The organism is Zobellia uliginosa (assembly GCF_900156625.1).
In the GTDB taxonomy this organism is placed as follows: Bacteria; Bacteroidota; Bacteroidia; order Flavobacteriales; family Flavobacteriaceae; genus Zobellia; species Zobellia uliginosa.
Genome location: NZ_FTOB01000007.1, coordinates 57,672 through 173,014 on the forward strand (window position 1 = coordinate 57,672; position 115,343 = coordinate 173,014).

Genomic DNA, 115,343 nt, shown 5'->3' on the forward strand with positions numbered 1-115,343 from the left:
AAAGGTGCCTTGGCCAAACTTTATGCAAGTTTGGCCCTTACAGGTCAGGAAGGGCCATCGGGACAAGCCGATATCAGTGGAATAGACGAGGGAACGTCACAGTTTTCACGAATGCTTTTTAGCCTGAACGAACTGACCACCGATAATGCCGTAGTCGGTTGGGGAGACCCGGGCCTACCCAACCTTCATGAAATGAACTGGGATGCGAACAACGATTTTACTACGGCAATGTATTACCGTTTGGCCCAAGAGGTGTCTTTCTGTAATTCCTTTATCGAAAATGCCCAATCGCTCGCTGATGATCCCGAGGTGGCCTATTATATTGCGGAAGCACGGTTTTTAAGGGTTTTTGCCTATTATAATTTAATGGACCTTTATGGCAATGTTCCCTTGGTTACGGTCGTTTCTACCGAGCTTCCAGAACAGAGTCGCCGATCGGAAACCTTTGATTTCGTTGAAAGGGAATTATTGGAAATTCAAGACCTGCTCAAAGATAGCCAGTCTAACGAGTACGGACGTGTAGATCAAGTGGCCGCTTGGGCACTACTGTCCAAACTGTACTTGAATGCCAAAGTGTGGACGGATCAAGATAAATACACCGATGCCGTTACCTATGCCAATAAGGTCTTGGGTTCTTCTTATTCCATAAACACGAACGATGCCAATGGAAACGGTACGGCCTATGACGAGCTTTTTTTGGCGGATAATGATACCAATGGGGCTCAAAATGAATTTATTTTCGCACTTAATTTCGACGGAAACCAATCGAGGACCTATGGAGGAACGACCTTTTTGGTCCATGCTGCCGTGGGAGGTACCATGGAACCTTCAGATTTTGGAGTGAACGGAGGATGGAGCGGATTAAGGACTACCAGTGCCTTAGTGGAGAAATTCGATGCCTCTGCCACTGATTTCGATTCTGACGGGCATCCGGTACAATGGGCCGATATGAGGGCGATGTTCCATGCCGACGGACAAAATTACGACATCAATACGATTGCCAATACGTTTACCGATGGTTACGCCGTAACCAAGTTTAAAAATGTAGACGCCCAAGGTAATGCGGGTAGCGATGCCGGAGGTGAATTTGTAGATTCCGACCTTCCTATTATCCGTTTGGCCGATATATATTTGGTATATGCGGAAGCCGTTTTAAGAGGTGGCTCCGGTGGCGATATCGATACGGCCGCATCTTACATCAATGAGTTGAGACAACGTGCCTACGGTTCCACTGCGGGTAATATTAGCGCTGCTGACCTTACCCTGAATTTTGTTTTGGACGAAAGGGCCAGGGAATTGTTTTGGGAGGGACAAAGACGCACGGATCTTGTTCGTTACGGTCTCTTTACTTCAAATGGTTATGTATGGCCATTTAAAGGTGGGGTCAAAAATGGAACCGCGGTCGATTCCTATAGGGACTTGTTCCCACTTCCTGTCAATATTATTTCAATCAATAGCAACCTTACCCAAAATACTGGGTATTAAAAACGATAAAAAATGAAAAAAATAGCATTCGTAATTACCTCACTCGTAATTTCATTGGGCTTTTATGCTTGCTCTAATGATGATGATTTTACTTTTGTGGCCCAATCCAATACTGAGGAAATATCCTTTGAAAACACCCTTCTCGAGTCTTATCAACTTAGCACGGCTAATGCCGATAACCTTGCCGAACGCTTTATTTGGAATAAGGCCGATTTTGATGTGCCCACTCCCGTTTACTACGAGGTCCAGGCTTCTTCCGATGAATCTTTTGAGGCTATTACGGTTTTGGCAAGCGACCTCACCGAGAATAACTACGGTGTTACCGTTGCCAATATGTTAAGTTTGGCAGAAGACGCGGGCTTGGATAAGGACCCTGATACGGAGGCCCCTAATACCGGTACATTATATTTTAGGGTACGTGCCTATGTCGGCGATGATGCTGCAAATGTAGTGGAGCAATTATCCGATATCCTGTTATTCCCGGTCGTCCTTGTTCAAGAAGAGGAGGGAGGAAGTACGGTAGAAATAAAACCGCATTTGTTTATGGTCGGAGACGTTACCGAGGCCGGATGGGACAATAATGCGAACAACACTCCACTTTTTAGGGATTCTGATAATGACAATAATTTCTTTTTTACAGGAAGGTTTGCCGGTAGCGCCTCTACGGAAGGATTCAAACTATTGGAAGTTTTGGGGGCATGGCAGCCTCAATGGGGATTAGATGGGGCCAATGTAAGTAGCAGCGATATCCTAGGAAGTGACCCGTCTGCGTTCAAGGTTGACGAAGACGGTTATTACAGCTTCATCATCAATACCGAAGAGCTTACTTATACCCTAGAAAAATATGATGCTTCCGCGGCAGCTACCTATACCAATATCGGAATTATAGGTGATGCGAGTGCAGGAGGATGGGATACCGATACCGATCTTGTCCAATCCACTTTTGACCCCCACCTGTGGCATGCAGAAGGAGTTGAGCTTGTAGACGGCGAAATGAAGTTCAGGGCAGACCATTTGTGGGACAATAGTTGGGGTGCCAGCACTGAGTTAAGTGGTCAGGGCATGAACAATAACGACCCTAATATTCCTGTCAAGGCGGGGACCTATAACGTTTGGTTTAACGATCTTGATGGAAGATATATTTTAATACCTCAAGAATAGGGTTAGCTGAAGAGGAGTCCGAAACCAAGGGTTTGCCTGGTTTTTTGGACTCCTTTTTTTACCCATAAAGTATATAGTATGAAAAAGATGTACTGGTTTTTTTGTTTCGGACTGGCCATAATGGCCTCTTGTTCGAGTGATGATGATCAATCGGCAGTTACCGATACCGACGACAATACCCAAAAGGAAATTATAAGTCCAATTGACCTATCTGATTACGATAATGGAAGCGGGGTTATGATGCAAACCTTTTATTGGGATGTTGAGCCAAGGGGGGAATGGTGGACAAACCTCTCTGGCAAGATAGACGACTGGGCAGAAAGTGGAGTGGACAGGTTGTGGTTGCCTGTGGCGACCAAAGGGGCGTCGGGAGGTTACTCTATGGGATATGACCCATCCGATTATTTTGATTTTGGCGAGTTTGACCAACACGGAACAGTGGAAACCCGTTTCGGTAGTCGACAGGAGCTGGAAACATTGATTGGGAAAGCCCATGGGAAGGGCTTGGAAGTTATTGCCGATATCGTTATTAACCACAATTCGGGAGGGGGAGAGGAATACAACCCGTATAGGGACAAAAATACCTATACCTTATTCGATGAATTACACGGTAATGCCTCTGGAATGTTCAATAGGAATTTCGAAAATTTTTACCCGAACAGTACGAGTAATTATGACAATGGAAGTTTGTTCTACGCCGAGCAGAACCTGGATCATAACCAAGAATATGTTCAAAATTGGCTGTGGAAATCGGAGAATTCTGTAGCCAAATATTATAAGAACGTAATGGGGTTTGATGGATGGCGCTTCGATTATGTTTTAGGATATGAACCTTGGGTGGTCAAGGCATGGTTAGATGAAGTAGGGGGATTTTCGGTAAGTGAACTCTGGGATGGAAATGCCGATGTGCTTTCTCAATATGTCGATCAGACGGGTAGTGGGGTCTTTGATTTTGCTACCTTCTACAAACTAGAGGAAGCTATGGACCGTTTTGATGACCTTACGGTTTTGGAAGGTAAAATGTTGTGGAAGACCCATCCTGATAAATCCGTTACTTTTGCCGCCAATCACGATACCGAAAAAGATGAAAACGAAGACAATCGAATTGCCGATGAGAACAAATTAAAGGCCTATGCCTATATATTGACCCATCCGGGCTATCCGACCATTTTCTATTCCGATTATGAAAACGAAGCATTTAAAGCACCGTTGAAACAGCTCATACAAATCCATAATAGCTTGGCCATAGGTGAAGCCGAAGTACTTTATGTTGATAACGATGAGTACATTATGAAACGAGGGGGTACCGATGATAATCCAGGGTTGATCTTATATATCAATACTTCGGGGAACACTAAAAAACGAACGATAAAGTCGGCATGGAACAATAGCTATTTAATGGATTACACCAAAAGTGTCCATGGCTCAATTACGAGTGATGAAAATGGAGAGGCCCTTATTGAGGCACCTGCTAACGGCTACAGTATTTGGTCTATTGCCAGAGTAAATTAAAAATTAAGTATTATCTACTTTGATAGGTCGAGGGCGTTCGATAATGAAATAGCCGGCTTAGCAGGGTCAAAATGATTTATGAAATGAAGAAAATATTTTTTGCAATTACGGTTTCCATTTTACTTTTTCCACGGGCAATAGCGCAACAATTGAAATCGCCCAACGGTGATTTTACAATGGAATTCACCTTGATAGACAATGGAATACCGGTCTATAACCTGTCTTACAAAGACCAAGAAGTAATCAAACCGAGCAAACTTGGGCTAGAGCTTAAGAACGATGGGAAATCATTGTTGAACGGCTTCTCGATTACCGATACGCAGACCACTGCTTTTGATGATACTTGGGTTCCGGTTTGGGGAGAGGTGAATGAAATAAGGAATCGTTATAATGAGCTGGAGGTTCATTTGAAACAAGAGGGAACCGAAAGGGTTCTTCGCCTTCGTTTTCGCCTATTTGATGACGGACTAGGGTTTAGATATGAGTTTCCTGAACAGCCCGGTCTAACTTATGTGGTCATTAAGGAAGAGCGTACCCAGTTCGCCATGACCGGTGACCATACGGCCTTTTGGATTCCAGGGGACTATGATACGCAAGAATACGATTATACCGAATCAAAGTTGTCGGAGATACGCGGTAAAATGGAAGCGGCCATTACACCCAACGTTTCCCAGACCCAATTTTCCCCCACCGGTGTACAAACATCCTTAATGATGAAAACCGATACAGGGATATACATCAACCTACATGAGGCGGCCTTGATCGATTATCCATGTATGCACCTGAACCTTGATGATACGGATATGGTATTCCAATCTTGGCTGACACCCGATGCCAGGGGAGACAAAGGATATATACAAGCACCTTTTGAAACTCCTTGGCGTACGATTATCGTAAGTGACGATGCACGCGATATTCTATCCTCTAAAATGAGCTTGAACCTAAACGAACCTTGTAAGATTTCAGATACCTCTTGGATAAAACCTGTGAAGTATGTTGGGGTTTGGTGGGAGATGATTACCGGAAAAAGCAGCTGGTCGTATACCAATGACTTTCCTTCCGTAAAATTAGGAAAGACCGATTACAACAAGGCAAACCCTAACGGTACCCATGCCGCAAATACCGAACATGTGAAGGAATATATCGATTTTGCCGCTGAAAATGGATTCGACGGGGTTCTGGTAGAAGGATGGAACCAAGGTTGGGAAGATTGGTTCGGAAATTCAAAAGACTATGTATTCGATTTTGTAACTCCATACCCTGATTTCGATGTAGAGGAAATTCACCAATATGCAAGATCAAAAGGGGTGAAAATGATCATGCACCATGAGACTTCAGGGGCTGTTCGCAATTATGAACGGCACTTGGACAAGGCCTATCAGTTTATGAATGATCACGGTTACGAGGCGGTTAAAAGTGGGTATGTGGGCGATATTATCCCTCGGGGAGAATACCATTATGGGCAGTGGCTTGTAAGCCACTATCAATATGCCCTTGAAAAAGCCGCTGAATATAAGGTTATGGTAAATGCCCACGAAGCGGTACGGCCGACGGGAATTAGTAGAACGTATCCGAATTTGATAGGCAATGAATCGGCAAGGGGTACCGAGTATCAAGCTTTTGGAGGGAATAAGCCTAACCATGTTACCGTTTTGCCCTTTACCCGGTTGCTAGGAGGACCGATGGACTATACACCGGGAATTTTTGAAATGGATATCTCTAAGTTGAATCCGGAAAATACCTCGCACGTCAATGCTACTATAGCCAATCAACTGGCATTATATGTTACAATGTATAGCCCATTGCAAATGGCCGCAGACCTGCCCGAGAACTACAAACGCTTTCCAGATGCCTTTCAATTTATAAAAGATGTACCCGTCGATTGGGACGATAGCAAATATCTAGAGGCCGAACCGGGTAGATACATTACCGTGGCCCGTAAAGAAAAAGGCGGATCGAATTGGTTCGTCGGAAATGTCAATGGAAATGAAACTAGGACATCAAAGATCAAATTGGACTTCCTTGAAAAAGGGAAAAAATATACGGCCACTATTTACGCCGATGCGTCCGATGCACATTATAAAACCAATCCACAGGCGTATACAATTTCGACCAAGACCGTAACCTATCGTTCACTTTTAAAGTTAAGGTCGGCATCGGGTGGTGGGTATGCCATTAGTATAGTTGAAAAATAAGTATAAAGCCAAAGCAATGGTCGACTCCGACTTTTATGCGGCTTGATATTATGGCTTGCTTTTGCTTATGAAACATCATTGTAATCAATTCACATGAAAGGTAATTGTATCCACTTTTTTAGTGAATCTCTATTGGGAATGTCAAGGAGGCTATTCAGATGAAATGGGTTTAGCCTCCTTTTTTTTGTGCGCGGTATACTCAAAAGCGAAGAGTAGATCATGATTATGACGACAATATAACATCTTATGGTTCCTCCGTCATCGGAGAACCGTATCTCAGTACAAAAGATCGACCCCGAAAAAATACCAATTCGAGTTAAGGCAAAAGAAAAACCGCGGACCCTGATCCCAAGGCCATTTCGGTTTTTATGTGCGCTAAAACGGCATCTAAATGATTACTGTAGCTGGTAAACGCGTGCGTAGTCTATTATCATTTTCTGAGGAAAGATACTGTCATCAATGCCCTTTAGTCCTCCCCAACTACCACCGATGGCCAGGTTCAATTTTAAGTGGAAAGGCTGGTCAAAAGGCCATTCGGCATCGGTTTTGTGGAGGTTTTCAAACTGATGGTACGCAGTGCCGTCTAACAGGAATACAATTTTTTCGGGAGTCCATTCAATGGAATACTCGTGGAAATCGTCGTAAGGGTTTTCTATAAAAACAGATTTGCCTACTTCGGTTTTTTTGATGTGGTTGAAAGCTTCGGTGTGCACCGTACCGAAAATCGAATCGCTTTGATAGCCAACGTGCTCCATGATGTCTATTTCACCGCATTGCGGCCAACCGACTTTTTTCCAGTTTTGGCCCAGCATCCAAATGGCCGGCCACGTTCCGATGCCCTTGGGTAATTTGGCCCTAACGCTGACTTTGCCATATTTCCATTCGTTCAGGTCTTTGGTGGTTACGCTGGCCGAGGTATATTTTCCATACGCCTCCTTTTTCATCCAGTTGTCTGCTTCTTCGGAAACGAATGCCTCGTTTTCCACTTTTTCCTTGTGGGCCTCAATAATAAGAAAGCCGTCTTCAACACGAATGTTTTTTGGATCATCGGTATAGTACTGTGCTTCGTTGTTTCTGATAAAACCTATTTCATAGGCCCAATTATCAGGATTTGGTTCGCCCTTACCATCGAATTCATCGGCCCATACCAATGTATAGCCTGCTGGCGATTCTTCTTCCGCCTCGGTATCGTCGGTTTTCTTGTTGTTCCCTTCACAACTTCCAAGGGTAAGGCCTATAAAAATAAGAGGGATTAGGTATTTTGAAATAAGGGGCTTTTGCATGGGATCTTAGTTATGTATACAAGATAAGAAACTTCGGGAAAAGGTAATGGTCGTCACAAGGTTCTTCTTGGGAGAAATCGCTTTTAGGGTTGTGCCGTTTTCTTAAGTAAAAGCTCGGGCTCGTTCGTGGTGATATAATCAAAATCGTTTTTCAAGAACCACTCCATGTCTTCCTCTTCATTTACGGTCCAAGCATTTAGGGCTATTTTGTTCTTTTTGGCACTTGTGATCCATTCCGGATGTTTTTTAAAGACGGATAAGTAATAATCGGCACCATCGATGCCATCACGTTTCAATACTTCGGGAGATTTGCTGCCGTCTAGATACTGCGTGTGTACTTCAGGGTTCAGTTCTTCCAATCGCTTTAAAATATCATAGCTAAAGCTGATATACACCACCATATGTTGTGCGTTGAGCTCGTTTATCAAATTATAGACTTTCTCAGCGATTATGAGTCCCCTTTTCTTGTTTTTAGAGGGTTTGATCTCGCACACAAGACGGGTCGTGGTATTGTTTTCAAGCCCGGCTAAAATATACTGCCTTAAGGTGGGCAATACTTCTCCGTTCTTCAATGGAAATTTGCTTAGGTCTTCATAAGGGCTTTCTTCAATTTCTAAGTTGGCGTAATCTGGGTCATGGGTAATTATTAGAGAATCGTTCGCGGTCATACGTACGTCAAATTCGCTACCTGCACATTGCATTCGGATGGCTTCCTGAAGGGAAGCTATGGAGTTCTCCGGTAAATTTTTAGCCTTCCATGCCCCTCTGTGGGCCACCACTTTGTTTTGTGAAAAATCGACGGTTTTTTTTGTGGTTGAACACGAACCGACCAGAATCATTGTCATCAATAGAACAATACATCTCATACTCTATATTTTTAATATTAATATTTGGGCACAGGCCCTAATACCTGTGCCCAAATTGCTCAACTCAATTAATTATTTCGGGGGAACTATTAATTATAACCATCGTTTTGCGGGTAGCCAGGACCTAGTAAATCAAGGTCGATCTGTGCAATGGGGAAATTGATATAGTAAGGCTTCCAATTGGTACGTGGGTCTTTTTCGCCCAAGTTGGCAGGATAGTATTCCCCATCACCTGCGTAGTTCGTAATTTGTCTATCGATGACCTCTTGTCCCATTCTTTTTAAGGTAAACCATCGTTCACCTTCAAAGGCAAGTTCACGGGCCCGTTCGTCCAATATGGCCTGTTCGTCCACTGTGGCCAAGGGAGCGGCTCCTGCCCTTGTTCTTACTGCGTTTATATAGGGTAAGGGGTCTCCACTAGAGCGCATTATGGCCTCTGCGGCTATTAAATAGGTCTCTGCCAAGCGATAGACCATGATATTGCTTCTTTGAAGATAGGAATTAGGGTTGTCGTCTTCTTCGGCAAACTTTATACAAGAGGGATGAAGTCTTTGGTAGTACGAAGTATAGGTGTCACTAGGGTTGTTCAAATCTGTAATCGGCTTATAGATCTTGATTTCTTGGTTTATGCTATCTCCAGAGGTATAATAGTATTTTAGCCTAAAATAGGTGTCGTCATCGCGGGTGTCATTGGGGTCTTCCGCAAGCAGGTCGAGTAAATATTTGTTGGGAAGTATCCTTGAGAATCCCCTTCCTCCTTGTGCAATATTGGCCTCTATCCCAGAAATCTGAAAGTATTGGGTGACATAGTTGGCGTTGATCATGGTATTGTCGCCACCGCCCAATAGGTCGTCTTGGGACTGTATTACAAACAGGGCCTCTGCATGGTTTTTATCTCCGGAAAAGACATCCTCCGTTGTAGGCATCAGGCTATGTGGTCCTTCCTCTATAAGGGAAACGGCTTGGTATTTGGCTTCTTCCCAATCGCCTTCCCACATGGCCACTTTGGCTTTTAAATGTTTTGCCGTTCCCTTTGTTACGCGACCAAAGGTATCGTTCCATTCCAAATGCTCTATGGCGAAATCCAAATCGCTGTTCAGCAGTGCAAAAATCTCTTCCTTCGATGACTTATCGTTGATAACGTCAAAAGCATTGTCTACCGTAACCGTATTGGTGGTGACGTAGATATTGTTGAACATGCGATAGAGATAGAAATAAGAGTTCGACCTAAAAAACCTGGCCTCGGCCAAAACTTGCTTTCTTACCTCCTCATCGATACCTTCTAAGTCCTCGGCCGCATTGATAATCTCCGTGGCCTTATTGGCAATGTTGTAAAAGTGTTTCCAGAATAAAGAAGATACAAAGTTGGCACCTTGGTCAACGGGGCTGACGCCTCTTTCATATCTGCCCATTAATCCGGTATAGCCGGTTCTGCTAAAGGCAAGATCGCTTCGTGAAGACATTAATACACCGCCCATAAAATCTTCGGTGCCGTTGTCATATCGATCCCTGTTGAACTTATATAAACTTACTACGCCCGATTTTAACCCATCTTCGGTAGTATATATATAATCGGAATCGATCAAGGTACTCGGTTGCTCCTCTAGATAGTCTTCACACGATACAGCTATAACGACTACGCTTAGTAGGGCAAATCCCTTCATTAATTTTAGGTATAGTTTTTCGGTATTCATAATTTCTTTGTTTTAAAATTTAACCCTTACACCAAAAGTGAAACTTCTTGCATCTGGATAGCCGGTGTCGGCATTCGAAAAGGTACTCCTGATATTTACTTCTGGACTATAGCCGATATAATCGGTATCGGTAAATAGGTTTGTTCCGGTAACATAAAATCGAATCTGCTCTAAACTTAGATCTGAGGTTATGGCATCGGGCAATGTGTAGCCCAAACTGACGGTTCTTAATCTTAAGTAAGACGCATCCCTTACCGCCAATGAATTTAAGTACAATGGGGTAGTGTCGTAATTAGGTCTAGGAAACGAGGTGGATGGATTCTCGGGTGTATAATAGTCCACCTTTACACCATTGAGCTTTCCGGAAAGCGTTCCGCCATTATTGAAATCAGACAAGAAAGGATTCACTTTGGTCGTACCTTCAACCGCATAGAAATCTACAAACAGGTCAAAGCCTTTGTATGCCAAGGAAGTGGACAATGAACCGAACCAGTCGGGATTAGGACTCTTAAAGACCCGGTCTTCGGGAGTTATTTTTCCGTCCGGTATTCCAGTTTCGTTACCGTTTTCATCTACCCCGTTGGTATCTTTTATTTTAATGTCACCAGGTCTTAGGTTTTCCTGTGGAAGTGCCGATTCGGGGTTGGCCTGTGGGGCATTGGTGAAATCTTCGCCTTCTTGCCAGATACCGTCAAATTCGTACTGGTAAATCACGCCAACAGGTTGACCTACATAGTATCCATAGGTGTCATCTGCAATAATGGGGTTGCCATCGCCGTCATTATAGAGTTCCAGCAATTTGTTTTTGTTCCTAGACCAATTGGTTGAAACCGACCATTTAAAATTATCGGTAGTGATAATATTGGCCGTTAGATTTAACTCTACACCAGTATTTTGTAGTTCCCCGGCATTAAAAAAGGTGTATTGGTAACCTGTGATGGAAGGTACGCCCCGTCGAAGCAATAGGTCGGTGGTTCGAGCATCGTAATAATCGACATTACCTGTCAACACCCTATTGAACAAAGAGAAATCAAGACCCAAGTTGAGTGTCGTTATCCTTTCGAATTTTAAATCAGTATTGGGGAGAATGACCGATGGAGAGTATCCTGAGAAGGATTCCCTGTCGAAAGTATAATTTTGTCCATCCGCGGTAAATAAAGAGGTATAGGCACGGCCAAGGTCATTAACCAAAGAACCGTAACTAGCCCTGAGTTTGAGCTCTTGAACAGCGTTGACATCCCTTAAAAAGTTCTCGTTATGCAGTTTCCAAGCAGCGGAAGCGGCCGGGTTGAAGCTCCATTTGTTGTTTTGTGAATTTACCGAAGCCCCATCGGCCCTGGCGGTTGCGGTCAGCAAATACTTATTGTTGAGGTTATATCTGGCCCTGGCCATAAAGGAAGCCAGTCGTTGTTGGTTTTTATCGCGTTCTACCGTTACGTTCCCCACGGCATTCGATATACCGTCATAGCCCAAACTTTCATTTGAAAAACCTTGTCCCTCGGTAAAGGTTCTGCTGTATTTGTTTTCCTGGGAAGATTGAACCAAGGTTAGGTTGAGCTTGTTGTTTTCGTTAAAGGCCTTGTCATAGGTCAGTATATTCTCTATCAAATAAGATTCGGTCAAACGGTTGTCTATTCTGGCAATACCATTGACATCGTCGCCAGCGGAACTTAGTGAAGATTGGTATTGTCCTCTCTCCGATGTTCTTCTGGTAAGGTTGGTCTTTAATTGGTACTGTAGGTCTTTGGTGATTTGCCAAATGGGGGTAACGTTGATGACGTAATCGTTCCCTTTTTCATCATTGTCTTGTTCCCGTAGGTTCCAAATGGGGTTTACGGCAGATAATTCCTCACCGCTTGGAAACTGGGTGAGGTTGCCATCTTCGTCATAGGCCCTGCCCAGTGGGGAGGTAGTAATTACGTTTACGTTGGCGGCCCTTTCGGTATCATCGTTCAAGATATTCAGGTCAAAATTCACTGAAAACTTGTCGCTGATTTTTTGATCGACGTTGAGACGTAACGTTTTTCTCGTATAACTGGAAGTTGGAATAATACCTTCTTCCTTAAAGTAATTGACACTACCGAAAACCTTGGTGAATTCCGAACCGCCACTAACGCTCACGGCATGACTGTTGACATAACCGTTCTTTACTAATTCATCCTCCCAATCGATGAATTCGTTGTTGGCTATGGAGGCCAATTCTAGTTCAGAAAAAATATCCTCTTCATTGGGGTAGGAGCCATCCGCAATGTTGGATCGGGCAGCTTCCCTTCTTAATTGGGCGAACTCCTGTCCGTTATAGACATCGAAGTTGCGCTCCATTGTTTTTGAGCTTACAAAGCCGTGATAGTTTACGCTTACTTTTCCGCTTTTACCTCTCTTCGTAGTGATCAAAACAACACCATTGGCCCCTCTTGAGCCATAAATGGCCTGTGCGGAAGCATCTTTTAAGAATTCAACGGACTCAATATCGTCAGAGTCGATATCTTCGATACCTCCATCCCTAATAATGCCGTCGACAACATAAATGGCGCTAACGCTACCTTCAATGGAACCTTGTCCCCTGAAGATGATATCGGAAGTACCACCAGGTCTCAGGGTTCCGCCCCCTACATCTACCTGTAGACCGGCTATTCTACCTCTTAGCATTTCGTTGACATCCGATGTCGGGGTCAATAGGGCTTTTTCAACATCGGTCACGGCAACCGCATTGACGACATCACTCTTGTTTTGGGTACCATAACCAACGACAACGACCTCTTCCAGTTGGCTGGAATCTTCCTGTAATGTAATGCTTATTGGGCCGTTTGAAATGGGTACTTCCTTAGTGGCGTAACCGATATACGAAGCAATCAGGGTAGTGGCGCCTTGGGGCGCGTTCAAAGAGAAATTACCATCAAAATCGGTAGATGTACCCTGGGTGGTTCCTTTGACCACTATCGAGGCTCCCGCTAGGGGAATTCCATTTTGGTCAAGAACTGATCCTGTTATTTTTTGCCGGTCTTGCGAATAGATGACTACAGCAGAAAAAATATTGAGCAAAAGCCACAGTAGCTTTTTTCTTGGATTAAATAATTTGGTAATCATAGAGCGTTGGTTTTGTTCAAGATTAAAAGTTGAGTTTTTAGATAGTTATACATTTTGTATCACAAGAACATAAAGTTCTATTGTTACCAATGTAGAGAGATTTATCTTTTGAAAGGGAAAACGTGGCACTACAAAAACATACATATTGAAATAGACTTGTCAATAGCTTCTGAAGCCTTATTATTTATAGGATTTATAGCCATTTTGTTTTTGGTTGTAAAAGAGGAAAAAAAGGGAGGGATAAAGGGGTTTAAGTAATTTGTGGGGGTAATGTAGGGGTGATATTTAAGTGGTTTTAACGTTTAAATCGAGAGAATATAGTCGGTAAGTTTGGTTTCCCTTTTTAAATCGAGCTTTTTTCGTAGCCTCGAACGCCTTACTTCTACACTTTTGACGGAAATGTTAAGTAGTGGTGCTATTTCCTTTGAAGATAGGTTCAATCGTAAATAGGCGCAGAACTTTAAATCGTTGGACGATAAATTAGGATGCAGTTCCTTGGCCCTGGTCAAAAATTCCCTATCCGTATTGTTAAAGGCCTCCATGAAAATTTTTCGGTCTTTTGAACTGTTAAGGTTTTTATCGATCAGTTTTATTACCGGATGGGCCTTGTTAAATGTGTCATCATTCTTTTTGAGCTCTTTTTTGACCCTTCTTAGCAATTCGTTTCTCTTGACCAAACTCATAGTTGAAATGGCCAGTTCCCTGTTCTTGCTTTCAATTTGCTGATTGAGCTTTTCATTGGTTAGCCGTATCATTTCCTGTTCACTTTTAATGTACTTCAACTGCATTTCGCGTTGACTTTCGAGCATGGCTTTTCTGTTTTGTCGGCGATAGTAGGTCTTATACGATTTGTGCACTATAAATCCGAGACCGAAGATGAGCAGGGCGTATGACAAAAGCGCTAGGTTGGAGAGGTAAAATGGGCGGGCGATAACAAAGCTGTATTGTACCGTATTCGTTGAAACATGGTTCCCGATTTTTGATCGGGCCCTAAATATATAATCTCCATAAGGCAACTTTTCAAAGGTGGCGGATGGGGCCGGACCCCATTCGCTCCACGAATCGTCGAGCCCTTTCAATTGATATTGGTAGTTGACCTTGGTGTACTTGCCGTATTGGGGAACACTATAATGAAAATTGAGTGTTGATTGTTTATAGGAAAACTGGCCTTCTTCACCTATGGAGACATCCTTGGTATCCTTTTCGTTTTGTGTTAGGCCGACCTTGTCCAACACAATTTGATGGGGCTTGTTCGGAATCTTGTCAAGGTCTATCAATAAGTAGCCATTGGTCTTGCCTATAAGGTATTTGTTGTTATCTATTTGGGTGATATTTTCAAAGCTGAGGGTCATTTTTCTCCAATTGTTTCCAATGGGAATGGAGTTGAAGTCTACCATAGTGTTCAAGGGACCTTTTTGGGTATAGCCGATATGGGTCTGGTTAAAGCTCCACAGACGTTCCTTTTGGTCAAATACCAATTTGCCCGATAGGTATTCGCCCTCTGGAATAAGCGGACTTAGGGTGGAATCCCTTACAAATCTTTTTATCTTAGGGTCAAGCTTGAAAATCCCGTTTCGATTTGTATAGAGCAGATCTTTGCCCATCTTTACTATTCCCGAGCCCTTGCTTTTTTCAATGTCGGGAAGCAGGGTCACGGAATCAAAAGACGAAAAATCGCTGTTCAGTACTAAGCGGTAGACTCCTTTGGTTTCGTGATTGACCCATATTTCGCGGGTATCGAGAATTTCAAAAAAACGCGATGAAATTTCAAACCCTTTGATTTTGTGGCCTAGTTTCCACGAGCCTGCATCGTTTTCCAATATGGCCAAGCCAGAATAATGACCGACCAGTAGTTTGTTGGGGTGATCGGGTATGGGCTTAAAGTCCCATGTCCCATCAATATGGGCCACTAACGATGCCGTATTACCCGCAATGGAAAAGACACCATTGTTGTGTCCGCATAGCAGTTGGTCGTTTTCGGCATAAAGAGACCAAACCTGACCTTCCGTCCCTTTTATGAATTTTAGGTTTTCGTCAGAGCCTAGGTTTTTATAGAATAGGCCTTGATTGGTGCCGATATACAGTTTTTTATCGTGTGTGATGGAGGCGTAGGTCGTGCCAAAAGTACCATCGCGATCATTGTATTCCCTTATATATGATTGCCTGTTGATGCAATCAAGACCATTGTCTAAGGCGGCCCAAACATTGGCGTCGGCATCTTCAAATAAATTGAGTACGGTGTTGTTGCTTAAGCCATTTTTTTGGTTGATCACCCCGGTGATTTGTCCATCGATCGACATTGAAACGATGCCTTTTGAGATGGTGCCTAGCATAAAGCTTTTGTCCTTTAACTGAATGCCCCTGAATACCCGTGCATGTTGAAGCAGGGTGTCAGCGGGAATATGCCATTTTTTAAGGGTGCGGTTTTCTATTTTGTAGAGCCCCTTGGTCCGTGTCAATACGACCAGCCCTTCATTTACGGAGAAGATGTTAAGCAGGAACTTTATGTTAAGGTCTTTTGGTATGGTCGCGATCAATTTTTCCGTTCCGTTTTCAAGGTTGAAAATTCTTCCGTCGTACTTCTGAAGATAAATTTTCTGACCGACCTTGAACAATCTGTAGTTGTTCTCTTTATCCGTAGAGAAGTTCAGTTCCTTTGAATCGGTATTGTAAAAATAAAGGCGATCGTATGACTGAAAGACCACATATTTATCGAGCCCTTCAATATTCCAAATGATTTCATCTTCGAAAAGCTTTTCTTTTATGGATTCGGAGATAGAATGGTAGTCCATTGCCCCTTTGTCGTTTTTGGTCCAATAACCGAACTCCATATAACTGCCCGAATAAATTTTATCCTTATAAGAAGATAATGAGCGAATTGCGGCATTGTTAAATGAGGGGTATAAGGCCCATCGAGAGCCGTCATATTCGAGCAGTCCTTCGTTGTTGGCCACGTAAATATAACCTTGAAGGTTTTGGGTTACGTCCCAATTCTGGTTTTCCGCCCCATATTCCGAAGCGGAAAACTTGACGATGGGTGGGGTTTCTTGAGCGTGCAAAAACTGTAGCCCCAAAAACAGTACAATCGCAAGTTTATAGAAGCACAAAAAATAAAGGCCATTGGAGGTATGCATGTTTTTCGATGGTATAACCTATAAACAGTTCAAGCAAATTTATGAATATGTAGCCAATTGCCGTGATTGACCGTGTTTTGGCGTGTAATAATAAACAAAAGGAGGGAGGGTTACAGGGCTTTTTGTTTTTATTTAAGGGCCTTTGACCATTGGGAAGGTGCCTAGGCTTTCCTGATAGTACAAAATATAGAGCGGTTTGTACATAGGGGGTATAAAACCTGTACTGTTATTTTTCGGGTGTTCTGTCGTTATATGAGGTGTAAGGTCAGGGAGTATTCCGTCCTATTATGCATCTGGAATAACTTTTATGGGCCATAGGGTTTTGGTTGTCAGGTTTTACCTCTGGAGCTAAGGATTGCAGATAGGATGTTTGGCTGGCTGTGTTTAGTTAGTATACTGGAGTGGGCTCACCGATGTCAGGTGAGTTCCGCGTTTATTTTAACAGCGGTCTTCCTTAATTCTTCTATGAGTATATTGTTGTCTTGTTTACGGGTTATCGGGTTTAAACTGGAAATGGCCAATACACATAACACTTCATTGCCCATACCCATAATCGGCACAGCTATATCGGTTACACCAACGGTTAATTCACTACTGGTTAAATGATATCCATTTTTCTGAATGGTATCGATATCTGCTGAAAAGTGTTCTTTAAAATTTTTGTCTTGCTTATTGTAATAGTCGCTAGTTTCTAGAATGTGATTTCGTTTTTGTTCTTTTTCAAAGGCTACTAGGACCTTTCCGGATGACGTTTGTAGAAGTGGGAATAAACTTCCTACCTTGATCGATAGTGATACCGCACCAGGACTTTCCGATTGGGCGATGACTAATAGATCTCCATAATGCAATATACTCAAATGACAAGATTGGTTGGTTTTGTGGGCCAAATCATCCATATGCCGTTTCGCTGACCGAACTAGACCTTTTACGGGACTATGGCGATGGGATAGTTGATACATTTTCATGGAAAGGGCATATTGGCCCGTTGAGGTTTTGTCAATATATTTTCGGTCTTCTAAACAGGCCAGCATTCTATAGATTTCATTCGGACTTTTATCGAGCCCATGGGCTATCTGCGTTTGTGTCTGAGGAATGCCTCTTTCAGATAAATATTCCAATATATCCAAGCCTTTTTCAAGTGCGGGTGCTTTGTATTTGCTCATAAGTATGTACGTTAAAGTATATTCAAATATAAAATTACTATTTATATTTAAATTATATTAAGTTTTTTTTCATCTTTGTAGTATACAATAATCGTGAATACTATGGATAATATTTTTGGAAACATCAAGATTTTGGCGACTACATTGTTAATTGCTATCTGTAGTCTTGGGGTTTATGCCCAGCCAAACACAACTTTTTCCCATGAAAACAATAGCCAGTCGGTAAGGGACTTCAGCGGTATGAAGTGGCGTATGAAAATGATGCTTCCCGGAGAAGGCGTAAAAAGAGGCCTGCATAAGCTTCCTTCCGAAGATATTGAAACATTGGTTTGGAACAACGCCGAAGTACCAGGGGATGTATATACCGATCTATGGAAAGCAGGGGTTATCGAAGATCCCTACTTTGGTAGAAACAGTGTTAAAGCACAGTGGGTACAACAATATGAATGGTGGTACGCTTATCAATTTCGGGTTACGGAGGGCATAGAAAACCAAGTGGTCGATATAGTCTTCGAGGGAGTCGATTACAGCTGCGAAGTTTGGTTGAACGGTCATTATCTAGGAAAGAACGAGGGAGCACTTTCTGGTTTTTCATTCAATGTAAACGAGTATTTGCGCATCAGTGAACATGATTATCTCAAGGGGCAAAACATGTTGATTGTAAAAATTGACCCGGCACCGCAGGTAAATGCCTTTGTAGCCGGAAAAAAAACACCTTGGTTTGGGGATTATTGGAGGGATTTGGCGCCTATGGGAATCTGGCGTCCCGTAAAAATGGTACGCAGTGGCAAGGTGCGCTTCAATGATGTATATGCGAATAACCAGATCAATAAGGACGGCTCCGCCGATGTTAGTCTAGAGATGACTGTTGAAAATACCGATTCAATTGCCAAAAACATGCAATTTGTAGTTTCACTTGAAGGGAAAAACTTTGAGTCTGAAGCTGTAGAAATCGAATTTGATCAAAATATCGCCCCAGGTAAGCATAAGGTGGTTCGGACCATCCATTTGGAAGAACCGAAGTTGTGGTGGCCTTGGGATTTAGGCGACCCTAATTTATACGAGGCGAAAATATCCTTAAAGGAAGCGAATGTAAACCATGATTACAATACCACCACTTTTGGTATTAGGGAAGTCACCTCTAAATGGAATCCCGGTTTTGTAAAAGACGTAGATCTTTCCTTTCCAAGGTCTACTTATATCAACGGTAAGTTTCACTTTATTCGTTCCGCTTGCTGGGGAGGCCCGGTCGACATTTTTACGGGGAGGACTTCCAAAGAAGAATACTTCAAGCTGATAAAAATGGCCAAGGAAATGAACATGAACAATATCCGGATTTTTGGATGGCATCCACCGGAAATCCCTGAGTTTTATCAGTATGCCGATGAAATGGGAATGACCATTTGGCAAGATATGATTCCATTAGGAACGGGTAATATTCCCATGGAAGAGGAAAATCTCGCCGAGATTTTTAATGAAGGGGTCAGGGTAATCAAAGAACGCAGAAACCATCCGTCATTGATCATGATGGAAGGCGGGGAGGAAATGATGTTCCGTACACGTGATCCACAGGCAGGAAGAAAATTTTTGGAGCGCTTGGGCGATTCCTTGCAGGCCTATGCCAAATTACCGTACGTACCCGACTCTCCCATGACGGATCATGTGGCCCAACAGGCCGGCTTCAAGCCAAAGGAAGCTGTACATGCCCTGCGTTATTTTTACGATATGGGCGAATGGCTTCATGAAGATTGGTACCAGACCAAGGCGGATGGCTATCCTATTGTTCCCGAATTTGCCATTACTTCCGTGCCTTCCGTAGAAAGTCTGAAGAAATTTATCCCCAAAGATGAAATGTGGCCTCCGGGATTGAGTTGGGGACATCACTGGGCGGATTTGACACGCCTGCGTATGCAGAACTGGGATGTGTTCGGCAGTGAAATGAAAGGTTCTTTGGAAGAGTTCGTAAATGCCACCCAAGATGCACAGGGGATCATTTTTCAGAATGGTATAGAACACTTCCGTAGGGATAAGCCTAGTTTGAGCGCAATCGCACTCTGTCATTATATCACCTATTGGCCCGATATGAAATGGGGAATTGTGGATAATTATCAAAAGCCAAAGAACTCATATTACTTCGTTCAAAAAGCATATCAACCCTTATTGGTGAACTTTGAATTCAAAAAGCGCCGATGGCATACAGATGAGCCATTTGTTGGCAATATTTGGGTCGTTAACGATTTCTATAGGTCGTATAAAAACTGTACTATTAATTTCAAGATCAGTAATGATAAAAAGAAAAAACTGCTTGAAAAGACATTTAAGGTGGCAAGCATTGAAGAGAATAGCGCCGAACAATTGTTTGCAATTAGCGAAGATGTTTTAGGTAAGGTAAAAGAAAAGTTCTATGTGGAATTGGAATTACTCGACAATGAAGGAAATCAAATCTCACACAACGATTATTTCTTTCTGATAGGGGATCAAGCAGAAGCAACCAAACGTTTTCAGGAATGGAAACAAGAGCGACTCGAAATGGAAAACGGAAATGGCCATGGAGGTTACGGTTCGTACTATTTTTTCTTTGACGAATTTACCCGTGAAAATGGCAAGGACTATGAGAGTGGGGTTCAAAAACCAACGGCAATAGGTTTTGATTAATACGAATTAAGCATCTAAAGATTTTTTTAAGTGAATACCGATAAAGTACAATTAAAGGGCATTACCTGGGATCACAGCCGGGGGTTTACGTCAGCTGTGGCTACGGCACAACGTTTTCATGAATTGAACCCCGATGTAGAAATCATCTGGGAAAAACGATCGCTGCAAGCATTTGCCGATGAACCTATAAATGAATTGGCAAAGCGCTATGACCTATTGATCATAGACCATCCTTGGGCGGGCTTTGCCGCTCGAACCGGCGTTATTATACCCTTGAATGACCATTTGCCCAAAGCCTATCTAGAGGACCAAAGGAACAATTCCGTAGGGAAATCCCATGAGAGCTATTGTTTTGATGGCTACCAAAGTGCCTTGGCCATTGATGCTGCGACCCCGGTAGCGGCGAGCCGTGAAGATTTGCTGCCCGATATCCCGCAAACCTGGGATGATTTAATCGATTTGGCCAAAGAGGGCAGGGTGGCCATACCCGGAATTCCCCAAGATACCTTAATGAGTTTTTATATGGTATGCTGTACCTTGGGGGAAGATGTGGCCCTATCAACAGAGCACTTCGTGACCGAAAAAATAGGGATAAAAGCTCTTGAAATGCTCCGGGAATTAGGACGGTACATCGCCGATGAATGCTACGATATGAATCCCATTGCGGTTTATGAGGCCATGACCCTAGACGATACGTATTCCTATTCGCCATTTGCTTATGGGTATACAAACTACTCCCGTAACGGATATGCAAGAAAGCGATTGAAGTTTCACGATATGGTCGCTATTGACGGACAAAAGCTAATAACAACCTTGGGTGGTACGGGTTTGGCGATATCTTCCAGTAGCAAACATCAAGAAAAGGCATTGGAATACGCGGCGTATGTAGCATCTCCTGAAACGCAAACTGGAGTTTTCTTCGATAACGGAGGTCAGCCAGGGCATCGTTCCGCTTGGGTGAATAAGGAAACGAATACGGTGTGCAAGGATTTCTTTAAAGATACCTTGCCCGCATTGGATAGGGCCTTCTTACGTCCACGCTATCACGGACACATGTATTTTCAAGATAATGCGGGAGCCCCGATTCGTGCATATATGAAAAACGGTGGGGACGCCAAGGAGGTTTTGGATACCCTGAATAAGCTGTACATAAAATCATTAAAAATATAGCTATGCTGCCATTGGAAGGAATTACGGTTTTAGAATTTGCCCAGTTTATGGCTGGTCCTTCCGCGGGATTGAAAATGGCGGATTTGGGGGCTAGCGTCATTAAGGTCGAACGCCCGGGAACAGGTGAGGCGGGTAGACAGATTACCTTGAAAAATTTGTTTATAGACGAAAGCAGTATGGTATTTCATACGGCAAATCGCAATAAACGGTCTTACGCCGCAAACCTAAAAAATACCGATGATTTGGAAAGGGTCAAAAAACTGATCTCCCAAGTGGATGTGATGACGCATAACTTTCGCCCAGGTGTCATGGAAAAAATAGGGTTGGATTATGAAACCGTTAAAGCCATAAACCCTAAAATCATTTATGGAGTGGTATCGGGATACGGACCTGTAGGACCTTGGGCCAAAAAGCCGGGACAAGATTTGTTGATTCAGTCCTTGTCCGGTTTTGTCAATCTGTCCGGAAATGCTGCCGACGACCCGACACCTTCCGGCTTGGCGACCTCCGACATTTTTACCGGGGCACATTTGGTACAAGGGATTTTAGCGGCCCTTGTCGGCCGGACTAAAACCGGAAAAGGCGCAAAAGTTGAGGTGAGTTTATTGGAATCTACCTTAGATATTCAATTTGAACTATTGACCACCTATTTCAACGACGGAAACCGATTGCCCAAGCGGGCAAAAAAAGGGAATGCACATGCCTATGTCGCGGCTCCCTATGGGGTCTATCCAACAAAAGACGGGTATCTTTCCATTGCGTTGACCCCATTGGATGAATTGGTGGGGGCTATGGGACTTGCCTTGCCCTATCAATTTTTAGATAAGGAAACCTGGTTCTCGAAAAGGGATGAGATTATGGATTTTCTAAGGGGATACCTTATAAAAGAAACCACTCAATATTGGTTGGACCTTTTTGAGCCCTTGGATTTTAAGGTGGCTCCCATCTATGATTACAAAACCCTTTTAAACCATGAGGTTTATAAAGTGCTGAAAATGGACCAAGAAGTGGAAACTTCCGATGGTCTAACCATGAAAACCACCCGCTGTCCTATTCGAATTGATGGGCATCGGATCTTTAATAGAAAATCGGCACCCAAACCCGGTGAGGATAATAGGGTAATTGACCAAGAATTTAATCTGAACTAGGAATGGAAAAACCTTTAGACGGAATATTAGTAATTGATTTTAGCCAATATTTGTCAGGACCTTCGGCAAGTTTGCGATTGGCCGATTTAGGGGCAAGGGTGATAAAAATTGAAAAACCCACTGGGGATAGCGGAAGACATTTATATTGTTCAAATGTGGTTTTGAACGGCGAATCTTCCATGTTTCACGCCATCAATAGAAATAAGCAGAGTTATGTGGCCGATATGAAAAGCGGGGAAGACCGTAAAAAGGTTTACAAACTCATTGCCCAAGCAGATGTGCTGATGCATAATTTTAGACCAGGGGTGGCCAAAAAGTTGGGAATCGATTTCGAGACCGTCCAAACCATAAATCCGGCTGTGGTCTATGCGGAATTATCCGGCTATGGTAAGGAAGGGGTATGGAAAGATAAACCGGGATTGGATTTATTGTTGCAATCCGTTTCGGGCCTGACCCAGTTGAACGGGAACGAAGGGGCCGGGCCTGTGCCTATAGGCTTGGCCGTGGTCGATATTTTATCGGGGGTGCATTTGGCACAAGGTATTTTGGCCTGTTTGTACCGCAAGATAACTACGGGAAAGGGCGGAAGGGTCGAGGTAAGTATGTTGGAATCCGCCCTGGAATTTCAATTTGAGTCGATTACGTGTTTTTTTACGGATGGAGGACAGCCTACGAAACGCCCTAAGTCAAATTCGGCACATGCTTATTTAGGTGCCCCCTATGGAATCTATAGGACAAAGAACGGGTATATGGCCTTGGCCATGGGGGCCATCCCGTTTTTGGGCGAGCTATTGGGCTGCCATGAATTGACGCAATATCCCGAAGTCGGCTCCTGGTTTACGAAACGTGATGAAATCAAAAGCATTTTAGCCGATCATTTGAGCACCAAAGACACCCAAGAGTGGTTGGCGGTTCTAGAACCTGCGGATATTTGGTGTGCCGAAATTATGGATTGGAAAACATTGTTCGATACGGAAGCCTTCAAAATCCTTGAAATGGTACAGGAGGTTCAGATGTCGGATGGCTATAAGTATAAAACGACCCGCTGCCCCATTCGGATCAATGGGCAATTTTTGACTACGGAAATAGGTACGCCCATATTAGGGGAGCATACGGAAAAAATAAACGCTGAATTTGCATAAAAATGGAAGTAGGGGAAGAGATATTGATTAAAAAAGAATCGGGTGTAGCTATTATAAGTTTAAATAGGCCCAAGGCAAACAGTTATTATCAAGGCTTTTTGGAAGTGTTGGGCCATGCGATTATAGAGGCTGGTAACGATGATGCCATAAAAGTGATATTGATAAACAGCACTTCCGAAAAATTCTTTTGCGCAGGGGCCGATATTAAAATATTTGGCACGAATACTACGGAACGGAATGTCGAAATGGTAAAGGCGGCCCGTGCCGTTTCCGATGCCATTACAACAAGTAATAAGATCGTTGTAGCGGCGGTAAGTGGTCATGTTTTAGGGGGAGGATTGGAAATGATCATGGCCTGTGATATACGTTTGGCGGCCGAAGGTGATTATTTGATCGGTTTACCCGAAGTGAAATTGGGCTTGATGCCCGGCAATGGCGGAACGCCACGTCTGATCGATTTAATAGGGGCAAGTAGGGCCATGGAGCTATTGCTTACCGGAAACTCCATTTCACCTCAAAAAGCATATGATTTTGGTTTGTTCAACCAATTATATACAAAAGGGGAGTTCGAACAGAAAGTAATGGCCTATGTAAACAGTTTGGCCCTCGGGCCGGGAGAAGCAATGGCGGCCATTAAACATTATGTACAAAAACATAAAGGAATGACATGGCAAGAATCACTCAATTACGAAACACAATGTGTGGATTCTTTGTACGATACCTTTGATGCCAAAGAGGGATTTCAGGCATTTATAGAGAAAAGGGTCCCTAAATTTAAGTAAAGTCTTAAAAAAACAATACGAATGGAACAAGATGTAAAACATTATAGGTGTTATATCAATGGGGAATGGCTAGATGCTGCAAGTCGAGAAAAGATTGAAGTTGAAAATCCTGCAAACAACAAGGTGTACGCTACGGTCACAGCCTGTAATTCCGATGATGCCCAATACGCCTTGGAAACTTCTGAAAAAGCGGGATTTGAATGGAAATTATTGCCGGCTCAAACTAGGGCGAATTATATCTACGCCATTGCCGACCGCTTAAAGTTGGAGCGTGAGCATTTTGCGAAACTCTTGGTTTGTGAACAGGGCAAAACGTATGGGGAAGCTTTAGGGGAAGTTGATGATACCATTCGCTATATGACCTATAGTGCGGAAGCGGCCCGTAGAATTCAAGGGGCCGTTTTTCCGTCGGATAGCCCCAATGAACGCTTGACCATTTATAAGGTTCCTTATGGTGTTACCGTGGCATTATGTGCCTTTAACTACCCTTTGGCCTTGATTGGACGTAAATTAGGACCGGCCCTCGCTACGGGAAATACGATTATCTTAAAACCCCACGAATTGACACCGACAACGGCCTCGGAGTTTTGTCGTTTGGTGGATGAAGCCGGTCTGCCTAAGGGGGTCGTTAATATGGTTTCGACCAAAAATACGGAAGTCGCGTCGTTATTGGTAGAAAGTCCTATTACCAAGCTTATCAGTCTCACCGGAAGCACCAATGCCGGAAGGGCCATGTATCGTGCCGCCGCAAACAATATTACCGGCTTGATCTTGGAACTGGGCGGTAAGGCTCCTTTTATCGTCTGTGAAGATGCGAATATCGACAAAGCCGTAGAGGCGGCAGTTATTTCACGTTACGCCAATTGCGGTCAGGTTTGTATCTGTAACGAAATGGTAATGGTGGATGAAAAAATCGCAGATGAATTTACCGAAAAATTGGTAAAAAGGGTTAGGCAGATCAAAACCGGAAATCCCTTTGAGGCAACTGTCGATATGGGCCCCAACGTTAGTACCCATGGTTTGGAGAGGGTAGATCAATTGGTTAAGGATAATATCGCCGAAGGGGCCGAATTGGTCTTGGGCGGTAAAAGACCGGAAGGTGCCCAGTTTGAAACGGGTAATTGGTATGAGCCAACAGTTCTGATCAACGTTAAAAATGGTGATGCTACCACAAAACATGAGTTGTTTGCGCCTGTTCTGCCCATTATGAAGGTTTCGGGCTTTGATGAGGCCTTGGCATATTCCAATGCAAGGGAAGAAGGCCTATCCGCTTATTTGTATTCCAACGATTATAGAACGCATCAGAAAGCGATAGATCAGTTGCAGGTGGGTACCATATTTATCAATAAGCATATTGTAGGCTATATTCAAGGTTATCATTCAGGACATAAAACGTCAGGTACGGGCGGGGAAGATGGCGTGTACGGTATAGAAGATCACTTGCAAAAAAGAACGGTCTATCTAGATTATGCGAATTAGACTTCCGATAAAAAATAAAAAGATATGTTACTAGCTTTTTTTTGGGTGCTCTTAGCGGCTATTATGCTGGGTTTTTACGCTTTTCCAAGTAAATATGTTAAGGGCTATGGCGTAGAAAATCTTTGGGGTAGTTTTTGGCTCTTTGCCATGATTATCGTTCCGGTCTTGGCCTCGTTTATTCTAGTGAACGGCTTGGGTGAGACCTTCGCCCAAGTTCCAAGCTCGGTTTTTGTCGGTATTTTCTTTTTAAGCATGCTCTGGGGCATAGGCAATTTGCTCTGGGGAATCAGTATTTCTAAAATTGGAATGGCTTTGGGCTTTTCCTTGTTGATAGGCGTAGCTACTTTGGTGGGGTCTATGCTTCCCTTTTTTATGGGGAATTTGGATCAGTTGAATACGACTGCGGGTCGGGTCATCGTTTTGGGAATCTTTATTATTATGGGGGGCATTGTCCTGAACGGGAAGGCAGGGCTCTTAAGGGAAGCCAACGCCGATACGGCGAGTGATACAAGTTCTTCAAAACATATGAAGACCGGAATAATCATGTGTATTGTAGGCGGTATTTGTGCGGCAGGGTTTAACCTGTCTTATCATGTGGCCGATACTATAGGGCAAATAGGAAGGATTTCTCAAGAACAATTTGGAAATGAACCGTGGATTGCTAGGCTGGCAGTAATGTTACCGTCTTTTATCGGAAGTGGAGTGGTTACCGTACTGTATTTTGCGTATAAGCTGAACCAAAGCAAGTCGTGGCATAAGTTCGCATCCCCATCGAGTAGGAAGAATATACTCTTGATTGTTGTGATGGCCCTTGTATATGTCGCATCCTTGCTCATTTACGGTCTAGGGGCTTATAGTTTAGGAGCTTTGGGTACGTCGGTCGGTTTTGCCGTGTTTCAAACGGGCTGTATTATGATAGCTAATATATTGGGCTTGTTTTCTGGAGAATGGACCAATGCGGGAAAACGAAGCAAATATTTTCTGTATTCAGGCCTATTGGTAATGACATTGGGCATTACGGTAATTGCCTATGGGAATTTTATTTCCTATTAAACCTTGGTAGGATGGTGTTGGTACGGGAAGGCAACGATGTATAGGGCGGATATCATAAAATTGGTTTCAAGCCTAAACCACAGGCTGTAACTTATGGAATACGAGAGTAGGGTAAACTTTGCTTTATGATGGCTAAGTTTTTATATCGACAGTAGGATGTAAAAACTAAAAGGAGTGCAACTCAACGATACACTCCTTTTATAAACTAACAAAAACTAACTCAAACGTGGTAAGACTAAGCGCATGAGATGCGCTCTTTGACCTTCCGTTAAGTTATATCCTATTCTTTTGCGATTCCCCTATCCAAAATAATTTTAATTATTTTGGAAGGCCTGTACTAATGGCCCTTATCGTTTAAATGCGTGAGGGGAGAACCTAGATTATCTCGATATGCCGATGGTGATTTCCCCATTACACGCTTAAAAACCCGGGTGAAATAGTAAGGGTCGTCATAGCCGATGTCAATGGCTATTTCATTGATCCGTAGGCTGCTGAAATCTAAAAGGTGGCAGGCGCGTTGCATTTTTAAGTAGATAAAATGCTCAATAGGAGTATGGGAAGTCTTCTTTTTGAAAAGAAGGCAGAAATGTGAAACGGAAAGACCCGAAGAGGAGGCGATTTCTGCAATGCTGAGTTTTTTTCGGATGTTTTCCTTCATATAGGTAATAGCCATAGAAATAGGGTCATTGTTCAACGATGTCTTGGTCTGCGTAAAAAGCGAATGGTATTTGAACGAACCGAGAAGGTTGATAAGCAGTACACTGCTGTATTCGAGATTGTTCAATGAATTTCCTGCTTCAAGGGTGTAATAAATTTCCTCAAAAAGAAGGGCCCTTTCCCCAAGTCTACTATTCGGTGATTTAATTAAGGTCCTCGGGTACACAAAGGGGTTGATGAAATGATCCGTGTTTTCTCCGTTAAAGTGTATCCAATAGATAGTCCAAGGGTCATTAAAATCGGCACCGTACTTGTGCGGACAATTTTTAGGTATGACGGAGAACTGATTTTTGGTGAGTATGTGCCGGTCTCCATCGATTTCTATCCAGCCCTTTCCTTGGGCGCAAAAAATAAGAATATATTCAGAACACCCTTTGGGCCTTTCACGATAGTGAAATTGTGCCTTAGGGAAATAACCGACGTCTGTCACATATAAGCCCCTTGTAAATTGGTTTTTTCTTAAAATTTTGAGTGATTTTTTGTGTATCACTAACATCTTCTGACCGGTGAAGGCATCTTTCTTTTTCATGATACTAATATAGTAATAAGAAAATAATCCATTAAATGAAGAGCATAATCTATTTTATGAAGCCCTATCAGCGAATACATTTGTTCTATATCGAAGTGGTAGTATCGCTTGGTGGTATGATTATGGCCGATTTCGGTATTCTAATAAATTCCTTGTCGTATAAAGAATCAGCCTAATTGATATTTGAAAAGGGCTAAATGAAATGATGTAATGAGCGTAAAAGTCTGGAGCGAAAAAATAATGATTCCTACCTATGAAATCGGAACTGCCGAAAAGAACCCCATTTTTCTTGAAAAAAGGGTGTATCAAGGCAGTAGCGGAAAAGTATACCCCTATCCGGTAGTCGAGAAAATAAGTGACGAAAAGGTCGAAAAGGAATGGTTGGCCTGTTTTCTCGAAAACGATTTTTTAAAAATTATGATTTTGCCCGAATTGGGAGGACGTGTACAAATGGCCTACGATAAAGTAAAAAAACGCCATTTTGTATATTATAACGAGGTGATAAAACCGGCATTGGTCGGACTTACCGGGCCTTGGATTTCGGGAGGTATCGAATTTAACTGGCCACAGCATCATCGTCCTTCTACCTACCTTCCCGTTGATTATAGCATTGCCGAAAATGATGATCGGAGCAAAACGGTTTGGTGCAGTGAAATGGAGCGGATGTCAGGAACCAAGGGCATGGCCGGCTTTACCTTGCATCCCGATAAGGCCTATTTAGAAATTAAGGTAAGCCTCTATAACCGCACCGATAGGCCACAAACATTTTTATGGTGGGCCAATCCGGCAGTGGCGGTCAATGATGACTATCAGTCTGTTTTTCCTCCCGATGTTACCGCCGTATTCGATCACGGTAAACGCGATGTTTCCGAATTTCCGATTGCCAAAGGGGTCTATTATAAGTTTGATTATTCCCCGGGTACCGATATTTCGAGATACGCGAATATTCCCGTACCTACATCGTACATGGCCATGAAATCGGATTACAATTTTGTCGGGGGCTACGAAAACGATTCTAAGGGAGGCCTGCTACACGTGGCCAATCACCATATTTCCCCTGGAAAAAAACAATGGACTTGGGGTAATGGGGACTTTGGCAAGGCATGGGACAGAAACCTTACCGATGCCAATGGCCCTTATATTGAACTGATGTGTGGCGTCTATACCGATAACCAACCCGATTTTACATGGCTGAAGCCTTACGAGGAAAAATCGTTTTCACAGTACTTTATGCCGTACCAAGATCTGGGCGTGGTGAAGAATGCATCAAAAGATGCGATGTTGAACCTCGAATTCGAAGAAGGTAAGGCCCTTGTCAAGGCATACACCACTGCGGTCTATAGCAAGGCTACCGTACGACTTAAGTGTAAAGAAGAGGTTCTCTTAGAGGAAAAATATGACTTTAGGCCGGGCCGATCGTATGCCTCGGAGCTTAGTATCGATCCCAATCTGTCACAACCTGACTTTGAACTTTCGATCCTATTGGAGAACGGAAGCGTTCTGTTAGATTGGAGGCCGGAAAAAGAAGCTGACAATACCATTCCCGAGCCGGCGCAGGCGGCTCGGGAACCTAAGGATATAGAAACAAATGAGGAGCTGTTTTTGAACGGACTTCATTTGGAGCAATATCGGCATGCCACTTATGATCCCCTGCCGTACTACCGAGAGGCATTGGAGCGCGACCCGGGCGATATCCGTTGTAATAATGCCATGGGCCTATGGTTAATGGGGAAAGGAAAGTTTGGGAAGGCAGAACCCTACTTTTTAAAGGCTTACAACAGGCAGATAGACCGCAACCCCAATCCTTTGGATGGGGAGCCTCTTTTTAATCTAGGGCTTTCGCTGTCTTACCAAGGCAAGTACGCCGAAGCCTATGACGCTTTTTATAAGTCGGTTTGGGACGTTTCCTTTATGGATCCAGGGTATTTTCAGCTGTCACTCCTTGATTGTATGAAGCAAGATTGGGTTGCGGCCTTAGATACCGTAGACCGATCATTGCTACGCAATTGGCATAATCACAAAGCGCGCCACTTAAAGGTGGCCGTACTCCGAAAGCAAGGGGAAACCGAACAGGCCCTATTGCTTATCGAAGAATCCTTATCCAAAGACCTTTTCAATTTCGGATTGTATTTTGAAAAGTACCTTATGGGGAACCAAGGGGCTAAAGAAGAACTGATCGAGCTCATGCGCAACGATATTCATAATTATATCGAAATTTCGTTGGATTATGCCCGGGCCGGTTTGTTCGATGAGGCCGTAGCCCTGATAGGGTTAGGGGTCTCCCACTGCGAACCTCACTATCCGATGGCACTGTACTTTAAAGCCTGGTTTTTGACTAGGTCAGGGAAAGATAGCGCTGCCCTTGAAACCATAAAAGTTGCCGAGAAGGCGCTTCCCGATTATTGCTTCCCGCACCGTTTGGAAGCTGTTCTGGCCCTTGAATCGGCTATAGATGTCTATCCTGAATGTGCCAAGGCTCCTTACTACTTAGGTAATTTTTGGTATAACGCCCTCCAGTACGACGATGCTATTTCGTGTTGGGAAAACTCGGTCAAGAACGACCCTTCTTTTCCAACGGTACATAGAAACCTGGCCTTGGCCTATTACAATAAAAGGGGCGATTTCGATAAGGCCCTTGAATCTATGGAGATGGCTTTTAAATTAGATCCCAACGATGCCCGAATTTTTATGGAGCGTGATCAACTCTATAAACGGCTGAACAAATCGGTGGCATTTCGGTTTGAAAATTTTGAGAAATATCCACATTTGGTATTGCTTCGGGATGACCTGTATATTGAAAAAGCCTACCTCTTGATCATAGAAAGGAAATATAGGCAGGCCTACGAATGGATTATGGAAAGGAAGTTCCATCCATGGGAAGGGGGGGAAGGCAAGGTGACCAAAGCCTATACATCGAGTCTGATAGGTATGGCGCGCGAGGCCTTTGTAAAAAAGGATTTTAAGGCCGCCATGGAAAGTTTGGAAAAGGCGAGAACCTATCCGCATAACCTTGGTGAAGGTAAACTACCGGGGGCCCATGAGAACGAAATCGACTACTGGTACGGCTGTGCCCTTGAAGGGCTTGGCCATATTGAAAAAGCCAATTTGTTTTGGGGGAAGGCCGCTTCGGGTGTCAGCGAGCCAATGGCGGTATGGTTCTACAATGATCAGCCACCTGAAACTATTTTTTATCAGGGCCTTGCCTTGATAAAACTGAAAAAGCAAAAAGAAGCTCTAAAGCGTTTTGGAAAACTGATTTCTTACGGGGAGGCCCACCTTGCCGATGAGGTTAAAATCGACTATTTCGCGGTTTCCCTTCCCGATTTGATGATTTGGGATGAAAACCTTGACCTAAGGAATAAAATGCACTGCCAATATTTAATGGCCTTAGGCTATAAAGGTATTGAGGGAGGAAGAAAGTTGGCAGAAGAACTCTTTGAAAAAGTCATGGCCCATACAAATGTCACTTTAGACATGGCCGCCATTATGGAAATCGATTATCCAATACAAACGAATTAAGCGCACCACCAAAAATAGAAAGTATGAGCACTTTAAAAATAGTGGAAGAATGTGATCAAGTTTCAGTAATCAACCTCAAACTCGGATGTGATGTGGCCTATAGGGAACTGTTCGACCGATATAATAAAAGGCTGTATTATTTTGCCTTGGGGTATTTAAAATCTCCCGTAGAGGCCGAGGGGGTGGTGCAAGATGTCTTTGCTAAAATTTGGGAAAAGAAGGAAAACCTCAAACCTGACAATTCCTTTAAGGCCTATATTTTTACAATTGCCTATAATTTGATCAAAAAAAACTTCATAAGACGGGGGCGTGTACGCGATTATTTGGCATCGGAAGGCGTGCAGCGAGGCTTTGACCTTTCTACCACGGATCAATTGGATTACAATTTTACCATGGAAAGGTTGAAAAACTTGGTAGCCAAAATGCCGAAGAGAAGGCAGGAGACATTTATTAAAAGCCGTTTTGAAGGCCTTCCCGTAAAGGATATTGCCGTAGAGATGGGAATAAGCCCTAAAACCGTTGAAAACCAGATTACCTTGGCCTTAAAATACCTTCGGGTACATCTGAACGGTATCGAAGAACAAAGGGCGCTGGAAATGTAGCAGGCCCAAGAAAAAGAAAGAACTTTTTAAAAGACTCCATAAGTTTTTGTTTAGGGTGTATATCCTTATTTACGTGGCTGGTAAGGTGCATAACTCCTTTTTGTTTCAAAGTTTAAAGCTGCTCGTACTGTAACCGAATACGGCCCGCCGGTCTTCAATTTTTACCTAAAAGGCATGGACTTGGGGTGCCCGCTCAACGGAATACTTCCATTTTCTTTAACAAAATTTAACGAAAACTTATTCTGGCATAGGGGAATAGGGACAATACGGGATATTACTTAATAGTAGTGCCTTTTTATTATTTCTAAAGCTTTTCCGATGAAGATGAAATTAGACGAAAAAAGAATTCTTGACTACTTCTCAGGAGAAGATACCCCTAAGGATAGAAAGTACATAGAGGCTCTTTTTGCGGATGCTGAACGGGAAGAAGAATTAAAAGAGCTACTGGCACGACATTGGGAAGCCTTTTCCCAAGATGATAATTATCCCGACAGAAACCTAGGGCATCTGTTTCAAAGACCAATGGTCAAGCCGGGTTGTATAGGAGGTAAAAATATATCCGACGTCTTTCGGAAAATATGGATGGCCTATGCACGTGTTGCGGCGATGTTGGTATTGCCATTGGGACTACTGTATCTAATATACACAAATGGGCAAAAAGAAAACGTCCTCGATCAAGTTTCTTCTATTCGTATAAATGCCCCCTTGGGGTCAAAACTTCAATTTACTTTGCCCGATGGAAGCACAGGTTGGCTGAATAGTGGCTCGACCCTTACTTATCCACCGCAATTTGGAGATACCCGTGATGTCTATTTGGTAGGGGAGGCATGGTTCGATGTGAAGAAGAATAAACACAGGCCCTTTAATGTGGTGACCCCTGATGTAGATATTTCCGTTTTGGGCACAAAGTTCAACGTAGTGGCCTATAAGGGAGAAAAAACCGATGTCGTCTTAGAATCGGGAAAGGTTTTGTTAAAGCCTAAAGGTGATCAAAAGGAATTGTCAATGGAGCCCAGTGAAAGGGTAATTATCGATGCGAAGACGAACAGTGTGAGTCGCTCGAACATTGTAGGCGACAATAAATTTTCGAGTTGGAAGGATGGCAAATTGGTCTTTCGGAACGATTCGATGGAAGAGGTGGCAAAGCGGTTGAGCCGATGGTACAATATTGATGTTGCCATAGAAAACCATAAAGGAAAAGATTTGAGGTTGAGAGCGGTATTTGTAGACGAGGATATCGAGGAGGTATTACGGCTCTTAAAAATGAGTTTCCCAATAGACTATCATATCGAAGATCGAAAAAAGGACGAAAGACACTTTCAATTTTCAAAGCGAAAGGTCAAAATCACGGTTCGATGATTAAAGAAAACCAACTAAACCAAAATTAAAAACGATGCCTATGGTATAACCTTAAAACAAAAAAAAACAGGAAAGTGGTTGCAACACATTCCTGTTATGACGATTAGAAGTCACAACCGAATTATAACTACTAAACTATTACAAAATTATGGAAAAAAAACCGAAACGAGGGGGAGCGGAAATGCTTACCCTGCGTAAAATTTTAAGAATCATGAGAATTACCTTTTTCTTGGTTATAGTTGCGATAAGCAGTGTTTTTGCGAACGATTCGTATGCACAGCACAAAAAGCTATCGCTAAAGATGACCGATGTGAGACTTGGTGAGGTTCTCGATAAAATAGAAAAGGAAAGTCAGTTTTACTTTTTGGCCAACCAAGAATCTATTGATCTTGAACGTCTAGTGGACATAGACGTAAGAAACCAGCCTATCAGTTCAATTCTTGACTTGGTCTTGGAGCATACGAACATCCGGTATACGGTGATTGAAAAACAGATTGTTCTGACCAACTCCGAAATTCAAAGGGTAGATGAACCCCATATATCGGCATTGGCGCAAAACGGCATTACCGCTGTACGACTTGTAAATACCATGGGTATGGGCGAGGGTGCATTTTACCAGGTAATCAGGGGAACCGTTATCGATGAAGGCGGACAACCATTGCCAGGGGTCAACGTTTTGGCTAAAGGTACGACTACGGGTACACAAACCGATTTTGACGGAAACTATTCGATAAACGTACCAAAGGGGGTAACTACCTTGGTGTTTTCCTTTATCGGACTTAAGTCACAAGAAATCGCAATAGACGGAAAAACGGTGGTTAATGTTACCATGGTCGAAGATGCTACTGCCTTGGATGAAGTGGTGCTTGTGGGGTATGGAGCGGTAAAGAGAAGTGACTTGACCGGATCAGTAGCTTCAATCAGTAGTAAAGACATAAGTGAGATCCCGACCAATACGGTCAGTAACCTTTTGCAAGGTAGGGCCGCCGGTGTTCAGGTTACAACAGGAGATGGCTCACCAGGTGGTGGAATCAACATTAGAATACGAGGTACCAGTACGATTACGGGATCTACGGAACCCCTTTATATTGTAGATGGCTTCCCGGTGAACAGTGATAACGATGACCTCTATGTTTCAGGAGGTTTGAACGAAGGTGGCGGAGCCGGTAACGATACGAACAAGGTTCGTCCCAATGCGCTATCCTTTATCAACCCTAACGACATTGCCAATATCGAAATATTGAAAGATGCCGCAGCTACCGCTATTTATGGAAGTAGAGGTGCCAACGGGGTAGTTTTGATTACCACTAAGAGAGGTAATATCGGAAAGACAAAACTGAACTTGAACTATTCTACGGGGGTCCAGACCATAATCCGTAAAATAGAAACATTAGATGGCCCGGAATATGTAAGAAGGTATACCGAACGTGAAATCAATGGGGGCGTTGCACCACAAAATGTAAGGTTCAATGGTTCCGATAAATATCATCCGGTGGCCGAAGATGCCAAGACCTTTAACTATCAAGACCTTATTTATCGTCCTGCCATTACCCAAGACATAGCACTGGCTTTTACGGGAGGTAATGAAAAAACAAAATATTTGCTTTCTGGTAAATATGTGGATCAACAGGGGATTATGGTAGAGTCCGGTTATAGGGATGCCCAGATTAGGGTGAACCTTGACCAAAAATTGGGCGACTTTATAGATGTAAAAACAAATCTATTATTGAGTAGGTCGATAAATAAAAGAGTGCCAGCTGGTGCAGGGTTCAATTACAACACGGTAACCTATGCTTTGGGGCAGGCACCTATTCATGACCCGGAATGGTTCGATGAGTCTACCGGACTTTGGTATACGGATTCGAAGGTGAGTCAACAGTACACCAATCCATTGAAGATTTTACAGGATATCGATGATCAAATATTCACCAATAGACTTTTGGGTAATGTACAGGCCGATTTTAGACTAACAAAATCATTGACCTTTACCGGGAGTGCCGGTATAGATTATTCCGATGCAACAAGAAAATTCTATCAGAAAAGAACCTTGACCTATTTTGATTCACCTGTGCCAAATGGACAGGCAAGAATCAATGGGGTAGAGGCCGTTCGCACCAATACCAATGGTTATTTTACTTGGACCAATAGTTTTGGCGACCATAATCTAAATGTGGTAGGTGGGGTTGAATTAATATCCCAAACAATATCTAACCTCAATGTAAGTATTGAAGATTTTGCGACCGATGAATTGGGTACCGAAAACCTAGGTGGGGGTAATATTGAAACCGCAGGTTTGAGTAATGGTAAACGAAAGTGGCAAACCGTTGGCTTTTTCGGAAGGATGAACTATGATTTTAAAAGTAAGTACTACGCCAGTGTTAACGTAAGACAAGATGGCTCGTCTGTATTTGGGGCATCGAATAAATGGGGATTCTTTCCTTCCTTGGCCTTGGCATGGCGCCCGACCGAAGAAGATTTTCTAAAAGACCAAGATGTCGTTTCCAACTTAAAACTAAGGGCGAGTATCGGTCAGACCGGTAATGGCTCGCTTGACCCCTATAGTGCCATTGGCCTATGGACCATTGGTGGAACCTATAGCTATGACGATCAAATCGTAAATAGGGTCAACCTGTCAAGAATATCGAATCCTGATTTGAAATGGGAGACGACTACCCAATACAATGTTGGTCTAGATGCGCGTTTCTTGAACGGAAAACTTGGTTTTACTTTCGATTATTATTTAAAGGATACCGAAGATTTGATCCTGCCTGTAGTTATACCTAAAAGTACCGGCTTCGATTCTTCCATTCAGAACTTGGGCGAATTGCGCAATACGGGATTGGAATTTGGTATAGACGCCGTCCTTGCCTCAACTGAGGACTTTTCATGGAACATTAATGCAAACGTATCCCACATTGAATCTAAAGCTACCAATGTAGGTGAGGGAACGAATATCGACCCCAACACACAAGAGCCTTATATTGAAGTAGCCAAATGGAACAGAAGGGGTGGGCCGCGTTTATACGAAGGACAGCCTGCCGGACAGATTTACGGATATGTAATTGAAGGGGTATTCAGAGACCAGTCACAAGCGGACAACTGGCCTGTAGATATGGACCCTCAAAGAAACTTGCATCAAGAAGGTTTCTATATTTACAAGGATATTAATGGAGATGGTATAATTACCGATGCCGACCAAGAATCTTTGGGAACGGGACAACCTGATTATATTTTTGGGGTTACCAACCGTTTCAAATACAAAGCTTTCGATCTATCCTTGTTCTTACAGGGAACCACTGGTTCCGATATCGTGATGTTTTACTCGGGTGATGTGGACAAGGCTATCAATTCTGATTTTTGGACTCCTGATAATAGGGACGCCTTGGTTGCTGTCAATAGTAGTGCCAATAATAGTAGAAAAGGGTTGACGTTCGACAATAGACAAATACAGGACGGCAGTTACCTTCGTCTAAAGAACATTCGTTTAGGGTATACTTTTCCCGATGATATCGGTCTGTTAAGTGGACTGAACATTTATCTCAATGCTTCCAACTTAATTACGCTTACGACTTACGACGGTTACAATCCCGATGTGAATTCAGGTGGGGGAGAAGCCTTTAGTGAAGGTTTTGACGCTGGGGTTTATCCGCTTTCTAGGACATATACGTTGGGCTTGAATTTTAACTTTTAAAAGGACGAAAAGATGAAAAAGATATATATAAACACCATTTTAATTTTAAGTCTTCTTTTTGCTTCGACCTCTTGTGAGGACTATCTGGAAGAAGAGGTATACAATTCTTTTGGCGATACCGATTTTCCTACGGAAGCCACAATAGAGACCATGGTCAATTCGGCCCACCATTTTATGGGTATGTTGGTGGTTTTTAACCATCGTATGTTTTGGGCGACGGAATTTCCAACGCCGGTTTTTCAATATAGTTTCAGGGCAGTACATCCAAGGAACAACCTCTCTACATGGAGTTGGAACAACGAGTTCGGTGATCCGGCATACTTCGATATTATGGAACGCCTTTGGGATGTGGTGAGGATGTCTAACGATATCATCGAAAAAGCCCCCCAAATTGAAATGGAAGACGCCGGACGACAAGCGGAGATTGTTGCCGAGGCTAAATTCCTTAGAGGTATGGCCTATTTCTATGCTGTACGTCTATGGGGCGGAATGCCAATTGTAGATAAGCCACAGACCCTAACGGACGACTTGTTTCCGGCTAGGGCCAGTATTGAAGAAACCTATGCCTTCTTAATCCAAGATTTTAAGGATGCCGCAGCGGTATTGCCTACAAGAAGTGAATATACCAATAGAGGTTTCAACGAGGGGCATATAACTAAGGGAACGGCCCAAGGTATGCTGGCAAAGGCCTATATCACAATGGGCGGAGCTCCTTTGAACGACCGGTCGAATTTAGAGGAAGCCAAAACCTTATTGGAAAAGGTTATACAATCCGGACAATACAGTTTGGTGCAATCGGATACCCCTTATAAGGACTTGTGGGATTGGCAGAATGAGAACAATTCTGAAATGATGTATTCTATTCAGAAAGAGGGCCTTGTGCAAAATTACAGGGGAATGTTCGGGTATATGACGCCAAATGATGCCACTGAAGGTATTTGGACCAGTGGTCAAGATTTCTCTAGAGGCTCGGCCTTAGACGGGGTAACCCCTGAATTCGCCAAGTGGTATGCCTCTCATGATTCAGGTCCGAGATATAAATGGACCATTGTAACGGAATATCAACTTTTAAACGACAAGCCACCTTTTAAGGCAGGCGATATCCTACACATGGAAGATGGGCCCCAGGCCCAAGCCTATCAAGGGAAATGGAGGGCCGTTGGCGCTGAATTGGACAACAACTTTTTCTGTCCTAACAATTTTCCTGTGTTACGCTATGCCGATATTTTATTATTGCATTCCGAAGTAACCAATGAATTGGGCGCAGCCGATTACACCGGCCTTAATGCCATTCGGGAAAGAGCTGGTTTGCCTGTTTTGTCAGGATTGTCCCAAGATGATTTCAGGGATGCCGTTTTTATCGAACGTGACTTGGAACTGACCTATGAGCAGAACATGCTTTTCGATATGAGGAGAAGAGGATTGGATTATACCAAGTCGAAATTAGAAGGCTTTTTTAATCCGAACCAGAACGAATCGGCACCTGGTGCCGGAGATGGTTATCCACAAGATTTCCAATTTTCGATAGAGCCACACCGAATGTTGTTTCCTTATCCACCAAGAGAGTTGCTCTCAAACCCTAACTTAGAGCAGAATCCTGGTTATTAATACTTTTTATCTTAGGGCAAATATGAGTGGTATCCGCTCATATTTGCTTTTTTTATTTCGTTCTTAACCATTAAACTAATCTTTAAACTATGCGCAAAAACAAATTCTTACGAAGACCAAAAAAACACCTAATACCTATATTTTCATTTTTTGCCTTCGTCTTATTATTTTCATGTTCGGGAGACAACAACACGGAGAGTGTGAACCTTACCAGTCCTGATAATAAATACAGCTTTACCTTCAATACGGGAAATGGAACATCGCCCTCGTACCAAATTAGTTTTGAAGGCCAAGAAGTAATTGCAAGTTCCGGTCTGGGGGTTCAAATGGAAAATGGAACGCAAGCAGTTTCGGCCATTGAAATAGAAGCGGTAGAGACCGATGAGGTCAACTCAAGTTGGAAGCCCGTCTATGGTGAAAAAAACAGCTATCCCGAAAATTATAAGGAATCACTCATCAAACTAAAGGGCGAAGGGGCTTTATACAATCTCCGCGTACGGGCATATAATGAAGGGGTTGCCTTCCGGTACGAGTTTAAGGAAGTAAAGGGTAGCATTGATAAAGAACTCACCGAATTTTCAGTGTCACCGACCGCTACGGCGTGGTCATCGGTAAGGGCACAGAGCGAGATTTCCAAAAGGAAGGTATCGGAACTAGATACGGTAGTGGAGCGCCCCTTGCTGGTACAACTCAAAGATTCATTGTTTACGGCCATCGGCGAAGCCGCACTAGTCGATTATGCGCGGATGAAACTTAGACGTGACCTCAATAAAAGCGGTACGCTGGTTTCAGAATTGAGCAGTAAGGTCGTATTGGGCAACACGGTTGACAAAACCCCATGGCGCTTTGTCATGGCGGCGAAAAGACCGGCACAACTATTAGAGAACAATTATTTATTGTTGAACCTGAACGAACCGAACAAGATAAGCGACACCTCATATATAAGACCGGGAAAAATCATACGGGAAACCACGCTTACAACCCAAGGCGGTATGGCCTGTGTAGATTTCGCGGTAAAACACAATTTACAGTATATCGAATTCGATGCCGGCTGGTACGGTAATGAATATGATGATGCCTCCGATGCGACTACGATTACGATTGACCCTAAAAGATCTAAGGGCCCCCTCGATTTATTGAATGTTATCGAGTATGCCAAAAGTAAAAACGTAGGCGTCGTTCTTTATGTGAACAGAAGGGCTTTGGAAAAACAATTGGATGAGGTTTTGCCCTTGTTGAAATCATGGGGCGTAAGTGGAATAAAATACGGATTTGTGAACGTAGGCCCGCAAGAATGGACCGTTTGGTTGCACGATGCCGTACGAAAAGCCGCGGAACACGAGCTTATGGTCGATATTCACGATGAGTACAGACCTACAGGATATTCGAGAACCTATCCCAACCTAATGACCCAAGAAGGAATCAGGGGAGATGAGGAATCACCCGAAAATGGAGAGGTCATAAGTACCATCTTTACGCGTATGATCGCCGGGGCCGGAGACCAGACCAATTGCTATTTCGCACCAAGGGTAGAAGAGAAAATGGGCAGTCATGCCTCGCAGTTGGCTAAGGCCGTTTGTATCTATAGTCCATGGCAATTTTTATACTGGTACGATAGGCCTGAGGGTTCTAAACCGGGAGAAGAAGGTGCCGGCGGTACAAAGGAATTTATACAGGAAGTGCCTGAATTGGCATGGTACGATGCCCTGCCTACTACTTGGGACGATACACGGGTATTGGACGGCTACCCTGGGGAATACGCCATAATCGCCCGTAAAAGTAACAATGATTGGTTTATTGGGGCTTTAAGCGGGTCGACCGGGAAGGATATTCGTATTGCATTAGATTTTCTTGATGCAGGAAAGGCATATGAGGCTACGCTATATTCGGATGATGCCAATAGCGATGCCCGTACCAAAGTAGCGATAGAAACGAGAAAAGTAAGTTCAAAAGATAGTATAAATCATACCCTGTTGGCCAAAAATGGATTGGCGGTCCATATTAGGGCATTATAATAAGTACAACTTCTTACATTTTATAAAAAAACGCTGTTATATACGGCGTTTTTTTTGTCCCATACGAAGCAATTGCCAATACCCCTTCTCTAGGTAAATTTACTATTCGGAAACATAAACGTGAAATTTTGGTTCTATCCACGGTCCATTTCTCAATCCTAATGGCGAAGTACAAAAAAGAAACCGTTCCTGAGATGGTCTTATTTGATATATAGGGTATGTTTTTTTCAAGCATGTATAGGGAAACAATTTGATTTAATAAATAATGTAATACATATCTTACATATTTATGAAGTTTTTAACCTTTAAATAAAACTTAATGTTTTGTGAACAATACGACCTCCTATTTCAGCGATTTTCTCCACCTAGAACAAAATATAACCTCAAACTGAAATATATATCCCCCCTGAAAATATAATCCAGCCGGTATATTTGGACGAGTTTACACTAAGAAAACAAGTTTCAGGATACCAATTTACCTACTGTGTTTCAAGATGGTAATGACTGTATAATCCGATGTCGTTCCATGATCCGAACGATTTTGATCTGTCTACTTAAAGTAAATCCACCAGTCCTTATTCGGCGAAAAGTTGAATACGATTTTTAACCAACCATTTGAAATTATGAAGTACATAGAAAAAGTTTTAATGGTCATAAGTTTTGTGTCCGTAATCACACTTCTCTCATGTAACAACGATGATGAAGAAACCATCGAGCTTAGCGATCCGCGTATAAGCTTGAAGTCACCCGGTGATAAGAGTGATGGAATTGACATTGCCCCCACCTTTTCTTGGGAAGCTACCGATCCAATGCAAAAATCGTTGAAGTACGATTTTTATTTGGGACTAGATAGCACAAAGCTTTTCTCCCAAGCCAGTAAATTGGAAGCCACGACTTATACCTTAACGGATTATAAGCTTCGTAAGGATAAAGTTTACTATTGGCAGGTGCATGCCGATAACGGCAGCGATAGGGCGGCCAGTGAGATTTGGAGTTTTAGTAGTATTCCTGCTCCGGATGCACCGGTTCTCGACGGCCCTTCCGATGACATCTTTGTACGTGACCAGCTAGAGTTTACATGGCAAGAGGTGGTTGCGGGTGAAGGGGAGGAGCTACAGTATCAGGTTTTCTTTGGAAAAACAAATCCTCCTAAGGAAAAGGTCGCTACCACAAAGGAACTGGCCTATTCCATGGACCCTATCGACCTTGAGGTCGGTGAGGTGTATTATTGGCAGGTCAAGGTTTCCGACCTTATAAATGATTCTGCAAGTGAAGTCCGTATGTTCAAAAAATTAAAACCAGGGGCACCCGACGAGCCTATGGCAACTTCTCCGGAACACAAAAGCGGACAATATTCGAGTAATATCACCCTTAAGTGGAATGAGGCCCCAGATCCTGAAAATGATGCGGTTACGTACACGGTTTTTCTCGATGAGGTTTCTCCCCCAAATGTAAAACTGGGCGAAAATATTTCTGCGACCCAGATTGATGCAGAAGGTTTGGAAATAAACAAACCCTACTACTGGCGTATTGAGGCTAGCGATCCCATGGGGAACACTACCGAATCTTCGGTATTCAGTTTTACTATTTTAAATGCTGGCGCCCCAGGGGCACCTATAGTTCAAGATCTTGCGGTAAACGGGGTCTTTTCTTTAGATGAATCGCTCGTATGGGCAAAAGCAGACGGGGCGGTGGCTTACGATGTCTATATAGATACGGTCTATCCGCCATTGAATAAAGTGGCCGATGGCCTTACGGAAACGGAGTATAAAGTACCAAATAGTGATATACCGAGTGATATAACGGATGTGAGGACTTACTACGCCGTAGTGGTTGCAAAAGATGCCGATGGCAATGAATCGAGCTCGGTGCCTTTACAGTTCACACCTCAAATGACAGGCTCCATTAGAGATGCTCGGGGCGATGAGGTAAACCATTACGAATGGGTAAGGGTAGGCACACAGGTTTGGATGTCGCAAAACTTGAGGGCAACCCGCTTTACCGATGGTGAAAAAATAAATCAACTAGGACTTAATGAATTGGTAAAAGATGACGTCAACGCTCTTTATTACAACGAACATCCCGCTGTGGACGGGTTTCCATCGAATTGGGTGAACACCTACGGTCGAGTGTATTCTTGGTGGGTGGTAGAAAGTGCCATTGCACCGGAAGGATGGCATGTTATGAAACCTTCGGATATAAATACATTAAAGGCGTATGCGGGTCATCCTAGAAACCTTTTAAGCGAATGGCATGACGGTGGGGCCAATATTTATGGACTCAATTATGAAACGGCAGGATGGCGCTATCCTTCATCGAACGACTTTGTTGAAGGCTTTAGGGTACCTCTAGAACAGTCAAGGGCCAATCTTTGGGTCAACAATGGAAACTACGGTGTTTGGGAGCTGAACGCGAGCTACAATAATACTTTCAGATATTTTGACTACCACTCAGGGATGATGTTCGGGATACGATTGGTAAAAGACTGATCTCAATTATAAAAGAAGCATTTTCAAAACGAATAACCTATGAAATTCAAACTAATAATCTGTATCATCACTGCTGCTATTTCCATGCAGGTAATATGTGCTCAAACCATTGAGGTCTCTGGTCAGGTCACCGATGAAACGGGACAGCCTCTTTTGGGTGCAAATGTCATTGTAAAGGGTACTTCCAAAGGAACCGTAACCGACTTCGATGGAAACTATAGTATTAAAGTCGGGCCTAATGATAAGCTTACTTTTACTTATATCGGTTTCATTGCCAAAGAATATAGCGTTGACGGAAAATCCGTAATCGATGTAAGCTTATTGCCAGAGGCACAAAGCTTAGACGAAGTTGTAGTCATTGGTTATGGCACGCAAAAAAAGAGCAATATCGTCGGGGCCGTATCCGATGTTTCGGGAAAGGATTTAGTAAGCACGGGTATCACCAACCTCTCTCAGGTAATACAAGATAGGCTTCCGGGGGTGTTTACCCAAATCAATACGGGGCAACCTGGTGCCGACGACGCTAAGATAACCGTTCGAGGGGTGTCAAGTTTTAATGGGGATAACTCTCCGTTGATTCTGGTCGATGGAGTGGAAGCTGCCGGTGGGTTTTCGCAATTGGATCCGGGGGAGATTTCTTCCATATCGGTATTAAAAGATGCCTCATCAACCGCTATTTATGGGGTTCGAGGTGCCGACGGGGTTATTTTGATTACAACAAAAAGAGGGTCGATAGGGGCGCCTAAAATTAGTGTGGCCGGAGGTATTACGGCCAAAGTATTGACCGATATACCTGACCAGCTTGGGTCTTACGACGTATTGACCCTCGGGCAAGAATCCATAAAAAATTCAGGCTTTTACGACGGATTAAGGTCGCAACGGTATATCGATACTTTTCTTGATCCTGATCGTGACCCCTATGCCTATCCTGATATTGACTGGTACGATGCCCTCATACGGGATGTTGGATGGGAAAGCAATGCCCGTATCAACGTTTCCGGAGGAACGGATTTTGTCAAGTATTTTACATCCTTCAGTGTGAACCATGTTGGGGATATCGTAAAAACGGAAGAATCAAACGGTTATTACAGTCCTGAATTTTCATACGACAAGTATAACTTTAGAACGAACCTAGATTTCAACCTTACCAAGACCACGACCTTAAAAACAGATATTTCAGGGCGATCGGAATTGCGGAAAACACCGAACACCGAGGTTGCGGCCGATCAATTTAGTAATGTATTCAAATTTATAGATCAGGCCACGCCTTATCTGTTCCCCTTGTATTACCCTGAAGAATTCGTAGCGTCCCATCCGGATCCTTTGGCGCCTAACCAAGGGGGTATACGTTTAGCGGCCGCAGGGGCCGAGGTACCGTATCAAGCTAATGCATACAATGCTTTGAATTACTCAGGGATGCGTAAGTTCAGAAGGGATGTGGTGGATATACAAATAGGTCTTACCCAAAAACTGGACTTTATCACTAAGGGGCTGTTGCTCTCGGGACGGTTTAATTACAGTACCGCCTACGAATATGAAAAAAGGGAAGGTTGGAACGTAAGTGAATGGCTTTATGATGCCGAACGCGATCAATGGAGGGAGCAATCAGGACAAAACTATAATTCTTCCGATCTTGACTTTCACAGTACGGGAGGTGAAAACTACAAGAGTAGTATTCGAAACATCTATTACGAGGCCAAGTTAGACTATCATCGTCAGTTCGGTTCGCATAATGTAGGCTTTGTAGGGGTTTTTAACCGTAATGAAAGACGTTTAAGCGCTACAGATTTGCCGTATTTCGGTGAGGACTGGGTCGGTAGGGCCAACTATGATTATAAGCAGCGCTATATATTCGAAGTTAGTGCGGGTTATAATGGATCTGAAAAATTTGCCCCGGGAAAACGCTTTGGTTTCTTTCCTGCAGCGGCTATTGGTTGGAACATCGCCAAAGAACCTCTTATAGAAAAGAACCTGCCTTGGTTAGATGATTTTAAAGTGCGTTACTCGTATGGGGAAACGGGCAATCAAAAGAACTCTCCCCGATTTCTGTATTTAGGTGGTTGGGATGAAGTCTCCAGTAAGTGGGGTTATATGAGGTTCGGTCTACCCGCGGCTAACGAGGCACCGAGGTATGGAGAGGTCAAGATAGCCAACCCGAATGCAACTTGGGAAACCGCCTATAAACAGAATTTAGGCTTTGATGTTGCCCTGTTAAGTAACGACCTTACCTTGGCCGTTGATCTCTATAAGGAAAGGAGAGAGGGTATTTTATTATCCAATCCCGTTCCATCGTATTACCACCCGGGATTCGGTTCCCTTGGTAAAGTTGGACTTCCCCCTATTAACCAGGGTAAGTCTAAAAACCAAGGTATTGAAGTGGTCTCTAATTATAGTCACTTGACCCCAAGTGGATTCAGGTATTCCTTAGGAGGTAACTTTACCATTGCCGATAGCCGGATCGTCTACCGGGCCGATAAGGCGCTCACACCTGATTACCAAAAACAACAAGGCAAGCCCATTGGTTGGATCAGTGGGTATCAGACCAACGGCTATATCAATAATTTCGAACAGGCCGTTAACGCACCTGCTATTAGTGGAGGCAATGCACCAGGAAATTATTTTTACTCTGATTTCAATGGTAACGGAGAAATTGAGGCCAATGATAATGTCCCGATGGAAGAGACGAATCAGCCTTTCATTCTGTATGCATTTAATACCAATTTGTCATATAAAGGTATTGACCTCGGTGTGCGTTTCTTCGGAAAGGATGGTGTAGCGTATTCGACCAATAAATACTATCCAAACTTTGACCAACACCTTTTAGAGGCTAAAACCGTGCATTTGGATCGTTGGTCCCCTGAGAACCAAGATGCACAATTTCCGGCTTTTTCCAATGCAGGCGAACGATTTTATAGAAAACGTAGTGATGCCAATGTATTGAGTACCGCCTATTTAAAGCTTCAGAACGTAACGCTCGGTTACACTTTGGAATCTGCTTACCTACAGCGCTTGTTACGCATTCAGCGTATGAAGTTCAATCTATCCGGTCAAAACCTATATACCTGGTCCGATGTTCCTTTTGGGGACCCTGAAGGGGGGAATGGACTATCCGGAGGTTATGGGGCCTATCCCCTCGTAAAGAGATACATTTTTACCCTAAATATCGATTTCTAAAAAACAATAATGATGAAATATAACTATATACTACTCATACTCTCTATAGTCATATTGGTAGGCTGTGAGGATTATCTTGATAGACGAGACGAGAACTCAAGTTTTCTGACAGAGGAAGATATCTGGAGGGACAAAAACAAAATCAACGGTATGGCCTTTAGGCTTTACGATACCATGGAGTGGTTTTTCGAAAGCCGATATGATTATAATGGAAGACAAAGTGCCGGAGGTGGAAAAAACTACGGAAACAGTTGCCAGTTTTCGGGAGAAGTACTCAATACCAGAAGTGTAGGGGGAAATGATAAAGTGATGCGGGGAGATTGGGTGGCCGCCGTAAACGAGAGTTTTGCAAATCCTGATTTCCAAATGGCCTGGGAAGATATGTGGGAGGCCGTATACGTTTCAAATTCAATTCTATATGGTATTGATGATGTAACCTCCGACGTAATGACCAAGGAAGAGAAAAATCAAGTAAAAGGGGAAGCCTTTTTGTTTAGGGCCTTGGGCTACCATGAGCTTTCCAAACGTTGGGGTGCCATGCCTTATATTAAGGAGAAAATATTTCCAGAAACCGATTTAAATCTACCAAGGCCTACATACAAGCAACAGATTACCGATATCGTCGCCGATTGTGATTCGGCAATTGCATATTTGCCCAAGGTCAGTTATTTGAATGATCCGGTTATGATGGGGAGAATGGGCAAGGCAGCGGCTATGGCACTTAAGTCAAGGGCGCTGACTACGGCAGCAAGTCCTAATTACACATTGAACAATGAAAGTGATACCGAATTATGGGAAAAAGCGGCCCAAGCGGCGTGGGATTTGATCAAACTTTCGGAGACAAGTGATAAAGTGGGCCTTTATCAAGGGGATTACAACCATATTTTCCATACTGAACCGGGCACCATAGAAGGGGTTTGGCCCCGCTATTACGAACCTTCTCGACCCAGTGCCAATTTATACTTCCATACTTGGCTTTGGATCAATATCGGAGGGTACGCCGGGCTAAGTCCTACTCAAGAACTGGTAGACCTCTACGAAACCGCCGATGGATGGCCGATTACGGATTCCCGATCGGGGTATGATGACCAAAATCCATATGACAATAGAGACCCTAGGTTTTACAAGAATATATTGTATCACGGCAGTACTTGGTCAAAACTATCAGAAAATGAAACCATTGATATGCGAACCGATCCTTTAGGGGTTGACCGTACCACTCCCAATGGGGCCGATTTTGGAAACTCAAAAACAGGCTACTTGGTTCGAAAAATGTTGCCGGATAAATGGAATAAGAAAAAATATGACGACAGCAAGTACCTTAATGCGCCCTATATAAGAATGGCAGAAATATACCTTAACTACGCTGAAGCGGTCAATGAGGCCTATAAGAACCCGAATGCGACCGTACCGGGGTCCAGTCTTACGGCAGTTGGGGCTTTGAATGCCGTTCGTAATAGAGTGGGTATGGCAGATGTTCGACCGGAATTCACTACCGATTATGCCGTTTTTCAAGAGCGGGTAAGAAATGAGTTTCAGGTAGAGCTGTGTTTCGAATACCATATCTGGTTCGATTTGATCCGTTGGAGAATCGCTCATGAAAAGCTGGACAATTACAATTTTCATGGCGTAAAAATTATCGATGACGCCAGTGCGCCCACGGGTGTGCGATTCGAAAGATTTGAAATACCTATAGAGAGACGTTTTGAAGAGAAACATTACCGCTACCCACTTCGATTAGGTGATTTACAGATTTTTGAACTCCCAGAAATGAAACAAAACCCAGGCTGGTAGTATGTTAATAATAAAAGATCTAACAATGAAAAAACTACGACCCATATATCTAGTAATCACTGCTCTGTTGTGGTTAAGCACCCATAAGGGTATGGCTCAAGATACAAGTGAACTATTTGAGGTTTCGGCCACACTATTGAACCAGGCCGGTGAGGTGTGCGATAAAGCGACAATAATGGCTTCTAACTCAAAAAATAGAACATTTACCGACCTTAATGGCGTTTTTAGCATACGTACGAACAAGGAAGATGTACTGGTTATTTCGGCTTCAGGGTTTGAAAGGACTACAGTGAACGTAACGAACGGTCAACTCGAAAGTACTTCGATCATTCTTAAGGAATGGGGCACTATTGATGCAGATCGCAAAATTAGTGTGGCTTATGGAGATTTGCCCTTCGAACGGATTACGGGTTCGGTTGAACGCATTACAGGAGACGAGTTGAGTGATTATCCTACCACATTTGTGCAAGAGGCTTTGGCAGGAAGGTTGTCAGGACTCACTTCCAATTACGGATCGGCTTCTCCTGAAGTAGAAAACTTTAGCAATAGCGTTCGCGGTGCGGGTGTTGGTGAGGTGTATTTGGATGGAATACCGTCAAACCTGGTGTTGACCTCGGGAGAGGTTGACAATATCGTATTGGCCAAGGATTATGGAAGCTCGTTCCTGTACGGAATTACCGCAGCACCCGGGGCCATGATCGTAAAGACAAAGAAAGGTTTGAAGGGAGATCGCTCTATTAAGTTTAAAGTGCGTAGAGGGGTACGGACACCGACATTTCTGCCTGAAATGATGAACGCCCAAGATTATGCGAAAAACTATAACCAAGCTTTGGCGAACGATGGTATATCTCCCATATATAATCAAAATACAATAGATGCATATACCAACAAAAGGGATACCGTAAGGAATCCCAACCAAGATTACCATAAGAAATTTGCCAGCGATTTGGCGAACTACAGACATATTACGGGGGAATTTTCGGGAGGAAACGAAATCACCCAGTATTTTTCGCATTTGGGGTATTATACTACCGATGGGATTGAAAGTGAAGGCGATGGAAGAAAATTGTCGCGACTACGCCTGAACAACAACCTTCAGATAAAGGTAAGCGACTTTGTTTCGGTGGATCTTGGAATAGGGGGGAGCTTCAACAAAAGAAAGGCGCCCCTTATGAGTGGCGACGATGCCTTCAATACAATGTATCAATATCCCGCAAACGCATTGCCGTTTAAGATCAATGATTCTATTTATGCAAGAAACCCCGAGTATGGCACCAACTTGTTGGTCAATCTGGCACATGGATCCATTATAGAAGATACCAGAAGGGACGCCAATGCCAGGCTTGGTCTAAACTTTGATTTGTCGACCTTGGCCAAAGGGTTGAGTTTTAGTAGTCTGGTAGGGCTTTATAGCTATAACAACCTTTCAAAGCGGTTAGACCCAACGGTCGATATGGCCGAGCCTTTTTTTACCAAAACACTCACGGGACAAGATACTTTGGTTTTAAGAAATTATACCAAGGGAGCGACCGATACAGGGTGGGCCAAATTAGGAGATCGGGTCGACCGAAACCAATTCATAAAAGCGGCCTTCAATTACGATAGAAGTTTTGGAGACCATCATGATTTGACCGCCGATTTGGTTTATACCAAGGAAAGCAAAAGCGGTAGCCAATTAGGACAGGAAGAACACTATAGGAATATTGGTTTTAGGGCCAATTATTTAATGGCTAAAAAATATGTGTTCGAAGGAAATTGGATGAACTCGGCGGTACGACAATTACAAAAAAAGCAACGCCGTACGATTACCTATGCCACGGGTGTAGCCTGGTTGGCCCACAAGGAAAATTTCTTGAAGAATGCTCAATGGTTGGATTTTCTTAAGCTAAGGGCGAATTACGGTATGCAAGGGCGTCCTGTTGGCCAGTTTTTTCTAGAAGATGATCAATATAGCGGATCAGGTGCCGGAACCTTCGGTGTCGTAGGGGCCACCTCTTCATCTGGGGGATATCGTCGCGTATTTACGGGAGCCGATGACATTGTAATGCCGAAACAGGAATACCTTAACGTAGGTTTCGATTTTCAGATGTTCAAGCATAAGTTGAACGGACAGATCAATTATTATAACATACGTAACTACGACGAGTTGGTGGTTCCGAACAACCTATACGCCCTATTGGCGGCAAATGACGATTACCTGCCCTATATTAACTTTTCCGACAATGAGAGAAAAGGCTTCGACGGAAGTATAAGCTATCGAAAGAAACTTGGCGATTTTCGCTTTTCCATTGGTGCAAATGCCATGTATAACACCACATATGTAACCAAATCCAACTCGATTGATTATCCTGAAGAAGCAAGAAATCAAATGGGCAATCAAGGAGGTCGTATCATTGGTTTGGAAGCCGATGGAATTTTTCAGAATCAAGCGGAAATAGACGCCGCCGTACCTTCAAAATTCGGCGAGGTAAAACCAGGGGACATCCGATATAAAGATTATAATGGAGACGGTACCATAGATGAAAAAGACTACCATGAAATAGGACGCTCACCAAGATTGTCCTATGGTTTGAACTATGGTATGAAATATAAAAACTGGGCCTTTAGCCTGCACGGCGACGGTGTGGCCGGAGGAAGCTTCAATGACGGACTCTATTGGAACAGGGGAACAAATGCCTATGCTCAAGAATTGTCGAAAAGCTGGCCGGCTACCAATGAATTGCCAAGGTTGACCACACTGTCTAACAGTAACAACTACAGGAATTCTACATTTTGGTTAAAAGACGCCTCGTATTTCAATGTCAGGAGCATTACGTTGGAGTATACGATTCCACAAAATTTAATTCAAAAATCGTTTATCAAGGAAATTACGTTTTTCACTTCGGGCAAAAACCTCTTTGTCTTATCATCGGTTAAAGACCGCTATATGCCAAGTCCTAATAAGGGATATTCACAGTACCCGGTATTGAAATCGTATGAAGTGGGGTTAGAAGTATCCTTTTAAAATAAAACCATCAACAATGAAAAAAAATATACTATTTTGTTTTGGAGTAGCATTGCTGGGCATCTCCTGCTCCAATGATTTTACTGAGGTGGTGCCATCTAACAATGTTTCCACTAAAGAAGTGTTTACCGACATTAGCCGGGCACAAAGCTTTTTAAATCCGGCCTATGGCTCTGTTCGAAATTCACCATGGATATCCTTAGATGCACAGACCCATAATGTCGTGAGAAAAAGCGGTCCTTCGCGTACTGCCGTTTCAGGGGCTACGGCTGAGTCTTCCCCGGTAAGCGGGGAATGGAATTCGGCCATTGGCAAGATTCTTCATATCAACGAATTTTTTGAAAAGGGCTTTAACGTTACCTATGACGCCTTTGATGAAGAGTTCGCTGAAGCCTTAAAGAAGCGGATTAGAGGAGAGGCTTTTGGTCTGAGGGCATATTACAAATGGATCTTACTGAAGAATTTTGCAGGACCATCTGCCCAAGACCCCAATACCATGTTGGGCATACCGATTATTGATGAAGTACTTACCATTGATAGCGCCAACGATATACCCCGAAGTACATATATGCAGAGCTATGCCAATATTCAAAAAGATCTGGATAGCGCCCTTACCAATATTAACCTGCTACGTTATGCAGGTGATGGTGATGTAGACGGCGTTCGGCTTACCAGTAGAATTTCGGGTGAAATGATTTGGGCCTTACGCGCTAGAATGGCCCTTTTTGCGGCTAGTCCGGCTTTCGGGCAAATTTCATGGGAAGAAGCGGCAAATACGGCTTATGATGCCATTGCGGCAATCGATGAAGGGGCCATAAAAGATCTACAACCTTTTGGGAACTTTAATAATGTAGATAATCCCGACCATTTTTGGAGGCGGAGTTTCAGCGAAAACGGCAGCCTTGAATCCCAAAATTTTCCACCTTCCCTATTCGGAAATGGCGATTGGAACCCTAGTCAAAATTTGGTCGAGGTATTTCCCGATAGCTTGGGATACCCGATAACGGATCCGAATAGTATTTACAATCCCGTTGAGCCATATGCGAATAGGGACCCCCGTTTTGAACGTTTTGTTTTCCACAATGGGGAAAATGAATTTCGAAATGCCTTTATCGAAGTATTTGCCGGAGGTAAAGATGCTCAGGGAGGTATACGTAAACAGGCCACCCGTTCAGGGTACTACCTGAAAAAGTTTCTTAGCGACAACATCAATCTCGATGTAGAGGCCAATGCCAATAAAAAGGACTATAAAGTATATCCTATTTTTGATCGTGGCGGACTATATCTCGATTTTGCCGAGGCTGCCATCGAAGCTTATGGTATTTCCGGAAAAGGGGGGGATATGGTGTTTTCGGCCAAAGAAGTGCTATCGGCCATTAGAAAAAGAGCCGGTATAACTACCGATCAATATCTCGACCTTGCAATAAGCGACCTTGATGCCTATCGGAACTTGATACGTAATGAACGACGTATCGAATATGCTTTTGAAGGTGAATATTATTACGATGTACGCCGTTGGAAAGTTTCCTTGGAAGAATTGAACCAGCCCGTACTAGGTATAAAGGTCGGGAAAGAAACTAGCGATAAATTTAACTATACCGCTACCGAAATAGAATCTAGGAGTTTTGAGGAATATATGTATTACAACCCTATTCCTCGTAATGAAGTTTTAAAATCGAATACCCTCATTCAAAATTTTGGATGGCAATAGTTTTCCGAACGATTAAATTTTAACTGATATGAAATATAGCTATTTAATGTTGACATTGGTCTTGGCATTGGTTTTCTCTTGTGAAGAGTATGAGGATTATGTTGTAGATACCGCGGGTTACACCGATGTTTATTTTCCTAAACCTGAATTACAAAGGTCAATTGTGTCCGGAGAGGGATTGTCTATCAAAGTAGGCGTGTACTTAGGAGGGGTAAGGGAAAACAACGAGGATCATCAAGTAAAGTATGTAATTGATGAAACCTTGTTGGTCGATACCCCTTATACCCTTATGCCTGATGATTATTACAGCTTGGGGGAGGATGAGATTACGGTACCTAAGGGCTCGTTTCAGGGTTTGGTCGATGTGAAATTCGATTCCTTGAAATTGGCGCAGGATACCTTGCTTAGGGATTTTAATTATGCACTTCCTTTTAAGATCGTTTCAACTTCGGTTGATTCTATTCTAGAAGGAAAGGAACAGACGATCATTCCCTTGAAATTAATGAATACCTACGAAGGTAATTTTTATCAGGTGGGATCGTTGAAGCAATTTTTTACCGCAACAAAAGTACTTGATACAGTATATGTATATGGGGATGATTTAGATGGCCCCAATACACCGATTCGAACCCTTTCCTCTATCATGATGGATACGGTAGACCTTGATGGTATCGGACCTAGAGGGGGAGATGGTTACCATATGCGCTTAAAGGTCGACCCCAAGGATAATTCAGTGGAAATCATTGCCGATACAGCGTCGGTATATCAAGTTTTTCCTAATGGAAAGAGTACTTGGGATCCCGTGAAACGAAAGTTCGTTTTAAGCTATAAGTACAGCGATGGCGAGAGGGATTATGAGGTAGAGGAAAAACTGACCTTTCGGAATCGCGTAAGGGATGGTATAAACGAATGGAGATGGGAAGGTTTTCCCGGTAACTAGAAAAGTAGACTATAAAGATTAAAAGGTTAAAAATGATATTGAACCCGGGAAGCTCGCTTTCCGGGTTTTTTGTTTTGATAAGATAAGGTCTTTTGGCATGGGGCTCAGTTCGACTCCTCCTCATCTTGACTTCACAGGGCAATCTTTACATGCTTTTTGCATTATTGATTGCTTCTATCATCCCTTTCTTCCTCGGGAAGGGATACGTCATAGAATGTTCCTATCATGTTGCGGGTTATTTGATTATCTCAAAATACGACCCGCTTTAGGAATTTGACGGGGTGCCCGGGCCTATACGAAGGTAAATGGCGATTACGTGTCGTTTACGGTTTAGGGCAAATCGGATAAAGCGTTCGATTTGCTACCGGAAACGTATCGCTTCGCATATTCCGACGGGGTCAGCATATGTTCTTGTTTAAAGCACTTGCTAAAATACTTGGGATCATTGAAGCCACTTTTAATGCAAATTTCGGCAATGAGCAAACCAGAATCTTGTCGTATGATCTGGGCCGCCCTTTTTAGTCGATATGAGCGTATAAATTCATTAGATGACTGTCCGGTCAGTTGTTTTAGTTTACGGTACAGGGCAGAATGGCTCATGCCCATTTTCTTTTTGAACATTTCCGCGGTAAAATCCGGATTATCGAAGTTTTCATCTAAAATCGAATGGGCCTTCTTGATAAATAAGGAATCGATTGAATCTACCGAGGTGTCATCAGGAACAAGGTTTACCTTTACTTTGGATATCTCCGATACTCTTTTGACATTTTTGATGATGTTCTCAATTCTGGCTTTTACGATCTGAATATCGAAAGGTTTGGCAATGTAGTCATTGGCGCCTATTTCCAAGCCCCTCAATTTAAACTCATCCGATGTCCATGCACTGAGGAAGAGGAAGGGGATGTGACGTGTCTTCTCGTTCTTTTTTATAGCTTCACAGAATTGTAGGCCATCCATAATCGGCATTAATGTGTCGCTCATGATTAACTCTGGAGCGTGTTCTAGGGCTAATTTGAGTCCTTCTTCCCCATTAGGGGCTTCTATGACCTTGAACGTATCGGAAAGAGATGATACAATGTACGACCGTATATCGACATCATCTTCTACGATCAATATTTTTGGGGTGCTTTTGGAGTGGACCTTTACCGGAAGGGGACTAGGGTTTTTTTCGGTGTTCTGTACGGTTATCGGACGCAAGGGCAAAGTTGTCTTTACAATTTCTTCCTGTTTGATTTCCTTGGGTTGATAATACTTTCGCTCTATGGGTAACTCTATGGAAAACAGGGAGCCGACCTCAGGCTCGCTTTCTAAAGCAATGGTTCCATGATGAAGGGTGATAAGGCGTTTTACATAGTCGAGACCGATACCTGCCCCGTTCGGGTTTAGCGACTTGGCTTCCTGCACCTGATAGAAACCTTCGAAAATCTTATGTTGTTTTTCTTTGGCAATCCCTATACCGGTGTCTTTTATTTCAATGACAATATGGCCTTTAGACTTCTTGCTATAGCCTAATCCTACCGAAACCAAGCCGTTTTTAGGAGTGAACTTAAAGGCGTTGGACAATAGGTTGTATACGATTTTCTCTATTTTGTCTTCGTCGACCCATCCTTCCATAGTTTCCACTTCCTTTTTGAATTCTAATCGTACTCCCTTTTGAATGGCGAATTCACGGAAAGCATTGGTGGCTTCTTCTAAAATCGCGGCTATATTTTGCTTGGAAACTTGAAGGCTTAAAGTGTCCCCTTCAAGTTTGCTGATATCAAGAATTTGATCTACAAGACGTAGTAATCGTGCCACACTCGTATCTATCAATTGAAATAGATGGTCTTGTTTGGGGTCTTTTTTGTATCGCCCCAGTTGCTGTAAAGGGTCTGAAATAAGGGTGAGCGGAGTCCGTAGCTCATGCGAGATATAAGTAAAAAAACGCAATCGCATTTGATTGAAATCTTGTTTGTTTTTCATTTTCAACCGCTGCACTATCAAGGCGTTCTTTTGCTGAACGCTGATAAACGTATACTTGTTGTAGAGATACAGCAAGGAAAGCACCAATAAGACCATTAGGGTCCTAAACCACCAAGTAGCATGAAACGGTGGGGCTATCTCGATGGCTAAAGCCTTTACGTTGGCCGATGCCCCAAGCGTCTTTAACTTTAAAACATAATTGCCGTGGTTGAGATTGGTAAAACCAATGGTTCTGTTATTTCCGATAGGAACCCATTCATCCATATAGTTTTCCAATATATAGGCGTATTGGTTGCCTCCGGGGTTGTTGAAGTCTAGGGCGACAAAATCTATGGAGAAATCTTTTTGGTCGGGCTTCAAAAATAATCTGTCGGTTTTAGAGATACTTTTTTCGAGTAGGGACGACGCTTCCCCGGCGGTAACTTCCTTATTGTCTATTTTTAGGGAGGTTAGAATTATTTCGGGCTCTGTTCTTTTTCCTAGAATACTATCGGGGTCGAAAACCACCAATCCCTTTGATCCACCAAAGGCAAGTCTATTATCGGGTAAAAAGGTCGATGCGCGCGGATAAAACTGATACGATGGAAATTTATGTGGCCGTCCTACATTTTCAAAGGTTGAGGTAGCCTTGTAGAACTTAGAAATTCCCTTAAAAGTACTGACCCAAATCGATCCATCGTCAGTGTCGATAAGACTAGAGACAAAATTGGTAGGTAGGCCCTCTTTTTCGGTAAATATGGTAAACTCGCTATTTCTTGGATCGAGGTATCCCATACCGCCGCCTAATGAAGAAAACCAGATATGGCCCGATTTTTTATCTAGAAGAACTTGACTGATCGGAAAGGACGACAGCTGGGGTGATCGGTAGTTTTTAAAGCTCTTGGTTTTGGTGTCAAAGATGCAAATGCCGCCGAAAGTGGCCAAAATTAAGGTATTGTCGCTACCGATTCTTATATCCCTGATATCTTTTCGGCTGTAGCTCTTGAATTCTTGTTTTGATCTATCGAAGAGGTTTAGCCCCTCTTGTGTACCTACCCATAGATTGTTCTCGGGATCTTCAATGATACAATAAACCATGTCACTGCTTAGACCGCCGGGGTTCAAGACATCGTTGTTATAACGGATGAAACCGTTTTTTTTAGGTTTTAAGAGGTTAAGTCCCCCAGAATAGGTGCCTACCCAAATGTTGCCGAGGTAATCTTCATAAATGCTCGTTACGGTATTAAAACTCAATGATGAAGGGTTCTTTTTATCATAGAGGTACGATGTGTATTTATCTTTTTCGGGGTCGTATACGTTGAGACCACCCCAAGTACCTAACCACAATTTATCGTTACGGTCAAGATACACACTACGGATCCTACTATCGGAAATACTATTGCTGTTATAGGTTAAATGTTTGATCAACTCAAACTTGTCATTTTTTGCACTGTTAAAGCATATGCCACCGGTATAGGTCCCTACCCATAATACGCCTTCCCTGTCTTCGTAGACCGAATAAATGGAATTGGTAACCAAGCCACTAGTGTGATCCGGAAGGTGCTGGTAATTGGTGAACGATCTATTTTCGGTATCCATTTTGCTTAATCCGCCCCCATTGGTCGCAATCCATAAATGGCTATCCGAAGTGTAAAAAATGTCCCTGATTTCATTATGGGGAAGTAAGCTGTTTTTGGTATTGTAGTTCTCAAAACGGACTTTCTGTTTATTGAAATAGGAGATACCTTGACGCTCCGTACCTATCCAAAGACCTCCTTTGTGATCAAGTGACAAAGATTTTATATGGCTTCCGGCCAAAGAATCAGGCTTTTTGGAATCCCCAAAGTATTTTGTGAACTTTTCGGTCTTGACATCAAGAAAGTTCAAGCCATTTTCTGTTCCCACCCAAAGATTGTCGTTGTCTTTGGTCAAAGACCTTACATCTGAATTCGATAGGGAATTTTTGTTATTATAATCGTGTTCGTACGTTTTGAGTATGCCCTTTTTGAGATGGTAAAGCAATAGTCCTTCAGTAGTGCCAAGCCACATTAAGGAATCATTTTCAAATGCGAGAACACTAACGTGGGGACGACTATCGGATATGCTTGTCAATTCATGCTCAATGATCGTTTCTAAATAAGGGTCATAACGTTTGAGTCCATTGTCGGTCGCCAACCAAATATTGTCCTCTGTATCTTCCAACATATCATAGACCTTACGGCCTTTTAGAGGGGAGGTGCTCTTTTTAAAGATATCCACATGATAGCTATTGTACCTGCTAAGGCCGTCATCGGTTCCGAACCAGAGGTATCCCGTTCTATCTTTTAGAATGCTGTATATGGTATTTTGTGATAATCCGTCTTCCGTGGTGATAGAGATAAAATCTAGGGCGGATTCCTTTTCAAGGGTCTGGGCAAGTACTATAGGGAACCTTGTCAAAAACAATAAAATCCATATAGCATAAAATTTTTTAGACATAGGGGAAGCTTCAAAATGTAAAAATGGTTGGTAGGGTCTTTATGATGATGTTATTGGAATCTTTAGCAAACGAACCGATCTATTTTCATGGGGTAAACTTGATTTATAGTGAGACTTAACAAAAGAAAGATATTGATATTCTGGATGGGAGTGGCGAAACAATAGAAAGACCGTCTAAAATTACGAATTTTTTGATTTTATAGCCAATGAAATATCTTTTTGTTTGTATGGATGTGATAAAATTGACGAAATAAAATCATTGAAGCGTTTGGATTAAGATAAACACAATTTTCCAGGTAAAGCTAAGGGCTTCCTTTTTTTATGGGATAGGCTCAAGAAAGTGCGCCTTATTCTGCCAGTAATCTGAAAAATGTTGTTATTGCCCCATTTTTATTGACTTTGAACAAAATGTTTACCTATTATATCTTATAGTCCACCCCTTGTCTAGTGTTTTCCTCTTTATTTGAAGACTAACATGTCATGTCTCTATCGGTAATGGGGAATCGGTGTTCATGTTTCGAAAACTGGTCTTAGGCCATTATGCTGTTAAAGAGCCCGGAAGTGTGTTTTTTTAAAACGGGCCGGGCCGAAAAAAGAACGATAAATATATAATCAAATGAGGATAGGTACACTGATAATCGGGATTCTTCTGTTTTCTTTTCCCAAGGAAGTACATTCGCAAGGCAAGCAAAAGATATATCACAAGAACTGGGTCGATTTTAATAAAAACGGAAGAAAGGATGTTTATGAAGATTCCACAAAACCTGTAGACCTTCGTATTGAAGACTTGCTTTCACAAATGACCTTAGAGGAAAAAAGTTGCCAAATGGCTACCCTCTATGGCTTTGGCAGGGTATTGAAAGATGAATTGCCTACTCCCGATTGGAAAAATCAGATATGGAAAGATGGTATCGGCAATATAGATGAGCAACTCAATAATCTAGCTTACCACCCTTCGGCCGTGACCGACAAGGCTTGGCCTCCCTCGAATCATATCAAGGCCTTGAACACCATTCAAGAATTCTTTGTTGAAGAAACCCGTTTGGGTATTCCCGTTGATTTTACCAACGAAGGCATACGGGGGCTGTGCCATGAAAAGGCCACTAGTTTCCCCTCACAACTTGGGGTAGGGGCTACATGGAACAAAAATCTGGTCGGTAAAATAGGACATATTACAGGAAGAGAAGCCCGGCTATTGGGCTATACCAATGTGTATTCGCCCATACTCGATATTGCCCGCGACCCACGCTGGGGCAGGGTAGTAGAGTGCTACGGGGAAGACCCCTACTTGGTAGGCGAACTCGGATATCAAATGGTAAAGGGCATACAGCAAGAGAAAGTGGTTTCCACTCCCAAACACTTTGCCATATACAGTGCGCCCAAAGGAGGTCGTGACGGCGATGCCCGAACCGATGCCCATATTACCGAGCGCGAATTGTTTTCGCTTTACTTACATCCCTTCAAACGTGCTATCAAAGATGCCGGCGCCATGGGGGTGATGAGTTCATATAACGATTACAATGGCGTGCCGGTGAGCTCGTCCAAATATTTTTTGAACGATATTCTACGTGACGATTGGGGCTTTAAAGGTTATGTGGTGTCCGATAGCCGTGCAGTTGAATTCATCGCCGATAAGCACCATGTGGCCAAAGACCGTAAAGATGCGGTTCGGCAGGCCGTTCTCGCAGGTTTGAATATAAGAACCGATTTTACCATGCCGGAAGACTTTATTCTTCCGGTTCGAGAATTGGTCAAGGAAGGAGGGCTTGATATGGCCACCATTGACGACCGTGTACGCGATATCCTTAGGGTAAAATTCTGGCAGGGACTTTTTGATGCTCCTTATGGGAAGCAAATGAAAGAGGCCGATAAGACCGTCGGGAAGCCTGAGTACCAAGAAGTGGCATACCAAGCTTCCCTGGAAAGCATTGTTTTGCTGAAAAACGAAGAAAACATTCTCCCTCTCGATTTTTCAAAATACAAATCGATTTTGGTTACAGGCCCCAATGCCAAGGCCATCGATCACTCGGTAAGTAGATATGGCCCTTCGCACATTGATGTGGTTTCGGTCTTTGACGGAATAAAGGAGAAATTCCCCAAAAATATAGAGATAAAGTATAGCAAGGGCTGTGATTTTTTTGATGAAAACTGGCCCGATAGCGAATTGATGAACACCCCTCCGACAGAAGCGGAACAAAGTGAAATCGACAAGGCGGTGGCAATGGCAAAAACGGTAGGCTTGGCCATAGTGGTTTTGGGCGACGACGAAGAAACCGTGGGGGAATCGAGATCTAGAACCTCATTAGACCTTCCGGGAAACCAACAAAAACTGGTCGAGGAAATTTATAAAACGGGTACCCCGGTAATCGTGGTGTTGATCAATGGGCGGCCGATGACCATTAATTGGGTCGATAAATATGTGCCGGGTATAGTTGAAGGATGGTTTCAAGGGAAATTTGGTGGGTCGGCCATAGCCGATGTACTGGCAGGAAATTACAATCCGGGCGGAAAGCTTCCGGTATCCTTCCCTAAAACCGTAGGGCAGTTACCGATGAACTTTCCTTCGAAACCGGGCGCCCAAGCCGATCAACCCGCTAAAGGACCCAACGGTTCGGGAAAAACACGGGTAGGCGGCTTTCTTTATCCTTTTGGTTACGGTCTGAGTTACACCACTTTTGATTATGCGAACTTAAAAATCGAATCGAATATCAAAAACGGTTTGGGGGATGTAGTGGTTTCTGTGGATATTACTAATTCAGGGAAGCGAAAGGGCGATGAAATCGTTCAGCTTTATTTTTCCGATGAAACCTCGAGTGTAACGGTCTATGAAAAACAGCTTCGGGGGTTTGAACGGATTTCCTTGGAGGCCGGGGAAACCAAAACGGTGAATTTTACCTTGTCGCAAGACGATTTGTCGCTTTACAATAGGCAAATGGAATTTGTGCTCGAACCGGGAAGGTTCAAAATCATGGTAGGAAGCTCTGCAGAAGATATTCACGTCAGTGGAGACTTGAAAATATAAACCACAACCAATGAAAATTAAATTAATCTTTACGTTGCTGTTACCTATAGCCTTGAGTACCGTTACCGCTATGGCACAAGATTCTCCTTCTTTTGAATTGGCGAAACCAAGTGCCAAACAAATTGCGTTTGCAGACTGGGAGGTGGGAGCCTTTATACACTTCGATTTAAACACTTTTACAGGGCAGGAACATGGCGATGGACAGGAGCCGCCATCAAAATTCAATCCTACCCAATTGGATGCCGAGCAATGGGTACTGACAGCAAAAGCATTAGGAGCTAAATATGTCTGTCTAACGGTTAGACATGAAGGGGGCTTCTGTTTATGGCCCTCCAAAACTACTGATTATACGATTGCCAACAGCCCGTATAAAGCGGGTAAAGGTGATATTGTAAGAGAGTTTGTCAATGCTTGTCGTAAACATGACATGGTGCCGGCATTCTACCATACCGCCGCCTTTGATGCTAATGCAACCCTCAAGGATTACAAAGGAGAACTGGACCTTCCGTTAGACTGGATGACTACTTGGGGAAAGGCCATGTCTTCTGCCCATAAAAACGATCCAGGTCTTAAAGAGCGGCTGAAAAAGATTCAGGTAGAACAAATGAGGGAGCTCCTTACCGAATATGGCCCGATTGGTTTTATGTGGTCTGACCATTGGAATGCACAAGACCCAAATGGGGTATGGCGGGCTGTAACGGATTTGGCTGAAGAATTGCAACCGGAAATGGTATTTATGGGAACCGATACTTGGGTCCCTGGAAATGAAACGGGGCATGTTGTATATCCTATGTGGAATGCAGTGAATACGGTAGATGGAACAAACTATTCTAGACCGGCGCCAACCAAAAACGATATTACGGATAAGAAAAATAATTATGGACTTTTGGAAACAGATGTCCTTACAGGACATCCATTAGGAAAATTTTGGCGTGTACGTGAATGCACGACAAATTCAGGCTTTCATTATGGAGGATGGTTTTGGCACCCCGATTCGGTGAAGACAACCACCCCCAAAAAATTATGGGAACATTTAGACCTGTATTATAGAACCGTAGGGCTTGGAGCCAATACTATCATTAATTTACCCCCTGACGACCGAGGACTTATACCGGAAGATTTCGTAATGGCCGCCAAGATTTTCGGTGATGAAATCAAGGAGCGATTTTCAAATCCAATAGCCCAGACCAATAAGATACATAAGGGAGATACATTGGTATTGTCATGGGCAGAGCCTAAAATTATTAATACCGTTGTCACTATGGAAAACATAGCAAACGGACAAAAAGTGGCAAAATATATATTAGAGGCGTATGTAGATAAAAAGTGGCAAGAACTGAAACCTAGAAACAAGCTAATTGGATTTAAACCCTATAATAGTAGTCCTGGGTATCAGACCATTGGCCACAAGAAAATAGACCGAATAGAGCCGGTAACTACAAATAAAATACGGTTTAGAAGTTTAGAATCCATTGTGCACCCTGTTGAAATCAGACAGATGTCGGTTTTTAATTGCCCGCCGGTAGTAAAGAATTTTGACTCGAAGTTTCCCTTTTTAAGTGGATTGGAATCTACATCTGAATCTGCGCATAACGGGGTAAAACGAGATAAAAATTATATCGGTAATCATATAGTCATCAATGGGAAAACATTTCAAAAAGGGCTAATGGTTTGTCCGGTCGGTAAAACGAAGAAAGGGCATATCGAATTTAATATATCACAGTACCAAGATGTTAAAGGTATAACGGCCACTATAGGTATAGACGATTTGGCAAATCATAACGGCTCGGTCGTTTTTATTGTAAGAACGTATCAAGACGGTGTGTGGACTGACCTATACACGAGTGAAACACTAACAGGGAACGATGACGGAGTCAATATTGATGTTGATTTTCCGTATTCACCCAGTAAACTTCGCCTCATTACAACCGACGGGGGAGATAATGCCAATTCTGATCATGCCGTTTGGGGCAATATTCAGTTTAAACTGAAGTAATAAATAGATGTATTTATGAAATATTTTTCTTACGTATTACTGTTTGCGTTATTCGTAAACTGTAAAAACCAAAAATCGTCACCCGCTAGTATAGAAGAGTTTGAGCTTGCGAAACCAAGTGCCAAACAAATTGCGTTTGCGGATTGGGAAGTTGGAGCTTTTATCCATTTTGGTTTGAATGTATTTAGTGGACAGGAACATGGGGATGGAAAAGTATCGCCTTCTGAGTTTGATCCCAGTGAATTAGATGCCGAACAATGGGTGTTGGCAGCCAAGGCGTTGGGTGCAAAATACGCCTGTCTCACTGTTAGGCACGAAGGGGGATTTTGCTTGTGGCCCTCAAAGACCACCGATTATACGATTGCCAACAGCCCTTACAAGGGAGGTAAAGGTGATATCGCCCAAGAATTTGTTGATGCCTGTCGTAAACATGACATGAAAATTGGTTTTTATCACACCTCAAGTCACGATGCCAATGCCGGCCTTAGCTGGTATGATGGTCGTATCGGATGGGCCGACAATCGTGATTCATTAATGAACATTGCTTTTCAAAGACCAGGCCTCAAAGAAAAATACAAGCAAGTGCAGATGGGGCAAATGCGGGAACTGCTCACTAATTATGGCCCCATAGATTTTATGTGGTCGGATCATTGGGGAGCACCAGGTAGCGAAGATATTTGGAATCCGATTACCGATTTGGTGGCCGAACTTCAACCCAATATGGTATTTATGGGCCCCGAAACTTGGGTTCCGGGAAATGAATCGGGCCTCGTGGTCTACCCAATGTGGAACGCGGTAAATACGGTAGATGGAACAAATTATACCAGGCCTTCTGCCGGCTCAAAGGATAAGAATGTCGAGAATGATTATGGCCTTTTAGAAACCGAGGTAAGAACAGGGCATCCCGAGGGTAAGTTTTGGAGGGTGAGGGAATGTACTACGCATTGGGCCTTTCATGAAGGAGGTTGGTTCTGGCACCCCGAAGTAACCTTACCAAGGTCATTGTCGGAACATGTCGACCTTTATTATAGAACCGTTGGCCTAGGAGCCAACACGATTATCAATCTACCTCCGGACAATCGCGGTCTAATTCCAGACACTATTGTTACTGCGGCAAAAAACTTTGGGGATGAAATAAAAAGAAGGTTTTCTAGCCCCATCGCGGAATCGAGGCAAATACAAAGGGGGAATACGGTTGAACTTAGCTGGAGTCGACCACGAAAGATTAATACGGTGGTATTGATGGAAAATATCGCCAATGGGCAGCGCGTGGTCAAATATGTTTTAGAAGCCTATATAAATGGAAAATGGCAACCATTAAATCCAAAAAATCATTTTCCTATAGCCAAACCGCCATACAACCCTAAACCAGGTTATGAAACCATTGGACATAAAAAAATCGATAGGATAGAAACGGTTGAAACTAATAAGATCAGGTTTAAAAATTTAGAATCGGTAGGAGGGGTACCTGAAATACGAAAAATACAGGTCTTCTATAACGCTCCTTATTAATTAGAATGAAACGATACAAGTCAATGGATTCCTTTACGTCACGTTATTTCACTTTTACCTTCTTGGCCTTGGTCATGTTTAATATGGGCTTTGCCCAAGATAAAGTACGATCTTCCGACAAGAAGATAGAAAAGCTCATTTCTAAAATGAGCCTAGAGGAAAAAGTACATCAATTGGCCACGCAATACCCCAATGCCAATATGCGATTGGGTATACCGAACCTGAGCGCCAATGAATGCCTTCACGGAATAAAAATGGATAGCGCAACGGTATTTCCGCAAGCCATAGCCATGGCAAGTACTTGGGATACCGAGCTGATCGAAAGAATGGGACGTACGGTGGCCAAGGAGTCTAGGGCCTTCGGCATTCATCAATGTTATACTCCTATGCTGGCAGTGGTACGCGATGTACGCTGGGGCCGAACCGAAGAAAGCTATGGGGAAGACCCTTATTTGGTGGGTAAAATCGGCTCATCATACATTAGGGGATTGCAGGGCATGGGAACGGAACGCTTTGATGAAAACCATATAATGGCCACGGCAAAACACTTTGTGGCCGATGGGGAACCTATGGCGGGAGACAATGGTGCGGCACACGACGTGTCGGAATACACCCTCCAAAATGTACATTTATATCCATTTCGCATGGCCGTTGAAGAAGCCAAGGTAGGTGCGATAATGCCGGCCCACCACCTCTTGAACGGTATACCTTGTCATGCGAACAAACACGTAATGCAGACCGTACTTCGCGATGAATGGGGATGGGATGGGCTTGTGGTCTCTGACAATGGGGATATGCGCTCCTTAAAACGGGTTTTTAATTATGTTCCCGATTACGAACATGCGGCCAAAAAAGGTTTAGAAGCCGGAATTCACCAAGAATTGGCCCTTTTTCAAGGGTGGAGCGACCACCGGATGTTTGGCGATTACCTGATATCGGCAGTAAACAAAAAGATAGTGCCCATCGCACTTGTAGACGATGCAGTAAAACATGTATTACAGGCTAAATTCGATCTAGGTCTTTTTGATGCCGATATCAAAAACGACGAGCGTTTCGATGTCCTTAAAAACCCAGATAACGGTGAGCCGGACAAGGTTAGCCAGCACGATGCCGAAATGTTTAAAAAAGCCCTTTATGTGGGGATTCCTAAGAAAAATTGGAAAAAAACCGTTTTTGACCAAAGTCATAATGACTTGGCCCTTGAAGTAGCACAGAAGTCCATTGTACTCCTAAAAAATGAAGGAAGCCTTCTTCCGCTCAAAAAGGAAAAGTATAAAAAAATAAGTGTTGTAGGCCCCAATGGTAAAGCCATGCGTTTGGGAGGGTATTCCCCCGACAATCCTAAATACTATGTAAACATAGTAGAGGGAATACAAAACTACCTCGGCAGTGATAGGGATGTGGCCTTTGAAGAGGGGTGCGATTTTACCGACTCTACGGCAAATATTCCGAAAGCAGTGGCATTGGCCGAATCTTCTGATATAACCATCGTTGCTATTGGCGGGTCGGAAGAGACCTGTCGAGAGAATGAAGATCGTGACGACCTAAGACTTCCCGGGCCACAACAAAAATTGGTAGAGGCCATTCACGCCACGGGCAAACCATATGTGGTGGTGTTGCTCAATGGTAGGCCGCTATCCATTGAATGGATAGCCGAGAATTCGCAAGCCATTGTAGAAGGATGGTATTTAGGGCAGGAAACAGGAAAAGCGATCGCTAATGTATTGTTCGGAAAGGTAAACCCAAGTGGTAAATTGCCGATAAGCTTTCCTAGAAACGTAGGTCAGGTACCCTTGTTTTACAATAAGCTGGAAACCGGTCGCCCTAGACAGATATATAACTCCGATCCCGAACCTTTGTTTCCTTTTGGTTACGGGTTGAGCTATACTTCCTTTGAACTAGGTAAGCCCCGACTTTCAAATGAAGTCATAGCTTCAAATGAACTGACAACGGTAAATATTCCTATAAGCAATACCGGTACCCGTTCGGGGGAAACGGTGGTCCAACTGTATGTGCACGATGTGCTTTCCGAAAGGGTACGCCCCCAAAAGGAACTGCGCAATTTTAAAAGAGTGGCCCTAAAACCAGGTGAAACAAAACAAATAAGTATCAAAATAGGTGCCCAGCAATTGGAATATTGGAACGATGGAAAGTGGACTATAGAACCGGGGCAATTTGATATCATGGTCGGATTGGACTCCAAACACCTCAAAAAAGTAGCCTTAACCGTCAAAAAATAGCGGCATATTATGAGATTTTTGAATCTTTTAAGCTTTACGAATTCTATCAGGCTGCTGTGCTTGTGTCTTTTCTTAGGATGTGCCGAGAAGCCAAAGGAAACAGGTGATAAAGCGGAATTGAAGTTGTGGTACGACAGGCCGGCCGAAATTTGGGAAGAAGCCTTGCCCGTGGGGAATGGAAGTCTGGGGGCCATGGTTTTTGGACGTCCCATAACGGAACGAATTCAATTCAACGAAGATACCTTTTGGGCAGGAGGCCCGATAACCCCTAGTAAACCCGAGACCAAGAGTTATCTGCCAGAGGTCAGGAAACTGGTCTTCGACGGAAAATACAAAGAGGCCGATGCTCTTATCAATAAACATATCATCGGTCCTAAAATGATGCCTTACCTGCCGATGGGCGATGTTGTTATTGAAATGAAAGGCCTTGACGATATCACCGATTTCCGAAGGGAACTAGACCTTAGAACGGCCATAAGCAAGGTTGGGTTCAGCTCAAAGGGAATAGCGTACAAACGTGAGGTCTTTTCTGCCGTCGAAGAAAATGCCATAGTCATTAGACTAGAGGCTAGTAAAGAGAAAAGCCTTAATTTTTCCCTTGCCCTGGATAACCAAATTGGGGCAAAATCCCGGGTCTTGGATGCAAATAACCTAGAACTCTCGGGCACAGCTCCCGATAGGGGCAACAGAAAAAGTGAACTCCGTTTTGTCTCAAGATTGAATATTGGGGAAAACGACGGACAAACTACCGTTAACGATTCCACGATTACGGTTTCAGGGGCTTCTAAGGTGACCCTTCTGCTATTCGCGGCCACGAACTTTAAAAATTATAAAGATGTTTCGGGTGATCCCGATTTTAAGTGCAAGACCTTATTGGATATGGTGCATCTTAAAAGCTTCGGGCAGATACGGGCACAGCATATAACCAATCATCAGCGCTTGTTTGAACGCTTAGACTTCGATATGCCCACCAATTTGAATTCAGGCTTACCGACCAACGAACGATTAGAGAAATTTCAAGAGGAGATCGACCCCAGTTTGGTTGCGCTATATTATCAATTTGGGCGCTATCTCTTAATGAGCAGTTCAAGGGGAAATAGCCAACCGGCGAATTTACAGGGTATATGGAACCCTCATCTGACCCCTCCTTGGGACAGTAAGTACACTACCAATATCAACTTAGAGATGAATTACTGGCCTGCAGAGGCGAGCAATTTGGCGGAATGTGCCATCCCCTTGTTTACCTCTATTCGAGAACTGGCAGAGGCCGGGGCCGTAACGGCAAAAAACAATTATGGGGCCGACGGGTGGGTACTACACCACAATACGGATATCTGGAAGACCACGACGCCACTAGATGGGGCGGCGTGGGGAATTTGGCCTACCGGTGGGGCCTGGCTTACGACCCATTTATGGGAACACTACCTGTTTTCCGAAGACAAGGCCTTTCTTAGATTACACTATCCCGTGATAAAGGGCGCAGCCGAATTCTTTGTGAATACATTGGTAACTCATCCCGAATACGGTTACTTGGTGACCAATCCGAGCATATCTCCCGAAAATAGACATATGGAAGGGAATATTAGCGTTTGCGCGGGCCCGGCAATGGATACTCAATTGCTTCGGGATCTTTTCGCCCAGTGTATCAAGGCTTCCGAGATATTGAACGTCGATTCCGATTTTAGGGAACTTCTCGTAGAAACCCGAAGTAAACTGGCTCCCGACAAAATAGGTTCGGAGGGACAATTACAGGAGTGGTTGGATGACTGGGACATGAAGGTCCCTGAGTTACAACATCGCCATGTAAGCCATTTATACGGACTCTATCCTGGGGCGCAATTCACCCCGGAAAGAACGCCCAAGGAATGGAACGCCGCGAGAAAATCGCTTGAAATCAGAGGCGATGGGGGTACCGGTTGGTCCCTTGGTTGGAAAATTGCCCTTTGGGCACGGTTGAACGATGGAGACCATGCCTTTAAAGTGCTAAAGACTTTATTGAAGCCCACCAGTTATACAGGACATGGAGGCCCGGGAGGGACCTATCCGAACTTGTTCGATGCCTGCCCTCCTTTTCAAATAGATGGAAACTTTGGAGCCCTAGCCGGAATCAATGAAATGTTACTGCAGAGTCAAAACAACAGGGTGTTGCTGCTGCCGGCATTACCTGCCGAATTAAAGGAAGGGAGTATTCAAGGCATTCGGGCCCGTGGCGGATTTGAGCTTTCCATGGCCTGGAAGGACGGAAAGTTAAGGGCTGTAAAAATACTTTCTAAAAAAGGGAATACCTGCAATTTGGTGTATGGCGATAAAAGTATCGAACTAGAAACCGAGGCAGGGCAATCTTATCTATTGGATAGGGGACTCAGTTTGGTCCAAAAGGAATAAGTGTCAAAATGGAAGAAGTGATAAAGTCATACAAAACCATAGTATTACTTGGGGTGAGAAAAAAAAATGTACCCCAAATTATACTGTTGGCACTATTGAACATTGGTTGTGTTGCCATCCTTCGGGGCCAAGAGAATCTAAAACTTTGGTACAACGAGCCCGCTGCCCAATGGAAGGAATCATTGCCGATAGGTAATGGAAGGATAGGTACTATGATAGCAGGTAATGTTGAGAGGGATACGCTTGTCATTAATGAGGAAACGGTGTGGACGGGAGGTATACATGATTATATAAATCCTGAAGCTAAGGGGCATCTCAAAGAAATTCGTCAATTGATTTTAGATAAAAAATATGACGAAGCTCTTCAGGTAGGGGACCAATATATGATAGGAAAACCTAAGAAATTACAAAGCTATCAACCTTTGGGGAAATTGGAATTTAATTTTCCACATAAAGGAAACATAACTGATTATAAACGCAGTTTGAGCCTGAACGAGGCGATTGTAAATATTTCATTTAAGGAAAACGGAGAATTGTACACTCGTGAGTATTTGGCTTCGTTTCCAGATGATGTTGTGGTCATGCGTTTTTATACTGAAAGTGACCAAGGACTCCATTTTGACTTACAACATACTTCTAGACATGAGTCTTCAGGTAGCTTAAAAGGAGATACCTATATTTTAAAAGGAAAGGGCTCCAAGGGTGGTGGTATAGAACCGGATATTCAGTTTGAATCGAGGATTGAGATTTTGGGAGATGGTTCTTTTGCTTTAAACCCTGATGGAAGCTTACGGGTAACAGGTGGTCAGGAAGTTGTTTTACTTTATACGGCGGCCACCAATTACAAAAAATATAATGATGTTTCTGCCAATCCTGAAGAGTTATGCGAGGCCATTTTAAGCAAATTAAGACATCAAGATTACCCTGATTTATTAAGAAAACATGTAGACGATTATTCGGGCTTGTACAACAGACTTCAGGTTGATTTTGGTTTGGGCGAATTTTCTGATGTGCCAACGAATGAATTGATCGACCGTTTTGTGCAGGGCGAAAGAATACCTGTTATTGACGAGTTGTTTTATCAAATGAGCAGGTATTTAATTATTTCTGGTTCGCGCAAAAAAAGTCAACCTCTCAATCTTCAGGGCATTTGGAACGATAATATGCAACCGGCTTGGGGATCGAAGTGGACCTTGAACATTAACCTGCCCATGAATTATTGGATGGTTGAAAGCGCCAATCTCGCCGAATGCCACGAACCTTTATTCGAATTATTGTACGATTTAAGGGAAACTGGAGCCAAAGTAGCCAGGGAGCACTATGGTTGTCGGGGATTCGTAGCTCATCACAATACAGATTTATGGCGAGCCGCCACTCCTGTAGATGGGGCAACTTGGGGGTTATGGACATTTGGGGGAGCCTGGTTGACAAGACATCTTTGGGAAAGTTATCAATACTCTCAGAATAAGGAATTCCTTAAGAAGGTTTATCCAATAATGAAAGAAGCTTCCCTTTTCTTCTTTGATTTTTTATCCGAAGGAAATGATGGTTATCTCGTAACCTCACCGTCAGTTTCTTTTGAACAGTCGTATCGATTGCCTAACGGAAAGGAAGGAAGGTTGGCCGAGGGGCCTACCATGGATAATCAGATACTTCGCGATTTGTTCGGTAATTGTCTTAGGGCAGGGGAAATTTTAAATGACGATAAGGTATATCGCGATAGTTTGGTTTTGATGACTAAGAAGCTCAGGCCCTCAACCATTAATCAAGAAACAGGGGAGTTAATGGAATGGGCATGGTCTGCCGAACCCCGTAATATTAGTGGGCAATTAGCACCGCTGTGGGGAGTTAATCCGGGCACTGAAATTAACTATTCCGATAGTCCTGAATTAGCTATGGCCGCGGAAAAGACAATAAAGGCAAGAGATCCTTTTGTTGCCTCTTATGAAACAACAGGGAGTTGGGTCAGCGGAACTAAAGCTAATTTTTGGGCAAGACTTAACAAAGGGGATGAGGCTTATTATATAATAAAAAGGAGCTTCATTGAAAACTTGTTTCCTAATATGTTGGTCAGTTTTTATCCTGAAAAGTACTTTCAAATCGATGGAAATTTAGGTATGGCAGCAGCAATGAACGAAATGCTTCTTCAAAGTCATCGTATTAATGATGTTGGCCAAAATATAATTGAAATTTTACCGGCTTTGCCCTTGGTTTGGAAAGATGGGAGTATTCAAGGCATTCGGGCCCGTGGCGGATTTGAGCTTTCCATGGCCTGGAAGGACGGAAAATTAAGGGCTGTAAAAATACTTTCTAAAAAAGGGAATACCTGCAATTTGGTGTATGGCGATAAAAGTATTGAACTAGAAACCGAGGCAGGGCAATCTTATCTATTGGACAGGGAACTCAATATCAAAACAAAAAAATAAATTATGGTTAAAATGATACATACGAATCAAGGGAAACTATTTCTCTTAACGCTCTTGTTAAGCTTACAGGGCTTTGCACAGAAACAATACGAAGCCAATTGGAAATCTTTAGACAGTCGCCCCGTTCCTGAATGGTATACCGACGCCAAATTCGGTATTTTCATACATTGGGGACCTTATTCGGTACCGGCCTTTTCTAAGGTGGGCGAATATTCGGAATGGTACTGGATGAATTTGGCCAATCCGCAAAGGGTTAAAAATGGGTATAAGGAAACCAATGAATTCCATAATCGGGTCTATGGGGAAAATTTTACCTATCCTGATTTTGTACCCTTGTTCACGGCCGATATGTACGATGCGGATCAATGGGCCCGTATTTTTGAGAAGTCTGGGGCCAAATATGTGGTGCTGACTTCCAAACACCATGACGGTTACACCTTGTGGCCGAGTAAGGAGTCCGACAAATCATGGGGCCGCCCGTGGAGTGCTACCAACTCCGGTCCCGGTCGCGATCTTTTAGGTGAACTTACGACCGCAGTACGTAAAACCGACGTGAAAATGGGAATCTATTACTCGCTCTACGAGTGGTTCAATCCCTTGTACACTTCTGATGTAAACCTGTACGTTGACCAACATATGGTGCCCCAGTTTAAAGATGTGGTCAACAAATATTCCCCATCCTTGATTTTTACCGATGGTGAATGGGACTACCCCCATACGACATGGAAGGCGACCGAGCTATTGTCTTGGTTGTACAATGAATCACCGAGTAAAGAAGATGTAGTGATCAATGACCGATGGGGAAAAGAGACAAGACATCACCATGGGGGCTACTATACTACCGAGTACGGTTCGGGAATGCCCAATGCGGATGTGCCTTGGGAAGAAAATCGAGGCATGGCCCATTCATTCGGGTTTAGTAAAACCGAAAATTTCGAAGATTACAATTCTACCCAAGAGCTTCTGTATATGTTGATCGATATAGTGAGTAGGGGAGGAAACTTTCTTTTGGACATAGGCCCAACGGCAGATGGACGCATACCCGTAATCATGCAGGAACGTCTTTTGGAAATGGGAGATTGGCTCAAGGTGAACGGAGAGGCAATTTACGGCACTACGCTATGGAAGGAAACATGCCAGTGGACCGATGGTAAAGTGCAAGATGCCAAAAGAGGACGGTATAAAGTGAAGTACGATGTTATGAAACTGACGGTCGATCCAGAACCCGGGTTTGCCTCTAAAGAGATTTTCTTCACCCAGAAGGGGCAAACGTTGTACGGTATTTGTCCGGTATACCCCAAAGGAAACCTGACGGTTAAAAACGTCAAATTGAAGTCCGACGCCAAGGTGACCTTACTTGGTCATGAAGGCCCTTTAAAATGGGAACAAAGTGGAAAGGATATTATAGTGAACGTTCCCTCGTTGACGGCATCGGAAGTGCCTTGTGATTATGCGTGGACGTTTAAAATCGATGGCGTAAAAAAATAATGGCGGAATACTCTAAAAATATAACCTCCAAATTACGCATCGTACTGCTTTTGTGCTTGCCCTTGTTCGCTTGTAAAGACATGGTCTCCCCAAAAGGGAAAGAGAATCACGATATGGTAAGCCAACAACGGTTGCCCGAATCAAAATTGAGGGAATGGCAGGCGTTGAAGTACGGTATGTTCATACATTTTGGTATGAGTACGTTTTTAGGGGAAGAACTGCCCGATGGCCAAGCACCGCTAGATACCTATGCCCCGACCAATTTAGATGTATCGCAATGGGTCAGGGTGGCAAAAGAGGCGGGTATGACCTATGCGGTTTTGACGGCCAAACATGTTGCGGGCCATTGTTTATGGCCCTCCGATTATACCGATTACGATGTGTCGGGAAATAAAACGACTGTTGATGTGGTAGGTGAATTTGTAAAGGAGTGTCGTAAGCAGGGAATACGGCCGGGACTCTATTATTGTGCATGGGACAATCATCATACTTTCGGAAGTCTTATGCCGGGCAAGTCGGAAAATTATAATGGGGCCATGGTCACACCTACGGAAATGGAACCGGCAAAAGGAGCACCGTACACCTCCCATTTATATCAGAATTTCATGACCGCGCAAATAGATGAGCTCCTTGAAAGATACAGTCCCTTGGTCGAATTCTGGATCGATATTCCCATCATTCTAGGCGATGGCTATCGACAGTTCATCTACGACCGTATCTCAAAAAAATACCCAGATATGCTCATCGTCATGAACCATGGAAAGAAAAAGGTAGGGAAGGACCTTGTCTTTTTAGATAAAAAGGCCTGGCCCACCGATGTTTTGACCTTAGAGCGTTTCTCTCCCGAAAAACCGTATGATCCCGTATGGGAAATAAAAAATCGACGGTACTACCTACCTGCCGAATCGAACATGCCCATAGGCAATGAGTGGTTTTGGGAAATTGATGACGAGGCCAAACCCATAGACGAGCTGACCTCCAAATTTCAGGATTGTTTGGATAATGATGTAAACTTTCTACTGAACGTGCCGCCCGACCAAAGTGGTCAAATACCTCAGAAGTGGATCCGACCATTGATGGATATAAAACAGAAAATGAACTTGCAAATTCAAAATTGAACAGAAAATGAATAGCTTACGCTTTAACCAACATCGGTTTGCCTTTATGAGGCCAACGGCCTTACTACTTGTTAATCTGCTTATCTATTCTTTGGGGCATGCACAAGAAAATAAGGAAGAAGGGCAACCCGCATTTTCGTTTCCCGAATACAGTGCCAAATACACCGACAATCAATTTTTAAAGGATGTAGCACCCGGCGCAAAATTCTATGTTGGTCCGAACGGTAAGGACAATAACCCCGGAACGAAAAACAAGCCCTTTAGGAGTTTGGAGGCCGCAAGAAATGCGATAAGGAACTTAAAAACCACTAAGGGCTTGCCCGATGGAGGGATTGAGGTAGTCGTATTGAAAGGGACCTATTTTATTGAAAACGAGTTTCGACTATTAAAAGAAGATTCAGGAAGTCCTGATAAACCCGTGGTCTATAGCGGAGAGGCCCCCGATGAGGTGATTTTCTCTTCTGGAGCAGAACTCAACGTAAAAAAATTGCATAAGGTAAAAAATGAAAAACTGCTGGCCAGACTCCACCCGAAAGCACGTGGAAAAGTCTTGAGTATAGACCTCACGAAGCATCAAGCCGCTAAGGCGTTTAAGGGTGATGGTGAATATGGGCAATTGGCCATGAACGGTAGTATGTTGCAATTGGCACAGTGGCCGAATCGAGGATATAACCATATAGGGGAAATTTTAGAGGAAGGTCCCACTACACGTTGGCTTAAACCTAATGAGAAACCTATGCCCTACAGTAAGGAAAACCCGACCGGTGGGAAATTTAGGTTTAAGGAAAACCTTTCACCTTCTATTGCGGATGAATTTAAAAGAACGGGAGATATGAGGGTCCAAGGCTACTTTCATAATGATTGGTACTTTCAGAACGAAGCCGTAGGCAATATAGAGGAGGGTTCCGTTCAGCTGTTGCACCACACCCGATACGGAATTGTCAACAAGATCAAGTCCATACCAAGAAGGGTACGCCTTTTTAATGTTTTGGCAGAATTGGACGAACCGGGGGAATGGTATTTCGACAAAAAGGAACAACGCTTGTACGTCTGGCCTATTGCCGGATTTATGCCAAAAACATCAAGATTGACCGTGATTGGCGACCAAGGGAAAGGCGAGAAAGGCAAAAGCGGAAAATTGGCAATGATCAGCCTTAAGAACACCTCAAACGTAATTTTAAAGAACTTCGTTTTCGAAAATACGGCCGATTTGGCCGTGAGTATAGAAGGAGGGGAACACAACCTCTTGGCCACAAGTACCGTTCGTAACGGCGCCGGAAAGGGAGTCAACATAATTGGAGGGAAATACAACGGTATTACCGCTTGTAATTTCTATGATCTTTATGCGGCCTTTAGTATCTCCGGAGGCGATTTTCGATCCTTGGAACACTGCTTCAATTTCGCAACCAATAACATCATAAGGGATTGCCGTTATCGTGGGTATGGGCTCATAGGCTTATCGGGTGTCGGTATATATTTTGCGCACAACCTTTTGTACAACATGAACGGGGCTATCTCCTACAAAACGGTAGATCTTTTAATGGAATACAATGAATTTTATAACATAGGTTATGAAATGGGAGATTTTAACGTAGCCTACTGTGGGGCGCAATGGTATACCATGAACAATGTGCTGCGGTACAATTTTGTACACCACCTCATTGAACCTGGGGGACATCCGGTTATGGCCTTTAGAAATGACGATGGTGGCGCAGGTCTGAAAATCTATGGAAATGTATTTTATAGGTCGGGTCGCGGTGGTGCCGCTTTTCAAGGTCCATTAAATGATTATCAAAATAACATTACCATGGACTGCTCGGTAATGTGGTGGACGAATAAAAGCGCTATATCTCCCGATGAAATTCAAGATCGATGGAAGGACCTCTCTAAATTTGGGCGAGACCTTCCCAAGGGAGACAAAGGGGATTATCTCAATATTGTTGAAAGTGTTATTGGAGAAGAAGGCTGGTTAAAATCGCCGTGGAAGGAAGCTTTCCCCGAAATGAAAGAAATGATAGAAAGCAACCCTTGGGCACAGACGTTTTGTCACGTGAAGGATAATTACACCTTTAAAGTCAGTCAAAAATTTCACATACACGGTGGTTCAGGTACAATTGAAGGCCTAGAGAGTAGTGAGGTCGGTCGTTTTACGGACCTTCCGGTAGAGGGCCATTTTGAATTGCCCACCGATATTGACCTAAGTGTTTTTCGCGACGTGTCTTCCCTCGATTTTAGTTTTAATAAAGATTTTACCCCAAAGCCCAATTTTAAGCCCATACCTTTTGAGGAAATAGGCTTGGTAAAAGATCGCTTCAGGCCGAGTACGCCCGATAAAAAGAAGTATCGAAGTGAAATTTATAAGAGGTTCAAGAGCGAAAAAGGTGGGCGTTACAATGCGGAAATCGTCAATGCAAGATACCCCTTGCCCAGTTACCTGAAACCATAGGTTTTCCTCGTTCCAAGCAAAAAAAATCAGTACAGATTCAAACCAAAAATATCAAAACTATGTTTAAGACCCGTACCCTAGTGCTCATGCTTTCAACGAGCTTTCTTTTGTTCAATTGTAAGGAGGAAGAAAAAGTCATTACGAAAAACGTTGAGGTTGATACGGAAGAAACGGCCAGGCCATTGGCGGAACTACAGCTCGATTTTTTAAACACCCGGTATCAGGCCTATTTTCACTATAATATGTGCACCTTCAAAAACCTGAATTCCGAAGAGCATTTTGGGCGGTCTACGGGTACGGAACCAGCGGGTATGTGGGCGCCTACGGGCTTAGATGTGGCACAATGGGCCCAAGTGTGTAAAGATGCACGGATGGAAGGCGGATGGTTGACCACTAAACACCACGGGGGCTTCTGTCTTTGGGATAGTGAATATACCGATTACGATGTGGCTTCCTCTGGCGTTAAGACCGATGTGGTAGGCGAATTTGTAAAAACGTTTCGGGATGCCGGCCTAAAAGTAGGGTTGTATTATTCTATTTTAGACTATCATCATGGTGTAGAAAACGGGAGTACGACACGCGAGGAAATTGAGTTTCTAAAAAATCAGATTACCGAATTGTTGACCAATTATGGACCAATAGATTACATCAATTTCGATGGTTGGTCGTCATGGCCTACCACCCCGAATTTTGATGATGTTCCCTATGGTGAAATCTACAGATTGGTAAAGTCATTACAACCCAATTGCCTTATCGTCAACCATACGTACGAGTCTAACTTGGCCCATGCCGAAGTGCCGTTTGCAGATGCGGCGGGCCGTGCCTATCCATATCACCCGGATTATATGCGGCCAACGGCTGCGTCCGATTTGGTTCAAATCGATTGGTGGTGGGATGATAATAACAATATGCGTGTTACTAAAAGTGTAGCGTATATCTTAGGTCAATTAGACAGTTACAACTCCCATAATTCGGTTTACATTCTGAATATTTCCCCCAACCCTGCAGGACGTATAGACGATGATGCCATCGTTCGATTAAAAGAGGCCGCAGAGGTATGGAAAAAACCCGAAGACCTAAAAAAACCAGGGGCGAATTGGGGTTTTTCTTATGAGGTTTCCGAAAACTTGGCCTTTTTAAGGCCTTGCTCCCAATCGAGCACCCATACTTTTATTCGTGATAAGAGAGCCTATCCGAGGGCCGATATCGCGGTTGATGGGGTAACCGAAGGCAATGGTGAAATGGAGCAAACTTCATGGACGGAAGTTGAAGACCGCCCTTGGTGGAAGGTAGATCTTCAGGCCCAACATAAAATAAACGAAATAAAACTGTTTGACCGCACCGATGAGCATACGGACGAACTGAAAAACTTTACGGTTAGCATATGGGATGCCGACGAAAAAGAGGTTTGGAAATCCGAAGAGGTGAATGCCGCATCAAAAACGCATACCATCGCCGTTCCCGATATCGTCGGAAGTTTTGTAAAAGTTCAATTAAATGGAAAAGGTAGTCTTGCTTTGGCAGAGGTTATCGTAAAGGGAAAATAATTATGAAAATAGGAAAACTAGTAGCACTCTTTTTAATTGCGACGCATATTCAAGCGCAAACAACTATAGATAAGAAGTCAAAACCCTTGCCCGAGCTTCAGCTTGATTTTGTAAACACCCGTTACCAGGCCTATTTTCATTATAACATGGCCACTTTTAACAATGTCAATTCAGAAGAGAAACAAGGTCGGGCCTATGGTAAGGTCGCCCCGACAACTTGGGCGCCTACGGGACTCGATACGGACCAGTGGGCCCAGGTGGTAAAAGATGCTAGAATGACCGGAGGCTGGCTTACTACAAAACACCATGGTGGCTTCTGTCTATGGGATAGTGCCTATACCGATTATGACGTGGCTTCTTCGGACGTCAAGACCGATGTTGTCAGAGCCTTTGTCGATTCGTTTCGCAAGGCGGGCCTGAAAGTAGGACTGTATTATTCGATATTGGACTATCATCATAAAGTAGAAAATGGTAGTACATCGCGGGCGGAAATCGAATTCACTAAAAATCAGATCAGGGAATTATTGACCAATTATGGGCCAATAGATTATATCAATTTCGATGGCTGGTCTACATGGCCTACCAACCCTGATTTTGACGATATGCCCTATGGTGAAATTTATGCCTTGGTCAAATCCCTGCAGCCCAATTGCCTTATCGTAAACCATACATATGAGTCCAATCTGGCCCATGCCGAGGTTCCCTTTGCCGATGCAGCGGGAAGGGCTTATCCGTACCATAAAGATTATATGAGACCGACTGCGGCCTCCGATTTTATTCAGCGAGGCTGGTGGTGGGACAACAACAATGGCTTTGGCGTATCTAAAAGTGTTGACTACCTGCTAAAACAACTGAATAGTTACAACTCTCATAATTCTGTCTATATACTTAATATTTCGCCTAATCCTGAAGGACGGATCGATGAAGACGTAATAACGCGGTTAAAAGAAACTGCGGCGGTATGGCAGAAGCCGGCCCCACTTGAGAAACCAGGATCCGATTGGGGTTTTTCTTATGAGGTTTCCGAAAACCTGGCCTTTTTGAAACCTTGCTCCCAATCTACGACCCATCCCTATATCAATGATAAAAGAGCCTATCCAAGGGCCGATATTGCCGTTGATGGGGTAACCGAGGGGAACTGGGAAATGGAACAGACATCGGGAACCAAACAACAAATGAACCCATGGTGGATGGTGGATCTTCAAGACACGGAAAAAATCAATGAAATCACCATATACAATGCTACCGGCCAGGAAAAAACAGAAATGACCGATGTGGTCGTCTCCATTTTGGATAAGGACGAAAAAGTAGTTTGGTCCAAAGGGTTTAAAGAATTTCCCGATCCTTCAAAAACACTAAAGACCAAGGGCGTGTTTGGACGCTTCGTAAAGATAAGGATGCAAAAAGAAGGTAGCCTTAGAATAGCCGAGGTAATTGTAAAATAATCCTTAGGGCAGGCGGCAAGCGCAGGTGCCCTTTGTTTAAAAGAAAGGGATAGGGTTTCCTGTCCGTAACAAGATATAACTTAAAAAATAGCTCTAATCGGCCTTTTCAAATATGGGAGTTCAAACTGTACATATTGTTCGTTCGGAAAAATCAACCGGCCGACTGCTAGTTATTGCCTTGTTCCTGCTTACATTTTCTTTGCAATTTTCGGTTTATGCCTTTGAGGACAAACGACCCGACAAGGTATACTATGTGAGTAAAAAAGGAAATGACAACTGGTCGGGTAAACGGCCTAAGCCGAATTCAAACGGCTCGGAAGGTCCTTTTTTAACTATTAAAAGGGCCTTGGAGGCTATGAAGGATGGTGGCATCTGTTATATTCGGGAAGGCACGTACCGTGAAACCATAGTTCCAAATTTTATAGGTGGACCGTCAAAGAAATTGAGACTCGTCGGTTATAAAAATGAAAAGGTTGTTATTAACGGATGTTCAGTAACGGACAAGGGGTGGACCAAAATATCTGAGCATATTTTTAGTGTCCCCCTAGAAAAAACTTCGGAAGATTTAATCGTGTTCCATAATGAAAATTGGACTCCCGAAGCGCGTTGGCCCAATTACTCGGGCGACCTCCTTAAACCAAATTTTGCCAAGGTAGACGGTGGTACCGCCCTGTCCTTGCAAAATACCGATTTACCCAAGAACATAGATTTAAAAGGTGCGACGCTCTATGGTTTCTTTGGAAAGGAATGGGCGTTACAGACCTTTATCGTTTCCGGGTATAAGCCTCATGAACAAAGGATCTCCTTTCCCGAGGCGAAAAGAAGGCAAAACTATTACGGAGGTGCATCTGGGTGGGACAAAAATTATGCGCCTAGAAAGGGGAATCGATTTTACATTTCCGGTCATTACGATTTGTTGGATACCGATGGGGAATGGTATTATGATCCCCAAAAGGAAAAACTCTTTTTTTATTTAGAAGACCGTGAAGCCGCATCTGAATTAAGTCTCGAAATAAAGACGAGAAACAATGCAATTGATTTGTCGGGGAGTTCTTATGTCGAAATCGCCAATCTTGGCATTTTTGGTGCCGGAATAACTTCTGATGCCCATACGCGGCATTGCCGCATAAAAAACGTAAAAGGGTTCTATGTTGAACCTGGTATCAATTTATCGGGTGAGCATAACGAAATCAACAGTTGTGAATTTGCATATAGTCCGAAGGCCTTGGTTAACATTGCGGGAAGTAATAATAAGGTCGTGAACAGCTATATCCACGATGGAAATTATACCGGCACATGGGACCAACTGCTGAATACCTCTGGTAGCGGCCATTTAATTAGTCACAATACGGTTGCCCGCGCAGGTGGAGGTTGTATAGGACCGGGAGGAAAAAATATGCGTTTTCAATACAACAGTGTTAGTGATGCAGGCCTCATTCGCCATGATATCGGCGGTTTTTATGTAGCCAACAACGATGGGGCCGGTACGGTCATTCACCATAATAAAGTGCACAAGGTCTATGGCATTGGTATTTATTTAGACAATAGTACCAGTAATTATACCATTCACCATAACGTAGTGTGGAATTGTGGTTGGGAGTACATACTTTCTGAAGCCCCGCCGGGTTTTTTGAGTATTGGGGCCTATGATGGCATACGCCTTAATACTCCGGGAAACTATAACCTTATATTCAATAATACGCTTTATAATAAATACGGACTAGGGTATTGGGGAAGGAACTTTAAAGAGGATATGTACGGTGATGTAGTGATCAACAATATTTTTACAGGTTCATACCATGTCTCGGAAAACGTAGTTTCCGCCCATAATCTTTTCAAAGATATTGAAGCGCGATTAGTGGATCCCCAATCTCAAAATTTTGAGCTTAGCGCGACATCCCCGGCTATTGATAAAGGGATAATATTGAAATCCATAACGGATAGTTTTGAAGGGCAAGCTCCTGATCTTGGCGCATTCGAATATGGTAAGGAAGCATGGCGTGCAGGGCATAATTTTGATGCTTCGCCAAAACCTGAATTTGAGGCCTTTAAGACCGATTTTATAAACTTGCTTACCAACGGCACCTTTGAGCAAGGGTTGAACGCTTGGCATAAAACAGGGGAAGGAGTGCAAATCATTCAAGAGGATTCATGGGGCATTGAAACGGCAAAAACTAGAATGCAATCGCATTCTGTTGCGATCCATAAAAGAAATAATGGCGTTGAACAAACCATAGAAAACCTTGAGCCCAATACGAATTATACCATGTCGGTCTGGGTCAAGGCTTCCGGCTCTGGTGCTAAAGGTGAATTACGTATTGAAAGCAAGGATTCCAAAATGTCAGGTCAAACTTCGCTTACCTCCGAATGGGAATTTTTAAGTATTGAATTTAAGACCGATGACAAATCAAAACCCTTTACCGTTTCATTGCTAAATACAGGCTCTCAGGGCACGGTTTATTTTGATGATGTGGGTTTGGTCAAGAATATAGGAAAGGCGATAAATAATTAAAACACAACACCATGAATGGAAGATTTTTTTGCTTCATTTTACTAATTGCGGTTTGTTTCGGCTCATGTAAAAATACGGTTTCAAAAGAAACGGTATTACATGAAGAAAAACAGGGGTCTCAGCGACCTAACATCGTTTTTATTTTTGCCGATGATTTAGGTTTTGCCGATCTAGGTTTTACCGGAAGCGATACCCATTTGACACCCAATTTGGATAAGTTGGCCAAGGAAAGCGTTTACTTTGACCATGCCTATGCCGCCCATCCGACCTGTGCACCGAGCCGCATGGCTATAATGACAGGAAAATACCCGGCACGACTGGGAGCCGTAAGCCATGGCAAACTTGGCGGGGTCGCCCATCCCGGGCCCGGTGATAACGGTTTGCCCATGACGGAAACAACCATTGGCGAGGCCTTGAAGAAAGAGGGGTATACTACCGCACATATCGGAAAATGGCATATTGGAAAAGGTGAAAATAATCCAGGTACACGAGGATTCGATGTAGATATTGCATCTAATGAGTTTTGTTGCCCGGGGAGTTATATGTACCCTTTTGAGTCGAACAATGAAAAGCAAAGGGTGGCCTCAAAAATTCCGGATTTGGAAGATAGGAAACCAGGCGATTTTTTAACCGATGCCCTTGCGGAAGAAGCCGTGAAATTTATTCATTCTACAGATGACAAACCCTTCTTCCTGAACATGTCATTTTATGCCGTTCATACGCCTATAACCGCCATACCCCAAAAAGTGGAAAAGTATAAAAGGTTGATCGGTCCCGATGCCAGACAGAAGAACCCTACCTATGCCGGTTTGGTCGAACACTTTGATGACGCTGTAGGTGCTATTCTTGAGGCCTTGGAAAAAAAAGGAATAATCGATGACACCATTATCGTATTTACCAGTGATAATGGAGGGGAAATCTTAAACGGTATTACGGATAACTTTCCATTGCGGGACGGCAAAGGTTCTTCTTACGAAGGAGGTACCCGAGTGCCCCTTTTGGTCAAATGGCCCGGCGTTACACAGGCGAATACGGTAAGCCATGAACGGATCATAGGGTTTGATTATTATCCGACCTTTCTCTCTATGGCCGGGGCAAGTCCTGATTTACATGATATAGATGGAAGGGACTTTAGCCCCTTGTTGAAAAATCCAAGGGAAAAACTCGAGGAAAGGGACCTTCACTGGCTCAAATACCTTTCGTTGATTCATTATAGAATTCCTATAGCCGATAATAAGAGATGTTTTGAGACCGTAGTCAGTGGAGATTGGAAGCTTCACGAGTATTTTCAAATGCCGGATGGTTATAAGCAACACTTTGAGTTGTACAATTTGAAGGACGACCCCTCGGAGAAAAACAACCTAGCTAATAAATTTCCAGAAAAAGTACAGGAGTTAAAACTGAAAATGGAAAGCTGGAAAAAAGATATTGGCGCTCCCGTTTACGATATGGAAAAATTTTATGGGCATATAAAAATATAAACCAAAAAGAACCCTTTAAGACATGAATAAAAAAACAATAGTAATCTGTATAGGAATCATTCTTTTGGCCAATTTTGTGGGGCATTCGCAACTATTCGTTTCTCCTGAAGGCGGAGATGGCAGCAAAGGAACCCGATCGGACCCTACCTCCTTTGAAGGGGCCATCGAGAAGGCTTCGGAAATCTTAAAACGGAAAGGGGTACCCAAAAAAGGACTTACCATTACGCTTGGCGGAGGGGTCTATCGATTTAAGAAAAAAGTAGTTCTGGGGCCTGAATTCCAAGGAACAGAGGATAGGCCGATAATCATTAGGGCGGCAGAGGGAGAAAGTGTGTTGTTCGATGGGAGTATGCTCATTTCGCCCGAAAAATTCAGTGTGGTAAAAGCTCCCGATGAACTGGCCAGGCTATCTGCCGGGGCATCGAAAAAGATTATGGTGGCCACCATTACCGATACTACAATGTTGGGCAGGTTCAACAAAGACCTGATGCTTAGTCTCAGCTATGACGATGTAGAATTTTTGCCTTCCGTTTTTCCTAATGAGGGCTATGCAAGCTTTGTGGAAGAGACGGTACGGGCAGAAGTGTCACCTCCGGCCGTTCCCGTAGGGAAACAAGATTATGGGGTCCGCGCAGGCTATGTACCATACTTGGTGAAAGATAAGCCCAGGGGCTGGAAAGGTTCCCTGGAAGACCCGCGTGGAGCCCAGGCCCAAATTGGGGATAAGGCAGACGAAATGGCCGGCAGTTGGCAACAATGGGAGAACGAACTTAGAAGAAACAATACCAGAAACCAGCTAACCGGTTTTATAGAAGCCAGTTGGCTCTTAAGCTCACAAGCCGTTTACGGCGCTGATGCCACAACGAAATCGATTCACCTGACCCGTGCCTTGGGCTATGGGTGGGCTTGGAGAAAGAACGACAAACCTTTTCGTGTTTTTGGGCTTCTATGCGAACTTGACCGGCCCGGAGAATGGCATTTTGATCCATTGACCAACCGCTTGTTCGTTTATCCGCCCACCCCCATAAACGGAAACACGCAAATAGGCTTATCGGTGGCGAATGGCTTTTTGGCCCTAGACGGAACCCGTCATGTTAAGGTAATCGGACTTTCCGTTAAAAATGTAGGAAGCGGCAGTGTGTATACGATCAAAGGCGACCATAACCTTGTGGCCGGTGCCCAGATTACGAATTCTACGGCGGCGGGAGTTGAAATTCTAGGCACCGACAATGTCGTTAAAAGTTGCGATTTGGTTGATTTAGATGTGCACGTGCGGCTAAGCGGGGGGCTACGTTCCCCTGACGAAATCACTCCGGGTAATAACTTGGTGGAAAACTGTCAAATCTATCAAGACAGTTTTAAACATGAAAAGGTCAATATTGTTATGAATGGGGTAGGGAATATATTTCGTCATAATATGATCCATAATTCCTTGGGGCAAGCCATGGTGGTTAATGGGAACGACCATTTGGTCGAGTATAACGAACTCTTCAATATCGGTTATGAGGAGGGTGATGGCGGAGCCATATATTCCGGAGCTGATTTGGGCGGTTTCGGAAATACATACCGCTACAACTTCTTTCATCATTTGATGCACGTACCCGGAAAGGTCGAACGTGCCGGATTGCATTTAGACGACGGACAATCGGGAGCGACCGTAATCGGAAATGTATTCTATAAATCGGCATCCAAAGGCGCATTTATGTTCGGAGGGGCCGGTCATACCGTAAAGGAAAACGTATTTCTGGAAGGCGATAGGGGGGCTTACTTCGTACAGAGCCTAGGAAATAAAATGTTCGATATTCAAAAGGAAATTGCAGCAGACCCGAATCATCATCGTAAGGGAACCAAGGAAGATTATATCGGTCGCGTAGAATTGTATACGGGAAAAAGAGGATGGACAAAATCGCCATGGAAGGATAAATACCCCCTGATGCGAACCATTTTGAGCGATACTTTAGAGTTTGGCCGCTTATGGCCAATCCATATTACGGTAGAGGATAATTTTAACTATGCGAACAAGCGGGGCATCGATAAGATTATCGATTATCGCGTTGCTCCAGAAGCTCTTGCCAAGTCTAGCGTAAAAAACAACAAAGAAGTGACCCCCGATGACTTTGTCGATTACGATGCAATGAATTTTGCCTTCAAAGATGAGAAAAAACATGCGGCCATTCCTTTTGCGCAAATTGGATTGTATGTCGATAGTTACAGGAAAAACACCCCGGACAAAACCAAATACAGAATGGCCGTTAAGGAGCATTTTAAGGGTATCGTTAGCGGTCATCCGGGTACCTTGCTTCGAATCGATACGGCAAAATTGGTAAGGGAGGAAAAATAAGGGCGCATAGAAAATACCGTAAGCCTGTTTTTAGCGCGGCCGCATCGGTAGGCCGGTGTTTGACAAGGTGTCTTTTCAGGGTTTAAATGTCCCATGGTTTTCTTAATCTGAAATTTTAAGTATCAATAGGGGAGTTGACTCCTTAGTAGGATACTACTTAAAATTAAAAGGTTTACATCATGAAAATTCAAAGTATTGCCCTATTGACGTTTTTGAGTATAGTTCTTGCTTCGGTTCAAGTCCGTGCTCAAAGTGAAGCACACGGTAATGAGCTGTCGGTGACCTTACATGGGGCCAAGGCTACTTTTAAAAATAAGGTATTACGGGTAACAACCGGAAAAGTGGAGCGCACCTGGGAGTGGAGCGGTTCTGGTTTTAAGACGCTTAGTTTTAAAAATACGCGTTCGGGAAAGGAATGGTGCACCGAAAAATCGCCTTATGATAGCGATTGGAATTTGCCGACCAAAATCGAAAATGCTTCCCCGGCCCGTTTGATAGCTGTAGAAGGCATAACTACCGATGATGAAAAGTTCACGACCGAACATATCTTGGTAAGGGCCTTGGTGAGATACGACTCCGGCATTGAACTGAACTATTTGGTTCGGGTTTACCCTAATGCCCCGGGAATATGGACGGCCCTTGAGGTCAGGGCCATTAACGGGTTTTCGCCAGAAGGCATTCCTGAAGATTTGGCCATGTATAAATCCTATGGATCGAACCAGCCCATAAAAATTGCGAGAAACGAGTTTATTCCGGTCAACTTTTCACAGCCCAACCAACGGCGGTATTGGGGAATTTATAACAATCCCGGAAACCGCGTGAATACCGATGACATGGTAAAAGAGCGTATTGTAAAGGGCTACCCGATTTTTCAGGATGAGCAGAATACCTGGGCAAACGGTCTTGTGGTACAGGCCGAAGACGAAGGCTTGATTTTGGTCAAGGAATCGAATAAGACGGTAAACAAATACGGGCACCAGACCGGTAGCTTTTATTGTACGCCCACAGGTGTGGAAGTAACGGGATGGGGGTTGAAGCCTAAGGAAATTACATCGGAGTTCAAACGGACTTGGGCCACATGGAGCATTTTGTATTCGGGAGGCAGCGATGCCTCTGAATTGGCCTTCAAACGTTTTGACCGTATACGCTACCCGATAAACATTGAACGAGATATGCATATTTTAATCGATACCTGGGGCAGTGATTGGCAAAATGGGGAGGACGATAAAATCTACGGCCGTCAGAATTCTGAGTTTTCGGTTATCGAAAAGGAAATAAAATCGGCCGCCGATCTGGGTATAGATATCGTTCGTATCGATGACGGTTGGCAAGAAGGGGGCACCAAGAGCAAAAAATCATGGCATCCCAATACCAATGTGGGCTATGATGCCAACTGGAAGAAAACCAAAAAACTGTCGAAGAAGTACAAGGTGGGTATCGGCCTCTGGGCGGCCATCCGCTATATCACTCCAGAAGAGCTGATAAAGAACCAAGAACAACTGAATGTAGCTACGTGGAAGTTTGACTTCGATAAACTTGAAGACCACGATGCCTTTGCCGATCGTATTAAGGGGATTCGTGAATTCATCAAAAAAACCGATTATAGCACACAAACATCGTGGTGCCCCGAATACGATGACCAGCGATACGGTTGGTACAGTCCGGCACGTGAAGTCGGCCCGATGTACTTTCAGAACATACAGAACAACTTGCCATCGCATTTGGCCTATGTGCCCTATATCACGCTAAGACATCATTGGATGATGGCAAAGTACTACAACATGAACGACTTACAGGCCCATTGGCAGAATACCTCGAGAACCAATCCAAAGTATTCCGATGCGCATTTGCACAGCCAATCCTATGCGGCCATGTCGGCATTCATGGCTGCGCCTTCCTGTTTTATGTTGACACAGCTGCTAAAGCCCGAAGAACGCGACGAACTTCGTGATGTAATAGGGCTTTATAAAGAACACCGTAAGGGCATTTGGGAAAACTATGTATTTCCTATAGGGGAAGAACCTAACAATGCCTCATGGACAGGCTTTCAAATTGCCGATCCCGAGAAAAAAGAGGGATATCTCATGATATTCAGGGAAATCGGCAATAAGGATCCCCAAGGAAAAATAGCCCTTAAATTCCTAAACGGAAAAAAGGTAAGCTTAACGGATCTTGAAAAACCCAAAGCCGGTACGTCTGACGAAATGAAGGTCGAGAACGGAAATCTTATCCTGACCATTCCTGAACCTGCAGGTTACCGCTTTATTAAATATGAAACCGATTAAAGAGGCAGGAATTCTTTAATGACAAGACTATAACAGAAGTAGATTTCGATAAAAGGAGGGCAAGATTCCCTCCCCAAAAAAAACGTATACAGACTATGGGAAAATCAGATGCAGTACTAAGGGCAATATGCAAATGTGTATTGATGACTTTTGGAATACTATTGTTTTCATGTGTAGATAAGGATCCCCAAGAATTGACGCTACATACTTCCGGACTGACATTGGAATTTAATGCGGAAGGGGAAATAAGCAAGGCGATATTTGAAAAAGGGCAGGTTGAAAAAGCGCTTGCAGGGCATTCTTTGCTCAAGGGATGCGTAGTGACCGATGTTCAGTTGGAAAAGAAATCGGATGACGAGATCGTATTCTTGAAAACGGTGGAGAACAGTACCTCAAAACAGAAGTTTCAGCTCACGGAAACTTTTAGGGCAACTGAAAACAGCATTCGTTGGGAAGTACAGATCAAAGATGATGGGGAAAATTGGTCTACGCCCATTCAAACCGTCTTGAACTATCCAGTTTCCGAAAATGTAAAATTTTGGGCCCCGTGGGCCGATCCAAGAGGTGATTTAAGTGGAGGGGGAACGGATAATAAAGAGATAGCCAATGCCATTATTGGCGAAGGCGACCTAGATGATTTAATGAGTTGGGCCGATCCGTTGGAGCCTATAGATGTGGTCGATGGTCTTTGGCATTATGGGGCCCCTCGATATGAATACCAAAATCCGGGCTTGTTGTATTGCCCGTTTCAAGGGGATGTAATAACCATTCCCATGGTAAGCTTTTGGGAGGAAAAAGACGATATAGGACTCAGCTTGGTGCTTTCGCCGGAAGATACCCTACTGGATATTGATGTGCGGACTACTAAGGAGGGAGAGCTTACCTTTTCGAGGTACAATCACAGATTGGGAAAAGGGAAGGAGCTGGGCTTCGCCATGGATATCGTTCCCCACCAAGCCGATTGGCGCAGTAGTTTGGGCTGGGTCGTAAACCGTTATGAAAATTATTTTCAGCCTGTCAATCCCTTGGCGGATCAAATAGCAGGTACGGGTGCATACTCCAATAGCGATGTCTCATTTGACGTAGAAAAGATGAAGAAGATGGCTTTCAGGGTAAATTGGAGGGCTTCTTTTGATTTTCCGTATATGGGCATGTTCGCGCCTCCGGTCGATGAGACCACCGAATGGTCAAGTTTTGTCCGTTTTAGCAATAGGGGCAAAGTGGCCCGAAAAACCACTTCAATGCCTATTATGCAGAACTATGCCAAAAAGATGAAGGATGCCGGTTTTTATGTATTGAGCTATTTCAATGTAACGGAATTCGGTACGCAAATCGAATATCCACGACCAGAATCTAAGCGGACAAAAGAGACACCGCTTTGGCGAGATGCAAATGACTACCTCTATGAGAACTTAGCCGATGCTATACTTTTTTCCCCTGAACAGCAGAAGGCCGTTTTAGATAAAGGTATATATAGCGTGAAGCCCGGAAATCCATTTTTTACTTGGGAAAAGGCAATAGCCGTAGACCCCGGTGTTGAGAGCTATCAAAATTTTCTGGTCGAACAGGCCGAGCGCACGGTCGAGGGAATACCGGATTCCTTCGGGATTTGCATTGACCGAATGGATTGGACCCGCTTCTATAACCATAGTACCGATGACGGGGTAAGTTGGATGGGCGAACAGCCCGTAGGGTCTTTGTTTATGTCGTGGATGGATATTATGGAAAAGATCCATCCCATATTTCACGACGCCGATAAGGTTATCTATGTGAACAACCATGTGAAACGTATTGAACAGTTGAAATATGTTGATGGTATTTTTGATGAGTTCACCTATTCCGGTTCCGCTTTGAATGCCATTGCCTTTTTGGGCAACCAAAAACCAACCCTGGGTTGGATGAGTACCGACAAGCAATTGCTTCCCGATCCCGATCAGGTAATTCAAAAATTCATTTACATGGGCGTTTTTCCCATGGCGCCGTTTCCGGGGAACGACCACTCCATGCGACCTTCAGATCTGGCCGATAAGGTGTATTTGGACTATGGCCCCTTGTTCGATCAAATGCGAGGGAAGAAATGGGTGTTCGAGCCACACGTAGTCGCTATTACCAGGGGAGAAGCAAAGGTAAATCTGTTCAAGACCAATGGTGGGTATAGCATTCCGGTGATGTATGCCGGCACAGGGGAAGCTGTAGAGGTGACCGTGCGAAAAGAAGGGTTGGTGAAAGAAGGATTAAAGGTAGTAGCCTATTATCCTGGAGACGAACAGCCAAGAGTGCTAGGGACAAGCGTAAAAGCTGGGGAACTGAAAATTGAAACCCCCATCAAACGAGGCTGTGCCATGATCAAGATTGAAATATAAAAAAAGGGAGGGTCTAAAATATGGTAAAATTTAAACGTAATTCGGTTATAACGCTTAAGGGGATAGGGGTAATCTGTACCTTGTTTATGGTTCAGCTTTCCGTCGCTCAGATTAAAAGGAAACCCAATATCATTTTTATCATGACCGATGACCATGCTGCCGGGGCAACAGGAATATACGGAGGTCGTTTGGCCGATCTGGGGGCTACGCCAAACCTAGATGCTTTGGCGAAGGAGGGTATGGTTTTTGAAAATTGCTTTGTGACCAATAGTATCTGTACGCCAAGTCGAGCCTCCATCATTACGGGTCAGTATAGTCAGACCAACGGTGTTCTCGATCTGTGGAACGAACTTGACGCCAATAAACAATACCTCCCCCAAGAAATCAAAAAACTGGGCTATGAAACGGCCATGATCGGAAAATGGCACTTGCACCAAGAACCTAAGGCCTTTGATTATTATAAGGTCTTTCCTTTGCAGGGTACATATTTTGACCCAGAGTTTAGGGCTAAAGATAAAGGAAAGTGGCCCGATAATACGGTGCAATACAAAGGACATAGTTCCGATGTGGTCACGGACCAAGCTTTGAATTGGGTGCATAACCGGAAGAACCCCGAAAAGCCTTTTTTCCTAATGTATCATTTTAAGGCACCTCATGATATGTTTGAATTTAACCCTAGGTATACATCGTATCTTGAAGATGTAAAAATACCTGAGCCCCAAAGCCTCTACGATCAACCTCATTGGGGCTCTGAGGCCACACGGGGAAAAAATGATAGTTTGCTACACGTTATCGGTTCCTCGATCTCGAGTCGCCACCCAAACCGAAATTATGTGGATATATACAAGACGGGGAATCTGCCTACGGAAAAAGAGCGAACAAGTGCCGCCTACCAGGAGTATTTAAAACGGTATCTGCGCTGTGTAAAAGGGGTCGATGATAATTTAGGCCGTTTTTTTGAGGATTTAAAAAAAGAAGGGCTTTGGGAAAATACCATCATCGTATATACCTCGGATCAAGGCATGATGCTGGGTGAACACGACTTTGAGGATAAACGTTGGATGTATGAAGAATCGATACATATGCCCTTTATCGTGAGGTATCCGGAAAAGATAAAAGCGGGTTCACGAACCAGTTATCTCATCAACAACACCGATTTTGCACCTACCCTGATTGAACTGGCCGGAGGAAGGGCTCCCGATTATATGCAAGGGAAAAGCCTAAAACCTATTATGGAAGGGGAGCGACCCGATGACTGGCGTAGTGCAACCTATTATCGCTATTGGATGCAGATGGTCCACCATGACATACCTGCACATTTTGGACTACGGAGTGAAAATTACAAGTTGATCTTTTTTTATGGACGATACCATAACCTGGAAAAAGAAGGAAGCCTTTCTATGTATTGGAACGATGAGGAACATTCCAATAAAGTGGAGCCTACTCCCGCTGCATGGGAATTCTACGATTTGAAAAACGATCCCGGGGAACTGGTCAACGCGTACCGAAATCCCAAATATCAAGACATCATTCAACAAATGAAGGCAGAGCTGAAAAGCACGAGAAAAGAACTGAATGAAGAAGATGATAAATATCCCCATTTACAAGAAATCATAATCCGCCATTGGAATGACGAATAGGGCCAACTAGCATATTCGCATGGCCGGAACTTTAAAATAAGGCCTATACCGCATACCTGTATCCACTGACTCTTTGAACGACGTTTGGGTTTGGCCGGGCCGAATGCAAGCTTCAGACAATCGCCCTTGGGTAAAATCATGGGTGCTTTTTGCTAGGCTGTAGTTAGCTTGTTTTTGTAATTGTTCATTTTTGAAGAGGTAATATTGATGTTTTAATAGATGTTGAGTAGGTTTTTTGATAAAAAATCATTTTTTATTTGCACAAATAATATATTATTATAATATTTGAGGAAATAAAAATAAAAGCAATGCCAACAACCCAAACCCTTCCGACAAAACAATTAGAGGCTGTACATACAGATGCTCCGGATCACTTATTGGTAGGGAAGGTGAAGTTGGGGTGTGCCCTGTCTTATGCCAAGCTGTTTGATATTTATGGCGATAAGCTTTATTATTTCGCTTTGGGGTATATAAAGTCACCAATCGAGGCAGAGGGAGTGGTGCAAGATGTTTTTGTAAAAGTTTGGGAGAAGCGTGAATCGTTAAAATTGGAATGTTCCTTTAAGTCGTACATTTTTACGATTGCCTTTAATTTGGTAAAAAAGGTGTTCAATAAGAGGAAGCGATTACGTAAGTATATTGATTCAAAGGAAAATATACACGGGTTCGATTTTTCTACGGAGAACCAAATCGAATATAATTTTATGATGGAATGGTTGAATAACCTAGTGGGCGAAATGCCGGAAAGGAGAAGGGAGACCTTTATCCAGAGTCGGTTCAATGGTCTTCCCGTGAAGGAAATCGCCAAGGAAATGAACGTTAGTCCGAAAACCGTGGAGAACCAAATAACGGCGGCCTTAAAATTCATCAAGGCGCATTGGGATATCGATGTGGTGTCTAAACGGTACAAGGCCAAGCCGAAGGTCAAGTTGGTCCAAATTGAACCGGCCGAATTAAGTTGCTAGTGAATACAGAGACATTGAAGGACATGGTAGATCATATTATTATATTTTTTAACGTAAATTCCGGTATTTTGATAAGAACACATTTAAATTCAGGAATTTGAAGAATAAAATACCGCTATATCATAAGGTTTACGACTACCTTTTAAAGAAGATAGAGAAGGAATTCAATCCAGGGGATCTACTTCCCACCCAATCTGAAATCGCCAAAGAAACGGAGACTAGTTTGATTACGGTCAAAAGGGCTATTAAGGAATTGGAAGCGATGGGCTACGTAGAATCTAAGGCAGGAAAGGGCACAACCGTCAAGAAGCCCCAAATTGTTGATAGCCATGTGGGCGTATCGAGTTGGACGGACTCTATAATCGGTCAGGGAAAAGTACCGAGTACGGCTTGGACGAAAATAGAGAAAAAGGCTCCGACCCATAAGGTTGCGGCAATTCTGGGTTTAAAGGCCCGTCAGAAAACCGTTTATGTAGAACGGCTCCGATTGATCGATAATAGGCCTATTTGTTTAATGTATAATGAAATGCCAATGCACTTGGTGCCTGGGTTTAATGAAGAAATAAAACTTGAGGAATCGATTTATACCTATTTGGAAGAGAATTACGGACTTATCGGTGTTTCGGCCGATGAGGAAGTATATGCTAGGGAGGCTACCGCTTATGAAATCAATATTTTAAAACTAAAATCACCCATCGTTTTGGTTATCGAAAGAACATCGTATCTGCAAGATGATACGCCTTATGAGTCGTCTTGCATCATTGCTGCGGCCGATTCTTACGTTTACCGTTCGAGACAAATCAATAAAACGGTAGACACCGAAATATTACGAAACTTATTAACCGAATAAAGATACTATGAGCCTAACATTTCCAGATCAACTAGATATAGTGAAGGAAGGTCTAAAAAAACAGGAAAAACTATTAAAGCAGGTAGCCGGATTTTACGCCGACGCTATAGAAAGTGGAGGTCTGGTGCATTTATATGCTAATGGGCATTCCCGTCAGTCCGTAGAGGAGACGGTCATACGTATGGGGGCACTTACGGGCTTTAAACCCATATTGTCCGATGCCATTACTACTTTTAATGACGTCACCGGGGCCAATGGTATTCGGGTAGACCAGTTTTACGAAAAAATTGAGGGCATAGGAAAGATACTTTTAAAGGAAATCCACTTCGGCCCTAAAGATGTGCTTGTGGTGATTACCGCTACAGGCACCACCCCTGCCGCGGTTGACATGGCCGCCGAGTTTAGCAAGCAATATCCCGGTCTAAAAATTATAGGTATTGCCAGCGCGACCCAATCGGCCAAGATTCCGCCACGCCATAGCGGGGGGAAGAACCTGATCCATATTTTGGAAGAGAACCCCAATGGCTATTTTATTGATAATTCAATGCCCAATGGAGACCTGTCGGTTGAGTTTCAAGGTAAAACGGACCGCTATAATGTATGTCCCCTGTCTACGGTAGGTGCCATTTCGGTAACACAAAGCCTGAATGAATTGACCATTAAGGAGCTGGATAAGAGAGGGGTAAAACACTATGTGTTGCGGAATATGCATATCGCCGATACTACCGACAATTATGATGAATGGTTAGATGATCAAAGAAAGCGATATGCCCTTGCCAGCCATAACCCCAACCGCGTACAACCGATCCAATAACCCTTGGGTGGCCCGGCCATTTGAGAAAAACTGAATGCACTGTGCACAAATGGCACAATGACCCGAGAAATGAAAGACAAGATTTTTATTATAACAGGCTCTTCCGGTATTGCAGCGGAAACCATTAAGATGGCCCTCGCAAAGGGGGCAAAGGTATTTTACATAGGTCGTGATGCCGGGCGCTGCCAAGACTTTCAAGATCAACTTAGAAAAGATGGCCTTGATGCCGATTATATCGTTGGCGATCTGGTCGATCCAGAGGTAGCTCCCGCCTTGGTAAAGGCCTGTATTGAAAAACATGGACGTATAGACGGACTTTTCAATGTTGCGGGAATTAGTGGCCGACGTTTTGGTGATGGTCCGGTACACGAGTGTACGGAAGAAGGATGGAACATTACCATGACGACCAATGTAACCACCCAATATAGAATGTGCCGGGAAGTAGTACGGCAAATGTTGGCCCAAGACCCTGATAAAGATGGCCTGAGGGGAAGTATTCTCAATATGTCGAGCATTTTGGGGCTGTCTCCCGAGCCAAAATTTTTCAGTACGATCGGGTATGCCGCGGCTAAAGGGGCCATAATCAGTATGAGTACCTCTATGGCATCAAAGTATGCGCTGAACAAGATTCGTGTAAATACGATCGCCCCCGGACTGGCATTGACGCGAATGAGTGCCAGGGCCACCCAAGACGAGGCCATTACGGCCTTTATGAAAGAGAAACAACCTCTTGAAGAAGGGGTTATGGAAGCCAAAGACGTGGCTTCGTCCGCCATATTCCTTCTAAGTAACCAAAGCAAATCTATTACAGGGGAAGTACTAAAGGTCGATGCAGGCTGGAGTATTTCCTGATCAAAATTAAGAGAAGTAAAATTATGCAAACATACAACAGATCATTGCCTATATCCGATAGTTACGACCTTATTGTAGTAGGCTCGGGCTCCGCAGGTTGCCCTGCGGCCATAGCGGCAGGTAGAAGAGGGGTAAGGGTATTATTATTGGAACGCTTAGGCTTTTTAGGAGGTACCAGCACGGCCGTATTGGATACGTTTTACGGGTATTACACCCCCGGGGAGCGTTCGGCCAAAGTCGTGGGAGGTATTGCCAACGATGTTGTAAAAGGCTTGGCGGGCTACAATGCCTATTTGGAACGCCCGAATTCTTTCGGAGCGGGTACCGGGGTTACCTACCATCCGGAATATCTCAAAGTGGTATGGGAACAACTGGCCAAAAACGCCGGGGTCGAAATCTTGCTAAACGCTTGGGTACAAGATACGGTAACCGATGGCGACAAGGTGGTCGGTTTGGTCGTGGCTACAAAAAGCGGACTCCAATATATCAAATGCAAACAACTGATCGATGCCTCCGGTGATGCTGATATTTGCCATCAGGCCGGAATCCCTTACGAATTGGCAGGGGCTATCGATCCGGCGCAGACCTTGACTACCACGTTTAAAATGACCAATGTAGATTTAGTCAAACGAAAAACGATATCCAAGGCGGAAATCAATACTTTAATGGAAAAAGCTGCCGCTACGGGACGGTTTAATTTACCTAGAAAGGAAGGTAGTGACCATATCACACCCGTGGATCATATGACGGCAACCATTATGACCCGCTTGTCGTCCTATAAAAAAGACGTCAATGGAAATGTTCTCAATGCCGCTGACCCGAAATTATGGTCCGATGCCGAAATGGAAGGGCGATTGCAGGCTTTGGAGTACATTCGGTTTTTAAAGGAATATGTTCCGGGCTATGAAAAGTCGGAACTCTCTACTTTTGGGGTTCAGATAGGGGTTCGTGAAACCCGAAGGGTATACGGGCATTACAGACTGACGTCCGAAGACGTTTTGGGGGGGCGTAAGTTCAAAGACCAGATCGGACTTTGCGGTGCGCCAATGGAAGACCATCACGATGGAGAGGGCGTTCGATGGCAGTATATTCCCAATGGGGAAACGGTAGGAATTCCATATCGTACCCTGGTTCCTTTGGAAAGTAGTAATATTTTGGTGGCGGGACGATGCTTCTCGGCCAACCACGTTGCACAAAGCAGTGTGCGATCTATGGGGCAATGCATGGTAATGGGGGAGGCCGCAGGTGTGGCTTCGTCAATGGCATTGCAAAAAGGATGTGCTCCTATCGATATCGATACGGATGAATTAAGGGCGATCTTGAAAAAACAAGGAGCCTTGGTAGATGCTCCCCAATAAGGGGCAAAATTATGCGAATGAAAGACTACACAATAGCAATAGATGTTGGCGGTACCCGAATAAAGGCGGGAATTGTCGATTCGGAAGGAAAGCTATACCGTTCCGAGGAAGTAAATTCAAATGCACATTTGGGAGCCGATGCTATGCTCGAAGTGGTAAAGGAATTGATAAAGAATCGCTTGCCCAAATCCGAAGAAGATGGTGTCTGTATCGGGATTGGATTGGGACTTACAGGTCCGGTTGACCCGAATATGGGCGTGGTTTTATTACCGGGAAAGTTTGAAGGACTAGAGGGGTTTCCTATAGTGCCTATGCTCAGGGAGGCCTTTGACCTCCCCGTTTTCGCAGAGAACGATGGCCGTTTGGCAGCCTATGCGGCCAAATATTACGGAAACGCCAAAGATGTCGATTGGGCTGTGGTCATTACCTTGGGTACCGGCATAGGTTCTGGGGTAATCATTAACGGACAGATTTTGGTTGACCCGCATTTTAATTTCGGTATTCAAATGGGACATTTGGTGATGGACGCCAGCAATAAGCAATTTTGCCTGACTGGAAATTATGGTACGGGAGAAACCTTGTGTTCGGCAACCGCCTTGGTAAACCAAGTGAAGACGGCAATTCAAAGAGGCCTTCCCTCGGTCTTGTCCGAGAGTTATTTTAAAGACCCCTTCCGTATAGGGTTTAAGGAAATAGCGGAAGCTTGTAGAAATGGAGATGAGTTGTGTATAAGGGAGTTGGAATTGTGGAAGGAACACTTGGCAGTGCTTCTTATCAATGCCACCCATGCCTACGGTCCCCAAAAAATCATATTGAGCGGAGGGGCCACCTTGGCGGCCGACCTTTTTCTAGACGATGTACGGGAAAAAGTCAATAAACGCGTATTTCGCTATCCGAAAAACAAAGGTGTCCCCATTGAGATATCTACTATTAAAGAGCATGCGGGCGTCTATGGTGCCGCGGCGATGTTAAGGGAAAAACTTTCCACTAAGAACTAAATCGGTAGGGTTATGACCTTCCTGTTAGGGGCTAGACCTCTTTTTAGGATATAATCTATATATGCCTTTTTTCAAAATAGAAGGGAAATCTTGGAACCATGGTAAACTATCTCGGGGCAAGCCCGAGGAGCGGTATTAAAAGGGATACACCTTGATTTCGAGGCAAGCCTTGGAGTATTTAATCTCGATTATCGAGTAAACAAAAAGTGGTTTCTAACAGTAATCTATATAAGTGAGCAAATGAAAGAGTGGCTAAAATTAACATCAGAAGAGATTGGGAAACTAGATAGGGCTATACCGGTTATAGTACCCTTAGGGTTGGTAGAGGCCCATGGGCCGCACTTGGCTACAAGCGTCGATATCGATACCGCCAATTATTTTAGCCGGAAAGTGGCCGAAAATACGGGGGCGATTCTCGCACCTTGCGTAAATTATGGTTTTGCGGATGAAATGCGCGATTACCCCGGTACGCTAGGGGTGACCGTCGAAACCTTTATGGCCATAGTTCAAGACCTGATACTGCGCTTCTATAAAACCGGATTTAAGAAAGTTGTTTTTATAACGGGACATGGGGCCAATAAAACGGCCTGCGAATTGGCTTTCTTTAAAATATGGGAATCACATCCAGATTTTAAAGGGGTCTGTTGGAACTGGTGGAGCGATTGCGGCATAACGGGTATTCACCATGCGGATAAGGGGGAAACAGAAGTCGCTATGGCTGTGGGTACACCCTCCAAAATGGAAGCCGTACGTGATTTTGAGGTAAATAAACCGTGGTATAAAATAGCTTCACGATACGAGTTGGATCCAGAATCGGGCGGTATTAACGGAAAACCGAGTCTTGCCGATATTGAAAATGGAAACAAGATTTGCAATAAGGCGGTTGAAGCACTGACCGAGAAAGTCAGGCAAGCCTTCGAATAGAAACATGGAACACTTTTTTTTGGCAGGGGCTTCCTGCCCTTGCCAGTGAGGCCAAAATCAAAACAGTAACAAAAGTACTAAGAGACGCTAAGTAGGAAATCAACTGAACACTTGAGGAAAGGGAATAGTAATTAGCGTCTCATTTGGCTTGCTACCCGTCTTGATTATAAAGCAATACAGTGATAAGTAGAGCCTTTACCGATAATTTTTTTAGTATCATCTAATATTTCTTAAACGATTCCTGGAACATGAATAAACGTAGTACAATACTTCTTTTTGCTTTTTTAACGGCTTTTTTTCAAAGTCTTGCCCAAGAAGCCCTGGGTAGGGTAATCTCATACGGGCAAACCGACCAAGCCCTTGTTTTTGAGTGCGCCGATGGAAAAAAGGCAAAGCTCAGTATTCTTTCAAGTGATATGATAAGGGTTCAGATTTCCACGGATGGTTTATTTAAAACCTCTGCGATGGAACAATTGGGTTTTGTCAAAAACGATTTTTTGAACGAAGCCTTTGAGGTAAACGAAAATCCCGATAGTTATACCATTGCCACTTCCAAAATAAACATTAAAGTAGAAAAGAAGGCTTTTCGTATTGAGGTAACCGACAAAGAGGGACGCCTTATCCTTCGTGAAAATAAACGCTTGGGAGCACAAACGGGTGATGGAAATATCTTGAATTTCGATATGCCCGCCGATGAACATTTTTTTGGTTTTGGGTTTATGCGAAGCACCTTGGATGCTCGAGGTAAAAAATTGACCTTTAAGAGGGAATATCGATGGAAGGGAGCGACTGTGCCTTATTTTATGAGTACGCGTGGCTATGCTTTCTATTCTAACAATGTTCATAATCAACACTTTGATTTCACGAATAAAACCGATGCGGAATGCTGTGATTATTACAGCATATCTTCCAATGGGGGGCTCATTGATTATTATATAATATATGGCCCCGATTTTCCAAATTTGCTCGATCGATATACCGAATTGACGGGCAAAACCCAAATGGTGCCGCGTTGGGCGTTTGGGCTACAGTATCGTTTGAGATATTACGGCAATAGTGAAGATTTTATAAATGTGGCCAAAGAGTTTCGGGCCAAGGAAATTCCAGCTGATATTATGGCCCTTGAGCCTGGATGGGAAGAAGTAGCCTATTCTATGGATTGGAAATGGAGTAAAAAACGCTTTCCGAATCCAGAACATATGATAAAGGAGTTGGCTGATATGGGTTTTAAGTTAGATTTATGGGAATCAGGCGTTGCACCTATTGAAAACGTTACAGATCCGAAAGTGCGAAAAAAGTGGTTCGCGAAACGAAAGAACATTATAAATTCTGGTGTAAAGATGTTCAAACAAGATGACCCCTATCCCAGAAGTATTTTGAGTTCAGAACTGTTAAGTCCCATTTTAGCCAAAAATCAAATTAAAGATGTATTGATGAATGGCGAAGAACTCAATAATGTAGCCAACTCACTTTATAGCGAAACCCTTTTTGACGAGTATCGAAAGTTAACGGGCGAAAGGGCTATCGTTATGTTTCATGCCTATAATGCATCGGTGGCCTCCCATCGTTGGCCCTTTCAATGGGCCGGAGATTTTCAGGCCTCCAATGGTATGCTAAATGCAAGTCTTTCAGGTCACGCCATGGTGAGCTATGATATAAGAAATCCGTATGCTGCGGGGTGGCATCAGGGCTTTTTTACACCGTTTTCGGTGGTTGATAGTTGGGCCTATTACCGTGAACCTTGGCTATATTCGGAATCTATAGAAAACAGCCATCGCCTATACGCCTGTTTACGTTCCCGTTTGGTGCCCTACTTCTATTCGTCTTTATGGCAATCGCATAAGACGGCACTTCCTATAGAACGTCCGATGGTTCTGAACTATACAAAAGACCCCAACACCTTTAATATGGCATCGCAATTTATGGTGGGCGATTGGTTCTTACTGGCGCTAAGTGATTGGGATGACGCCCCCGATGGCGAAAAGATTGATTTCTGGACAGGGTCCCAAAAAGGTAATTATGGAAGTGCTTACCTTCCCGAAGGTAAATGGGTCGATTATTGGTCTGGCGAGGTGCACCAAATTGAAGAAGCGAAATACGTTGACGGTGAATGGCCGGAATATATGGGGGGATTATTATACGTAAAGGCCGGTGCCATTATTCCTATGGGGCAGGTAAATAACTATATAGGGGAGACGGAAGACGAAATAATAGTCTTGGATGTGTATCCGTACAAGAAATCCTCCTATGAATTATATGAAGATGACGGTATTTCCTATGACTATGAAAAAGGAAAACACGCGTTGACCAAAATTACTTCAGAGGAAGGGGAAAACACGGTTGAAATAAATATATCGAGACGAGAAGGAAGTTATAAAAACATGCCTTCAAAACGCAGTTATGTGATCAAGACACATACGTTGACCCAACCGAAGAGTATACAGGTCGATGGGCAAGAATTGATGTTTTTCGCAAATGGCGACGACCTAAAATATAACGATTCGAATAATGGATGGTACTTCGACACCAAGGCCAAAAAAGCTATCATTAAATTAGATAAGGGATGGAAGTTCGATTTACAAACCGAAGGTATTGATCCGTTGGCAACAATACCACCGACAGCTAAGTATGAGCGAATTCTTTGGAAAGCCGATGCGCAAACCACAGAAAGGGCAAGAAACATTAAAATTGAGTTTCCATCGAAACCTATACCTCTATTGAAGTCAAATATATCGGCCTTGCCTGCGGACAGTTTTAGCAAGGCGGAAATAGCAATGCATTTTCAAAATGCAAAACAAGCTGTCGGAACTATTGGTGTTTCTTTAGAAGGTCCGATTGCCTTTGGTGATGGCTCTAAGGAGCTTCAAATTGATGTTGTGGATAGAAGGGCGAACTTTTCCATAATATCTGGGGATAGTCCTGGAATAGGAAAAATAACGGTGAAAGGTAATGGTATAGAAACGGTTTTACATAAAATTCCGGTTTATGGGAAGCCGGTAAGCTTACAAATGTCGGTTAAAAACACGGTATTGGTCGCCGATGGAGAGAACGAACAGGAGTTCTTGGGCCAAGTATATGATGCGAATGGTGTAAGGGTGCTGAACGTAGCATCACCTTTAATCATAGACATTGAAGGGGAGGCCTTGAGCGACAACGGCATGAAAAAAGACAGTATCGCCTTCGAAAACGGGAATGCATTGTTTCATATTAACTCGACCTATAAAACAGGTGAGATCAAAGTAAAGGCCTCATTTAAAAACATTCGAGGGAATACCATTATTACGAAATCAGAAAAGGGGGAGATGCAAGTCCGGATGAATCCTCCAGAAAAGGTGAAATTAGATTCAGATGGAGGGTGGATTCCCGATAATGTAACGGTATTCTTGAATTTTAAGGCAGGAGGACAACTGATCAAGAACAGCAATAAGAAGGTCACGCTGAATGTTTACGATAAAAACGGTACATTACTCGATACGTATTCGCAAAAGGCAAAAAAAGGCGAGGTGATATTTAAGGACATATCATATTACAAAAGACCGGCACAATGTCTGTTTGAAATAAAGTGTGAAGGTTATGAAACGGTAAGGAAGAAAGTATTTGAAAATACTTGGGATGTAGACCCCTCAACTTACAAAAATGGAAAGCGAATAAAACGTTGAGTTGATTTTCTTTTTGATCGTAGCCATATTGATTATGAATACTAATCTTGTTAAAATAGAGCATGCAGCACAAATTCAATTTTAGATATATCTTTTTTATATCGATTACTTCGGCAATGGGAGGCCTTCTTTTTGGTTATGACTGGGTGGTTATAGGTGGGGCCAAACCATTTTACGAACGTTTTTTTGAGATCGCCGACCTTCCTTCTTTACAAGGATGGGCCATGAGCAGTGCCCTGATCGGATGTATTGTTGGGGCCGCCTTTGCAGGTAAAATAACCGAGCGTTTCGGCCGAAAGAAACCATTGGGGCTGGCCGCTTTTTTGTTTGTAGTTTCCGCTTTTGGTACAGGTTGGTTCAATGATTTTAATGTATTCATCGTTTTTAGGATCCTTGGGGGACTTGGTATTGGTCTGGCGTCTACCATTTCACCAATGTACATTGCCGAAGTATCCCCGTCGATTTACAGGGGGAGATTGGTATCCTTGAATCAATTGGCCATCGTGGTCGGAATTTTAGCGGCTCAGATTATCAATTATGCAATAGCTGAACCTGTTGTGCCAAACGCTACAAACACCCAAATACTTGAATCTTGGAACGGTCAGATGGGATGGCGATGGATGTTTTGGGCGGAATTGGTACCTGCGGGACTGTTCTTTATCTTGATTTTTGCCATTCCTGAAAGTCCTAGATGGCTGTCGAAAAATTCACAAAAGGAACTTTCCCTGAAAATACTATCGAACATAGGTGGCGAAGATTATGCCCGACAGACCCAATCGGAAATAAACGAAAACCTTACAGGTGCTGAAAGTAAGGTGAGCTTATCCCAATTGTTCAATGGGAAAAACAAAAAACTTGTGATTACCGGTGTCGTACTGGCCTTTTTGCAACAATGGTGCGGTATCAACGTCATCTTTAATTATGCGGAAGAAATTTTTACCAGTGCGGGATATGGGGTAAGCGATGCCCTTTTCAATATTATTCTAACTGGAATTGTGAATTTGATTTTTACGTTAATAGCAATGCGGGTCATTGATCGATGGGGGAGACGAAACCTATGGCTGTTAGGTTCTGTTGGGCTGGGGCTATTGTATGTTTGTATAGGTCTATTCTACTTTTTTTCTTTAAAGGGTTTTGTTTTAGTAGTATTGGTAGTAATTGCAATTGCCATATATGCATTGACACTGGCACCTGTCTTTTGGGTATTGATATCCGAAATTTTTCCGAACCGTATAAGGGGGGCAGCTATGTCATTGACAACTACAGGACTGTGGGTAGCTTGTTTTTTGTTAACGTACAGCTTTCCAATATTGAATAAAGCAATGGGGGCGTATGGTACTTTTTGGTTATTTTCTGGCATTTGTGTTTTGTGTTTTCTGTTTGTAAAGTATAGAATTCCTGAAACAAAGAACAAGACCCTAGAGGAAATCGAAAAAATATTCGATGCATAACGACATAAAGACCGGCTTCTTGTAAGTCTTGATATCAGGGCAACTATATATAGAAATAATACCGATTTCTCGTTTGTTTCCCTACATAAAAAAGAGGGGATTATACAAAAAACGGCACGTCGTAATTGAACCAAGGTGGCGCATAGAAAAAACGATATAAGAAGAACCCGAATCGATGGTCATACTATTTTGAAATGCATCGATAGTGAAACGGAAAATTCATTTTCGCTAATACCCGATTATGGGGGAAGCCTTAATTCTTTTGTTTGCAAGGGCGAAGAAGTACTCTTGGGGGCACGTAATGAAAAGGAATTTCAAGATTTTACCGTAAACAGCTATGCCGGGGCACAGTTGTTTCCTTTCCCTAACAGGATCAAAGGAGGGAACTATACTTTTAACGGCGAAGAATTTTCATTGCCACTTAATGATCATCCCTATAAAAATGCCCTTCACGGTTTAATTTATAATCGCCCGTTCAAGCTTGTTGATATAGGGGCAAGTCATGGTCAGGTCAAATTGGAATACCGATATCGACACGACCATAGGGGCTACCCTTTTGATCTATTGTTGTCCAATACCTATAGGCTTTCCGGTAATACGCTTTCAATCTATACGGTAATTGAAAACCTAGGTAGTGATACGGCCCCGGTGGGACATGGGTGGCATCCCTATTTTATGGCACCTGAAAAGGCCGATGTCTATAGCTTGGAAATGGGACAACAAGGATATTACGTCATTGATCATGATTTGGTTCCGACAGGTGAATTGGTAGATACCTTTGGTGCTTCCGATTTGAAGCCTATAGGAGCTACTGAACTAAATCATTGTTTTGTTTTGGAAAAAGGGAATGCTTCAAAAGTAAAACTGATAAATTCAGTAAAGGGCAGGGAGATAGAAATTAGCACAAAGGGATATCCGTATATGCAAGTGTATATTCCTCCTCATCGAAACAGTATAGCCTTGGAACCCTGCACTTGTATCCCTGACGCGTTTAACAATCATGTTGGATGCCGTTATTTGAAGCCTAGCGAGGTATGGGAGTTACAATTTGATATCACCGTCAAAGCTTAGGGAAGACACAAAAATAACCATACTTTGAGTTAATGGTCAATGCCCAATAACCAAAGCCCATATCGATTTAATCTGAATTGAAGTTATATTGGTTTCTGTAAAGGGTAGGGGTTTTTCCTGTGATCGTTTTAAACGAGCGACTAAAATAGGTGAAACTGTCAAACCCGCATTCATAGCAGATTTGACTGGTCGACAGGTCATTGCTCTGTAAAAGCTTGCAGGCATATCCGATTCTCGCTTCCTTGACAAATTGGGAAAATGTTTTTCGGGTCTTCTTTTTAAAGAATCTACAGAATGCACTCTTGGAAAGGTTTAGCAGCTTTGCCGCCTCGTCCAAATCTATTTTTTCGGTCAAATGTTCCATAACGTACTCGTACACCTTGTCCAGTCTTTCGTCGTTTCCTTTATTGAACGATTTGACAAAACCTGAAGTGGCCAAGACCTGGTGTTCGGTATTCGTTGCAATATCGTTCAGCACCTCAAAGAACAACATCAGCTTTTCAAAACCTTGAACATGGGTCAATTTCTCAATTTTTGCACCGATTTCCGTTCGGGTGGGGCCATCTATGCGAATACCGTATTTTGCCTTTTTCAGCAGGTCGTCTATAGCTTTTATGCCTTCGAGGGTCAAAAACCGGCTTCCCCAAATTTCAGGGTCAAAATGGATGATTATTGCCGAAACATGATTGCCCGAAGTATTCTCGTAATAGGGGGCGTCGTTCTGCCAAAGGTGGGGTAGATTAGGCCCGATCAAGACCAAGTCGCCGGCCGAGAATTGATCGATATGATCACCGATAAACCGCCTTCCCTTACTTTTTAATATTAGGGTGAGTTCAATTTCACTGTGAAAGTGCCATGAATTGTAAAAATGGGGCAATTCGTCCTTTCTAATTTCGAAAGCCTTATTTGAGGGCAATGTGATTTTCTGTGAAATGGCCTTCATAATCGTTTATATTGTCAGAATTTAACCTCGTTTTTTATAAAAATGTAAATATAGTGTATTTTATTGTGAATAATGTGTAGGTGTGGAGTGCTCCTGTGCATTAGCTTTGAGTTTCTAACCTATGCTTAAAATAAAGAGTATATGAATGTACTTGATCTGACGGATGAAGAATTGTTCGCGGCGGCGCGAAAAGAATTATTTACGGCCGTAGTAGGCGATGCTATGGATAAGATGAAGCTGTACCATCAGTTTTTACCGGCCCGAATACAGCCGCTTAAATCTGACATGTTATTAATAGGACGGGCCATGACCGTACTCGAAGCCGATACTTTTGAGGAAACCCCGACTTTCACGAACAATCCTATTCTGAAAAAACCTTTCGGACTTATGCTCGAGGCTTTGGATGACTTAAAAAAAGATGAGGTCTATATATGTACGGGAGCCTCTGACCACTATGCCTTGATCGGGGAAATTATGATGACCCGGGCCCAAAAACTCGGTGCTGCCGGTGCCGTGGTCAATGGCTATTCAAGGGATACCCATGGAATGCTGGATCTAGACATGCCTATTTTTTCCTATGGAAATTATGCGCAAGACCAAGGGCCTAGGGGCAGGGTAATCGATTTTCGGGTACCTATAGAAATAGAAGGGGTGCGAATCGAACCCGGAGACATCGTGGTAGGAGATGTAGATGGGGTTTGTGTTGTACCCAAAAAACATGAAAAGGAAGTTTTTGAACGTGCCTTTGAAAAAGCAAGGGGCGAACGAAAAGTGTTGAAAGCGGTACAGGACGGAATGAGCGCCGTAGATGCATGGAATACATATGGCATCATGTAGCCTTAAACGATGGAAACGAAATAAATAATTCGAATATAGTATAATGAAAATAACCGAAGTAAAAGTTTGGCTGGTAGAAGGGGTAAAGTATAACTGGACACTATTAAAGATATATACCGATACCGGGCATACCGGTGTTGGTGAAGCAACGAACTGGCCCGGTAGCCAGATTGTGGAAGCCGCTACCCGAGAACTTGGGGAGCGAATTATAGGATTGGATCCCATGCGTACCGATTTTATATGGACAAAACTTTATCGTGATTTAAATTGGGTCGGACCTTATGGCGCCAGTATGTGCGCTATAAGTGGTATTGATATGGCCCTTTTAGATCTTAAGGCCAAGGTGTTGGGCGTTCCCATGTACGATCTGTTAGGCGGCCAGTACCGAACGCAAATCCCGCTATACGCCAATTATTGGTTCATAGGAGGGGGGCATAATACCGAAGATTACGTGCAACAAGCCAAAAAAGTAAAGGAGGCCGGTTTTAGCGGATTGAAATTTGATCCCTTTGCGCATACCAATTATTTTTACGGGGATGACCTTGCTACAGAGCTTTCCCTTACCAAAACACAACAAGATCTGGCCTTCAATATCAGTAAGGCCGTTCGTGAGGCCATCGGTCCGGATATGGACATGATGATCGAAACGCATGCCATGTTGAATTTTAAGGTGGCCGTGGCCATGGCCGAACGATTTGCCGCCTTGGATATCGCTTGGTTTGAAGAACCAGCCGGACCGGAAAGTACGAAGACCCTTAGGGCCTTTAGGGAGCGCATCGACCCTAAGGTTTCTATCTGTGTTGGGGAAAGACACTATACGCGCCATGGAATACGCGATGTTCTGGAGAGCTATGTGGCCGATATTATCATGCCCGATATAACGAGGTGCGGTGGGCCTAGTGAAATGAAACGTATGGCTACAATGGCGGAAGCCTATAATGTTTTGGTGGCTCCGCACAACCCCAATGGACCATTGTCTACATTGGCAAGTTCACATGTTTGTGCTTCTATTCCCAACTTCTTTAGGCAAGAGTTTATTTTTAATGATGTGCCCTGGAGAGATGAGGTAATAAGCCACCCCCTGAATATTCAAGAGGGTAAACTGGTAATTTCGGATAGACCGGGATTAGGGGTGGACCTCATTGAGAGCGAAATGGAAAAACACCCTGGAATACGAAAACACAAGGAAGGGTATTACATTTAATAAAAATACTAAGGATATATGGTCAAAACGGTTCTAAATACTACGGCAACACTGGGTGAAGGTGTTTTTTGGCATCCCAAGGAGAATAAAGTCTATTGGGTAGATATCTATGGCAAGGAAATACATGCTACCGATCCAAAGACCGGAAGCAACCAGACTTATAAGCTTCCCGAGTATGTGGGCACTATTGCGCCCATTCGTTCAGGAGGATTGCTGGTAGCCTTAGAAAATGGTGTAGTGGTACTGGATACCGAGACAGGCGGGTTTTCCTCCGTTTTAGAACTCGAAAAAGATAAAACCGATAATAGGTTTAACGACGGCAAGTGTGACCCAAAAGGCCGCTTTTGGCTAGGAAGCATGTGTCGCCAAGGTCTAAACGCAACGGGGGCTTTATACAGTATTGAGGCAGACATGGGCTATGTAAAAAGAGCCGAACATATTACGGTGTCAAACGGTATTACTTGGAGCTTGGATCATAAGACCATGTACTATATAGACTCGCCGACAAGAAAAGTGGTCGCTTATTCCTACGATGTGGAAACAGGAACAATATCCAATCCGATAAAAGTGATCGACATCCCTGACGAATTTGGTTTCCCCGATGGAATGACCATTGATAACGAGGGAATGGTATGGATTGCGCTGTGGGGCGGAAGCGCGGTATCCCGATGGAACCCCGATACGGGAGAGCTTATCCAAAAGATAATGGTACCGGCCCCACATGTAACATCATGTGCTTTTGGAGGTGATGATCAATGCAAACTTTTTATCACGACGGCAAGAGAAGGACTTACTGAAGCACAGTTGGCCGAATACCCATTAAGTGGGAGCCTTTTTAACATTGACCTTCCTGTCGGAGGTCCGGAGGTCTTCTTTTTTAATGAATCAATAGACCCTAATCATTAATAATATATCGATATGCTGAACATAGACTTAAAGAATAAGGTTGTACTGGTCACAGGGGTGACCAGTGGTATAGGGGCTGGAATAGCCGCCATATTTTCCCAAGCCGGCTGTGTCGTCTCAGGTTGTGGAAGAAGGGAAGAATCCCATGCCGATGTACAAAGCTTCCACGGTAAAGGGGCCGAATACCAGAGGGCTACCCTGTATACCCAAGCCGATGTCACCAACGATGATGATCTAAAAAACCTAGTGGACCGTACCGTAGATAAATTTGGGAAAATCGATTTTTTGATTTCCAATGCAGGGGCGAATTCCTTTCAGGGCAGTAAGGAATGTAGCGATGGGGATTTTGATAAAAACCTGAACCTGAATTTGAGATCGCATTGGAAAATAAGCCAATTATGTGAACCCCATTTGAGCAAGAGCGATAATGGAACCATAATTATTATCACCTCAAACCATGCTTTTTCCACCATACCGGGGTGTTTTCCATACAACATCGCCAAAACGGCATTAAGGGGACTGGTACAGTCCTTGGCCATTGAATGGGGCCCAGAGATAAGGGCCGTGGGCATAGCTCCGGGATTTATAGAGACTGCGGGAACACAAACTTGGTTCGACTCTTTTCCCGACCCAGGGGCGGAACGCGAGAGCACCAATGCCCTTCACCCTAGCGGAAGGATCGGAACGCCCGATGAGGTCGGCGCCTTTTGCGCTTTCTTATGTAGTGCATACGGAAAATTCATGAACGGAACCACATACCTAATGGACGGGGGAAGGTCCGCATTAATGCAAGATACCTGAGCACTTTAAGGCAAAGGCATATATAAAAATAAAAAACAACGATTGTTATGAATGGAAGATTTCTTTTAATGGGCACTTTCCTCTTTGCACTACTGGTTATCGGTGGGTGTGGAGCAGTGAAAAAAACGGATATACCGAAATCTTTTTCCCCTGATGGAAACATTGAGGTTTTTTTGAAACTTGACGAGGGGAGCGGGGCATTACGCTTTTCCGCCAGATTGTTCGACAATACGGTTTTGGAGGCCTCGCCCCTAGGAATTGTCTTGGCCGATGACGAACATCGTTTTTCCGATCAACTAGAGTTTGTCCAGCATGAACGTAAGCTTATTGATGAGCGCTATGTGATGGTAACGGGTAAACGGAAAGAAAGGAGAAACTACTGTACTGAATCGCGATACACCTTTAAAAATGCCAAGAACGAATCCTTTACGATTGTATTCAGGCTTTTTAACGAAGGCATTTCATTTCGATATGAACTGGAAAACAAAAAGGAGACAAGTGTAGCCAAAGAAATGTCCGCCTTCAATTTTAAAGGCTTGAAAGCATTATGGTCTATCGATTACCAGTCTGGGGACGAGAATATTTTTGAAAAGAAAACGGGTACCCAAACCGTACAGAGCAAAGCCTTGTCCTTCCCTGTTTTGGTAGAATCAAATTCTGGTAATTGGATGCTGGCCTCCGAATCGGATGTCTCCAATTTTCCCTTGGCAGGGGCTATGTTCAACAATGATCAATTGAATCTGATATATCCGGGAGGTAAGAAAGGTGAAAATGTAGTCGGGGCGAATTTTAAATCGCCTTGGCGCATATTGATGATGGGCAAGGAACTTAGTGTCATCGCCCAAAATTCTATGGTGGACCATTTGGCCCGGCCATCGGCTATCTCCGATATTTCATGGGTCGAAGCGGGCGTCACTTCATTTCCTTGGTGGGGTGATAATCTCGCCAATAGTTCCCCGGAAACCTTAAAAAAGTACATCGACCTTTCGGCAACCATGGGTTGGGGGTATATAGAATTCGATGTCCCCCTTATTAATTCACCGGCCCATGCCATTGATGACTGGAAAACGACCCCTTGGGTAAAAGATATAGTAGATTATGGTCTCGGGAAAGGTGTAAAGTGCTACGGCTGGGATGAATTTAAAAATTTAGATACCCCGGAAAAAAGAAAGGATATTTTCGGAAGGTACAATCAGTTGGGTATTGTCGGGTGTAAAGTCGATTTTATCAATGACTATTCGCAAAAGGCAAGAAGGATTTTGGAAGAGATCATCAAGGATGCGGCGAGATATAAGCTCATGTTAAGTTTTCACGGCGCCCAGGCGCCCAGAGGTTTTGCCCGTACCTATCCCCATATTATGAGTTATGAGGCCGTAAAAGGTTCTGAATACTACCTAAGTATCAATGGGGCCAAGGGATTGACACCCTACCACAACGCTACCTTGCCGTTTACGAGAAACGTACTCGGTAGCATGGATTATACCCCAGTGGCATTTTCAACTCCTTTAAGAACGACTACAATGGCCCATGAATTGGCACTTTCGGTAGTTTTTGAATCAGGTTGGCAAGGCATGTGCGATATCCCCGAGGCCTATCTTGACTCACCGGGAAGGAAGTTTCTAGAGAATTTACCCGCGGCCTGGGACGAAACGAAATTGTTGGCGGGCTACCCAGGGGAGTACTGCGTTATGGCACGAAGAAAGGGAGATGATTGGTATATAGGCGGAATAAGCGCCGTGGGAAAACGGGAATTCTCTGTAGACCTTTCTGAAATAGTTTCAGGCCCTAAAGAGGTCATTATCTATCAAGATGCCCCTGATGAAGACCAGCTGAAACTTGAAAAAAAGCAATTGACGGAAAAAGGGAACCTTAAGGTGGCCTTAAAGAAAAATGGAGGTTTTACACTTGTGCTAGAAGGAAGGGGGCATTAGTGTAGGCTATAGGTAAGAGTGTCTGTACGAAGCAAAAATAAAATATGATGGAAGAAAAGGATAAAGTTCTGGTAGTGAATTTGAAAACGGGCGATATAAAAGCTTATGAGGCACTATATGAAAAATATAGGAATCGACTCTATCACTTTGCATTTGGATATTTAAAATCACACGTGGAAGCGGAAGGTTTGGTTCAAGATGTCTTTGTCAAAATATGGAAAAAGAAAGCTGACCTCAAGCCGGAATGCTCCTTTAAGTCCTACATCTTTACTATAGGGTTCAACCTGATTAAAAAGACATTTATAAAACGAACGGCCCGCAAAAACTATATAGACTCGGAAGTTGACCGTGAAACTGTTGACTATTCTACTTTGGACTCGGTCGATTACACTTTTTTATTGGACAACCTCATGGGGGTTGTTGCCCAAATTCCGGAACGAAGAAGGGAAACTTTTACCAAGAGTCGGTTCGATGGTCTGTCGGTAAAGGAAATTGCACAAGAAATGGAAGTCAGTCCTAAAACGGTAGAGAATCAGATTACGCTCGCATTAAAATTTATAAAATCAAATTTGGCGGTTGAAAATAACCAAGTGAATTAACCCTGGCCCTATCTGATTTGCGAATACCAAACTCATCTAACAGCAAAACAAATATTATCTAGACTATGAACACCAAAAAACTACTTCGTCCCCTTTTATTGATTTTAACCCTGGGCTTCATTTCGTGCTCGAATTCCGAAATCAAGGTAGAGAGTCCTGATGGAAACTATAAATTGGTTTTTCACCTTAATGAAAAGTCCGAAGCCATTTACCATGTAGATTATAAGGGCATTGGCATTATTGAAGCATCTAAGCTAGGTTTGGGTATAGATGGCCTGCCAACGGAAGGCTTGAAAGCGACTTTAATCAAAACCAAAATGCAAAATGCTACTTGGAAACCTCCCTATGGTACCAAGACCGAATATCCTGAAAAGTACTCGGAAGCCTTGGTCAAAATAGCGACGGATTCTGGAGAACCCGTTTACAACCTTCGCTTTCGCGCCTATGATGAAGGCGTCGCACTTCGATATGAATTTCCTGAAAATAAGGATAAGGTCACTATTGAAAAGGAACTAACGGAATTTTCGGTAAAGCAGGGAGCTATCGCTTATACCACACGGGTTTCCCAGGGCGTGATCAAAAAAACTCCTGTTGACGAAATAAAGGAGTCTATGGAGCGTCCTTTATTGATCAACCTATCGGACTCCCTGTACGTGGCCATTGGCGAAGCGGCGCAAATCAATTATTCGCGAATGAAACTCAATTCTTATGGAAGTCATACGCTACAAGCCGATATAGAGGGAGAAGTGACTTTTGACAACCCTTTTGTTTCCCCATGGCGTTTTGTAATGGCAGGTAAAACTGCGGGAGAAATCTTAGAGAACAATTATTTGGTTTTGAACTTGAACGAACCTAATAAAATTGCCGATACCTCATGGATGAAACCGGGCAAGGTCATCAGGGACCTTACCTTGACTACCGAAGGGGGAAAGGCCTATATCGATTTTGCGGTAAAACACAATATCCAATATGTGATAGAAAGTGCCGGGTGGTATGGTAATGAATTTACAAAAGAAGCTGATGCTTCCACCGTTACCGTCGATCCTGAAAGATCAACAGGACCGCTTGATATGCAGGAGGTCATTCACTATGGTAAAGAACAGGGTGTAGATATTATGGTATACGTCAACCGTAACCAATTGGAAAAACAACTGGATGATATTCTGCCCCTATATCGCAGTTGGGGCATTAAGGGTATAAAGTACGGTTTCGTGAGAACCGGTGACCAGTACTGGACCAATTGGATGCACGAGGCCGTTCGAAAGGCCGCGGATCACGAAATGGTATTGAGTATTCACGACGACTACCGTCCGGTAGGGTATTCGAGAACGTATCCCAACCTTATGACCATGGAAGGGATTCGGGGAGATGAAGAGAGTCCCTCGAACGAACAGACCCTAATGACCATGTTTACCCGTATGATTGCCGGGGCCGGAGACAATACCGTCTGTTATTTTGCCCCAAGGGTTACCGAAAAAATGGGTTCCCATGCGTCACAATTGGCAAAAACCGTGTGCCTATATAGCCCCTTGTTATGGTTGTATTGGTATGACCGACCGGAAACCGCAACTTTGGATAGTGGCGGTGCAGGGGGGGCAAAATCCATCATTAAGGAAGTGCCCGAACTGGAGTTTTTTGATAACGTACCGACCGTTTGGGACGATATCAAAGTGCTTCACTCAGAAGTAGGGGAATTGGGCACTATTGCCAGAAAAAGTAAGAACGACTGGTTCATAGGAACAATAAACGGTCAGTCTGCAAAAGACGTAAGCCTTCCCTTGGATTTTCTCGACGATGATACGGCCTATATCGCTACGGTCTATTACGATGACCCTTCGGTCGATACCGAGACCAAGGTAGGTATAGAGCGATTGGAGGTCAACAATACCTCCACTATCCAAAGAAAGGTAGCCGGCAATAATGGAATGGCAATTCATATTACCTACAAGACAGGCGCCAAATAATTTTTGAATTTACTTAGACCGATCGAAGGACCTTAAAATCTCTTGATCGATGTGACTTAAACAGCGGAGTTTCCCGTTCCGCTGTCAGGCCACCCTTGGCCTTAACCTCATGGACTTGAGTCTCTAAAAAAGCTTAGAAATAGTCATAGGGCAGGCCGGTATATGTCCATTCTTGACAGGGCTTTCGACCAGCTAACACATAAATGGGTTTATAGAACGGTATAACCCGGGAATTTAAAAAAGCAACACTTTAAAAAATAGACTTATGGAATAAATAGAAAAAACTTGACTAGCAAAGCGATCACAATGACGACTTTATTTCTGCATCAGGAAGGAATAAAACAATCGGGAAATAGACCAATACTCCCGATAGGTACAGTACAAAAAAT

The 115,343-nt window shown here is 43.5% G+C and carries 67 protein-coding genes (1 of these 67 only partly in view); 58 read left to right on the top strand and 9 right to left on the bottom strand.

Annotated features, from left to right (window positions below):
- From BW980_RS18890 to BW980_RS18905, 4 genes are all read left to right on the top strand, one after another.
- Positions 1–1,485, top strand: the 3' portion of a protein-coding gene (locus tag BW980_RS18890) for a RagB/SusD family nutrient uptake outer membrane protein (protein ID WP_076456722.1). 141 nt of this gene lie to the left of the window's left edge; only the last 1,485 of its 1,626 coding nucleotides appear in the window; its start codon lies beyond the left edge, outside the window; it ends in the stop codon at positions 1,483–1,485.
- A 12-nt stretch (positions 1,486–1,497) separates the two neighbouring features.
- Positions 1,498–2,646: a SusE domain-containing protein gene (locus tag BW980_RS18895; protein WP_076456723.1), complete on the top strand. Its 1,149-nt coding sequence runs from the start codon at positions 1,498–1,500 to the stop codon at positions 2,644–2,646.
- 78 nt (positions 2,647–2,724) lie between these two features.
- Positions 2,725–4,158 carry an alpha-amylase gene (locus BW980_RS18900; RefSeq protein ID WP_076456724.1) on the top strand — a complete coding sequence of 478 codons (1,434 nt, stop codon included), beginning with the start codon at positions 2,725–2,727 and terminating at the stop codon, positions 4,156–4,158.
- An 83-nt stretch (positions 4,159–4,241) separates the two neighbouring features.
- Positions 4,242–6,353 carry a glycoside hydrolase family 97 protein gene (locus tag BW980_RS18905; protein WP_076456725.1) on the top strand — a complete coding sequence of 704 codons (2,112 nt, stop codon included), beginning with the start codon at positions 4,242–4,244 and terminating at the stop codon, positions 6,351–6,353.
- Positions 6,354–6,748: 395 nt separating this feature from the next.
- Here the strand turns inward: BW980_RS18905 and BW980_RS18910 are convergent, their stop codons facing one another.
- From BW980_RS18910 to BW980_RS18935, 6 genes are all read right to left on the bottom strand, one after another.
- Positions 6,749–7,636, bottom strand: coding sequence for a glycoside hydrolase family 16 protein (locus tag BW980_RS18910; protein ID WP_083690536.1), 888 nt, complete (start codon positions 7,634–7,636; stop codon positions 6,749–6,751).
- An 83-nt stretch (positions 7,637–7,719) separates the two neighbouring features.
- Positions 7,720–8,502, bottom strand: coding sequence for a glycerophosphodiester phosphodiesterase (locus tag BW980_RS18915; protein ID WP_076456726.1), 783 nt, complete (start codon positions 8,500–8,502; stop codon positions 7,720–7,722).
- Positions 8,503–8,591: 89 nt separating this feature from the next.
- Positions 8,592–10,196 carry a RagB/SusD family nutrient uptake outer membrane protein gene (locus BW980_RS18920; RefSeq protein ID WP_076456727.1) on the bottom strand — a complete coding sequence of 535 codons (1,605 nt, stop codon included), beginning with the start codon at positions 10,194–10,196 and terminating at the stop codon, positions 8,592–8,594.
- Positions 10,197–10,208: 12 nt separating this feature from the next.
- Positions 10,209–13,283, bottom strand: coding sequence for a SusC/RagA family TonB-linked outer membrane protein (locus BW980_RS18925; protein ID WP_076456728.1), 3,075 nt, complete (start codon positions 13,281–13,283; stop codon positions 10,209–10,211).
- 302 nt (positions 13,284–13,585) lie between these two features.
- Positions 13,586–16,417: a triple tyrosine motif-containing protein gene (locus BW980_RS18930; RefSeq protein ID WP_083690537.1), complete on the bottom strand. Its 2,832-nt coding sequence runs from the start codon at positions 16,415–16,417 to the stop codon at positions 13,586–13,588.
- 416 nt (positions 16,418–16,833) lie between these two features.
- Positions 16,834–17,580 (bottom strand): IclR family transcriptional regulator, encoded by a 747-nt coding sequence (locus tag BW980_RS18935; protein ID WP_076456729.1) that lies wholly within the window; start codon positions 17,578–17,580, stop codon positions 16,834–16,836.
- Positions 17,581–17,682: 102 nt separating this feature from the next.
- On the opposite strand from BW980_RS18935, the gene BW980_RS18940 reads away from it, so the two are divergent.
- The 7 genes from BW980_RS18940 to BW980_RS18970 are packed head-to-tail and all read left to right on the top strand — an operon-like array spanning position 17,683 to position 27,009.
- Positions 17,683–20,235 (top strand): glycoside hydrolase family 2 protein, encoded by a 2,553-nt coding sequence (locus BW980_RS18940; protein WP_076456730.1) that lies wholly within the window; start codon positions 17,683–17,685, stop codon positions 20,233–20,235.
- Positions 20,236–20,265: 30 nt separating this feature from the next.
- Positions 20,266–21,405 (top strand): ABC transporter substrate-binding protein, encoded by a 1,140-nt coding sequence (locus BW980_RS18945; protein WP_076456731.1) that lies wholly within the window; start codon positions 20,266–20,268, stop codon positions 21,403–21,405.
- 2 nt (positions 21,406–21,407) lie between these two features.
- Positions 21,408–22,553: a CaiB/BaiF CoA transferase family protein gene (locus BW980_RS18950; RefSeq protein WP_076456732.1), complete on the top strand. Its 1,146-nt coding sequence runs from the start codon at positions 21,408–21,410 to the stop codon at positions 22,551–22,553.
- 2 nt (positions 22,554–22,555) lie between these two features.
- Complete coding sequence (locus BW980_RS18955) at positions 22,556–23,695, top strand: CaiB/BaiF CoA transferase family protein (RefSeq protein WP_076456733.1); 1,140 nt, start codon at positions 22,556–22,558, stop codon at positions 23,693–23,695.
- Positions 23,696–23,697: 2 nt separating this feature from the next.
- Positions 23,698–24,477 (top strand): enoyl-CoA hydratase/isomerase family protein, encoded by a 780-nt coding sequence (locus tag BW980_RS18960; protein ID WP_076456734.1) that lies wholly within the window; start codon positions 23,698–23,700, stop codon positions 24,475–24,477.
- Between the two features lie 21 nt (positions 24,478–24,498).
- Positions 24,499–25,956, top strand: coding sequence for an aldehyde dehydrogenase family protein (locus BW980_RS18965; protein ID WP_076456735.1), 1,458 nt, complete (start codon positions 24,499–24,501; stop codon positions 25,954–25,956).
- Positions 25,957–25,980: 24 nt separating this feature from the next.
- Positions 25,981–27,009 (top strand): L-rhamnose/proton symporter RhaT, encoded by a 1,029-nt coding sequence (locus tag BW980_RS18970; protein ID WP_076456736.1) that lies wholly within the window; start codon positions 25,981–25,983, stop codon positions 27,007–27,009.
- Positions 27,010–27,346: 337 nt separating this feature from the next.
- Here BW980_RS18970 and BW980_RS18975 read toward each other — a convergent pair whose 3' ends face one another.
- Positions 27,347–28,255 (bottom strand): AraC family transcriptional regulator, encoded by a 909-nt coding sequence (locus BW980_RS18975; RefSeq protein WP_083690538.1) that lies wholly within the window; start codon positions 28,253–28,255, stop codon positions 27,347–27,349.
- A gap of 35 nt (positions 28,256–28,290) precedes the next feature.
- Here BW980_RS18975 and BW980_RS22670 point away from each other — a divergent pair, with 35 nt between their 5' ends.
- The 13 genes from BW980_RS22670 to BW980_RS19040 all read left to right on the top strand — a co-directional run bounded on the left by BW980_RS22670 (position 28,291) and on the right by BW980_RS19040 (position 54,161).
- Positions 28,291–28,431 carry a hypothetical protein gene (locus tag BW980_RS22670; RefSeq protein ID WP_175609922.1) on the top strand — a complete coding sequence of 47 codons (141 nt, stop codon included), beginning with the start codon at positions 28,291–28,293 and terminating at the stop codon, positions 28,429–28,431.
- Between the two features lie 34 nt (positions 28,432–28,465).
- A complete protein-coding gene (locus tag BW980_RS18980) occupies positions 28,466–31,774 on the top strand; it encodes a DUF5107 domain-containing protein (protein ID WP_076456738.1) in 3,309 nt (1,102 codons plus the stop codon).
- Positions 31,775–31,797: 23 nt separating this feature from the next.
- Positions 31,798–32,376: an RNA polymerase sigma-70 factor gene (locus BW980_RS18985; protein ID WP_083690539.1), complete on the top strand. Its 579-nt coding sequence runs from the start codon at positions 31,798–31,800 to the stop codon at positions 32,374–32,376.
- 318 nt (positions 32,377–32,694) lie between these two features.
- The gene (locus BW980_RS18990; RefSeq protein WP_076456739.1) at positions 32,695–33,735 is read left to right on the top strand and encodes a FecR family protein; all 1,041 of its coding nucleotides are present in this window, start codon (positions 32,695–32,697) and stop codon (positions 33,733–33,735) included.
- Between the two features lie 148 nt (positions 33,736–33,883).
- Positions 33,884–37,426: a TonB-dependent receptor gene (locus tag BW980_RS18995; protein ID WP_076456740.1), complete on the top strand. Its 3,543-nt coding sequence runs from the start codon at positions 33,884–33,886 to the stop codon at positions 37,424–37,426.
- A gap of 12 nt (positions 37,427–37,438) precedes the next feature.
- Positions 37,439–39,034, top strand: coding sequence for a RagB/SusD family nutrient uptake outer membrane protein (locus BW980_RS19000; RefSeq protein ID WP_076456741.1), 1,596 nt, complete (start codon positions 37,439–37,441; stop codon positions 39,032–39,034).
- 89 nt (positions 39,035–39,123) lie between these two features.
- Complete coding sequence (locus BW980_RS19005; RefSeq protein WP_083690540.1) at positions 39,124–41,049, top strand: glycoside hydrolase family 97 protein; 1,926 nt, start codon at positions 39,124–39,126, stop codon at positions 41,047–41,049.
- Positions 41,050–41,672: 623 nt separating this feature from the next.
- On the top strand, positions 41,673–43,538 hold the full coding sequence (locus tag BW980_RS19015) for an FISUMP domain-containing protein (RefSeq protein WP_076456743.1): 1,866 nt from the start codon (positions 41,673–41,675) through the stop codon (positions 43,536–43,538).
- Positions 43,539–43,577: 39 nt separating this feature from the next.
- Positions 43,578–46,712 (top strand): SusC/RagA family TonB-linked outer membrane protein, encoded by a 3,135-nt coding sequence (locus tag BW980_RS19020; RefSeq protein WP_076456744.1) that lies wholly within the window; start codon positions 43,578–43,580, stop codon positions 46,710–46,712.
- Positions 46,713–46,721: 9 nt separating this feature from the next.
- On the top strand, positions 46,722–48,506 hold the full coding sequence (locus BW980_RS19025; RefSeq protein WP_083690541.1) for a RagB/SusD family nutrient uptake outer membrane protein: 1,785 nt from the start codon (positions 46,722–46,724) through the stop codon (positions 48,504–48,506).
- A gap of 25 nt (positions 48,507–48,531) precedes the next feature.
- Positions 48,532–51,510: a SusC/RagA family TonB-linked outer membrane protein gene (locus BW980_RS19030; protein ID WP_175609923.1), complete on the top strand. Its 2,979-nt coding sequence runs from the start codon at positions 48,532–48,534 to the stop codon at positions 51,508–51,510.
- A gap of 16 nt (positions 51,511–51,526) precedes the next feature.
- On the top strand, positions 51,527–53,221 hold the full coding sequence (locus BW980_RS19035; RefSeq protein WP_076456747.1) for a RagB/SusD family nutrient uptake outer membrane protein: 1,695 nt from the start codon (positions 51,527–51,529) through the stop codon (positions 53,219–53,221).
- 28 nt (positions 53,222–53,249) lie between these two features.
- On the top strand, positions 53,250–54,161 hold the full coding sequence (locus BW980_RS19040; RefSeq protein WP_083690543.1) for a DUF1735 domain-containing protein: 912 nt from the start codon (positions 53,250–53,252) through the stop codon (positions 54,159–54,161).
- 330 nt (positions 54,162–54,491) lie between these two features.
- Here the strand turns inward: BW980_RS19040 and BW980_RS19045 are convergent, their stop codons facing one another.
- On the bottom strand, positions 54,492–58,580 hold the full coding sequence (locus BW980_RS19045) for a hybrid sensor histidine kinase/response regulator transcription factor (protein ID WP_076456749.1): 4,089 nt from the start codon (positions 58,578–58,580) through the stop codon (positions 54,492–54,494).
- A gap of 616 nt (positions 58,581–59,196) precedes the next feature.
- Here BW980_RS19045 and BW980_RS19050 point away from each other — a divergent pair.
- From BW980_RS19050 to BW980_RS19180, 27 genes are all read left to right on the top strand, one after another.
- Positions 59,197–61,602: a glycoside hydrolase family 3 N-terminal domain-containing protein gene (locus tag BW980_RS19050; protein ID WP_076456750.1), complete on the top strand. Its 2,406-nt coding sequence runs from the start codon at positions 59,197–59,199 to the stop codon at positions 61,600–61,602.
- A 10-nt stretch (positions 61,603–61,612) separates the two neighbouring features.
- Entirely contained in the window at positions 61,613–63,598 is a 1,986-nt protein-coding gene (locus BW980_RS19055) for an alpha-L-fucosidase (protein ID WP_076456751.1), read from the top strand.
- A 15-nt stretch (positions 63,599–63,613) separates the two neighbouring features.
- On the top strand, positions 63,614–65,110 hold the full coding sequence (locus BW980_RS19060) for an alpha-L-fucosidase (RefSeq protein ID WP_076456752.1): 1,497 nt from the start codon (positions 63,614–63,616) through the stop codon (positions 65,108–65,110).
- Between the two features lie 5 nt (positions 65,111–65,115).
- Entirely contained in the window at positions 65,116–67,350 is a 2,235-nt protein-coding gene (locus tag BW980_RS19065) for a glycoside hydrolase family 3 N-terminal domain-containing protein (protein WP_083690544.1), read from the top strand.
- A gap of 9 nt (positions 67,351–67,359) precedes the next feature.
- Positions 67,360–69,735: a glycoside hydrolase family 95 protein gene (locus BW980_RS19070; RefSeq protein WP_083690545.1), complete on the top strand. Its 2,376-nt coding sequence runs from the start codon at positions 67,360–67,362 to the stop codon at positions 69,733–69,735.
- Between the two features lie 8 nt (positions 69,736–69,743).
- Positions 69,744–72,161, top strand: coding sequence for a glycoside hydrolase family 95 protein (locus tag BW980_RS19075; RefSeq protein WP_076456755.1), 2,418 nt, complete (start codon positions 69,744–69,746; stop codon positions 72,159–72,161).
- Positions 72,162–72,173: 12 nt separating this feature from the next.
- Positions 72,174–73,649, top strand: coding sequence for an alpha-L-fucosidase (locus tag BW980_RS19080; RefSeq protein WP_139327738.1), 1,476 nt, complete (start codon positions 72,174–72,176; stop codon positions 73,647–73,649).
- Entirely contained in the window at positions 73,649–74,767 is a 1,119-nt protein-coding gene (locus tag BW980_RS19085; protein WP_076456757.1) for an alpha-L-fucosidase, read from the top strand. Before BW980_RS19080 ends, BW980_RS19085 begins: the two co-directional genes overlap by 1 nt.
- A 7-nt stretch (positions 74,768–74,774) precedes the next feature.
- Positions 74,775–77,213, top strand: coding sequence for a right-handed parallel beta-helix repeat-containing protein (locus BW980_RS19090; RefSeq protein ID WP_217694816.1), 2,439 nt, complete (start codon positions 74,775–74,777; stop codon positions 77,211–77,213).
- A 59-nt stretch (positions 77,214–77,272) separates the two neighbouring features.
- Entirely contained in the window at positions 77,273–78,760 is a 1,488-nt protein-coding gene (locus BW980_RS19095; protein ID WP_217694817.1) for an alpha-L-fucosidase, read from the top strand.
- 2 nt (positions 78,761–78,762) lie between these two features.
- Positions 78,763–80,205: an alpha-L-fucosidase gene (locus tag BW980_RS19100; RefSeq protein WP_083690546.1), complete on the top strand. Its 1,443-nt coding sequence runs from the start codon at positions 78,763–78,765 to the stop codon at positions 80,203–80,205.
- A gap of 112 nt (positions 80,206–80,317) precedes the next feature.
- Positions 80,318–82,717 carry a carbohydrate binding domain-containing protein gene (locus tag BW980_RS19105; RefSeq protein WP_076456760.1) on the top strand — a complete coding sequence of 800 codons (2,400 nt, stop codon included), beginning with the start codon at positions 80,318–80,320 and terminating at the stop codon, positions 82,715–82,717.
- Positions 82,718–82,728: 11 nt separating this feature from the next.
- Positions 82,729–84,198: a sulfatase gene (locus BW980_RS19110; RefSeq protein WP_076456761.1), complete on the top strand. Its 1,470-nt coding sequence runs from the start codon at positions 82,729–82,731 to the stop codon at positions 84,196–84,198.
- Between the two features lie 22 nt (positions 84,199–84,220).
- Positions 84,221–86,539, top strand: a complete 2,319-nt coding sequence (locus BW980_RS19115; protein WP_076456762.1) for a right-handed parallel beta-helix repeat-containing protein — start codon at positions 84,221–84,223, stop codon at positions 86,537–86,539.
- Positions 86,540–86,718: 179 nt separating this feature from the next.
- Positions 86,719–88,824: an alpha-galactosidase gene (locus BW980_RS19120; RefSeq protein ID WP_076456763.1), complete on the top strand. Its 2,106-nt coding sequence runs from the start codon at positions 86,719–86,721 to the stop codon at positions 88,822–88,824.
- A gap of 95 nt (positions 88,825–88,919) precedes the next feature.
- Positions 88,920–91,187 carry a hypothetical protein gene (locus BW980_RS19125; RefSeq protein ID WP_175609924.1) on the top strand — a complete coding sequence of 756 codons (2,268 nt, stop codon included), beginning with the start codon at positions 88,920–88,922 and terminating at the stop codon, positions 91,185–91,187.
- Between the two features lie 20 nt (positions 91,188–91,207).
- The gene (locus BW980_RS19130; protein WP_076456765.1) at positions 91,208–92,827 is read left to right on the top strand and encodes a sulfatase family protein; all 1,620 of its coding nucleotides are present in this window, start codon (positions 91,208–91,210) and stop codon (positions 92,825–92,827) included.
- A 308-nt stretch (positions 92,828–93,135) separates the two neighbouring features.
- The gene (locus BW980_RS19135) at positions 93,136–93,792 is read left to right on the top strand and encodes an RNA polymerase sigma-70 factor (protein WP_076456766.1); all 657 of its coding nucleotides are present in this window, start codon (positions 93,136–93,138) and stop codon (positions 93,790–93,792) included.
- Between the two features lie 97 nt (positions 93,793–93,889).
- Positions 93,890–94,642, top strand: coding sequence for a GntR family transcriptional regulator (locus tag BW980_RS19140; protein WP_076456767.1), 753 nt, complete (start codon positions 93,890–93,892; stop codon positions 94,640–94,642).
- A gap of 7 nt (positions 94,643–94,649) precedes the next feature.
- Positions 94,650–95,456: a sugar isomerase domain-containing protein gene (locus BW980_RS19145; RefSeq protein WP_076456768.1), complete on the top strand. Its 807-nt coding sequence runs from the start codon at positions 94,650–94,652 to the stop codon at positions 95,454–95,456.
- Positions 95,457–95,525: 69 nt separating this feature from the next.
- Positions 95,526–96,308: an SDR family NAD(P)-dependent oxidoreductase gene (locus BW980_RS19150; protein WP_175609925.1), complete on the top strand. Its 783-nt coding sequence runs from the start codon at positions 95,526–95,528 to the stop codon at positions 96,306–96,308.
- Between the two features lie 23 nt (positions 96,309–96,331).
- Positions 96,332–97,666, top strand: a complete 1,335-nt coding sequence (locus BW980_RS19155; RefSeq protein ID WP_076456770.1) for an FAD-dependent oxidoreductase — start codon at positions 96,332–96,334, stop codon at positions 97,664–97,666.
- A 17-nt stretch (positions 97,667–97,683) separates the two neighbouring features.
- Positions 97,684–98,664 carry an ROK family protein gene (locus tag BW980_RS19160; protein ID WP_076456771.1) on the top strand — a complete coding sequence of 327 codons (981 nt, stop codon included), beginning with the start codon at positions 97,684–97,686 and terminating at the stop codon, positions 98,662–98,664.
- A 240-nt stretch (positions 98,665–98,904) separates the two neighbouring features.
- On the top strand, positions 98,905–99,588 hold the full coding sequence (locus tag BW980_RS19165; RefSeq protein ID WP_076456772.1) for a creatininase family protein: 684 nt from the start codon (positions 98,905–98,907) through the stop codon (positions 99,586–99,588).
- 248 nt (positions 99,589–99,836) lie between these two features.
- A complete protein-coding gene (locus BW980_RS19170; RefSeq protein ID WP_076456773.1) occupies positions 99,837–103,247 on the top strand; it encodes a TIM-barrel domain-containing protein in 3,411 nt (1,136 codons plus the stop codon).
- A gap of 62 nt (positions 103,248–103,309) precedes the next feature.
- Complete coding sequence (locus BW980_RS19175; RefSeq protein WP_076456774.1) at positions 103,310–104,698, top strand: sugar porter family MFS transporter; 1,389 nt, start codon at positions 103,310–103,312, stop codon at positions 104,696–104,698.
- Between the two features lie 135 nt (positions 104,699–104,833).
- A complete protein-coding gene (locus BW980_RS19180) occupies positions 104,834–105,769 on the top strand; it encodes an aldose 1-epimerase (RefSeq protein WP_076456775.1) in 936 nt (311 codons plus the stop codon).
- Positions 105,770–105,836: 67 nt separating this feature from the next.
- Here BW980_RS19180 and BW980_RS19185 read toward each other — a convergent pair whose 3' ends face one another.
- On the bottom strand, positions 105,837–106,712 hold the full coding sequence (locus tag BW980_RS19185; protein WP_076456776.1) for an AraC family transcriptional regulator: 876 nt from the start codon (positions 106,710–106,712) through the stop codon (positions 105,837–105,839).
- A gap of 141 nt (positions 106,713–106,853) precedes the next feature.
- Between BW980_RS19185 and BW980_RS19190 the strand changes: the two genes are divergently transcribed.
- The 7 genes from BW980_RS19190 (at position 106,854) to BW980_RS19220 (ending at position 114,954) form a co-directional block, all read left to right on the top strand.
- Positions 106,854–107,549, top strand: a complete 696-nt coding sequence (locus BW980_RS19190) for an RraA family protein (RefSeq protein ID WP_076456777.1) — start codon at positions 106,854–106,856, stop codon at positions 107,547–107,549.
- Between the two features lie 43 nt (positions 107,550–107,592).
- A complete protein-coding gene (locus BW980_RS19195; RefSeq protein WP_076456778.1) occupies positions 107,593–108,753 on the top strand; it encodes a mandelate racemase/muconate lactonizing enzyme family protein in 1,161 nt (386 codons plus the stop codon).
- An 18-nt stretch (positions 108,754–108,771) separates the two neighbouring features.
- The gene (locus BW980_RS19200; RefSeq protein WP_076456779.1) at positions 108,772–109,659 is read left to right on the top strand and encodes an SMP-30/gluconolactonase/LRE family protein; all 888 of its coding nucleotides are present in this window, start codon (positions 108,772–108,774) and stop codon (positions 109,657–109,659) included.
- A gap of 12 nt (positions 109,660–109,671) precedes the next feature.
- The gene (locus BW980_RS19205; protein WP_076456780.1) at positions 109,672–110,460 is read left to right on the top strand and encodes an SDR family NAD(P)-dependent oxidoreductase; all 789 of its coding nucleotides are present in this window, start codon (positions 109,672–109,674) and stop codon (positions 110,458–110,460) included.
- Between the two features lie 47 nt (positions 110,461–110,507).
- The gene (locus BW980_RS19210; protein WP_083690548.1) at positions 110,508–112,391 is read left to right on the top strand and encodes a glycoside hydrolase family 97 protein; all 1,884 of its coding nucleotides are present in this window, start codon (positions 110,508–110,510) and stop codon (positions 112,389–112,391) included.
- Between the two features lie 47 nt (positions 112,392–112,438).
- Positions 112,439–112,990, top strand: a complete 552-nt coding sequence (locus BW980_RS19215) for an RNA polymerase sigma factor (RefSeq protein WP_175609926.1) — start codon at positions 112,439–112,441, stop codon at positions 112,988–112,990.
- 65 nt (positions 112,991–113,055) lie between these two features.
- Positions 113,056–114,954 (top strand): glycoside hydrolase family 97 protein, encoded by a 1,899-nt coding sequence (locus tag BW980_RS19220; protein ID WP_076456783.1) that lies wholly within the window; start codon positions 113,056–113,058, stop codon positions 114,952–114,954.
- Positions 114,955–115,343: the final 389 nt, after the last annotated feature.

Coding starts and splice junctions, on each gene's coding strand:
- BW980_RS18930 (WP_083690537.1), bottom strand. CDS start 16,417: ATGCATACCTCCAATGGCCTTTATTTTTTGTGCTTCTATAAACTTGCG.
- BW980_RS18970 (WP_076456736.1), top strand. CDS start 25,981: ATGTTACTAGCTTTTTTTTGGGTGCTCTTAGCGGCTATTATGCTGGGT.
- BW980_RS18910 (WP_083690536.1), bottom strand. CDS start 7,636: ATGCAAAAGCCCCTTATTTCAAAATACCTAATCCCTCTTATTTTTATA.
- BW980_RS19165 (WP_076456772.1), top strand. CDS start 98,905: ATGAAAGAGTGGCTAAAATTAACATCAGAAGAGATTGGGAAACTAGAT.
- BW980_RS19155 (WP_076456770.1), top strand. CDS start 96,332: ATGCAAACATACAACAGATCATTGCCTATATCCGATAGTTACGACCTT.
- BW980_RS19175 (WP_076456774.1), top strand. CDS start 103,310: ATGCAGCACAAATTCAATTTTAGATATATCTTTTTTATATCGATTACT.
- BW980_RS19200 (WP_076456779.1), top strand. CDS start 108,772: ATGGTCAAAACGGTTCTAAATACTACGGCAACACTGGGTGAAGGTGTT.
- BW980_RS19130 (WP_076456765.1), top strand. CDS start 91,208: ATGGTAAAATTTAAACGTAATTCGGTTATAACGCTTAAGGGGATAGGG.
- BW980_RS18955 (WP_076456733.1), top strand. CDS start 22,556: ATGGAAAAACCTTTAGACGGAATATTAGTAATTGATTTTAGCCAATAT.
- BW980_RS19160 (WP_076456771.1), top strand. CDS start 97,684: ATGAAAGACTACACAATAGCAATAGATGTTGGCGGTACCCGAATAAAG.
- BW980_RS18920 (WP_076456727.1), bottom strand. CDS start 10,196: ATGAATACCGAAAAACTATACCTAAAATTAATGAAGGGATTTGCCCTA.
- BW980_RS19080 (WP_139327738.1), top strand. CDS start 72,174: ATGATACATACGAATCAAGGGAAACTATTTCTCTTAACGCTCTTGTTA.
- BW980_RS18980 (WP_076456738.1), top strand. CDS start 28,466: ATGAGCGTAAAAGTCTGGAGCGAAAAAATAATGATTCCTACCTATGAA.
- BW980_RS18975 (WP_083690538.1), bottom strand. CDS start 28,255: ATGAAAAAGAAAGATGCCTTCACCGGTCAGAAGATGTTAGTGATACAC.
- BW980_RS19100 (WP_083690546.1), top strand. CDS start 78,763: ATGAAAATAGGAAAACTAGTAGCACTCTTTTTAATTGCGACGCATATT.
- BW980_RS19215 (WP_175609926.1), top strand. CDS start 112,439: ATGGAAGAAAAGGATAAAGTTCTGGTAGTGAATTTGAAAACGGGCGAT.
- BW980_RS19125 (WP_175609924.1), top strand. CDS start 88,920: ATGGGAAAATCAGATGCAGTACTAAGGGCAATATGCAAATGTGTATTG.
- BW980_RS19085 (WP_076456757.1), top strand. CDS start 73,649: ATGGCGGAATACTCTAAAAATATAACCTCCAAATTACGCATCGTACTG.
- BW980_RS19030 (WP_175609923.1), top strand. CDS start 48,532: ATGAAAAAACTACGACCCATATATCTAGTAATCACTGCTCTGTTGTGG.
- BW980_RS19065 (WP_083690544.1), top strand. CDS start 65,116: ATGAAACGATACAAGTCAATGGATTCCTTTACGTCACGTTATTTCACT.
- BW980_RS19185 (WP_076456776.1), bottom strand. CDS start 106,712: ATGAAGGCCATTTCACAGAAAATCACATTGCCCTCAAATAAGGCTTTC.
- BW980_RS19070 (WP_083690545.1), top strand. CDS start 67,360: ATGAGATTTTTGAATCTTTTAAGCTTTACGAATTCTATCAGGCTGCTG.
- BW980_RS18965 (WP_076456735.1), top strand. CDS start 24,499: ATGGAACAAGATGTAAAACATTATAGGTGTTATATCAATGGGGAATGG.
- BW980_RS18895 (WP_076456723.1), top strand. CDS start 1,498: ATGAAAAAAATAGCATTCGTAATTACCTCACTCGTAATTTCATTGGGC.
- BW980_RS18905 (WP_076456725.1), top strand. CDS start 4,242: ATGAAGAAAATATTTTTTGCAATTACGGTTTCCATTTTACTTTTTCCA.
- BW980_RS18900 (WP_076456724.1), top strand. CDS start 2,725: ATGAAAAAGATGTACTGGTTTTTTTGTTTCGGACTGGCCATAATGGCC.
- BW980_RS19105 (WP_076456760.1), top strand. CDS start 80,318: ATGGGAGTTCAAACTGTACATATTGTTCGTTCGGAAAAATCAACCGGC.
- BW980_RS19025 (WP_083690541.1), top strand. CDS start 46,722: ATGATGAAATATAACTATATACTACTCATACTCTCTATAGTCATATTG.
- BW980_RS19210 (WP_083690548.1), top strand. CDS start 110,508: ATGAATGGAAGATTTCTTTTAATGGGCACTTTCCTCTTTGCACTACTG.
- BW980_RS19150 (WP_175609925.1), top strand. CDS start 95,526: ATGAAAGACAAGATTTTTATTATAACAGGCTCTTCCGGTATTGCAGCG.
- BW980_RS22670 (WP_175609922.1), top strand. CDS start 28,291: ATGAAGAGCATAATCTATTTTATGAAGCCCTATCAGCGAATACATTTG.
- BW980_RS18960 (WP_076456734.1), top strand. CDS start 23,698: ATGGAAGTAGGGGAAGAGATATTGATTAAAAAAGAATCGGGTGTAGCT.
- BW980_RS19145 (WP_076456768.1), top strand. CDS start 94,650: ATGAGCCTAACATTTCCAGATCAACTAGATATAGTGAAGGAAGGTCTA.
- BW980_RS19190 (WP_076456777.1), top strand. CDS start 106,854: ATGAATGTACTTGATCTGACGGATGAAGAATTGTTCGCGGCGGCGCGA.
- BW980_RS18940 (WP_076456730.1), top strand. CDS start 17,683: ATGGATAATATTTTTGGAAACATCAAGATTTTGGCGACTACATTGTTA.
- BW980_RS18995 (WP_076456740.1), top strand. CDS start 33,884: ATGGAAAAAAAACCGAAACGAGGGGGAGCGGAAATGCTTACCCTGCGT.
- BW980_RS18915 (WP_076456726.1), bottom strand. CDS start 8,502: ATGAGATGTATTGTTCTATTGATGACAATGATTCTGGTCGGTTCGTGT.
- BW980_RS19090 (WP_217694816.1), top strand. CDS start 74,775: ATGAATAGCTTACGCTTTAACCAACATCGGTTTGCCTTTATGAGGCCA.
- BW980_RS19050 (WP_076456750.1), top strand. CDS start 59,197: ATGAGGATAGGTACACTGATAATCGGGATTCTTCTGTTTTCTTTTCCC.
- BW980_RS19205 (WP_076456780.1), top strand. CDS start 109,672: ATGCTGAACATAGACTTAAAGAATAAGGTTGTACTGGTCACAGGGGTG.
- BW980_RS19115 (WP_076456762.1), top strand. CDS start 84,221: ATGAATAAAAAAACAATAGTAATCTGTATAGGAATCATTCTTTTGGCC.
- BW980_RS19040 (WP_083690543.1), top strand. CDS start 53,250: ATGAAATATAGCTATTTAATGTTGACATTGGTCTTGGCATTGGTTTTC.
- BW980_RS18990 (WP_076456739.1), top strand. CDS start 32,695: ATGAAGATGAAATTAGACGAAAAAAGAATTCTTGACTACTTCTCAGGA.
- BW980_RS19005 (WP_083690540.1), top strand. CDS start 39,124: ATGCGCAAAAACAAATTCTTACGAAGACCAAAAAAACACCTAATACCT.
- BW980_RS19220 (WP_076456783.1), top strand. CDS start 113,056: ATGAACACCAAAAAACTACTTCGTCCCCTTTTATTGATTTTAACCCTG.
- BW980_RS18950 (WP_076456732.1), top strand. CDS start 21,408: ATGCTGCCATTGGAAGGAATTACGGTTTTAGAATTTGCCCAGTTTATG.
- BW980_RS19020 (WP_076456744.1), top strand. CDS start 43,578: ATGAAATTCAAACTAATAATCTGTATCATCACTGCTGCTATTTCCATG.
- BW980_RS19170 (WP_076456773.1), top strand. CDS start 99,837: ATGAATAAACGTAGTACAATACTTCTTTTTGCTTTTTTAACGGCTTTT.
- BW980_RS18935 (WP_076456729.1), bottom strand. CDS start 17,580: ATGAGCAAATACAAAGCACCCGCACTTGAAAAAGGCTTGGATATATTG.
- BW980_RS19045 (WP_076456749.1), bottom strand. CDS start 58,580: ATGTCTAAAAAATTTTATGCTATATGGATTTTATTGTTTTTGACAAGG.
- BW980_RS19095 (WP_217694817.1), top strand. CDS start 77,273: ATGTTTAAGACCCGTACCCTAGTGCTCATGCTTTCAACGAGCTTTCTT.
- BW980_RS19000 (WP_076456741.1), top strand. CDS start 37,439: ATGAAAAAGATATATATAAACACCATTTTAATTTTAAGTCTTCTTTTT.
- BW980_RS19135 (WP_076456766.1), top strand. CDS start 93,136: ATGCCAACAACCCAAACCCTTCCGACAAAACAATTAGAGGCTGTACAT.
- BW980_RS18925 (WP_076456728.1), bottom strand. CDS start 13,283: ATGATTACCAAATTATTTAATCCAAGAAAAAAGCTACTGTGGCTTTTG.
- BW980_RS19195 (WP_076456778.1), top strand. CDS start 107,593: ATGAAAATAACCGAAGTAAAAGTTTGGCTGGTAGAAGGGGTAAAGTAT.
- BW980_RS19055 (WP_076456751.1), top strand. CDS start 61,613: ATGAAAATTAAATTAATCTTTACGTTGCTGTTACCTATAGCCTTGAGT.
- BW980_RS19035 (WP_076456747.1), top strand. CDS start 51,527: ATGAAAAAAAATATACTATTTTGTTTTGGAGTAGCATTGCTGGGCATC.
- BW980_RS19120 (WP_076456763.1), top strand. CDS start 86,719: ATGAAAATTCAAAGTATTGCCCTATTGACGTTTTTGAGTATAGTTCTT.
- BW980_RS19075 (WP_076456755.1), top strand. CDS start 69,744: ATGGAAGAAGTGATAAAGTCATACAAAACCATAGTATTACTTGGGGTG.
- BW980_RS19015 (WP_076456743.1), top strand. CDS start 41,673: ATGAAGTACATAGAAAAAGTTTTAATGGTCATAAGTTTTGTGTCCGTA.
- BW980_RS18985 (WP_083690539.1), top strand. CDS start 31,798: ATGAGCACTTTAAAAATAGTGGAAGAATGTGATCAAGTTTCAGTAATC.
- BW980_RS19110 (WP_076456761.1), top strand. CDS start 82,729: ATGAATGGAAGATTTTTTTGCTTCATTTTACTAATTGCGGTTTGTTTC.
- BW980_RS19060 (WP_076456752.1), top strand. CDS start 63,614: ATGAAATATTTTTCTTACGTATTACTGTTTGCGTTATTCGTAAACTGT.